The organism is Plantactinospora sonchi (genome assembly GCF_036422035.1).
GTDB classification, from domain to species: domain Bacteria; phylum Actinomycetota; class Actinomycetes; order Mycobacteriales; family Micromonosporaceae; genus Plantactinospora; species Plantactinospora sonchi.
Window position 1 is genome coordinate 1 of sequence record NZ_JAZGQK010000024.1, and the last position, 115,343, is coordinate 115,343.

General features: G+C 72.4%; 100 protein-coding genes and 1 pseudogene (1 of these 101 running past the window's edge). 39 read left to right on the plus strand and 62 right to left on the minus strand.

What is annotated here, in order from left to right; genetic code table 11:
• Positions 1–83 precede the first annotated feature (83 nt).
• A complete protein-coding gene (locus V1633_RS25750; RefSeq protein WP_331216981.1) occupies positions 84–1,484 on the minus strand; it encodes a cation:dicarboxylate symporter family transporter in 1,401 nt (466 codons plus the stop codon).
• Positions 1,485–1,631: 147 nt separating this feature from the next.
• Here V1633_RS25750 and V1633_RS25755 point away from each other — a divergent pair, with 147 nt between their 5' ends.
• Genes V1633_RS25755 through V1633_RS25765 form a run of 3 tightly spaced genes read left to right on the plus strand, consistent with a single transcriptional unit; the run spans position 1,632 to position 4,935 of the window.
• Positions 1,632–3,536: a sensor histidine kinase gene (locus V1633_RS25755; protein WP_331216982.1), complete on the plus strand. Its 1,905-nt coding sequence runs from the start codon at positions 1,632–1,634 to the stop codon at positions 3,534–3,536.
• Positions 3,533–4,216 (plus strand): response regulator, encoded by a 684-nt coding sequence (locus tag V1633_RS25760; RefSeq protein WP_331216983.1) that lies wholly within the window; start codon positions 3,533–3,535, stop codon positions 4,214–4,216. The genes V1633_RS25755 and V1633_RS25760 overlap by 4 nt, the downstream gene beginning before the upstream one ends.
• Positions 4,217–4,251: 35 nt before the next feature.
• Positions 4,252–4,935 (plus strand): DUF998 domain-containing protein, encoded by a 684-nt coding sequence (locus V1633_RS25765; protein WP_331216984.1) that lies wholly within the window; start codon positions 4,252–4,254, stop codon positions 4,933–4,935.
• 204 nt (positions 4,936–5,139) lie between these two features.
• Here the strand turns inward: V1633_RS25765 and V1633_RS25770 are convergent, their stop codons facing one another.
• Positions 5,140–6,198, minus strand: a complete 1,059-nt coding sequence (locus V1633_RS25770; RefSeq protein ID WP_331216985.1) for a S1 family peptidase — start codon at positions 6,196–6,198, stop codon at positions 5,140–5,142.
• Positions 6,199–6,433: 235 nt separating this feature from the next.
• On the opposite strand from V1633_RS25770, the gene V1633_RS25775 reads away from it, so the two are divergent.
• On the plus strand, positions 6,434–7,306 hold the full coding sequence (locus V1633_RS25775) for an SGNH/GDSL hydrolase family protein (RefSeq protein ID WP_331216986.1): 873 nt from the start codon (positions 6,434–6,436) through the stop codon (positions 7,304–7,306).
• 62 nt (positions 7,307–7,368) lie between these two features.
• Here the strand turns inward: V1633_RS25775 and V1633_RS25780 are convergent, their stop codons facing one another.
• A complete protein-coding gene (locus V1633_RS25780; RefSeq protein WP_331216987.1) occupies positions 7,369–7,854 on the minus strand; it encodes a winged helix-turn-helix transcriptional regulator in 486 nt (161 codons plus the stop codon).
• A gap of 55 nt (positions 7,855–7,909) precedes the next feature.
• On the opposite strand from V1633_RS25780, the gene V1633_RS25785 reads away from it, so the two are divergent.
• On the plus strand, positions 7,910–8,458 hold the full coding sequence (locus tag V1633_RS25785) for a PaaI family thioesterase (protein WP_331216988.1): 549 nt from the start codon (positions 7,910–7,912) through the stop codon (positions 8,456–8,458).
• A 49-nt stretch (positions 8,459–8,507) separates the two neighbouring features.
• Here V1633_RS25785 and V1633_RS25790 read toward each other — a convergent pair whose 3' ends face one another.
• The 6 genes from V1633_RS25790 to urtA all read right to left on the minus strand — a co-directional run bounded on the left by V1633_RS25790 (position 8,508) and on the right by urtA (position 15,806).
• Positions 8,508–10,610 (minus strand): WD40 repeat domain-containing protein, encoded by a 2,103-nt coding sequence (locus V1633_RS25790; protein ID WP_331216989.1) that lies wholly within the window; start codon positions 10,608–10,610, stop codon positions 8,508–8,510.
• 292 nt (positions 10,611–10,902) lie between these two features.
• Entirely contained in the window at positions 10,903–11,598 is a 696-nt protein-coding gene (urtE, locus tag V1633_RS25795; RefSeq protein WP_331216990.1) for an urea ABC transporter ATP-binding subunit UrtE, read from the minus strand.
• Positions 11,599–12,366: an urea ABC transporter ATP-binding protein UrtD gene (gene urtD / locus V1633_RS25800; protein ID WP_331216991.1), complete on the minus strand. Its 768-nt coding sequence runs from the start codon at positions 12,364–12,366 to the stop codon at positions 11,599–11,601.
• Positions 12,363–13,667 (minus strand): urea ABC transporter permease subunit UrtC, encoded by a 1,305-nt coding sequence (gene urtC, locus V1633_RS25805; protein ID WP_331216992.1) that lies wholly within the window; start codon positions 13,665–13,667, stop codon positions 12,363–12,365. The genes urtD and urtC overlap by 4 nt, the downstream gene beginning before the upstream one ends.
• Positions 13,664–14,545, minus strand: a complete 882-nt coding sequence (urtB, locus tag V1633_RS25810; protein WP_331216993.1) for an urea ABC transporter permease subunit UrtB — start codon at positions 14,543–14,545, stop codon at positions 13,664–13,666. The genes urtC and urtB overlap by 4 nt, the downstream gene beginning before the upstream one ends.
• Before the next feature lie 28 nt (positions 14,546–14,573).
• Entirely contained in the window at positions 14,574–15,806 is a 1,233-nt protein-coding gene (urtA, locus tag V1633_RS25815; RefSeq protein WP_331216994.1) for an urea ABC transporter substrate-binding protein, read from the minus strand.
• A 182-nt stretch (positions 15,807–15,988) separates the two neighbouring features.
• Here urtA and V1633_RS25820 point away from each other — a divergent pair, with 182 nt between their 5' ends.
• From V1633_RS25820 to V1633_RS25830, 3 genes are read left to right on the plus strand one after another with little or no spacing between them, the layout of a single operon-like run.
• On the plus strand, positions 15,989–16,561 hold the full coding sequence (locus V1633_RS25820) for a PadR family transcriptional regulator (protein WP_331216995.1): 573 nt from the start codon (positions 15,989–15,991) through the stop codon (positions 16,559–16,561).
• On the plus strand, positions 16,558–17,262 hold the full coding sequence (locus V1633_RS25825) for an ABC transporter ATP-binding protein (RefSeq protein WP_331216996.1): 705 nt from the start codon (positions 16,558–16,560) through the stop codon (positions 17,260–17,262). The genes V1633_RS25820 and V1633_RS25825 overlap by 4 nt, the downstream gene beginning before the upstream one ends.
• Positions 17,259–19,610, plus strand: a complete 2,352-nt coding sequence (locus V1633_RS25830; RefSeq protein WP_331216997.1) for an FtsX-like permease family protein — start codon at positions 17,259–17,261, stop codon at positions 19,608–19,610. Before V1633_RS25825 ends, V1633_RS25830 begins: the two co-directional genes overlap by 4 nt.
• A 51-nt stretch (positions 19,611–19,661) precedes the next feature.
• On the opposite strand, the gene V1633_RS25835 is transcribed toward V1633_RS25830, so the two are convergent.
• Positions 19,662–22,655: a glycoside hydrolase family 95 protein gene (locus V1633_RS25835; RefSeq protein ID WP_331216998.1), complete on the minus strand. Its 2,994-nt coding sequence runs from the start codon at positions 22,653–22,655 to the stop codon at positions 19,662–19,664.
• A 571-nt stretch (positions 22,656–23,226) separates the two neighbouring features.
• Here V1633_RS25835 and V1633_RS25840 point away from each other — a divergent pair.
• A complete protein-coding gene (locus tag V1633_RS25840) occupies positions 23,227–23,922 on the plus strand; it encodes a FadR/GntR family transcriptional regulator (RefSeq protein ID WP_331216999.1) in 696 nt (231 codons plus the stop codon).
• 321 nt (positions 23,923–24,243) lie between these two features.
• Here the strand turns inward: V1633_RS25840 and V1633_RS25845 are convergent, their stop codons facing one another.
• From V1633_RS25845 to V1633_RS25870, 6 genes are all read right to left on the minus strand, one after another.
• Positions 24,244–25,569, minus strand: coding sequence for an enolase C-terminal domain-like protein (locus V1633_RS25845; RefSeq protein WP_331217000.1), 1,326 nt, complete (start codon positions 25,567–25,569; stop codon positions 24,244–24,246).
• 90 nt (positions 25,570–25,659) lie between these two features.
• Positions 25,660–26,712 carry an ABC transporter permease gene (locus V1633_RS25850; protein ID WP_331217001.1) on the minus strand — a complete coding sequence of 351 codons (1,053 nt, stop codon included), beginning with the start codon at positions 26,710–26,712 and terminating at the stop codon, positions 25,660–25,662.
• Entirely contained in the window at positions 26,705–28,249 is a 1,545-nt protein-coding gene (locus V1633_RS25855; RefSeq protein WP_331217002.1) for a sugar ABC transporter ATP-binding protein, read from the minus strand. The genes V1633_RS25850 and V1633_RS25855 overlap by 8 nt, the downstream gene beginning before the upstream one ends.
• Positions 28,246–29,307 carry a sugar ABC transporter substrate-binding protein gene (locus V1633_RS25860; protein WP_331217003.1) on the minus strand — a complete coding sequence of 354 codons (1,062 nt, stop codon included), beginning with the start codon at positions 29,305–29,307 and terminating at the stop codon, positions 28,246–28,248. The genes V1633_RS25855 and V1633_RS25860 overlap by 4 nt, the downstream gene beginning before the upstream one ends.
• A gap of 560 nt (positions 29,308–29,867) precedes the next feature.
• Positions 29,868–31,715: an ABC transporter ATP-binding protein gene (locus V1633_RS25865; protein ID WP_331217004.1), complete on the minus strand. Its 1,848-nt coding sequence runs from the start codon at positions 31,713–31,715 to the stop codon at positions 29,868–29,870.
• Entirely contained in the window at positions 31,708–32,163 is a 456-nt protein-coding gene (locus V1633_RS25870) for a winged helix-turn-helix transcriptional regulator (protein WP_331217005.1), read from the minus strand. The genes V1633_RS25865 and V1633_RS25870 overlap by 8 nt, the downstream gene beginning before the upstream one ends.
• A gap of 331 nt (positions 32,164–32,494) precedes the next feature.
• On the opposite strand from V1633_RS25870, the gene V1633_RS25875 reads away from it, so the two are divergent.
• From V1633_RS25875 to V1633_RS25900, 6 genes are read left to right on the plus strand one after another with little or no spacing between them, the layout of a single operon-like run.
• A complete protein-coding gene (locus tag V1633_RS25875; RefSeq protein WP_331217006.1) occupies positions 32,495–32,695 on the plus strand; it encodes a hypothetical protein in 201 nt (66 codons plus the stop codon).
• Positions 32,696–32,741: 46 nt separating this feature from the next.
• Entirely contained in the window at positions 32,742–33,161 is a 420-nt protein-coding gene (locus V1633_RS25880; RefSeq protein ID WP_331217007.1) for a hypothetical protein, read from the plus strand.
• Positions 33,158–34,711, plus strand: a complete 1,554-nt coding sequence (locus V1633_RS25885) for a hypothetical protein (RefSeq protein ID WP_331217008.1) — start codon at positions 33,158–33,160, stop codon at positions 34,709–34,711. The genes V1633_RS25880 and V1633_RS25885 overlap by 4 nt, the downstream gene beginning before the upstream one ends.
• Entirely contained in the window at positions 34,708–34,932 is a 225-nt protein-coding gene (locus V1633_RS25890) for a hypothetical protein (protein WP_331217009.1), read from the plus strand. The genes V1633_RS25885 and V1633_RS25890 overlap by 4 nt, the downstream gene beginning before the upstream one ends.
• A complete protein-coding gene (locus V1633_RS25895; RefSeq protein ID WP_331217010.1) occupies positions 34,929–35,801 on the plus strand; it encodes a hypothetical protein in 873 nt (290 codons plus the stop codon). Before V1633_RS25890 ends, V1633_RS25895 begins: the two co-directional genes overlap by 4 nt.
• Before the next feature lie 2 nt (positions 35,802–35,803).
• Entirely contained in the window at positions 35,804–37,891 is a 2,088-nt protein-coding gene (locus V1633_RS25900) for a prolyl oligopeptidase family serine peptidase (protein ID WP_331217011.1), read from the plus strand.
• Positions 37,892–38,050: 159 nt separating this feature from the next.
• Here V1633_RS25900 and hisS read toward each other — a convergent pair whose 3' ends face one another.
• Positions 38,051–39,403 (minus strand): histidine--tRNA ligase, encoded by a 1,353-nt coding sequence (gene hisS / locus V1633_RS25905; protein ID WP_331217012.1) that lies wholly within the window; start codon positions 39,401–39,403, stop codon positions 38,051–38,053.
• Between the two features lie 48 nt (positions 39,404–39,451).
• On the minus strand, positions 39,452–40,207 hold the full coding sequence (locus tag V1633_RS25910) for an MBL fold metallo-hydrolase (protein ID WP_331217098.1): 756 nt from the start codon (positions 40,205–40,207) through the stop codon (positions 39,452–39,454).
• A 289-nt stretch (positions 40,208–40,496) separates the two neighbouring features.
• Between V1633_RS25910 and V1633_RS25915 the strand changes: the two genes are divergently transcribed.
• The 3 genes from V1633_RS25915 to V1633_RS25925 all read left to right on the plus strand — a co-directional run bounded on the left by V1633_RS25915 (position 40,497) and on the right by V1633_RS25925 (position 43,426).
• The gene (locus V1633_RS25915) at positions 40,497–41,477 is read left to right on the plus strand and encodes a peptidylprolyl isomerase (protein WP_331217013.1); all 981 of its coding nucleotides are present in this window, start codon (positions 40,497–40,499) and stop codon (positions 41,475–41,477) included.
• Positions 41,478–41,552: 75 nt separating this feature from the next.
• Positions 41,553–42,386, plus strand: a complete 834-nt coding sequence (locus V1633_RS25920) for a peptidylprolyl isomerase (RefSeq protein ID WP_331217014.1) — start codon at positions 41,553–41,555, stop codon at positions 42,384–42,386.
• A 74-nt stretch (positions 42,387–42,460) separates the two neighbouring features.
• Positions 42,461–43,426 carry a hypothetical protein gene (locus V1633_RS25925; protein WP_331217015.1) on the plus strand — a complete coding sequence of 322 codons (966 nt, stop codon included), beginning with the start codon at positions 42,461–42,463 and terminating at the stop codon, positions 43,424–43,426.
• Positions 43,427–43,441: 15 nt separating this feature from the next.
• On the opposite strand, the gene V1633_RS25930 is transcribed toward V1633_RS25925, so the two are convergent.
• The 8 genes from V1633_RS25930 to ruvC all read right to left on the minus strand — a co-directional run bounded on the left by V1633_RS25930 (position 43,442) and on the right by ruvC (position 53,391).
• Positions 43,442–45,814 (minus strand): RelA/SpoT family protein, encoded by a 2,373-nt coding sequence (locus V1633_RS25930; RefSeq protein WP_407952114.1) that lies wholly within the window; start codon positions 45,812–45,814, stop codon positions 43,442–43,444.
• Between the two features lie 740 nt (positions 45,815–46,554).
• A complete protein-coding gene (locus V1633_RS25935) occupies positions 46,555–47,118 on the minus strand; it encodes an adenine phosphoribosyltransferase (protein WP_331217016.1) in 564 nt (187 codons plus the stop codon).
• A gap of 214 nt (positions 47,119–47,332) precedes the next feature.
• On the minus strand, positions 47,333–48,574 hold the full coding sequence (gene secF / locus V1633_RS25940) for a protein translocase subunit SecF (RefSeq protein ID WP_331217017.1): 1,242 nt from the start codon (positions 48,572–48,574) through the stop codon (positions 47,333–47,335).
• 1 nt (position 48,575) lies between these two features.
• The gene (gene secD, locus V1633_RS25945; protein ID WP_331217018.1) at positions 48,576–50,477 is read right to left on the minus strand and encodes a protein translocase subunit SecD; all 1,902 of its coding nucleotides are present in this window, start codon (positions 50,475–50,477) and stop codon (positions 48,576–48,578) included.
• 156 nt (positions 50,478–50,633) lie between these two features.
• Positions 50,634–50,927, minus strand: coding sequence for a preprotein translocase subunit YajC (gene yajC, locus V1633_RS25950; protein WP_331217100.1), 294 nt, complete (start codon positions 50,925–50,927; stop codon positions 50,634–50,636).
• A 183-nt stretch (positions 50,928–51,110) separates the two neighbouring features.
• A complete protein-coding gene (ruvB, locus tag V1633_RS25955; protein ID WP_331217101.1) occupies positions 51,111–52,214 on the minus strand; it encodes a Holliday junction branch migration DNA helicase RuvB in 1,104 nt (367 codons plus the stop codon).
• A gap of 14 nt (positions 52,215–52,228) precedes the next feature.
• Positions 52,229–52,831: a Holliday junction branch migration protein RuvA gene (gene ruvA / locus V1633_RS25960; protein ID WP_331217019.1), complete on the minus strand. Its 603-nt coding sequence runs from the start codon at positions 52,829–52,831 to the stop codon at positions 52,229–52,231.
• On the minus strand, positions 52,828–53,391 hold the full coding sequence (gene ruvC, locus V1633_RS25965; RefSeq protein ID WP_331217102.1) for a crossover junction endodeoxyribonuclease RuvC: 564 nt from the start codon (positions 53,389–53,391) through the stop codon (positions 52,828–52,830). The genes ruvA and ruvC overlap by 4 nt, the downstream gene beginning before the upstream one ends.
• 339 nt (positions 53,392–53,730) lie before the next feature.
• On the opposite strand from ruvC, the gene V1633_RS25970 reads away from it, so the two are divergent.
• Both V1633_RS25970 and V1633_RS25975 read left to right on the plus strand, forming a co-directional pair.
• The gene (locus V1633_RS25970) at positions 53,731–54,606 is read left to right on the plus strand and encodes a 3-hydroxybutyrate dehydrogenase (RefSeq protein WP_331217020.1); all 876 of its coding nucleotides are present in this window, start codon (positions 53,731–53,733) and stop codon (positions 54,604–54,606) included.
• Positions 54,607–54,624: 18 nt separating this feature from the next.
• Complete coding sequence (locus V1633_RS25975; protein WP_331217021.1) at positions 54,625–56,550, plus strand: helix-turn-helix domain-containing protein; 1,926 nt, start codon at positions 54,625–54,627, stop codon at positions 56,548–56,550.
• Between the two features lie 114 nt (positions 56,551–56,664).
• Here V1633_RS25975 and V1633_RS25980 read toward each other — a convergent pair whose 3' ends face one another.
• The 3 genes from V1633_RS25980 to V1633_RS25990 all read right to left on the minus strand — a co-directional run bounded on the left by V1633_RS25980 (position 56,665) and on the right by V1633_RS25990 (position 59,734).
• Positions 56,665–57,264, minus strand: coding sequence for a TetR/AcrR family transcriptional regulator (locus V1633_RS25980; protein WP_331217022.1), 600 nt, complete (start codon positions 57,262–57,264; stop codon positions 56,665–56,667).
• Between the two features lie 22 nt (positions 57,265–57,286).
• Positions 57,287–58,861 (minus strand): MFS transporter, encoded by a 1,575-nt coding sequence (locus V1633_RS25985; RefSeq protein WP_331217023.1) that lies wholly within the window; start codon positions 58,859–58,861, stop codon positions 57,287–57,289.
• A gap of 201 nt (positions 58,862–59,062) precedes the next feature.
• Complete coding sequence (locus V1633_RS25990; protein WP_331217024.1) at positions 59,063–59,734, minus strand: HAD family hydrolase; 672 nt, start codon at positions 59,732–59,734, stop codon at positions 59,063–59,065.
• Between the two features lie 247 nt (positions 59,735–59,981).
• Between V1633_RS25990 and V1633_RS25995 the strand changes: the two genes are divergently transcribed.
• Positions 59,982–60,830, plus strand: coding sequence for a DUF3626 domain-containing protein (locus V1633_RS25995; RefSeq protein WP_331217025.1), 849 nt, complete (start codon positions 59,982–59,984; stop codon positions 60,828–60,830).
• An 88-nt stretch (positions 60,831–60,918) separates the two neighbouring features.
• On the opposite strand, the gene V1633_RS26000 is transcribed toward V1633_RS25995, so the two are convergent.
• A complete protein-coding gene (locus tag V1633_RS26000) occupies positions 60,919–61,647 on the minus strand; it encodes a DinB family protein (protein ID WP_331217026.1) in 729 nt (242 codons plus the stop codon).
• Positions 61,648–62,033: 386 nt separating this feature from the next.
• Between V1633_RS26000 and V1633_RS26005 the strand changes: the two genes are divergently transcribed.
• Both V1633_RS26005 and tsaA read left to right on the plus strand, forming a co-directional pair.
• Positions 62,034–62,267 carry a hypothetical protein gene (locus V1633_RS26005; RefSeq protein WP_331217027.1) on the plus strand — a complete coding sequence of 78 codons (234 nt, stop codon included), beginning with the start codon at positions 62,034–62,036 and terminating at the stop codon, positions 62,265–62,267.
• A gap of 278 nt (positions 62,268–62,545) precedes the next feature.
• A complete protein-coding gene (gene tsaA / locus V1633_RS26010) occupies positions 62,546–63,004 on the plus strand; it encodes a tRNA (N6-threonylcarbamoyladenosine(37)-N6)-methyltransferase TrmO (RefSeq protein ID WP_331217028.1) in 459 nt (152 codons plus the stop codon).
• A gap of 114 nt (positions 63,005–63,118) precedes the next feature.
• Here the strand turns inward: tsaA and V1633_RS26015 are convergent, their stop codons facing one another.
• From V1633_RS26015 to pgsA, 8 genes are all read right to left on the minus strand, one after another.
• Positions 63,119–63,568 carry a MarR family winged helix-turn-helix transcriptional regulator gene (locus tag V1633_RS26015; protein WP_331217029.1) on the minus strand — a complete coding sequence of 150 codons (450 nt, stop codon included), beginning with the start codon at positions 63,566–63,568 and terminating at the stop codon, positions 63,119–63,121.
• Between the two features lie 149 nt (positions 63,569–63,717).
• On the minus strand, positions 63,718–64,467 hold the full coding sequence (locus V1633_RS26020) for a YebC/PmpR family DNA-binding transcriptional regulator (protein WP_331217030.1): 750 nt from the start codon (positions 64,465–64,467) through the stop codon (positions 63,718–63,720).
• 155 nt (positions 64,468–64,622) lie between these two features.
• Complete coding sequence (pdxT, locus tag V1633_RS26025; protein WP_331217031.1) at positions 64,623–65,258, minus strand: pyridoxal 5'-phosphate synthase glutaminase subunit PdxT; 636 nt, start codon at positions 65,256–65,258, stop codon at positions 64,623–64,625.
• Positions 65,259–65,261: 3 nt separating this feature from the next.
• Positions 65,262–66,203, minus strand: a complete 942-nt coding sequence (gene pdxS, locus V1633_RS26030) for a pyridoxal 5'-phosphate synthase lyase subunit PdxS (RefSeq protein WP_407952110.1) — start codon at positions 66,201–66,203, stop codon at positions 65,262–65,264.
• A 128-nt stretch (positions 66,204–66,331) separates the two neighbouring features.
• Positions 66,332–66,835: a hypothetical protein gene (locus tag V1633_RS26035; protein ID WP_331217104.1), complete on the minus strand. Its 504-nt coding sequence runs from the start codon at positions 66,833–66,835 to the stop codon at positions 66,332–66,334.
• A 241-nt stretch (positions 66,836–67,076) separates the two neighbouring features.
• Positions 67,077–68,237 (minus strand): glycosyltransferase family 4 protein, encoded by a 1,161-nt coding sequence (locus V1633_RS26040; RefSeq protein ID WP_331217032.1) that lies wholly within the window; start codon positions 68,235–68,237, stop codon positions 67,077–67,079.
• 13 nt (positions 68,238–68,250) lie between these two features.
• Complete coding sequence (locus V1633_RS26045; protein WP_331217033.1) at positions 68,251–69,213, minus strand: phosphatidylinositol mannoside acyltransferase; 963 nt, start codon at positions 69,211–69,213, stop codon at positions 68,251–68,253.
• A gap of 28 nt (positions 69,214–69,241) precedes the next feature.
• On the minus strand, positions 69,242–69,871 hold the full coding sequence (gene pgsA / locus V1633_RS26050; protein ID WP_331217034.1) for a phosphatidylinositol phosphate synthase: 630 nt from the start codon (positions 69,869–69,871) through the stop codon (positions 69,242–69,244).
• Positions 69,872–70,122: 251 nt separating this feature from the next.
• Here pgsA and V1633_RS26055 point away from each other — a divergent pair, with 251 nt between their 5' ends.
• The 3 genes from V1633_RS26055 (at position 70,123) to V1633_RS26065 (ending at position 76,057) form a co-directional block, all read left to right on the plus strand.
• Positions 70,123–72,273 (plus strand): elongation factor G-like protein EF-G2, encoded by a 2,151-nt coding sequence (locus V1633_RS26055; protein ID WP_331217035.1) that lies wholly within the window; start codon positions 70,123–70,125, stop codon positions 72,271–72,273.
• 318 nt (positions 72,274–72,591) lie between these two features.
• Complete coding sequence (locus V1633_RS26060; protein ID WP_331217036.1) at positions 72,592–73,563, plus strand: bifunctional DNA primase/polymerase; 972 nt, start codon at positions 72,592–72,594, stop codon at positions 73,561–73,563.
• A 151-nt stretch (positions 73,564–73,714) separates the two neighbouring features.
• Positions 73,715–76,057: an esterase-like activity of phytase family protein gene (locus V1633_RS26065; protein ID WP_331217037.1), complete on the plus strand. Its 2,343-nt coding sequence runs from the start codon at positions 73,715–73,717 to the stop codon at positions 76,055–76,057.
• A 68-nt stretch (positions 76,058–76,125) separates the two neighbouring features.
• Here V1633_RS26065 and V1633_RS26070 read toward each other — a convergent pair whose 3' ends face one another.
• Both V1633_RS26070 and thrS read right to left on the minus strand, forming a co-directional pair.
• Positions 76,126–76,680 (minus strand): HIT family protein, encoded by a 555-nt coding sequence (locus V1633_RS26070; protein ID WP_407952111.1) that lies wholly within the window; start codon positions 76,678–76,680, stop codon positions 76,126–76,128.
• Positions 76,681–76,753: 73 nt separating this feature from the next.
• On the minus strand, positions 76,754–78,799 hold the full coding sequence (thrS, locus tag V1633_RS26075) for a threonine--tRNA ligase (protein ID WP_331217038.1): 2,046 nt from the start codon (positions 78,797–78,799) through the stop codon (positions 76,754–76,756).
• Positions 78,800–78,914: 115 nt separating this feature from the next.
• Between thrS and V1633_RS26080 the strand changes: the two genes are divergently transcribed.
• Positions 78,915–80,069 (plus strand): class I SAM-dependent methyltransferase, encoded by a 1,155-nt coding sequence (locus V1633_RS26080; RefSeq protein WP_331217039.1) that lies wholly within the window; start codon positions 78,915–78,917, stop codon positions 80,067–80,069.
• 88 nt (positions 80,070–80,157) lie between these two features.
• On the opposite strand, the gene V1633_RS26085 is transcribed toward V1633_RS26080, so the two are convergent.
• Positions 80,158–81,864: an ArnT family glycosyltransferase gene (locus V1633_RS26085; RefSeq protein ID WP_331217040.1), complete on the minus strand. Its 1,707-nt coding sequence runs from the start codon at positions 81,862–81,864 to the stop codon at positions 80,158–80,160.
• A 285-nt stretch (positions 81,865–82,149) separates the two neighbouring features.
• Here V1633_RS26085 and V1633_RS26090 point away from each other — a divergent pair, with 285 nt between their 5' ends.
• From V1633_RS26090 to V1633_RS26100, 3 genes are all read left to right on the plus strand, one after another.
• Positions 82,150–84,642 carry a glycoside hydrolase family 3 N-terminal domain-containing protein gene (locus tag V1633_RS26090; protein ID WP_331217041.1) on the plus strand — a complete coding sequence of 831 codons (2,493 nt, stop codon included), beginning with the start codon at positions 82,150–82,152 and terminating at the stop codon, positions 84,640–84,642.
• A 121-nt stretch (positions 84,643–84,763) separates the two neighbouring features.
• The gene (locus V1633_RS26095; protein ID WP_331217042.1) at positions 84,764–85,453 is read left to right on the plus strand and encodes a response regulator transcription factor; all 690 of its coding nucleotides are present in this window, start codon (positions 84,764–84,766) and stop codon (positions 85,451–85,453) included.
• 29 nt (positions 85,454–85,482) lie between these two features.
• The gene (locus tag V1633_RS26100) at positions 85,483–86,874 is read left to right on the plus strand and encodes a sensor histidine kinase (RefSeq protein ID WP_331217043.1); all 1,392 of its coding nucleotides are present in this window, start codon (positions 85,483–85,485) and stop codon (positions 86,872–86,874) included.
• Positions 86,875–87,269: 395 nt separating this feature from the next.
• Here V1633_RS26100 and V1633_RS26105 read toward each other — a convergent pair whose 3' ends face one another.
• Entirely contained in the window at positions 87,270–88,289 is a 1,020-nt protein-coding gene (locus V1633_RS26105; RefSeq protein WP_331217044.1) for an adenosine deaminase, read from the minus strand.
• 12 nt (positions 88,290–88,301) lie between these two features.
• On the minus strand, positions 88,302–89,141 hold the full coding sequence (locus V1633_RS26110; protein ID WP_331217045.1) for a trans-aconitate 2-methyltransferase: 840 nt from the start codon (positions 89,139–89,141) through the stop codon (positions 88,302–88,304).
• Between the two features lie 89 nt (positions 89,142–89,230).
• On the opposite strand from V1633_RS26110, the gene V1633_RS26115 reads away from it, so the two are divergent.
• Together V1633_RS26115 and V1633_RS26120 are read left to right on the plus strand one after the other, a co-directional pair.
• Positions 89,231–90,214 carry an aldo/keto reductase gene (locus V1633_RS26115; RefSeq protein WP_331217046.1) on the plus strand — a complete coding sequence of 328 codons (984 nt, stop codon included), beginning with the start codon at positions 89,231–89,233 and terminating at the stop codon, positions 90,212–90,214.
• Positions 90,215–90,261: 47 nt separating this feature from the next.
• Positions 90,262–90,465 carry a hypothetical protein gene (locus V1633_RS26120; RefSeq protein ID WP_331217106.1) on the plus strand — a complete coding sequence of 68 codons (204 nt, stop codon included), beginning with the start codon at positions 90,262–90,264 and terminating at the stop codon, positions 90,463–90,465.
• A gap of 178 nt (positions 90,466–90,643) precedes the next feature.
• Here V1633_RS26120 and V1633_RS26125 read toward each other — a convergent pair whose 3' ends face one another.
• The 8 genes from V1633_RS26125 to V1633_RS26160 form a co-directional block, all read right to left on the minus strand.
• The gene (locus V1633_RS26125; RefSeq protein WP_011905669.1) at positions 90,644–90,847 is read right to left on the minus strand and encodes a cold-shock protein; all 204 of its coding nucleotides are present in this window, start codon (positions 90,845–90,847) and stop codon (positions 90,644–90,646) included.
• Between the two features lie 304 nt (positions 90,848–91,151).
• The gene (locus V1633_RS26130; RefSeq protein ID WP_331217047.1) at positions 91,152–91,856 is read right to left on the minus strand and encodes an LppX_LprAFG lipoprotein; all 705 of its coding nucleotides are present in this window, start codon (positions 91,854–91,856) and stop codon (positions 91,152–91,154) included.
• A gap of 27 nt (positions 91,857–91,883) precedes the next feature.
• Positions 91,884–92,156 carry a DUF4235 domain-containing protein gene (locus tag V1633_RS26135; protein ID WP_331217048.1) on the minus strand — a complete coding sequence of 91 codons (273 nt, stop codon included), beginning with the start codon at positions 92,154–92,156 and terminating at the stop codon, positions 91,884–91,886.
• Positions 92,157–92,311: 155 nt separating this feature from the next.
• Positions 92,312–92,623: a DUF3618 domain-containing protein gene (locus tag V1633_RS26140; RefSeq protein ID WP_331217049.1), complete on the minus strand. Its 312-nt coding sequence runs from the start codon at positions 92,621–92,623 to the stop codon at positions 92,312–92,314.
• Positions 92,620–93,051, minus strand: a complete 432-nt coding sequence (locus V1633_RS26145; RefSeq protein WP_331217050.1) for a phage holin family protein — start codon at positions 93,049–93,051, stop codon at positions 92,620–92,622. The genes V1633_RS26140 and V1633_RS26145 overlap by 4 nt, the downstream gene beginning before the upstream one ends.
• A gap of 299 nt (positions 93,052–93,350) precedes the next feature.
• A complete protein-coding gene (locus tag V1633_RS26150) occupies positions 93,351–94,580 on the minus strand; it encodes a mechanosensitive ion channel family protein (protein ID WP_331217051.1) in 1,230 nt (409 codons plus the stop codon).
• A gap of 129 nt (positions 94,581–94,709) precedes the next feature.
• Positions 94,710–95,531, minus strand: a complete 822-nt coding sequence (locus V1633_RS26155; RefSeq protein WP_331217052.1) for a DUF1206 domain-containing protein — start codon at positions 95,529–95,531, stop codon at positions 94,710–94,712.
• Positions 95,532–95,614: 83 nt separating this feature from the next.
• Positions 95,615–95,977, minus strand: a complete 363-nt coding sequence (locus V1633_RS26160) for a hypothetical protein (RefSeq protein WP_331217054.1) — start codon at positions 95,975–95,977, stop codon at positions 95,615–95,617.
• Between the two features lie 75 nt (positions 95,978–96,052).
• On the opposite strand from V1633_RS26160, the gene V1633_RS26165 reads away from it, so the two are divergent.
• From V1633_RS26165 to V1633_RS26175, 3 genes are all read left to right on the plus strand, one after another.
• The gene (locus V1633_RS26165) at positions 96,053–97,306 is read left to right on the plus strand and encodes a cysteine desulfurase-like protein (RefSeq protein WP_331217055.1); all 1,254 of its coding nucleotides are present in this window, start codon (positions 96,053–96,055) and stop codon (positions 97,304–97,306) included.
• Positions 97,303–97,587 (plus strand): GNAT family N-acetyltransferase, encoded by a 285-nt coding sequence (locus tag V1633_RS26170; protein ID WP_331217056.1) that lies wholly within the window; start codon positions 97,303–97,305, stop codon positions 97,585–97,587. Before V1633_RS26165 ends, V1633_RS26170 begins: the two co-directional genes overlap by 4 nt.
• 112 nt (positions 97,588–97,699) lie before the next feature.
• Positions 97,700–98,743, plus strand: coding sequence for a PQQ-dependent sugar dehydrogenase (locus V1633_RS26175; RefSeq protein ID WP_407952115.1), 1,044 nt, complete (start codon positions 97,700–97,702; stop codon positions 98,741–98,743).
• 85 nt (positions 98,744–98,828) lie between these two features.
• On the opposite strand, the gene V1633_RS26180 is transcribed toward V1633_RS26175, so the two are convergent.
• Positions 98,829–99,608: a DUF6042 family protein gene (locus V1633_RS26180; RefSeq protein WP_331217057.1), complete on the minus strand. Its 780-nt coding sequence runs from the start codon at positions 99,606–99,608 to the stop codon at positions 98,829–98,831.
• 223 nt (positions 99,609–99,831) lie between these two features.
• Complete coding sequence (locus V1633_RS26185; RefSeq protein WP_331217058.1) at positions 99,832–101,406, minus strand: glycoside hydrolase family 3 protein; 1,575 nt, start codon at positions 101,404–101,406, stop codon at positions 99,832–99,834.
• A gap of 142 nt (positions 101,407–101,548) precedes the next feature.
• Here V1633_RS26185 and V1633_RS26190 point away from each other — a divergent pair, with 142 nt between their 5' ends.
• The 3 genes from V1633_RS26190 (at position 101,549) to V1633_RS26200 (ending at position 104,108) form a co-directional block, all read left to right on the plus strand.
• Positions 101,549–101,725: a hypothetical protein gene (locus V1633_RS26190; protein WP_331217059.1), complete on the plus strand. Its 177-nt coding sequence runs from the start codon at positions 101,549–101,551 to the stop codon at positions 101,723–101,725.
• 77 nt (positions 101,726–101,802) lie between these two features.
• Entirely contained in the window at positions 101,803–103,452 is a 1,650-nt protein-coding gene (locus V1633_RS26195) for a RecQ family ATP-dependent DNA helicase (protein WP_331217060.1), read from the plus strand.
• Between the two features lie 149 nt (positions 103,453–103,601).
• Positions 103,602–104,108, plus strand: coding sequence for a hypothetical protein (locus V1633_RS26200; RefSeq protein ID WP_331217061.1), 507 nt, complete (start codon positions 103,602–103,604; stop codon positions 104,106–104,108).
• A 113-nt stretch (positions 104,109–104,221) separates the two neighbouring features.
• Here the strand turns inward: V1633_RS26200 and V1633_RS26205 are convergent, their stop codons facing one another.
• Genes V1633_RS26205 through V1633_RS26240 form a run of 8 tightly spaced genes read right to left on the minus strand, consistent with a single transcriptional unit; the run spans position 104,222 to position 113,354 of the window.
• Positions 104,222–105,208, minus strand: coding sequence for a DNA topoisomerase IB (locus V1633_RS26205; RefSeq protein ID WP_331217062.1), 987 nt, complete (start codon positions 105,206–105,208; stop codon positions 104,222–104,224).
• Positions 105,192–106,187, minus strand: a complete 996-nt coding sequence (locus V1633_RS26210) for a glycosyltransferase family 9 protein (protein ID WP_331217063.1) — start codon at positions 106,185–106,187, stop codon at positions 105,192–105,194. The genes V1633_RS26205 and V1633_RS26210 overlap by 17 nt, the downstream gene beginning before the upstream one ends.
• Positions 106,184–106,870 (minus strand): SDR family oxidoreductase, encoded by a 687-nt coding sequence (locus V1633_RS26215; protein WP_331217108.1) that lies wholly within the window; start codon positions 106,868–106,870, stop codon positions 106,184–106,186. Before V1633_RS26215 ends, V1633_RS26210 begins: the two co-directional genes overlap by 4 nt.
• Before the next feature lie 53 nt (positions 106,871–106,923).
• Positions 106,924–108,435, minus strand: a complete 1,512-nt coding sequence (locus V1633_RS26220) for a PfkB family carbohydrate kinase (protein ID WP_407952116.1) — start codon at positions 108,433–108,435, stop codon at positions 106,924–106,926.
• A gap of 11 nt (positions 108,436–108,446) precedes the next feature.
• Positions 108,447–109,292, minus strand: a complete 846-nt coding sequence (locus V1633_RS26225) for a D-sedoheptulose-7-phosphate isomerase (RefSeq protein ID WP_407952112.1) — start codon at positions 109,290–109,292, stop codon at positions 108,447–108,449.
• Positions 109,289–110,509 carry a glycosyltransferase gene (locus V1633_RS26230; protein ID WP_331217065.1) on the minus strand — a complete coding sequence of 407 codons (1,221 nt, stop codon included), beginning with the start codon at positions 110,507–110,509 and terminating at the stop codon, positions 109,289–109,291. The genes V1633_RS26225 and V1633_RS26230 overlap by 4 nt, the downstream gene beginning before the upstream one ends.
• Positions 110,500–111,471, minus strand: coding sequence for a glycosyltransferase (locus V1633_RS26235; protein WP_331217066.1), 972 nt, complete (start codon positions 111,469–111,471; stop codon positions 110,500–110,502). The genes V1633_RS26230 and V1633_RS26235 overlap by 10 nt, the downstream gene beginning before the upstream one ends.
• Positions 111,468–113,354: an HAD-IIIA family hydrolase gene (locus tag V1633_RS26240; protein WP_331217067.1), complete on the minus strand. Its 1,887-nt coding sequence runs from the start codon at positions 113,352–113,354 to the stop codon at positions 111,468–111,470. The genes V1633_RS26235 and V1633_RS26240 overlap by 4 nt, the downstream gene beginning before the upstream one ends.
• 497 nt (positions 113,355–113,851) lie before the next feature.
• Here V1633_RS26240 and V1633_RS26245 point away from each other — a divergent pair.
• Positions 113,852–114,616 (plus strand): annotated as a pseudogene (locus V1633_RS26245) (polyprenol monophosphomannose synthase); the annotation flags it as partial.
• Between the two features lie 251 nt (positions 114,617–114,867).
• Here V1633_RS26245 and V1633_RS26250 read toward each other — a convergent pair.
• Positions 114,868–115,343 carry the end of a phytoene desaturase family protein gene (locus tag V1633_RS26250; RefSeq protein WP_331217068.1) on the minus strand. It continues 1,126 nt past the right edge of the window, so only the last 476 of its 1,602 coding nucleotides appear in the window; its start codon lies off the right edge, out of view; the stop codon is at positions 114,868–114,870.

Genomic DNA, 115,343 nt, shown 5'->3' on the forward strand with positions numbered 1-115,343 from the left:
GGTGGCGCGCGGCTGCGGGGTGGGGCGTGGGGGTGTGCCGGGGTGGGGTCCGACCGGCACGGCGACCGTCGCCGGGATCGCGCTCAGGCGGGGGTCTTCGCCAGCCGACTGGTGTCCGCCTCCCCCTGGTCGGTCTCCCGTTGCGCCGACTCCGGCCGGTCCGGGCTGTCGTCCGACTCGTCCTCGTCGAGCATGGTCGCCTCGTCGAACGGTCGCTGCCCGGCCAGTACGGCCCGCGCCTGCTCCCGGTCGAACTCACCCGTCCAGGTGCCGATCAGCACCGTCGCCACCGCGTTGCCGGCGAAGTTGGTCAGCGCCCGGGCCTCGGACATGAACCGGTCGATGCCGACGATCAGGCCGACCCCGTCGACCAGGTCGGGACGGTGGCTCTGCAGACCGCCGGCCAGGGTGGCCAGCCCGGCGCCGGTGATCCCGGCCGCACCCTTCGAAGCGATGATCATGAAGACCAGCAGCGAGATCTGCTCGCCGATGCTCAGCGGCTTGCCGAGCGCCTCGGCGACGAAGAGCGAGGCCATGGTCAGGTAGATGGCGGTGCCGTCGAGGTTGAAGGAGTAGCCGGTCGGGACGGTGATGCCGACGACGGGCTTGCTCACCCCGAAGTGCTCCATCTTGGCGATCAACCGGGGCAGCGCCGACTCGGAGGAGGAGGTGGAGAGGATCAGCAGGAACTCCCGGCCCAGGTACTTCAGCAGGGAGAAGATCGAGATCCGGGCGATCAGCCAGAGCAGCAGGCCCAGGAAGACGATCACGAAGATGACGCAGGTGACGTAGAAGCCGACCATGATCTGGGCGAGGCTCTTGAGCGCGTCCACGCCGGTCGCGCCGACCACTGCGGCGATCGCCCCGAACGCGCCGATCGGCGCCAACCACATCACCATCGCGAGGATCTTGAAGACCAGCCGCTGTGCCACGCCGACCGCGCGCAGCACCGGCTCGCCCCGACGGCCCATCGCCTGCACGGCGAAGCCGACCAGGAGCGCGACCAGCAGGGTCTGCAACACCTCGCCCTCGGTGAGCGCCGAGAACAGCGAGGTCGGGATGATCCCGAGCAGGAAGTCGACGGTCCCCTCGCTGTCACCACTGACCTGGGCCTGTCCGGCGGCGGCCTGGGTCGCGTCGAGGTGCAGGCCGGAGCCGGGGTGCACGATGTTGCCGACGACCAGGCCGATGGCGAGCGCCACCGTCGACATGATCAGGAAGTAGCCGAGCGCCAGACCACCGACCTTGCCGACCTTCGCGGCCTGCCGGACAGAGCCGACACCGAGCACGATCGTGCAGAAGATGACCGGGCTGATCATCATCTTGATCAGCGCGACGAAGCCGGTGCCGATCGGCTTCAGTTCCTTGGCCACGTCGGGCGCGACAAAACCGACGATGATGCCGGCGACGACGGCGACGATCACGGCGAGATACAGGAAGCGGGTCCGGTCCCGTCGCGGCCGGATGCTGGTGGGGGTGTGCATGAGGTCACACTGACCCGCAGCCCGTCCCCGAGGCAGCCTTGCGTTCATTGTGTTCACCGGCCAGACTCCGGACGGACCCAGAATCCGGCCGCGACCTCGAACAACGGCCACCCGTGCAACCGGAGAGCAGAGAGAGCACTGCAGCGCATGTCCAGACGGTGGAGCATCGCCGGTCAGCTCTTCGCCCTGCAGGTCCTCGTGGTCACCCTGCTGGTGGTGGCCGGCATGGTCGGCGCGGTGCTGCTGGCCCGTGCCGACGTACGGACCGCCGCGCGGGAACGGGTCCTCGCCGTGGCCGAGGCGGTCGCGCACTCCCCCGACGTGGTGACCGCACTGCGCTCCCCCGCCCCGACGGCCGCCCTGCAGCCGTACGCGGAAGCCACCCGACAGGCGACCGGGACCGATTTTGTGGTGGTGATGGCGCCGGACCGGACCCGCTACTCGCACCCGAACCCCGACCGGATCGGCGAGCCCTTCGTCGGCGAGATCTCCCCGGCGCTCGCCGGCCGGGCGTTCACCACGATCAACGTCGGCACCCTCGGCGAGTCGGTCCGGGCGGTGGCGCCGGTCCGCGCCGGGAACGGCGAGGTCGTCGGCCTGGTGTCGGTCGGTATCACCACCGAGGCGATCAACCGGAAGCTGCTGGCACAGGCGCCCGCGCTGCTCGGCGCCACCGCCGCCGCGCTCGCCCTGGCCGCCGCCGGTTCGTGGCTGCTCAGCCGCCGCCTGCGCCGCCAGACGCACGGCCTCGGCCCGGCCCAGATCACCCGGATGTACGAGTACTACGACGCCGTGCTGCACTCGGTCCGGGAAGGGCTGGTGGTGCTGACCCCGGACCGCCGGGTCGCCCTGATCAACGACGAGGCCCGGCGCCTGCTCGGGTTGACCGAGGCGGAACCGACTCCCGACCAGGCAGCCGCCAGCCCGGCCGGAGACCAGGCAGCCGCCGGGCCGGGCGGAGCCTCGGACCAGGCAACCGGCAGGCCGGGCGGGGAGCCGGCAGCCGTCGGGGCGCCGGTGAACCGGGAGGCGGCCGGAGCCAACCGGGCTCAGGACCGGCACGTGGCCGAACTCGGGTTGCCGCCGGCCGTGACCGAACTGATCGCCTCCGGTCGGCCGGCACACGACGAACCGATCATCGCCGGCGACCGGATGCTGGTGGCCAACCAGCGGGAGACCACCTTCCACGGCCGCGCCGCCGGCACCGTGCTGACCCTGCGAGATCACACCGAACTGCGGGCGCTGGCCAGTGAACTCGACTCGGTACGCGGGCTGACCGAGGCGTTGCAGGCCCAGGCGCACGAGTCGGCGAACCGGCTGCACACCGTACTGACCATGGTCGAATTGGGGCGTACCGACGAGGCGGTACGGCTGGCCACCGCCGAACTGTCGTTGGCCCAGCAGCTCACCGACCGGGTCGTCGGCGCGGTCACCGAACCGGCGCTGGCCGCCCTGCTGCTCGGGAAGTCCGCCCGGGCCGGAGAACGCGGCGTGGACCTGACGGTCGACCCCGGTTCCCGGCTCGACGGACACCCGCTGCCCATCGGTGACCTGCTCACCGTCGTCGGCAACCTGGTCGACAACGCACTTGAGGCGGTCGCCGGCACCGCGCCGCCCCGGCGGGTCCGGGTCCACCTCGGGGCGACCCAGGCGGAGGTGACGGTCCGGGTCACCGACAGCGGTCCGGGGCTCGACCCGACCCAGGTCGCCGACGCGTTCCGCCGGGGCTGGTCGACCAAGAGCCCCGGACGCGGGCTCGGCCTGGCCCTGGTCGGCCAGGTGGTGTCCCGGTACGACGGCACGGTCGAGGTGACCCGCCCCGCCGAGGGTGGCACCCTGTTCAGCGTCCGGCTGCCCATCCCCGGCCACCCGACAGACCCGAACCACTCGAGGATCCCGGGCGACCCGACAGACCTGAGCGACCCGACAGACCAGAGCGACCCGACAGACCAGAGCGACCCGACGGGCCCGAGCCACCTGACGGACCTGAGCGACCCGGCGCTTCCGACCGGCCCGGGGCGGGCGACGACCGCGCCGGAGACCCGTCGGTGAGCGTCATCCGGGTGCTGGTCGTCGAGGACGAGCCGCTGCTCGCCGACGCGCACCGGGCGTACACCGAGCGGGTGCCGGGATTCCAGGTGGTCGGCGTCGCGCACACCGCCCGGGAGGCCATGGCGGCGCTGCGGGCGGACGGCGGGGCGGGCGTGGATCTCGTACTCCTGGATTTCCGGCTGCCCGACCTGCACGGCCTGGACGTCTGTCGGGCGTTGCGGGCCGCCGGCAGCGACACCGACGTGCTCGCGGTGACCTCGGCCCGGGACCTCGCCATGGTGCGCGCCGCGGTCGCCCTCGGGGTGACCCACTACCTGCTGAAACCCTTCACCTTCGCCGCGTTCCGCGACAAGCTGGAGCGGTACGCCGAGTACCGCCGGCAGGCGCTCGTCGACGGTACGGTGGTCGCCCAGCACGAGGTGGACCGGATGTTCGCCACCCTGCGCGGCGCGGACGCCGACACTCTGCCGAAGGGGCTCGGCCCGGAGACCCTGGACGCGGTGCTCGCCGCGCTGCGGGCCGAGCCGGGGCTGTCGGCCACCGAGGTCTCGACCCGGACCGGCATCTCCCGGGTGACCGCCCGGCGATATCTGGAGCACCTGGTGAGCGTTGGTCGGGTCAGCCGGAGTTCCCGGTACGGCACGCCGGGCCGACCGGAGGTGGAGTACCGGCCGACCTGACCTGCGGCAACCAATCAGGCACGTAGGGTCATGTCATGCCTGTGGTGCCCTGGTGGGGGGTGCTTTCCGCGGTGGCGGCCCCGGCACTCCTGGCCGTCGGGTGGACCCTGGCGGCGGTCCGTGAGCCGGACGGATACGACCCGGTCTCCGACACCATCAGCCTGCTCTCCTCCTACGGACCCGTCGACCGGCTGATCCTGATCACCTGCCTCGCCGGGCTCGGGCTGGCACACCTGGTGACCGCGATCGGCCTGCGTTTCGTGCCGCTCGCCGGACGACTCGTGTACGGCCTCGGCGGCCTGGCGACCATCGTGGTGGCGTCGGTGCCGAAGGTCGACTCGGTCACCCCACCCGCACACGGGATCGCGGCGGTGGTCGGCTTCGTGGGGCTGGCGGCCTGGCCGGCGGCGGCCGCCCTGGCACCCGGGCCTCGACGCACCGCCGGAACGGCACAACCAGCCAGTGGACAGGCCGCCGGTACACAGGGAGCCGGCACACGGGCGGCCGGCGGACGACCCGGCCGGCCCTGGGTGCTCCGCCGGCCGGCGGGACTCGTCGCGAGCGCGGTGATGCTCGGGACCGGGTTGTGGCTGGCGCTGCAACTGCCGGACGGCCCGACGGCCGGACTGGCCGAACGGGTGACCGCCGGCGCGGAGGCGATCTGGCCGCTCGTCGTGGTACTGGTCGGTCTGCGCTGGTACCGCCACCACCGGATCTGACCACGCCACACCCACAGACCGACGGGGCGGCGAACACCCCGGCCGCGCACCGGCGGGCCGGCGAACACCAAGGCCCGGCCGCGCACCGGCGGGCGGGCCTTGGTCGGGGCCGACGACAGCGGAGGGTGGCGGTGCTCCGGAACGGACCGGGCCGCCGTCCCGCTAGGGAGACGGCGGCCCGGTGGGCGGATCGGATCGGGATTGTCAGTAGACGCTGACGCCGTACGCGTTCAGCGCCTCGACAACCGGCTGGAAGAAGGTGACGCCGCCGCTGGAGCAGTTGCCGCTGCCGCCGGAGGTCAGCCCGAGCGCGGTGGTACCGGCGAAGAGCGGGCCGCCGCTGTCACCCGGCTGGGCGCAGACGGTGGTCCGGATCAGCCCGGAGACCGTGCCGCTGCCCTGGTAGGTGACGGTGGCGTTGAGCGCGGTCACCCGGCCGCTGCGCACCTGGGTGGTGCTGCCGCTGCGCTGTACCGACTGGTTGACGCTCGGGTTGGCGGCACCGGTGATGTCCCGGAAGGTGCCGTTGTAGAGGGTGACGTCGCCGGGCTGCTGAGCGACGCCGCTGGCGTACCGGACGATGCCGTAGTCGTTGCCCGGGAAGCTGCTGCCGGCCCGGGTACCGATCACCGATCCGCCGGAGCTGGCCGACCAGTTCGCGCCGGCGTTGGTGCAGTGCCCGGCGGTCAGGAAGTAGTAGGTGCTGCCGCTGCGTACGTTGAAGCCGAGCGAGCAGCGGCTGCCACCGGTGTAGATCGCGTTGCCGCCGGAGATGGTGGTGCTCAGCGTTCCGGGGATCGCCTGCACCCGTACCGCGCCGCCGAACGGGGCGACGACGGACTTGATCTTCGCCAGCTTGGCCCCGGTGACGGTGCTGTCCACGTCGACGATCACCTGGTTGCTGACCGGGTCGACGTACCACGCGGTGCCCGGGATCCGGGCCGACCGGTCCAGTTCGGCGGTCACGCTGGCCAGTTCGGCGGCGCCACGGGCGACGATCCGGGGGGTCGCCCCCGACGCCCGGACCTCACGGGCGGCGGCCTCGTCGGTCACGGTGACGATCATCTTGCCGGTGGCCTCGTCCAGGTACGTCCCGGCCGAGCGGGCGCCGAGCCGGTCGGAGAGCGCCGTGGCGGCGTCCGGGGACGCGGCGGCCACCGGCGCGGCGGCGTACGCCGGCATGCCGGACAACATCCCGGCGACGAGGGTGCCGGCGCTGAGTACGACCGCGGCACGACGGATCGGGGACCTCGTGGGTCGCATGGAGCCTCCCAAGGGGGGTTTGGAGGTTTCTGCGCCGCCTTGCGGCACATCTTCCACGAGTATTTAGACATATAAGATCATGAGCAAGACTCGTAACATATCGACTGCAGCAGGGCGTACGCCTTATGGATCCGCTTTCGTGACGGCCCACGAAGCGCCATTGTTCCCACTCAGGTGTATCTATATGATCTGGCGCACCCCGATTGGCCCAGGCACCCCGATCCGGAGGCCGCCAATGTCCCGTACCGCCACCCTCCCCCGCCCGATCCGGAAAACCCGCTCCGTCCTGCTCGCCACCGCCGCCCTCGTCTCCGCCGTCACCCTCGGCGCCGTCGGCCTCGGTGTCCCGGCGAGCGCCGACCCCGGTCCCCCGCCCGCCTCGATGGCCAGCATGGGCGACTCGATCACCCGTGGCTTCAACGCCTGCGGCTGGTACGTCGACTGCCCGTCCCGCTCGTTCAGCACCGGCACCGAAGCCTCGGTCAACAGCCACTACCTGCGGATCCGTACGGCGAACCCGGCGATCAACGGCCGGAACCACAACGTCTCCCGGTCCGGGGCGAAGTCCGCGGACATGCCCGGCCAGGCCGACGCCGCCGTCGCCCAGAACGTCGGGTACGTCACCATGCTGATCGGGGCGAACGACGCCTGCACCAGTTCCGAGTCGAGCATGACCTCGGTGGCCACCTTCCGGGCGAACATCGACAACGCGCTCGGCCGACTGAGGGCCGGGCTGCCGAACGCCCGGGTTTTCGTGATCAGCATCCCCGACATCCAACGGCTCTGGTCCGTCGGGCGCGGCGACCTCGCCGCCCGGACCGCCTGGTCGCTGTTCGGCATCTGCCAGTCGATGCTCGCCAACCCGACGTCCAACAACCAGACCGACGTCGACCGCCGCGACCGGGTACGGCAGCGGGTCGTCGAGTTCAACACCCAACTCGCCCAGGCCTGTGCGGCGTACGGCAGCAACTGCGGCTTCGACGGCAACGCGATCTTCAACTACCCGTTCAGCCTCGGCCAGTTGTCCGGCTGGGACTACTTCCACCCGAACACGGCGGGCCAGCAGGTCCTCGCGGAGGTCTCGTACGGCGCCGGTTTCGGCTGGTAGCCGGTGGTGGTGGAGCCGCGCCGTCCCGTCGGTGGCGGCTCCACCACGACGGCGCCGGGGCGTCAGCCGACCGGCACCCGACGGTGGGCGCCCGGCCCCGGACGGGGTACGACGTCCCGGGGGTTGGCCACCTCATGGCCGGCCGCGCAGTGCAGCACCGCCCGCACCTCGGCGCCACAGTCCCGGTGCACAGTGGTCAGCGGTGAGCCCTCCGGGTCGGCCAGGTGCCGGTCACCCCACTCCAGGACCGCCACCAGGACCGGCCACAGTTCCAGTCCCATCGAGGTGAGCCGGTACTCGTGGCGCAGCCGGGCGCCCGGTTCCCGGTACGGCTCCCGCCGCAGCACGCCCCGTTGCACCAGCATCGCCAGCCGGGCGGTGAGCACCTGACGGGGTATGCCGGTCCGCTTGCGCATGTCGTCGAAGCGTCGGATGCCGCTGAACACCTCCCGCAGCACCACCAGGGTCCAGCGTTCGCCGAGCACCGCCATGGCCCGGGCGATCGTGCAGTTCTCCACCGACCAGTCGAGCGCCTCGGGGGTTGTCATGCCGCCAGGCTAGGTCTTATTGACAGACCCAGCAAGGGACTGCCAGGCTGCGTCCATGACCCAGACGCAGCCCGACACGCGCCACCGCTCGTTCTCCTGGTCGGACCCGGCGGAGAGCGCTGCCCAGTTCGGCCGACGCGACGGGCTCGACCTGCTCCGCGCGATGATCGCCGGCGAGGTGTCCGCGCCACCGGTCATGCAGATGGTCGGCCTGGAGCGCTTCACCGCCGATCCGGGCCGGGTGACGCTCGAGATGACCGCCCAGGAGTTCCACTACAACCCGCTCGGCAGCGTGCACGGCGGAGTGCTCTCCATCCTGCTGGACACCGCCGCCGCGTGCGCCGTACACACCACCCTGCCGGCCGGGGTCGGTTACACGTCGCTCGATCTCAACGTCCGGTTCCTCCGGCCGGCCACCGTCGCCAGCGGCGTGCTGCGCTGCGAGGGCACGGTCATCCAGCGGGGACGGCGCACCGCGCTGGCCGAGGCGAGACTCACCGACGACCAGGGCCGACTGATCGCGTACGCCACCTCGTCCTGCCTGCTCTTCGAAGCCTCCTCGGTCGAACCCGCCGACACAGCGACGACGCGGCCGACAGCCTGACCCGCCCGGGTGACAACCGACGTCGCCGACCGACGGTGACGCCCGCTGTTCACCCCGCCGCCGGCCCGTGTGGCGCCCCGGGCCGGTAGCCGACCAGCCCCTCCCCGGTCGCCGCGACCAGCACCTGCGGCAGGGCGACCAGGTCGTCCACGACGTCGTCGAGATCGGTCGTCCACCGGGGCAGGAACTCGTCGGTGACCGGACACCAGAGCAGCGTCCGGCCATCGGCGGCGACCAGCCAGCTGTCCTGTCCCGATCGCACCACCGCGAGCGCCCGCACCGGCCCGGTGGCGGTCAGCACGACCACCGGCTCCGGCACCCCGGTCCGGACGGGCGGACCGCCCGGCTCCGGGCCGACCCGGGTCGTGGCGACCCGCTCCGCCTCGAGCAGATCCGTCACGTCAACACCGCGGACCACCCCACTCCGCCCGGCGCCGTACACCAGGGCACGTCCGTCGACGGTCGCCGCCGTCACGGCGTACGCGGCACCGCCGTGACCGGACAGCACCACGCCGAGACTCCGGTTGGCGCGCGGGTCCCAGAGAACCACCGTGTCGTCTCCGGCGGCGGTGAGCAGAACCGGCACCCCGGCCAGCTCGGTGCTGACGACCGCATGGATCGGCCCGGAGTGCCCGACCAGTGGACCGACCACCGTGCCGGTCGCGACGTCGATCCGGAAGAGGCGTTCTCCCGCTGTCAGCAGCAGCATCCACGCCCCGTCCAGCAGTGTCGAGGCGAGCGGACCGAGTGGACCGTCCGGCCCCAGGACCCCGTCGGGGCAGGACAGCGCGGTCCCGAGCCGCTCCCCCGTAGCCGGATCCCAGACCGCGATCCCGTCCGGACCGGTCTGGGCCAGCACCGGCCGGTCACCCGGCACCAGCAGCGGGACGTCCCAAAGCCCGTCGACGGGTACGTCCACCGTGCTGCCGTCCACCGGGTCCAGGCCCCGGACGGCCCGGTCGGGCAGCCCGGCCAGCACAACCGGGCGGCCGGCGAACTCGACCGTGGCCAGCCGGACCGGACCGACACCCGACGGCGGGACGTCGGGTTCCGAGGTGGTCGCCGCCGCGCCGCGTCGGAGGGGGTACGGCCGCTCCGGTTCCCAGGTCCACACCCTTCCGGCGGTGTCCCCACAGACCAGTGTCGACCGGTCGGCGATCTCCACCACCGTCATGCTGGTCAGGGCCGCCTCATAGGGATGGTGGTACGCCTCGCCCAGCTGTCGGCCGGTCTCCGGCAGCCATCCGCGTACCGTCACGGCGTCGCTGCTCCAGATCACCGGACGGCCGTCGAGCCGTCCCACCTCGACCGAGTTGACGGTGTCCAGGTGTCCGGCGAACGACGGTCCGAGCGGTGGGCCGCCGGGCACCGCCCACACCCGGGCCAGTCGCCCGGCCGCGCCGAGCAGCACCGACCGGCCCTGCCAGGTCGCGAACCGCAGGGCGCTGACGAGTCTCGGCTCCTCGAAACGACACTCGCCCAGCCGTTCCACGCGGGCGCCGGCGCCGTCGACGGCCAACCGCCAGAGCGTGATCTGGCCGGTGGTGCCGCCGAGTGCCACCAGACCGTCGTCGTCCCATTCCGTCGCGGCCAGCGCGGCGATCCGTCCGCCGTCCGTCCGTACCGTCGCCAGCCGTTCGCCCCGCTCGGCGGTCAGTGTCCAGACCTGCAGTTGCGACGCCCCGCCGGCCAGCACCGCGACCGGGCGTCCGTCGAGCGCGACGGTGGCGAGCGCCCGGGCCTCACCGCACCACCGCCGCCACCGCAGGCGTCCGCTGGCGAGGTCGCTGACCTGCAGATGGCCGGTACCACCGGCGGACACGATCATCCGTTCGCCGGCGATCCGGGTGGTCACGCTGACGCTCGCGTAGGGCCGGTCGTCCGGCGCGCCGATCAGTCGGCCGTCAGCCAGGTCCAGGACGACGCGGGTGCCGGCATAGCTGGTGACCAGCACCCGGGGTCGGCCGGTGCGGTCGTCGGAGTAGCTGACGAGTCCGGTCACCCACGCCGGTACCGGCTGGTGGGGACCGAGCCGGCCGGGCGACGGCCGGACGTTTCCCCACGACCACGCCGGCTGCCAGTCGCGTCCGCCGGGGCCGGAGGCTCGCCACGTGGAGTCGTCGGTCGTACGCCAGATCCCTCGGCCGGTCATCGGGGCCGCGCCATCATGGGGTCACCGCCGGTCGGCCAGGCTCGGGCCGCCGGTGCGGTGCCGGGCGCCGGACGCCCCGCCCCATCGAGCCTCATCGCATCGACGGACATGCCCAGCTATGGTAGTCCGGGTCGCCTCCGTCGCGGTGGTGCCGGAAGGAGCGGCATCCCCGGCAGGAGTGGACATAGCGGCCCGAGCGACCCGGCGGTGACCGGCACCCTGACGGCAGCACCGCCACAGCGGGCGCCCGGCAGCAGGACGGGATGTGACCCGCCCTCGCCACGACGGTTTCCTAGACCGACAGCAGGGCGTGCACCGACGGATCCTGCAGTTCGGTCCGTTCACCGGAGCGGACCACCTCGCCGGCGTCCAGGATCACGAACCGGTCGGCGAGCCGCAGCGCCAGCTCCAGATACTGCTCGACCAGCAGGATCGCCAAACCGAGGTCACGGTGCAGCCGCTGCACCGCCTCCTCGATCTCCAGGATGATCGACGGCTGGATGCCCTCCGTCGGCTCGTCCAGCAGCAGCATCTTCGGTCGGCTCACCAGGGCGCGGGCAATGGCGAGCTGCTGTTGCTGACCGCCGGAGAGAAAACCGGCCCGGCGCCGCAGCAGGCCGCGCAGTGCCGGGAAGAGGTCGAGTGCCTCGTCGACCGCGCCCCGGCTGGCCGCACCCGCCGCCTCGGCAGCCACCTGCAGGTTCTCCCCCACGGTGAGCTGTGGAAAGGTCGGATGCCCCGGCGGCACGTAACCGAGACCGAGGCTCACCCGCTGGTGGGTTTTCAGCCCGGTGACGTCCCGGCCGTTGAACAGCACCCGTCCGGACCGGACCGGCAGCACACCCATGATCGCCTTCAGCAGGGTGGTCTTGCCCACCCCGTTGCGCCCCATCACACAGACCAGGTCGCCGGCCGGGGCCACCAGGTCGACCCCGAAGAGCACCTGTGCCCGGCCGTACGCCACGTCGAGACCCTGCACCGTCAACACCTAGGACGCCTCCTTGACCAGTCCGGCGGTCTCCTTGCGGGATCGGCCGAGATACACCTCCTGCACCCGGGGGTCGGCCTGCACCTGGGCGACCGTCCCCTCGCAGAGCAGCCGTCCCTCGTGCAGCACGGTGACGGTGCTGGCGAAGCGGCGGAGGAAGTCCATGTCGTGTTCGACCACGACCACCGTGTGGTCCCGGGCCACCTGGCGCAGCAGCTCCCCGGTCCGGGCCCGTTCGTCCCGGCTCATCCCGGCCACCGGCTCGTCCAGGAGCAGCAGCCGGGGTTGTTGGGCCAGCAGCATGCCGATCTCCAGCCACTGCCGCTGACCGTGCGAGAGCACCGCCGCCGGGCGGTACGCCAACTCGGCGAGGCCGGTGGTCTCCAGCGCGGCGGCGACCTGGTCCGACACGTCGCGGCGGCGGCGCAGCCGGGCGGCGAGCGGTCGACGGAAGCTCGCCGCGAGGTCCAGATTCTCCAGCACGGTCAGCTGCTCGAAGACGACCGAGGTCTGGAAGGTACGGCCGATGCCCAGTTGGACGATCCGGTGTTCCCGCCGTCCGACGAGTTCCTCGCCGGCGAACCGTACCGAGCCGGAGGTGGGCCTGGTCAGGCCGGTGATCACGTCGATGAGGGTGGTCTTGCCGGCCCCGTTCGGGCCGATCAGGAACCGCAGTTCACCGGCGGAGACGGTGAGGTCGAGGTCGGTGACGGCCCGGAAGCCGGAGAAGACGACGTTCAGGCCACGGATCTGGAGCAGCTCGGTCACGATCGCACCTCGTCCCGTCCGGCGGGCACCGTGCCGGCGGGCACCGGTGACGCGGTGCCCGCCTCCGGTGCCGGCGTGCCGGGGGTCGACGAAGCAGCGGCGGTGGGCCCGACGACGGCCGGCACACCGGGGTCCGGTACGACGCCGGGGTGCGGCCGCGCGGTGTCGGGTACGGCGACGGCCACCGGACCGGACCGGCCACCGGAGCGACCGGCGAACCGGTGCCGTACCGCGACCCGGGCGTCGGTGAACAGCCCGGCGAGGCCCCGGGGCGCCCAGAGCATCACCACCACGAACATCGCTCCCTGCAGATAGACCCAGTTGTCGGCCGACTGCTCGCTGAAGATGGTCTTGGCGTAGTTGACCAGCAGCGCCCCGCCGACCGCGCCGGCCAGCGAGAACCGGCCGCCGACCGCCACCCCGATCAGCAGCTCCAGCGAGGCGACGATGCCGAGGGTGGCCGGGCTGAGCAGGCCGACCATCGGCACGAAGAGCGCACCGGCGATCCCGGCCATCCCGGCGGAGACCGCGAACGCGATGGTCTTGACCACGGCCGGGTCGTAGCCGAGGAACCGTACCCGGTCCTCGCCGTCGCGGACCGCGACCAGCAGTTGGCCGAAGCGGCTGCGGGCGAGCTGCCAGGCGATCAGGAAGACGACCCCGAGCACGCCGGCCACGACCAGGTAGAGGACCCGTTTGTCGCCCGCCTGGTAGAGGTCCAGTCCGAAGAACATCTGGAAGTTGGTCAGGCCGTTGGTGCCGCCGGTCAGCCCCTGCTGACCGACGAGCAGGATGACGAAGGCGGCGGCGAGCGCCTGGGAGAGGACCGCGAAGTAGGCGCCCCGGACCCGCTGCCGGAAGACCAGCAGACCGAGCAGGACGGCCACGGTCACCGGCAGCAGCACCACCATGGCCAGCGCGAAGACCGGATTGGCGAACGGCCGCCACAGCGCCGGCAGGCTCTCCACCCCGCTCCAGACCATGAAGTCCGGCAGTCCGCCGGGCCCCGCCTCGCGGAGTTTGAGGTGCATGCCCATGGCGTATCCGCCGAGGCCGAAGAAGACGCCCTGGCCCAGGGTGAGCATGCCGCCCCGCCCCCAGGCCAGGCCGATGCCGACCGCGACGATGGCGAAGCAGAGGTACTTGCCGAGCAGGTCCAGCCGGAACGGCGAGAGCACCGCCGGCGCGATCAGCAGCAACAGTGCCGAGCCGACGAAGAGTGCCGGCCCGGCCAGCCGCCACCGCGGCGTGGCGGCCGCCGGGCCGGCCCCCTTCCGGGGTACGTCCACGGCGGCGCTCACGACAGCGCCCGGGTACGGACGACGAACATGCCCTGCGGACGGAGCTGGAGGAACCCGATGATCACGGCGAACACCACCACCTTGGCGAAGCTGGCTCCGTTGTCGACCCAGAACTCGACGAAGCTGTTCAGGATGCCGAGGGCGAAGGCGGCGATGACCGCGCCCCGTAGCTGTCCGAGACCGCCGGCGACCACCACCAGGAAGGCGTCGACGATGTAGTTGGTGCCGAGGGTCGGGCCGACCGGGCCGATCAGGGTGAGGGCCACCCCGGCCACCCCGGCCAGGCCCGATCCGATGAAGAAGGTGAGCTGGTCGACCCGTTCGGTGGCGACGCCGCTGGCGGCGGCGAGCTGCCGGTTCTGCATGACCGCGCGCATCCGGCGGCCGTGCTTGAGCCGGGTCAGGTAGACCCAGATCGCCAGCACGCAGCCGACCGCGAGCAGCATGATGAAGATCCGGTTGTACGGCAGTCGTACGCCGCCGAGGTCGAGTCCGCCGGTCAGCCAGCCCGGCGCCCGGACCTGCACGTTGGGCGCGCCGAAGATGTCCCGGGCGACCTGTTGCAGGATGAGGCTGATCCCCCAGGTGAGCAGCAGGGTGTCCAGTGGCCGGCCGTAGAAGTGCCGGATGGCCAGCCGTTCGAGGATCAGTCCCAGCAGCCCGGCGACGCCGAAGGCGACGGGCAGGGCGACCAGTACCGACTGGCTGCCGACCAGCGGCTGCAGCAGGTACGCGGTGTACGCCCCGGCCATGATGAACTCGCCGTGGGCCATGTTGATCACGCCCATCTGGCCGAACGTGAAGGTCAGGCCGAGTGCGATCAGGAGCAGCACCGCTCCGATGCTCGCGCCGATGACCAGTTGGTTGAGGGTCGCCATGCCCGTCGTCACCTCCGTCCGGGGCCGGTCAGGACAGGCCCGTGGCCCACGGGTAGCCCTTGAGGTAGGGGTCCGGCTTGATCGGTTGGCCGGAGTTCCAGACCTCCTTGATCTGGCCGTCCGGCTGGACCAGGCCGATCCTGGCCGTCTTGTAGACGTGCTGGTTCTCCCCGTCGATGGTGACGGTCCCCTCCGGCGCCTCCAGGGTGATGCCGCCGGCCGCCTTCCTGACCGCCTCGACCTCCACGCTGCCGGCCTTCTTGACCGCCGCCGCCCAGAGGTGGACCGCGTTGTAGCCGGCCTCCATCGGGTCGGAGGTGACCTTGCCCGCGCCGTACTTGCCCTTGAACGCCTTCACGAAGGTGTCGTTCCGGGCGCCGGTGGTGGTCTGGTAGTAGTTCCAGGCGACCAGGTGGCCGGCGACGTTCTCCGGGCCGATGCCGACGACCTCTTCCTCGGCGACGCTGACCGAGACGGTCGGCATCGCCTCGGCGGTGATCCCGCTGCTGCGCAGTTGCTTGAAGAAGGCGACGTTGCTGTCTCCGTTGAGGGTGTTGAATACGGCGTCCGGCTGGGCCTGCTGGAGCTTGTTGACCACCGTGCTGTACTCGGTGTGGCCGAGCGGGGTGTACTCCTCGCCGAGCACGGTCATCCCGTTCGCCGCCGCGTACGCCTTGATGATCTTGTTTGCGGTACGCGGGAAGACATAGTCGCTGCCGACCAGGAAGAGGCTCTTCGCGCCCTGCTCCTTCAGGTAGTCGAGGCCGGGCACGATCTGCTGGTTGGTGGTCGCCCCGGTGTAGAAGATGTACGGGGAGCTCTCCAGCCCCTCGTACTGCACCGGGTACCAGAGCAGTGCCTTGTTGCGCTCGAAGACCGGCAGCATGGCCTTGCGGCTGGCCGAGGTCCAACCGCCGAAGACAGTGGCGACCCGGTCGGCGGAGATGAGTTTCTGGGCCTTCTCGGCGAAGGTGGGCCAGTCGGAGGCGCCGTCCTCGACCACCGCCTCGATCCGCTTGCCGAGCAGCCCGCCGGCCGCGTTGATCTCCTCGATGGCGAGCAGTTCGGCGTCCCGTACGGTGACCTCGCTGATCGCCATGGTGCCGCTCAGCGAGTGCAGGATGCCGACCTTGATGGTGTCTCCGCCGCCGGCACCCGACGCCGCCGTCGGGTCCTCGGCACATCCTCCGGCAGCCAGCAGCACCGTCACCGCGGCCAGCACGACCAGCCCGGCGTGCCGCCTCTTCGCGCCTCGTGGCATCCAACTACCCCTTTCGACGAGGGCCGCTGCGTAGTGCCACGAACCGTAGGAATGAAGGATTTCATGAATCTGAGTACCTCGATGTCTGTCGTGTTAACGAAACCTCACAGCCGAATCGATCTCCATCAACTACACACCCCAGCTATACACCCCATGTATACGCGTCATGTAGAGTCCGATTCATGTCGATCGGACAAACCTTCCTGGGCCTGCTGGAGAGCAGCCCTCGGCACGGCTACGAGCTGAAACGGCTCTACGACGAACGCTTCGGCCAGGCCCGGCCGCTGCACTACGGGCAGGTCTACTCCACCCTCGCCCGACTGTTGCGCAGCGGCCTCGTCGAGGTCGACGGAGTGGAGCCGGGCGCCGGCCCGGAGCGGAAGCGCTACGCGATCACCTCCGCCGGGGTGACCGACGTCGAGCGCTGGCTGGCCCAGCCGGAGAAGCCGGACATCTACCTGCAGAACACCCTCTACGCCAAGGTGGTGCTCGGCCTGCTGACCGGCCGCGACGCCGCCGACATCCTCGACGTCCAGCGCACCGAGCACCTGCGGGAGATGCGCGAGCTGACCCGCCGCAAGGCCGCCGGCGACCTCGCCGACCAGCTCATCTGCGACTTCGCGCTGTTCCACCTCGAGGCCGACCTGCGGTGGCTGGAGCTGACCGCGGCCCGACTCGACCAACTCGCCAGGACGCTGCACATCCCGGCCCCGCGCCCCGACGCCGCCCCCGGGCTCGACAGGAGTACGACGTGACCAGCACCGCCAGCACCGACGACCGTCCACTGCTCTCGGCGGTCGACCTGCACAAGGCGTACGGCTCGACCCCGGCGCTCGACGGCGCCAGCCTGCACGTCCGGGCCGGCGAGATCGTCGCGGTGATGGGCTCCTCCGGCTCCGGAAAGTCGACCCTGCTGCACTGCATGGCCGGAATCGTCCGGGCCGACGCCGGCCAGGTGCGCTACCGCGACCGGGAACTGACCACGATGTCCGACGCCGAACGCAGCGCGCTGCGCCGCGGCGACTTCGGTTTCGTCTTCCAGTTCGGCCAACTGGTGCCCGAACTGACCTGCCTGGAGAACGTCGCACTGCCGCTGCGACTCGGCGGGATCCGGCGGCGGGAGGCGGAGCGCCGGGCCGCCGAGTGGCTGGGCCGGCTCGAGGTCACCGACGTGTCGGGCCAACGTCCCGGCGAGGTCTCCGGTGGCCAGGGCCAACGGGTCGCGGTGGCCCGGGCCCTGGTCACCGCACCCCGGGTGGTCTTCGCCGACGAGCCGACCGGCGCCCTCGACTCGCTCAACGGCGAACAGGTGATGCGACTGCTCACCGAGGCGGCCCGGCACACCGGGGCGGCGGTGGTACTGGTCACCCACGAGCCCCGGGTCGCCGCGTACGCCGACCGGGAGGTTGTGGTGCGCGACGGCCGTACCCGCGAGACCGCGTTGGCGCAGCGGTGACGGCCGGCCGTCGCGGCCCGGGCTGGGCCGCGGACCTCGCCCTCGGTGCCCGGCTGGTCTTCGCCGGCGGGCGCAACGGACTGCTCCGGACCCTGATGACCGCCGTCGGCGTGGGTCTCGGCGTGGCGTTGCTGCTGACCAGTACCTCCGTCTCCACCATGCTGGAAGGACGATCGGACCGCACCGCCGCCCGCGACGACCAGTTCTTCGGCGTCGACCAGCCGCCGCCCAGCGACCGGACCCTGCTGGTCACCACGGCCGACACCGTCTACCGGGGCATCCAGATCCGCGGTCGGATGCTCCAGCCGGACGGGGCACGGCCGCCGGTGCCGCCGGGACTGAGCCGGCTGCCCGGCACCGGCGAGATGGTCGTCTCCCCCGCGCTGGCCGACCTGCTCGCCTCGCCGGACGGGGCGCTGCTCCGGCCCCGTCTCGACCACCGGGTCGTCGGCACCATCGCCGACCAGGGTCTCTCCGGCCCCGGCGAGTACAGCTACTACCTCGGCACCGACCGACTCAGCCCGGGTGGCGGCACCTTCCGGATCGACCACTTCGGTACCGAGTCCACCAGCGAGGGCCTCGACCCGGTGCTGATGCTGCTCGTACTGATCATCTTTGTCGTGCTGCTGTTGCCGATCGCGGTCTTCATCGCCGCCGCGGTCCGGTTCGGCGGCGAGGCCCGGGACCGGCGGCTCGCGGCGCTGCGGCTCGTCGGCGCGGACGCGGCGATGACCCGCCGGGTCGCCGCCGGCGAGGCCCTGGTCGGCGCCCTCTTCGGTCTGCTCGTCGGTGTGGTCCTCTTCCTGCTCGGCCGGCAACTCGTCGAACAGGTGCGGCTCCAGGAGATCAGCGTCTTCGCCTCCGACGTCCGGCCCAGCCCGGCGCTCGCGGTGCTGATCGCCCTGGCCGTGCCGGCGATGGCCGTCGCCGTCGCCCAGCTCGCGCTGCGTCGCATCGTCGTCGAACCCCTCGGCGTGGTACGCCGCTCCACCGCCCGTCGCCGCCGCCTCTGGTGGCGGCTGGTCCTGCCGGTCGTCGGCGCCGCGCTGCTCGCCCCGCTGCTCGGCGGGATCGACCAGACCAGCGGAGCCTTCAACCAGGCCCAGGTGATCATCGGGGTGGTGCTCCTGCTGATCGGGGTCGCCGCACTGCTGCCGTGGGTGGTCGAAGCGGTGGTCCGACGGCTGAAGAGCGGCAGTGTCTCCTGGCAGCTCGCCATCCGCCGGCTCCAGCTCGACACCGAGTCCTCGGCCCGGATGGTCGGCGGCGTCGCGGTCGCGGTCGCCGGCGGCATCGCCCTGCAGATGCTCTTCGCCGGCGTCCAGCACAACTACGTCGCGGACACCGGCCAGGACGTGAACCGGGCACAGGCGATGGTGCTGGTCCACGAGGAGCTGCCCGGGACCGACCTCGGCCCGCTGACCGAACGGTTCCGCGACGTTCCCGGGGTCGACGGGGTGGTCACCGCCCTCGACATCACCATGACGGCCGCCGGTTCGAAACCCGACGAGTACGGCGAACGTCCCGCCGTCCTGCTCCGGATCGGCGACTGTGCCGCGCTGCGGGAACTCGCCACCCTGGACCGGTGCGCCGACGGGGACGTCTTCCGAGCCGTCGACCAGGACTTCCCGGACCAGAACTCGCCGAACCTGCCCGACCCCGGGCAGCGGATGGAGATCGGCTACCAGGACCCGGCCACCGCCACCCGGTGGACCGTACCGGCCGGGACGCGGACCGTACCGGTCCGCGACGACCCCGGCGCGGGCCGGGTGACCGGCATCCTCGCCACCCCCGGCGCCCTCGACCTGGCCGCGCTGCGCGGGCTGGACGCCCGGGTCTTCCTCACCGCCGATCTCGCCCGACCCGACACCATCGAACTGGTCCGTAACGCGGCGGCCGAGGTCACCCCGACGGCGGTGGTCCAGACACTGCGGGTCACCCAGGAGGCCAACCGGTTCGCCCAGATCCGGCGCGGCCTGTACATCGGCGTGGTGGCGACCCTGCTGCTGCTCGGTGCCAGCCTGCTGGTCGGCATCCTGGAGCAGCTCCGGGAACGACGACGGGTGCTCGCCGTGCTGGTCGCGTTCGGCACCCGACGCAGCACGCTGAGCTGGTCCGTGCTCTGGCAGACCGCCCTACCGGTACTGCTCGGCCTGGTTCTCGCCATCCTGCTCGGTACGGCCCTCGGCGGCACCCTGCTCGCCATGGTCAACGAACCGGTACGCCTCGACTGGTCGAGCATCGCCGGCATGTCCGGCCTCGCCACGGCGGTGGTCCTGGTGGTGACGGCGTTCAGCGTGCCGGTGCTCTGGCGCCTGCTCCGCCCCGCCGGCCTCCGCACCGAGTGAAAGGAGGGGGCCCTTCCTATCGTTTCTGTATAGGAAGGGCCCCCTCCTAACTCAGCTTCCGACCGCGATGGCGAAGACGTGCATGGTCGGTATGTTGGCCGCCGCCCGTGCACTGATGTTCGGCAGTTCCACCCGGGCGACCGGCTTGTTCTGGATCGCCACGCTCACCTGGTAGACGCAGGCGGACACCGTCTCCCGCTGGTTGCCGGGCCGGTTCTGGTACGCGGTGACGACCGCGGCGACCCCACTGGCGTGCGGGCCGCCGTACCAGTCCGGGGTGCTGAGCGTGAATGTCTGGCGGGCGCCGTCGGCGTAGACCACCGCGGCGGTTCCCGACACCGCACCGTAGGTGCCGGTCAGCAGGAAACTGAGCGTGCGCCCCGTACCCGTCACGCTGATGGCCTGCCCCGAGGCGATGGCGTTGTCGGCGCCGCCCGCGGCGACGTTGGGCCAGCGGAAGTTCACCCCGTTGCGGCTGACCGTGCTGCCCGGGGTGATCCCGGCCTGGGCCAGGGCCTGCGCGGAGAGGCTGGCGCCGTTGCCGTCGAAGTTCCCGGCGCCGGTGTTGGTGTCGTTGGTGGTGCTGGCGTTGGTGAAGCTCTGTTCGAGGCTCGGGGTGGTGGCGACCGACCCGGTGGCCCGGTAGGTACGCCCGGCCTGCACGGTGAGTTCCACGAGGTCGGTCTCGATCCGCGTGGTCCGGGCCGGGGTGCCGTCGGCGGTGTCGACGACGGTGTGGTTGGTGGTGAAGAGCCGGCCGCGCAGTCGGACGGTGCCGGGCCGGTCCGCCCGGACGAGGATCTCGGTCGCCTGGCCGCCGTTCCAGGTGATGCCCACGGTGTGTCCACCTCGGCCCCGCAGACCGCTCACCCGCCCGTTCGGCCAGGCCGCCGGCAGGGCGGGCAGGATGTGCAGTTCACCGTTGTGGCTGTGCAGCAGCATCTCGGCGATGCCGGCGGTGGCGCCGAAGTTCCCGTCGATCTGGAACGGCGGGTGCAGGTCGAACATGTTCGGGGCCAGGCGCGCGGGGGTGGCGAGGTAGCGGATCAGGTCGTGGGACCGGTTGCCCTCCTCCATCCGCGCCCAGAAGTTGATTTTCCAGGCCAGTGACCAGCCGGTCCCGTCGTCGCCGCGGAGCTCCAGGGTCCGCCGGGCCGCCTCGAACAACTGCGGCGTGCCACGCTTGGTGATCTGGTTGCTCGGGGCCAGTCCGTAGAGGTGTGAGACGTGCCGGTGGTTCCGCTCGGTCTCCACCCAGTCGTAGAGCCACTCCATGATGTTGCCGCGCGAACCGACCTTCATCGGCGCGAGTCGGTCCCGGGCGGCCCGGACCTGGGTCCGGAAGGCGGCGTCCACGTTGAGGATCTCGCTGGCCCGGGCGCACCCGTCGAAGAGGTCCCGCAGGATCTGGTTGTCCATGGTCGGCCCAGCGCACACGCTGGCGTTCGAGTGGTGGCTGAGCTCCGGCGAGTTCGACGGGTTCGTCACCAGGTAACCCAGGGAAGGCTCGGTCACCAGGGTGTCGAGGAAGAACTGCGCCGCGCCCCTCATCGCCGGGTAGTTGGCCCGGAGGAACTCGATGTCGCCGTTGAACAGGTAGTGGTCCCAGATCATGGTGGCCAGCCACGCGCCGCCGGTCTGCCACATGCCCCAGAACGCACCGTCGACCACCGAGGTGGCCCGCCAGGCGTCGGTGTTGTGGTGGGTGACCCAGCCGCCGGCGCCGTACTGCACCTGGGCGGTCCGGGCACCGCTGACCGAGAGATCCCTGATCATGTCGAAGACCGGGCTGTGGCACTCGGCCAGGTTGGTCGTGTTGGCGGGCCAGTAGTTCATCGGCAGGTTCGCGTTGATGGTGTACTTCGAGTCCCACGCCGGGGTCAGCGAGTCGTTCCAGATGCCCTGGAGGTTGGCCGGCTGGGTGCCGGGGCGCGAGGACGAGATCAACAGGTACCGGCCGAACTGGAACAGCAGCGCGGAGAACTGCGGGTCGCTGACGCTGTTGTGCTGCGCGATCCGGACGTCGGTCGGCTGGTCCGCCGCCGAGGTACGCCCCAGATCGAGGCTGACCCGCCCGAACAGCGCCTGGTAGTCGGCCACGTGCCGGCCACGGAGTTGCTCGTAGCCGCTGGCCCGGGCCGCGGTGAGGTGTCGCCGCGCGATGCCCTGGTAGTCGCCGCTGACGTTGCGGTAGTTGACGTAGCTGGAGCCGATCGAGACCAGCAGGGTGACACTGGTGGCGTTGGTGACCCGGAGCGTGCCACCGGAACTCGTCGCGGTGCCGCCGCTGACCGCGGCGTTGGCCAGGGCGAGGAACCGGACCGCCCCGGTGACGCCCTCCTGGTTGCCGGAGACGCCGTCGAGGGCGATGGTGCTGCCGTCCGGGCTGGAGACCGAGGTACGTTGCGGGCTGTCGAAGGTGGCGGTGAAGGTGATCGACCCGGCGCGGTCGGCGGTCAGGCGCATCGCGATGACCTGGTCCGGTGCGCTGGCGAAGACCTCCCGCTGGTACCGCACCCCGTTCACCACGTACGTCACCGAGGTGGTCGCGGTGGTCAGGTCCAACTGTCGGTCGTACTGCGACGCCCCACCCGAAGGGAAGGTCAGTCGGAGGTTGCCGACCGTCTGGTACGCCAGCTGTCCGACAGGGTTGCCGAGCATGTTCTGGTTGATCAGATCCTGGGCCTGGGTCCACTGGTTCGCGAACACCAGCCGCCGGATCTCCGCCAGCGTCGCCTGACCCCGGGGGTTGGCGGGGTCGTGCGGGCCGCCGGCCCAGACCGTGTCCTCGTTGAGCTGTAGGCGTTCCGTGTCGACGTTGCCGAAAACCATCGCCCCGAGCCGGCCGTTGCCGATCGGGAGCGCCCGCAGCCAGTCGGTTCCGGCGGGCTCGTCGTACCAGAGCGCCAGGTCGCCGGCGGCCAGCACCTGTGGTGGCGCCGCTGAGTCCGCCCGGGCCGCGGCGGTCCACGGCAGCGGCAGCATGGCGCCGGTCGCGCCGGCCGCGCCGATCTTGAGGACCTGTCGTCGGGTCAGGTCTGACATCGATCCTCCAACCGGTGACCGATCCGGTCACCTCGAAGCGTGGGAAGCAGGGAAATCGGTCAGCGGCTCGCACGGCGGCACGGGACCGGCCCACCTGAGGAGGCCACCGACAGCCCGCACATCGCCAGACATCAGATGTGTTTCGCGAAGGTTACTCCCGCTCCACAGGATAGGCAATAGTCGATAGACGGCCCCGATGTCGGGTGTCCACACTCCCCGACCCGCCATCACCCGGGCAGACTGCGGCTGCGAACGACAACGCCCGGGGAGGCGGGGCCGCCCCGGACAGCGCACGCCAGCACGAGGGCCGGTACGCAACACCGACTGCCGCCGACATACATCAGATGTAGCCGCCGATGCCCGGAACGTCAGCCGGGGATCGGATCCGACCTGCCGGATCCGCCGGCTCCGGATCCCTCCGGGGAACACCGGTGCCGAGAGCAGCCCCGACAGCGAGTCTGACCTCGACGGCGACAAACGTCCGACGTCTCTATAGTGGTGGGGACGCGGGCCCGCCCCGGGCGGCGGTCCACGACGGCGGCGCGGCCGGACCGGCCCGAAGGGAGCGTGGATGGCACTGACCGACGACGCGATCGCGAAGCTCCGGAGCATGATCCAGAGCGGCGAACTGCCGCCGGGCGCACGGCTGCCGCCGGAGCCGCAACTGGCCACGCAGATGGGCCTGTCCCGCAGCGGCGTCCGGGAAGCGGTCAAGGTGCTGGAGTCGGCCCGGGTCCTCGACGTACGGCGCGGCGACGGCACGTACGTCACCAGCCTCGCCCCTCGGCTCCTGCTGGAAGGCCTCGGCCTCGCGGTGGAACTGCTCCGCGACGACACGCTCCTGGAGGTGATGGAGGTGCGTCGGATGTTGGAACCGGTGGCCACCGGCATGGCGGCGCTGCGGATGACCGAGGCCCAACTCGACGAGCTCGCCCAGATCCTGGAGGACATGCGGGCCGCGGCCGACGACGCCGAGAAGCTGATCCGGTTCGACACCGCCTTCCACCACACCGTCATCGCCACCACCGGCAACGAGACCCTCACCTCGCTGCTGGACGGGCTGTCCAGCCGCACGCTGCGGGCCCGGGTGTGGCGCGGGCTGATCGAGGGCAACGCGGCACACAAGACCATCGACGAGCACCACGCGATCTACCTCGCACTGCGCTCGCGCGACCAACTGCTCGCCCACGCCAGCGCACTGATGCACGTCAACACCTCCGAAGCGTGGCTGCGTACGGTGCTCGCCGCCAACGGGGCCGACGGATAGCCGGCAGGGTGTGCCGCGCGCATCCGGACCACACGTGGCAGCGGGTCGCACCGCGGGCGTGGCCTGCGGTCCGGCCCGCGGTCCGGACCGAAGGCCACCGGGCGTTGCCAGCGGGATCGCGGACCGCCACCCGTCGGCAGAGGCGGCAGGGTCGCCTCCCGTCGGCAGGAGGGTAGGGGGCACGATCGCCTCCAGCGCGGGCCGGTCAGTCTGACCTGGGCAGCAAGACCAGCCGCCAGGGTCAGACGTCAGACGTTCGGGTCCGGACTCCCCGAGTGTCACTTCGACGACGACCTCCCGGTGCGCGCCGGTGATCGGCGATCATCCTTTCCGCGCCGCCGCCCCGGTCGGCGTGGCTGCCCATCGCGGACCGTCCGGGAACCGGTAGTCGGCCAACGACGCGGCGAGGATCTCCGCGCTCATCCCCGGCACGCTGGGGGCGAGGTACCGCCCGTCGCTGATCCGTACCGGATCCGCGAAATGCTCGTGCAGGTGGTCGACGTACTCGATGGCCCGATCCTCGGTGCCGCCGCTGACCGCGACGAAGTCGAACATGGCCAGGTGCTGCACCAGTTCGCACAGACCCACCCCACCGGCGTGCGGGCACACCGGCACCCCGAACTTCGCGGCGAGCAGCAGGATCGCCAGGTTCTCGTTGACCCCGGCGACGCGGCAGGCATCGATCTGCAGCACGTCGATGGCGTCGGCCTGGAGCAGCTGTTTGAACATCACCGCGTTGTGTACGTGCTCGCCGGTGGCGACCTTGACCGGGGCGAGGGCCTTGCGCACGGCGGCGTGCCCGAGCACGTCGTCCGGCGACGTCGGCTCCTCGATCCAGTACGGGTCGAACGTGGCCAGCTCCCGCATCCACCGGATCGCGTCGGGTACGCCCCAGATCTGGTTGGCGTCGACCGCGATGCGGATGTCGGGTCCGACCGCCCGCCGGGCGATACCCATCCGGCGTACGTCGTCGGCCAGGTTCCCGCCGACCTTGAGCTTGATCAGCCGGTACCCCGCCTCGACCGCCTCCCCGCAGAGCCGGGCCAGCTTCTCGTCGTCGTAGCCCAGCCAGCCCGGGGTCGTGGTGTACGCCGGGTAACCCTCGGCGAGCAGCAGCCGCTCGCGCTCCGCCCGCCCGCCCTCGGCGGCCCGCAGCACCGCCAGCGCCTCCTCCTCGGTCAGGGCGTCGCGCAGGTAACGGAAGTCGACCTGGCCGACGAGTTGCTCCGGGCTGAGGTCGGCGAGCAGCTTCCACAGCGGCTTGCCCGCCCGCCGGGCGGCGAGGTCCCACACCGCGTTCACCAGACCGCCGGCGGCCATGTGCACGACCCCCTTCTCCGGGCCCAGCCAGCGGATCTGGCTGTCGCCGACGAGTCGGCGGGCCAGTGCCCCCGGGTCGGCGGTCAGCTCGTCGACGGGTTGGCCGACCACCATCGCGGCGAGCGACCGCACCGCCGCGACCTGGATCTCGGTGCCCCGCCCGACGGTGAAGACCAGGCCGTGCCCCTCGGCCCCGGCGGTGGTGCGCAACCGGATGTAGGCGGCGGAGTAGTCCGGAAAGGGGTTCATCGCGTCCGACCCGTCGCGGTGCCGGGACGTGGGGAACCGTACGTCGATGGTTTCTACGGACGAGATGTGCTCACTCACCGGAACTCCTGGAGGATCGAACAGCTGGCCTGGTCGTACCCGGACCCGTCGGTCCGCCCCGCGATGGCCCGGCCGGCGGGCCCGGCCGCCTCATGTCTGGGCCTTGCCTCCGGTGATGCGGGAGACCACCAGCGCCACCAGGATGACGGTGCCGTTGAGGAAGTTCGTCCACTGCGCGGGTACCCCGGCCAGGGTCAACACGTTGATGATCATGAACAGCAGCAGTACGCCGGTGAAGGCCCCGAAGACGCTGCCCTTGCCGCCGTTGAGACTGACCCCGCCGATCACCGCCGCTGCGAAGACCTGGAAGATCGCGCCGCTGCCCTGGGCCGCCGGCACCGCCGCGAGCCGACCACTGATCAGCAGACCGGCGAGCGCCGCGAGGACACTGGCCACGACGAGGGCGATCCACAACACCCGGTCCGTCCGGATACCCGCCGCGCGGGCGGCGTCGGGGTTGCCGCCGATCGCGTACAACGCCCGGCCGGCACGGGTGTAGCCGAGAACCACGATCCCGGCGGCGAACAGCAGCAGCGACACCCAGATCGAGGCCGGCACCCCCACCCAGACGGCGGAGCCGAGGTACGTCATCGACTCCGGCAGCGCGAAGAAGGTCTGACCGCCGGAGATCCCGGTGAGCAGTCCACGCAGGACGATGAGCATGCCCAGAGTGACGATGAAGCCGTTGAGGCCGAACCGGACGATGAGCAGACCGTTGAAGGCGCCGACGAGGGCGCCGACGAGCAGGACCACCGGGACCGCCCACGCGGCCGGCAGTACGTCGAGCCCCAGACCCCGGGTCACGGCGGGGTCGACGATCAGCCAGGCCGCGATGCCGGGCGCGAGGCCGAATGTCGACTCCAGCGACAGGTCCATCTTGCCGGTGATCAGCACGATGGTCTGGGCAAGGACCAGGATGCCGATCTCCGACATGCTCTGCAGCACGTTGATGATGTTGTCGGAGCTGAGGAAGACCGGGTTGACGATCGATCCGACGATCGCGACCGCGATGATCGCCGGTACCAGGGCAAGATCGCGCAGCCGGGCGACGGCCAGGGTCCGTGACGAGGACGGCGACCGCGACGACGGCGACGAGGGCGGCGGCGCGGCCGGCGGTGTGGCGGTGGACAACGTCTCAGACACGGTGGAGATCCACCCCTTCCATGGCGGCTACCAGATCGTTGTCGCTCCAGCCGTGGGCCATCTCGCCGACGACCCGGCCCTGGAACATGACCAGCACGCGATCGCAGATCCGCAGGTCGTCGAGCTCGTCGGAGACCACCACCACGGTCGTGCCGCGACGGCGTACGTCCGCCACGACACCGAGGAGGGTCTGCTTGGAGCGCACGTCGACACCGGCGGTCGGCGTGATGAGCACCAGCAGCTTCGGGTCGCTGGCCAGCGCCCGGCCCATGACCACCTTCTGCTGGTTGCCCCCGGACAGTTCGGCGACCGGCACCTGCGGCCCGGACGCCTTGATGGCCAGACCGGCGATGGTGTCCCGGGCCAGAGCGTCGCGCCGGGCCGACGAGATCAGACCCCGTCGCTCGATCCGTTCCGGCACGGTCATCGTGACGTTCTCCGCGATGGACAGCAGCGGCACCAGACCCTCCCGGTGCCGGTCCTGCGGAACCAGCCCGACGCCGGCGTCGAGGGCGTCGGGCACACTGCCCGGACGCAGTACGCGGCCGTCGACCGCGACGGTCCCGCCCGCCCGGGGCGCCAGTCCGACGATCGCCTCGGCGACCTCGACCTTGCCGCTGCCACCGCCGCCCGCGATGCCGACGACCTCGCCGGCCCGGGCCGTCATCGACAACTCGGCACCGGAGGAGGTGACCAGGTCGCGCACGGAGAGCATCACCGGAGCGTCGGGTGCCACCGGTTGGTGCCCGGCCTCGGACATGGTCACGTCCTCACCGGTCATCGCCGCGACCAACGCCGGACGGCTCAGCTCGGCGACCGGGGCGGTGACGATGTGCCGGGCGTCGCGGAAGACCGTCACCTGGTCACAGATCTCGTAGATCTCCTGGAGATGGTGACTGATGAACAGGAACGTCACCCCCTGTTCGCGCAGGTCCCGGATCCGGCTGAACAGCCGGTTGATCCCGGCCGCGTCGAGCTGGGCGGTCGGCTCGTCGAGGATGATGAACCGGGCACCGAAGGAGAGTGCCCGGGCGATCTCCACGAACTGCCGCTGCTCGACCGAGAGCGTCGAAGCCGGCTGGCGTACGTCGACCTCGACCGACCACGCCGCCAGCAGGCGCTCGGCCGCACGGCGCAGGGCCGACCAGCGGATCAGCCCGTCCCGGCCCCGGGCGTGCCGGTTCAGGAACAGGTTCTCCGCCACGGTGAGGGTGGGAATGATCGTCGATTTCTGGTAGACGCAGGCCACCCGCTGCCGCCAGGCGTCGCGGTCGCCCAACGGCGGCGCCGGACGTCCGTCGAACGCCACGGCACCGTCGTCGGCGGCCTGCAAACCGGTGAGAATGCTGACCAGCGTCGACTTCCCGGCGCCGTTGCGTCCGACCAGGGCGTGCGTCTCCCCGGGGCGGACCACGATTCCCGCGTCGGACAGGGCGACGGTGGACCCGAATCGCTTGGTGATGTGCACGGCCTCGACGACGGGCCGCCCGTCGCCGGCCGGCCCGTCGACCCGGCCCGGTGGGGCGGCGGCACTCATCCGGCGTTGCCCCACAGCGACGCGCCGTCGAACTTCAGGGTCGGCTCACCGGCGACCGGCGCACCGTCCAGGGTCACCAGCGGCGCCGGGAGCTGGTCCTCGAGCAGCCCGTCCCGTACCTGGATGATGGTGCTGCCGTGCTCGGTCGGGCCGGGCTGGAAGGTCTTGCCCTCGATCGCCGCCTTCACGTACTCCAGTCCGTACCTGGCGTACAGGTCGGCCGGCTGGCTGACGGTCGCGTCGATCAGGCCCTCGCCGATGTTCTTCAGTTCCTCCGGGATGCCGTCGTTCGAGACGACGAAGACGTGCCGGGGGTCGGTCGGCGGGACCTGCAGGCCACGCTGCTTGAGGATCTGGAGGGTGCCCGACAGCGCGAACGAGGACTGCATGTAGACGCCCCTGATGTCCGGGTCCGAGGCGAAGCGGGTCTGCAGCTTCGCCGCCGCCACGTCCGCCTTCCAGTCGGTGGCCTCGCCGAAGACGGTGATTCCGGGGAACTTGTCGCGCATGCACTCGTTGAAGGCCTCGGTGCGGTCCCGGCCGTTGATCGAGTCGAGGCCGCCCTGGAGCATCACCACCTTGCCCTTGCCGCCGAGCCTGGTGCCGAGGAACTGGCACGCCTTGATGCCGTAGGCGCGGTTGTCGGCCCGTACCACCATGAAGACGTTGCCGCTGTCCGGCCTGGTGTCGATGGTGACCACCGGGATCTTCTTCGCGTCCAACTGCGCCAGGGTCGGTGCGATCGCCGCGGTGTCCTGCGGCGCCATCACCACACCCTTGACGCCCTGGCTCATGAAGGTCTGGGCGTTGGAGATCAGGTTCGCGATGTCGTTCTGCGAGTTGGTCGTCTTCAGTTCGACGCCCAACTCGTCCGCGAACCGCGGCACGTACCGGATGTACGAGTTCCAGAAGTCCGTGTCGGAGCGCGGGTAGTCGACGCCGACGAGCAGTGGGGACCCGCTGGATCCGGTGCCCTCACCGCAGCCGGCGGTGAACGTGGCCGATACGCCGAGCATCATCGTCAGCCCCGCCGTCAGCAGGGCTCTCCGGTTGATCATTCGTTCTCCATGTCTGCGACGTCGTTCGACGGGTCGCCACGACCACACCGGGGCGCGACGCGGACGTCGGACGCGTGGATGCCGGACTCGGTGTCCTGGAAACACTCGGCCGCACCGGGGCGGCCAGCAGTGGACGACGGATGGGAGACGGACGGGACATGCCTGTCCCTCCGAAACGCAGGGTGGCGGGGGTGCGTGGTCGCGTGCTCAGACATCAGACGTTAGGGGTTTCCATCGCGTAACGTCAACGGCCTGCTGTCCCCGAATTCCATGCTCTGGCCACTGATCGATCGGAAGGGGGCGGCACAGGACGCCGGATACATCCTATGAATAGCGCGACGTCGCCTGAGGTGGCACACGGCGGAGGACGCCGGCCGACCATCGCGTCGACAGCCCCGGTCCGCGTCAGGGAGCGACGGCAGCGGACCTGAGGCGGTGCTGCCGGTCACCGCGAGGCTCGGGGGCGGTTCCTGCTCACGCAGGAGCGATGTGCGAACGTTAACATCGATGCTCCTGAGAGGACCAGGGTGCTTCGTGCATCCGCTCCCCAGCGGTGCGGGTCAGCCGGGCTGAACGGCGGCCGTCGCCGGCACGTCGAGGTACGCGGCGGCCTGGGTCAGGTAGAGCTCGGCGTACGTGCCGTGGAGCGCCATCAGCTCGTCGTGACCGCCGTGCTCGGTGATCCGGCCAGATTCGAGCACGTAGATGTGGTCGGCGTACCGGACGCCGGAGAACCGGTGCGAGATCAGCAGCACCGTACGGCCGGCGAACAGCGTCCTGATCCGGGCGAAGAGGTCGGCCTCGGCACGCGGATCGAGGGAGGCGGTCGGCTCGTCCAGCACCAGCAACGGCGCGTCCCGGAAGAACGCCCGGGCCAACGCGACCCGCTGCCACTGCCCGAGCGAGAGGTCGACACCGTCGTCGAACTCGGGGCTCAGCACCGTGTCGTACCGGCGGGGCAGGCGGTCGAGGAACGGGGCCGCACCCGCCAGCCGGGCGGCCGCCTGGATCCGCCCGGTCTCGGCCGCGACCTCGGCGCGCCCCATCGCCACGTTGTCCGCCGCGGTCAACCGGTACCGCAGAAAGTCCTGTAACACGACGGCGGACGTCGCCCGCAGGACGCCGGGGTCACGGACCGGTTCGCCGTCCCACCGCACCACGCCGGAGTCCGGCCGGTACAGCCCGGTGACCACCTTCGCCAGGGTCGACTTGCCCGAGCCGTTCTCGCCGACCAGGGCCACCACCTGGCCCGCCCGCAGTTCCAGGGACGCCTCGCTGAGTGCCGGCCGGGCGGCTCCCGGGTAGCGGAAGGTCACCCGGTCGGCCGCCAACCGGGTGAAGGAGGGGGCGCCCGGCTCCACGGCCGTCCGACCCCCACCATCGCCTGCCCCGGCGGTGAAGGCGCGCAGGTCGTCGACGAACAGCACGGTGCCACCCGCCGCGCCCAGCATCATCACCACGAGCCGAAGCTGGGTGGACATCAGGTACAGGGCGCCCAGCGCGGTCAGCGCGGCGGCGAACTCCACCCGCCCGGTATGCAGGAGTAGGACGACACCGGCGACGGCGGCGGCGACAACGAGGTCGCCCAGAATCCGGGCGACGATCGTACGCCAGGCGAACGACCGTACGAAGTGCCGCTCTTTCTCGATCGCCTCCGCGTACCGGCTCCCCAACCGCCGGCGCAGCTCGCCACCGGTGCCGTAGGCGCGGAGCTCGGCCGCCTCACGACGTCCGGTGAGCAGTTGCAGGAGGTAGCGACGGGACCGACGGTTCTCGGCCAGCTCGGTCTGCAGGCCGAAGTCGCGACGCCGCCTCTCGGCCGCCACCCGCAGCGCCGGCAGCGCCGCCAGCAGCAGCACGGGCAGCAGCCACCAGGTGACCATGGTGACCGCCGCCGCGACCGCGAGCAGTGACGCGAGCATGCGGACGACCGTGACCGTCGTGGTCAGCAGGGTGGTGACGTGTTGCTCGGCGGCCCGCACTGCCCGCTCCACCCGGTCGTGGAACTCGGGCCGGTCGAACTCGACCAACTCGGCCGCGCTGGCCGTCGCGGCGACCAGGTCGGTGGTCACCGACTCGGTCCTCAGCTTCAGCACCTGTTCCAGTACGCCGCCGGCTATGTGCAGTGCGTTGCCGAGCAGTGCGGCGAGCCCGAGCAGGGCCAGACCGGTGACAACCGGTCGGATGCTGCCCCGGTCGCCGGCGAGGCGGAGCGCGTCGCCGAGCACCGTACGCAGCAGCAGCAGCGCGACCCCGAGCCCCAGCGCCGCCACGAGTTGCACGGCGAGCAGTGCGACCAACCGGACCCGGTCGGCACGCCACGCCAGGCCGACGACAAACGTGACCGCGCCGAGGGTCTGTCCGGGCCAGCGGCGGGCGCCGGGGGCCGGGCCCGGCCGGTCAACCACGGGAGCCTCGGGCGAGTTGGGTGAGTCCGTCCGCCGGCGCGTGGCCGTTGCCGTTCGGCCTCGGTCGCCCCTCGCCGGCGGAGCGGCACCGGCCCAACGCGTGCCATGCCGTCGCGAGGGCGTTCAGCACCGGAAGCAGAGGTATCGCCTCGGGCGCGAGCCGGTAACTGACCCGCAACGGAACCGGTTGCACCTCCCGCACCACGAGCCGGGCGGCCTGTAGCCGGCGCAGCGTCCGGTCCAACGGTTTGTGGTCGATGCCGAGCACCCTGGCGAGTTCATTGTGGCGCTTCGGTCCATCCACCAACTTGTCGATGACTTCGAGTGTTCCTTTGCAGGAGAGCAACTGCACGGCATCCCCCGCTGAGTGCAGATCCACAATCGTACTCCAACCGTGCTGTGCGATGAGCAGGACAGGCGGCACTACGGCGTGACAATAAGCGGTCACGCACGGGATCTGGAGCGCGAAATCCGTTCTCGGAATGCCGCACAGGCGCCTTCACGGCAGGGATCCAGGCTTCCTATGCCGATCCCTATCCCTCACCCAGCACCATACGTAACATCTCTGAAACACGCAAGACGATCAATCCCGTTCGCCACTTCCCGAGCACCGCCACGCCTTGTCCACTCCCTGTCTGAGCTGCACTTTCATCGTTCCGACCAGGGGAACTGGATGTCCCTTGGGGATACCTCGATGGGCTTGACCGATTCACGTGACCTCGACTTGCATCGATCAGGCAATGGTCCACACAAGAGTTGACCGGAGAAAGGAGCAAAGCATGACCGGGTTGGAGACGAGGGTCGCCGCATACAGCGACCTCGAGCTGGTCGATTACCAGATCAGCCAGGAAGCCTTCTGCTTCAGCATCGGCTTCTGCGTCCAGTTCGCCTGCAACGAGGTGTGCGCCGAGGCCTGCTGGCCGGTGAACCCCAACGCGACCGGAAGTTGCGAGGGCAGCGACTGCTGCTGCAGCTGCTGATCCGCGCACCGCGCCCGGCGCCTCGGCGCCGGGCGCGGTCCCAGCGGTGGCGTTCGCCACCCGTGACGAGGAGACGCTGGTGAACATCTTTCACACCGTGATCGAGGTGTTTCGCATCGTGATCCAGGTGCTGCGTTGCCGTGGCCGGAGCACCGAAGAACTCATCGGCTCGCTTGACGCACCAACCGCAGTCCGCCCACAGCCGCGCGCCGAGGCGCCGGTCACGACGGTCCGCGTCGTCCAGCGACTGCTGTGCGGCCTGCAGAATCCACTCCGTGAGACCGCCGTGACGGCGCGGGTGCTCCGGGCCCTCGGCTACCCCACGGACCTGGTCATCGGCTACGAGCCGGTACCGATGACGGGTGACCGGCGCCTCTTCAGCTGGCTCGAGATCGCCGGCCGGGTCCGTGGGACCAGCATGCCGGCGCAGACCTTCTACCCTCAGCTTTGGCGGTTCCCGGCATGACGACGACGCTCTCGACCACCACCACCGGCGTCACCGGCTGTGTACACGGCGGCCGGCCGACCGGCTTCACCGCGACGCTCGCGTCCACATCCGACGTTCCCGGGCTGACCGTCATCCGCTCCTGCGGTTGCCGCACCACGGCCACCGACGCGCTCCGGATGTCGGCCTTCACCTCGGCCCCCGCCCTCACCGAAACCGTGTGCGACCCGTGGCGCGGCGTCGCACGGCGTGACCCGCTCAGCCAGACGCCGGTGTTCTACCGGCAGACGGCGGACGGTGCCGTGCTGGTCTCCACAGCGGTGGAGGAGGTGACCGGCCCTGACGTCCGTCCCTCGCCACCCGCGGTGGCGACACTGCTGATGGGACACCCGCTGCCGTCTCCCCTGACCCCCTGGGAGGGGGTGTTCCGGCTACCCGCCGGGGCGACGTTGAGCCGCGAGCGGGACGGTCGCCTGCGGATCCAGCTGGACGAGCTGGACTGGCGCACGCTGCTGCCGCCCACCGTGGACCGGCGGAAGGGCACCACCGCGCTGCTGCACGACGCGCTGACCGCCGCCCTGGCCGACGCGCCGACGGACCGCGTGGCGGTCAGCGGCGGACCCGCATCGAGCGTGCTCGCGCTGATCGCGGACCGCACCCCCGACACGCCGGTCCCCGTCCACGTCCACGTCGACCTGCCGCTGCTCGACCGGCGGCGCGGCCTCGTCCAGGACGAGCTGCCCGTGCCGATCGAGGTGACGGACGGAACCCCCCGCTGGGCCGGCGACCGGGACGGTCCCGTTCCGCCCCTGCCCGAACTCTGCGACCCCTGGCCGGCGTGCCTCGCCGGCGCGGCCAGCGCGTACGGGCTGAACGCCCTGCTACCGCCAGCGGACCGGACGACGCCCGTCCAGCGCCTCCTCGGCATGCTGACCGCCGAACAGATCCCCGCGGCCCTGTGGGGCAAGCCGTGGACCGCCGCCCTGCGCGCCCGGCCGCAACCCGGCGAGTCGCCCGTGGCGAGCCTCGGACTGGGCTGGCTGGGCCCGGACGCGCAGGCGGCGCTGAAGACGGCGCAGGCGGGGACGGGACCGGCGAGTCACCTGCTTCCGACCGAACCGCGCGACCGGCGCCTGCACGCCGTGGCCAACGCGGTGACCACGATGCTCGACGGTCGTGGCCTCAGCCGCCTCGACCGACCCGGCGTCAACCACCCGCCGGCCCTGGTCGCCTTCCACCCGGCGGTCGTCGGCGCCGCCCTGCACCGGGCGGCGACCGGCGACCCGGCCGGGCTCGCCGAACTGCTTCCCGGCGGCTGGCGCGGTGCCGACCCGCCGACCGGGGGACGGGACCGGCTCTACGCCGCCGACCACGTCCGGCACCGGCTGGCCACGGACCGGGACCGGGCCGCCCTGCTGGCCCGGGTGCGGGGCAGCGGCTGGGTCCAGGTCGAACCGCTCACCATGGTGCTGAGCGAGCCGGCCGCGCTGCTCCGCAACAGCTGGATGCTGCACCGCCTGCACGCGACGGTGACGGCGTTCCCCGAACTACTGACGGGAGTGCGGTCATGAGGGTGTCACTGCGTCCGGACCTCGTCATCCATCGGACCCCGTTCGCCGGGGCGCTGCTCGTCGACCGGAGATCGCTCACGGTGGTCGAGGTGGACGAGGAGGTCGCCAAGCTGCTCATCGACGGCCGGCCGATCGAGGTCGGCACCCTCCGGGATTCACTGCGCGCCCGGCTCGGGCGGGGCGTGGCCGAGGGATGGCTTCGGGAAGGTGAGACGACGTGAACGAAATGATGATGTTGGCGGTCTGGCTGGTCGGACTCGCGGTGGTCGCGTTCAGCGTGCCCGCCAAGGCCCTTGATCCGCGTACGACCAAGCTCGCGTGGCCGATCACCGGCCGCCGGCTGCGAACCGTCCTCGGGCCGGTGCCGGTCGGCCTGGCCGAGGCGGCAGTACTGGTCCTGGCACTCGTCCCGGCGTTCCCACGTCTGCGGTTCGCCGTCCTCGGGCTGCTCTACGCCGGTTACGCGGTCGCGAGCGCGGCCATGCGCGGCCGGCCGTGCGCCTGCTTCGGCCGCACCCTCGTCACCCGCTTCGGCTGGGGCCACGCCGGCGCCTGCGCCATCCTGGCGTTCGCGTTGCTGGCCGCCGCGCTGCGGACACCGCCGACGGTGACGGCCACCTCCCTCGTCGCACTGGTGGCCGTCGCGGGCGGCGCCGGCGCCTCGATGATCCTGTGGCGGCGGCGTCAGCACGCGGGCCAGCGCGCCACCGATCCGGCACGCATCCCGCACATCCAGCACATCGTCGTGTACGGATCGACCGGCTGCCCCGGCTGCCGGGGGGTGTGGGCGCAGCGGGAGCAGCTCGCCGCGATCGCCGCGCGTCCCGTCGAGTTCCGCCTGCTGGAGGAGGGCCAGTCGGTGGAACAGGCCGGCGGCGCGATCCCAGCCGCGATCGGCTACGACCGGGACGGCGCCGCCGTGTACGGTCCGGTCGTCGGCCTGACCGCCATCCGCGGCCTGCTGACCGCCACCGCACGGACCGGGGGCGGCGCACCGGACGAACCACCGGCCGCCGTCCGGACGGCGTCGGTGGAACCCACCGATGCCCACTCCCCGCGCCGGCATGACCCGACGCTGCTCCGGAGCTGACCGTGACCGCTGGGCCCGCACCGGCGGACGCGGCGCCGGCCGACATCGTCGGCCGGCTGCTGGACCAGCCGGCCCTGGCGACGGTGACCCGCTCGGCCGCCGGCTGGGCCAGCGTCGTGGCGTCACCGGTGGTCCCCTCGGCGGCGCGTCCCGGCACGGTGCTGCGGGTGGTCGACCCACACGGCACGAGCCGGCCCGTCGCCGGGTTGGACGCGCCGGTCGGCGACCCGGTCTGGGCCGAGGCCACCGACCGCCCGCCGCTGCTCGCCGGGTACGCCCTGCGCCACGGCGGGGTCCGCCCCTGGGTTCTCGACACCGGCGCCGACACGGTGACCTGGCCGGCCCTGCCCGGCGAGCCGGCGGGGGCGTCGGGTACGGCACCGCCGATCGCCTGGCTCGGCACCGACCGACTCGTCGTCGCGACCCCCTGCCGGGCCGACGATCCGCCGCCCGTACCGGGAGGCGTCGACACACCGCTCACCTTCGAGGCCGCGCCGTTCTCGCGCGTACGGGTGCTTCCGTCGGCGCGTCCGGCCGCCCCGCTGTGCCACGCCCTGTACGTCGTCGACGTGGCCAGCGGGGCGTCCCGGGCGGTGTCCGGGCCATCCCGCCCGTACCGGGCGCTCCGTGGATGCCCGTGTGGACGGCACCTGGCCGCCCTGGTGGCCGACAGGCCGGAACCGATCGTGTACACGCTGGACGAGCCCGCCGGGTGGCGCTCAATCCCCACGCCGGCCCGGCACGTCGACTGGCTCCGCTCCCCCGACGGAGAACGCCTGGTCGTCGTCCATGCCGATGACGAGCCCGGGCGGACCGTCGTGTCCACGCACGCCGACGGCACCCCGACCTGGACCGGCACCCTGCCGGGCGGACCGTTGGACGTCCGGCGCGAGCGGGACGCCCTCTGGCTCCTCACCGGGCACCCGGACACGGGCGCCGGTCACCTCAGCCTGCTGCGGCCGGGAGCCGAGCCGGTGGTCCGGACCTGGACGCTGGGGGACCACGGGCCACTCCACGAACCCGTCCTCGACGACGTCGACCACACGGACGGTCACCTGCGCTCAGCGTTGAGCGGGCCGACCCGCAACGGCGGCCGTCGCGTCGAGCTGCTCGTCACGGCGGACGACGGCGAGACACTCGTGACGCGGCACCGTCGGGCGCTGCCACCGGGTGCGGCGCCGATCCGGGTCACCGACTGGCGGCGCGGCATCCTGCTGATGGCCGGACCGGGCGACCGGCCGGTGCGCCGGGTGGAGGGCGGCGGTCGGGCGACGCTCAGGCGGACGGCACGGCGTCCGTTGCAGCTGGATCTGGGCGATCCGACCGGGGAGGGGCACACCCGGGTCACCCTCCGACTGCCCGCCGACAATGTTCGGCCCGCCGCCACCGTCGTGTCGATCGTGCCCGGCCGCCGGGGCCCACGGCCCCACGCGCCGGCCGGCCCGATGCCGACCGCGGAGCATCTGCCCTGGCTGACCCGGCTCGGGCTGGCCGTGGCGACCGTCGACGTACGACTGCCGTGGTGGCCGGAGGTACCGGACGAGGAACTTCGCCCCCGGGCGACCGGGGCGATCGCCGCAGCGGTGACGGACCGTCGGCTCGCCGACCACGTGGACCTCGACCGACTCGTCCTGCACGGGCAGAGTTTCGCCGCCACGCTGGCCCTGCTGACGCTCGCCGACACCGACCTGTTCGCCGCCGGCATCGTCGCCAGCGGGGCGTACTGCCGGACGCTGACCCCGCTCGGCTTCCAGTACGAGCGGCGCACCCTGTGGGAGGCCGAACAGGTCTACCGGGACTTCGACGCCGTTCTCGCGGCACCGTCGGTCACTCGCCCGGTGCTGATCCTGCACGGCCAGCAGGACCAGAACCCGGCCACCCCGCCGGAGCAGGCGATCCTGCTGTTCCAGGCGCTGACCGCACTGGGTACGGCCAGCCGGTTGGTCCTCCTCCCCGGTGAGGGCCACCGGGTCCGGAGCCGGGAGGGGCTCGCCGCCGTACTGACTGAACAGGTCTCGTGGGTCCAACGCTGGACCGGTGACCCCGCCCCCGTGACGCGCCCACAGCCCGCCGGCTGTCCCGTCGGCTGACAGGTCCGGCGAACCGACCGCTCGCGGGAGGCGGCGGGCCCGGACGGTGGCGGCGGAACACTCCACTCTCCCGCCACCACCGACCGCCGAACGCGCCGCTCCCGTCAGCACCGACCGCCGAACGCGCCGCTCCCGCCAGCCGGCCGGGTACGCGTCGGCTCAGCCGCCGATCGTCGGACGCAGATCGGCCGCGGGCGGCTGCCAGACGTCCGCCGCCGCCCCGACCTGCTCACCGGAGCGGATGTCCTTCACCTCGTCACCGGTGCCCTCGTCGCCACCCGGGAACCAGACGTACGGGATGCCGCGCCGCTCGGCGTACCGGATCTGCTTGCCGTACTTGGCGGCGGACGGGGCGACCTCGGTCGGAATGCCACGCCGGCGCAGGGCGTCGGCGATCCGGTTGCTCTCCGCCCGCCGCTCCTCGTCGACCAGGGCCACCAGCACACAGGTCGGCACGCTCCGGGAGATGGTCAGCGCGTTCGCGCCGAAGAGCAGGCCGAGCAGTCGGGTCACCCCGATCGAGATGCCCACCCCGGGGAACCGGACGTTCTCGTCGCTGGCCAGGTTGTCGTACCGGCCGCCGGAGCAGACCGAGCCGAACCGCTCGAAGCCGCGCAGCTGGGTCTCGTAGACGGTGCCGGTGTAGTAGTCCAGTCCGCGGGCGATCCGCAGGTCCGCCACGCAGAGCCCGGGAGCGTAGGTGCTGGCGTTCTCCATCACCGCGACCAGTTCGGCGAGGCCCTCGTCGAGCAGCGGGTCGGTCACCCCGAGGGCGCGGACCGCGTCGGCGAACGACGGGTCCGTCGCGGAGATCTCGGCCAGCGCCAGGCATGCCTTGGCCTGCGCGTCGGTCGCCCCGGCGGTCTCGGCCAGCAGCTTCGTCACCCCGTCCGGGCCGACCCGGTCGAGCCGGTCCACCGCCCGCAGCGCGGCCAGCGGGTCGGCCAGGCCGATGCCCCGGTAGAAGCCCTCCAGGACCTTGCGGTTGTTGACCTGGATGAGGATCGGCAACCGTCCGTCGGTACCGCCGATCGGCAGCCCGGCGAGCGCGTCGCCGATCACCAGCGGGATCTCGGCCTCGTAGTGTGGAGGCAGGGTGTCCCGGTCGACGACGTCGATGTCAGCCTGGAGGAACTCCCGGTAGCGTCCCTCCTGCGGGCGCTCACCCCGCCACACCTTCTGGATCTGGTAGCGCCGGAACGGGAACTGGAGTTTGCCGGCGTTCTCCAGGACGTAGCGGGCGAACGGCACGGTCAGGTCGAAGTGCAGCCCGAGGCTGCCCTCCCCGGCGGAGGCGCCCGCCTCCTCCTGCAACCGGCTGATCAGGTAGACCTCCTTCGAGGTCTCCCCCTTGCGCAGCAACTGCTCCAGCGGCTCCACCGCGCGGGTCTCCAGCGGCGCGAAGCCGTACAGCTCGAACGTGCTCCGGAGGCGGTCGAGGACGTACTGCTCGATCATCCGCTGCGGCGGCGCCCACTCCGGGAAACCGGAGATCGGTCGTGGCTTGCTCATGATGCTCGGTGCTCCTGTCGGATCTCGCGCGACGAGCGCGAGCGGGGATTACCAGCCTCGGGTGGACGGCGCCCGACTCGGCCCGTCGAGGTCTGCGACCTCGATCAGGTACGGGTTGCTCGTCCGCTCGCGGCCGATGGAGGTCGCGGGGCCGTGGCCGGGCAGCACGACGGTGTCGTCGGCGAGCGGGAGGATCTTCTCCCGCAGGCTCGTCAGCATCGCCGGCAGGCTGCCGCCCGGCAGGTCGGTGCGGCCGATCGAACCGGCGAACAGGACATCGCCCGCCAGGCAGATCTGCTCCGCCGCCCAGTCCACGCCAGGTGGAAGGGGCAGGTCGGACCGGACGGCCGGGCCCGCGCCCGGCAGCCGGAACAGCACCGACCCGCCGGTATGGCCCGGTGCGTGGTCGACGGTGATCTCCAACCCGGCCAGCGCCAGGGTCGCCCCGTCGGTCAGCTCGGCGACGTCCTCCGGCTCGGCGTACGGCAGCCGTCCACCGAACAGGCTGGTCAGGTCCGCGGAGAGCCCCTTGGCCGGATCGGCCAGCATCTCCCGGTCGCCCGGGTGCACATAGGCGGTGATCCCCCGGGCCCCGCAGACCGGGGCGACCGAGAAGGTGTGGTCGAGGTGGCCGTGGGTGAGCAGCACGGCGGCCGGCCGCAGCCGATGCTCGGCCAGCAGCGCGTCGAGTTGATCGATGACTCCGATGCCGGGGTCGACCACGACACACTGTTCCCCGGGCGCGGTGGCCACCACGTAACAGTTGGTGCCGAAGGCGTCCGCGGGGAAGCCGGCGACGAGCACGTCCGCTCCCTCCACTTCACGGTTGGCTCCGCCCACCCTATCCGTCACCGGTCGCGCGGACGCGACCATATCCACCGGCCGGGAGGCCGCCGGAGGGGCAGTGATAATCTCCGATGGTTTCGGGGTGACCTCGTACAACACTTTCCCAGTCGGTACCCGTACACTCTGGCGGGCGTGTGGCGTGGCGCACTTGACGCCGCGACGGCGGAGCACGCTGTCGGCCAGCACACATCGGGTACGGCGACCAGAGGTCGGCGACGACCAGGGGCACATGGAAAGGGGAGCTCGGGTGGCTTCCAGCAAGGACCGGCAGCGCAAACTGGCGCGGGCCAAGCTCGACCGCCAGATGGCCCGGCGGGCGGCCTCGACCCGGCGCAAGCGGCAGGTCCGGGCCGGTATCGGCTCCGCCCTGGCGCTGCTGCTGATCGCCCTCGGCTCGTTCTGGGCACTCGGCGGCTTCGACTCCGAGCCGACCAACGACCCGGCCGCCATGGACGTCTGCGCCTGGACGACGCAGGACACCCAGGTCAACACGAACCTGAAGGACGTCGGCACGCCGCCCACCCGCGACCTCCCGACCACCGGCACCCGCCCGATGACGATCACCACCAACCAGGGCGAGCCGGTCACGGTCCAGTTGGATCTCGCCAAGGCGCCCTGCGCCGCCGCCAGCTTCACCCACCTGGCCGGCAAGGCCTTCTTCGACAACACCAAGTGCAGCGAGATCACCACCGAGGGGGCGGTGCGCTGCGGCGACCCGACCGACACCGGGTTCGGCGGTCCGACGTACACCTTCTTCGACGAGAACGTGCCGGCCGGATCGGCGGACGACCCCTCGGCGACCCCGTCGGCCGAGCCGTCCGGAACCCCCACCACGACCGCCTCGGCCAGCCCGTCCGGCAGCCCCTCGCCGAGCCCGTCGGCGACCGCCGCGTCCGCCCGCTACCCGGCCGGCACGGTGGCGATGATCGGCACCCCGCCGGGGGCCAACGGCAGCCAGTTCCTGATCTTCTTCAAGGACTTCGTCACCGCCGAGCCGAAGTACTCGGTGGTGGGCACCGTCACGGCCGGCCTCGACGTGATCAAGAAGATCGGTGCCCTGGAGACCGTGGACAATGGTTCTGGCAGCAAGGTGAAGCCGAAGACCGACGTGGTGATCCAGAGCCTCACGGTCGGCGAGCCGTCCTCGACCGACCCGACGGCGGTACCGCCGGCGAGCACGCCACCGGCGTCGCCCTCGGCCAGTCCGACGGCTGCCGGAGTTTCCTGAGCACCCCAGACCGCCCCAGACCACCCAGCCGCGGACGCCCACCGCGCAGCTGCACATAGTCCAGGAGGAGCCACCGTGACGTCCACCAGAGAGCGGCAACGCGCCGCGGCGCGGGCAAAGCTGGAACGGGATATGGCCGAGCGGGCCGCCGCGGCCCGCAAGCGCCGGCAGCTCCAGGCCAGTATCGGCGCGGGCGTGGCGTTGCTGCTGGTGGTCGCCGGCACCGTCTGGCTGGTGGCGAGCCTCGGTGACGACAAGGAGACCGGCGGGAGCCAGGCGGCCGGCGCCACCTGTGACTGGACCGAGATCCCGGCCGAGCAGCGCAGCCCGACGACCAAGGACGTGGGGCTGCCGCCGACCACGGCGAAGAACACCGGCAGCCAGATCATGACGATCGACACCAGCCTCGGTCCGATCACCGCCAAGCTCAACCTGCACGAGGTTCCGTGCACCGCGGCCAGCTTCAGCCACCTGGCCGAGAAGAAGTTCTTCGACAACACCAAGTGCCACCGCCTGGTCACCCAGGGGCTCCAGGTGCTGCAGTGCGGCGACCCGAGTGTCGCCGCCGGCAGCGCGTGGAAGGAGACCGACGGCACCGGTGGTCCGTCGTACCGGTTCGCCGAGGAGAACCTGCCGACCGACAAGCGCCCGCCGTACCCGGCCGGAGTCATCGCGATGGCCAACTCCGGCCAGCCCGGCACCAGCGGCAGCCAGTTCTTCATCGTCTACGGCGACTCGGAACTGCCCGCCCAGTACACCGTGCTCGGCACGGTCACCCAGGGTCTGGACCTGGTCTCGCAGGTGGGCGCGGCCGGTGACGACGGCGCCTTCGCCCAGCAGGCCGGCGGCGGTCATCCGAAGAAGGAAGTTGTGATCAAGAGCCTGACCATGGGCGCCCCGGTCGGCTGACCGACCCGTATTCGGAAGCGCCCGGCACCGCGTTCGCGGTGCCGGGCGCTTGCGTGTCAGGAGGGGGCGGACACATGTCCGGACATCCGGCACTCGCCGACGACCTGCCCCGGTCTCTGCGGGAGCTACGCCGGGAGGGCGTCGCCGTGGACGCTCCCGACTTCGTCGCGCGGCTGGTCCGCGCGGTGGAAACGGTGGTACGCGACCTCGACGCGCTGCCCCGGACCGACCCGTTCTGGGCGAACACGAACGGACGGGCGACCTGGCACAAGGTGTCCCGGTACTGCGAGGAACGACTTGCCCGTGATCCCGGCGACCAGGCCGCCCGCTGGACGCTGCTCGCCCAGGACCTGGAGGGCGGGCTGTGCTCCGGGCTCGACCTCCTGGCGGGCGAGTTGGCGACCCGGCCCGAGCTTGTCGTCGATGTCGTCGCGACCGCCGAGTGGGTCTGGCTCCGGGTCGGCGTCAGCCCCTGGGCCGCCCTGCGCCGGGTGCTCGACGGTCTACCGCCGGCCAGCCGGGCGGCGCTGACCCGGCTCGCCGGTTCGTCCGACGAGCGGACCGGGCGGGCGGCGCGGGCGGCGCTCGCGGTCCTCGCCGGCCGGCCGTTCGCCGACGCCGTCGGCCTGGCCCGCTGGGACCGGCTGCTGACGGCGCTGCTGGACCGGGCGTCCGAGGGCCCTGACGGCGCCGGACCGCCGCGCACCGTCGAACCGGAAACGGCGCGCCGCGCCGGCGAGGTGGTCGCCGCCGCCCGCACCCTGCTGGCCGAGGACCCGACAGCGGTACGGGACCTGGTCAGCGCGGCGTGGTGGTGTGAGGTGGAGGTCGAGACGCCGGCCACGGATGCCGCCCGTGACCTGCTCGCCACGATCGACCGCGCCCGCCTCGAAGAGTTCGCCGCGGGAGCACCGCCGACCCCGCCGGCGGGTAACGCCCGGCCCGAGGCCGGCGTCAACCCCCGTGCCGGCACCCTCGCGGAGGCGGCCCGGACCGCGTTGCGGGTGCTCGACGGCGGGCCGCTGCTACCGCTCCACTAGCTTCGACCCCGGCCGTCAGGCGCCCGAGGTGACCCGGTACGCGTCGAAGACCCCGTCGACCTTGCGCACCGCGGCGAGCAGGTGCCCGAGGTGCTTCGGGTCGGCCATCTCGAAGCTGAACCGGCTCACCGCCACCCGGTCCCGGGTGGTGGTGACGGTCGCGGAGAGGATGTTGACCCGCTCGTCGGAGAGCACCCGGGTGACGTCGGCGAGCAGCTTGTGCCGGTCCAGCGCCTCGACCTGGATCGCGACCAGGAACGTCGACGCGGAGGTGAGCCGCCAACTGACCTCGACGATCCGCTCGCTCTGCACCCGCAGTTCCTCGGCGTTGGCGCAGTCGTCGCGGTGCACGCTCACCCCGCCGGAGCGGGTGACGAAGCCGAAGACCGAGTCCGGCGGGACCGGCGTGCAGCATCGGGCGAGCTTGATCCAGACGTCGCTGACCCCACGGACCACCACGCCCGGGTCGCCGCTTCCGCCGGAGCGTCGCGGCGGACGGGTGGCGACGGCGGTCTCGGCGAGATCCTCGGCCGCGCCCTCCTCGCCACCGTACCCGGCCATCAGCTTCTGCACGACCGACTGGGCGGAGACCTGGCTGTCCCCCACCGCGGCGTAGAGCGAGGCGACGTCGGCCAGGTGCAGGTCCCGGGCGATGGTCATCAGGTTGTCCGTGGTCAGCATCCGCTGCAACGGCATGCCCTGCTTGCGCATCGCCTTGACGATCGCGTCCTTGCCGGCCTCGATCGCCTCCTCGCGGCGTTCCTTGTTGAAGTACTGCCGGATCTTCGTCCGGGCGCGCGGACTCTTGACGAAGCCCAGCCAGTCCTGGGTCGGACCGGCGGTGTCCGACTTCGAGGTGAAGATCTCGATCACGTCGCCGTTGGAAAGTGTCGACTCGAGCGGGACGAGCTTGCCGTTCACCCGCGCGCCGATGCACTTGTGCCCGACCTCGGTGTGCACCGCGTAGGCGAAGTCCACCGGCGTCGAACCGGTCGGCAGCGGGATCACGTCCCCCTTGGGGGTGAAGACGTAGACCTCCTGGCTGGAGAGGTCGAAGCGGAGCGCGTCGAGGAACTCGCTCGGGTCCGCCGCCTCGCGCTGCCAGTCCAGCAGCTGCCGCAGCCACGTCATCTCGTCGATGTGGGCCGGCGGGCCGACGACCGTCTCGCCCTTCTTCTCCTTGTACTTCCAGTGCGCGGCGATACCGAACTCGGCCGTGCGGTGCATGGCGTACGTCCGGATCTGCATCTCGACCGGCTTGCCGCTCGGCCCGATGACCGTGGTGTGCAGCGACTGGTACATGTTGAACTTCGGCATCGCGATGTAGTCCTTGAACCGGCCCGGAACAGGCTGCCAGTTCGCGTGGATCACACCGAGTGCCGCGTAGCAGTCGCGCACCGTGTCGACCAGGATGCGTACGCCGACCAGGTCGTAGATGTCGTTGAAGTCCCGACCCCGGACGATCATCTTCTGGTAGATCGAGTAGAGGTGCTTCGGTCGCCCGGTCACCTCTGCCTTGATCTTGGCGGATCGCAGGTCGACCTGCACCTTCTGGGTCACCTGGCGAAGCAGTGCCTCCCGCTGCGGCTGGTGCTCGCCGATCAGCCGGTTGATCTCCTCGTACCGCTTGGGGAAGAGGTTGGCGAAGGCCAGGTCCTCCAACTCCCACTTGATGGTGTTCATACCCAGCCGGTGGGCCAGCGGGGCGAGGATCTCCAGGGTCTCCTTGGCCTTCTGCTCCCGCTTCGTCACCGGCAGGAAGGTCAGGGTACGCATGTTGTGTAGCCGGTCGGCCAGCTTGATGACCAGGACCCGGGGGTCCTTGGCCATCGCGACCACCATCTTGCGGATCGTTTCCGCCTTGGCCGCGTCCCCGAGCTTCACCTTGTCGAGCTTGGTGACGCCGTCGACCAGCAGGGCGACCTCGGCGCCGAAGTCGACCCGCATCTGCTCCAGGCCGTAGTCGGTGTCCTCGATGGTGTCGTGCAGCAACGCCGCGACCAGGGTGGTGGTGTCCATGCCCAGGTTGGCCAGGATCGTGGCCACCGCCAGCGGATGGGTGATGTACGGGTCGCCGGACTTGCGGTACTGCCCGGAGTGCCACCGGGCGGCCATGTCGAAGGCGCGCTGCAGCAGCCGGGCGTCGGCCTTGGGGTGGGACGCCCGGTGCGTGGCGATCAGCGGCTCCAGCACCTCGCTCACCTGCGGCGTCTGCCACGGGGCGTTGAACCGGGCCAGCCGGGCACGGACCCGACGACCAGTCGGGGCGTTGGCGAACGCGAAGCTCGACGCGGACGACGGGCTGTCGGCGGCGACGCCCGGGATCTCGTCGCCGACCGCCGGGCGGCCCGGCGTCGCGACGCCGTTGCGGCCGACCACCGCCGGCACGGTCCCGTTGCCGGTCGTGCCGCCGCTCAGCGTCACGGAGCCGGTCGAACCGGCACCCGGTGCGCCCGCGTCGGCAGTGCCGGCATGCGGCACCGCCTGGCCCGCCGGACCGGCGCTGGACGCGTCCGTACCGGCCGGGCCGGCACCCGGCAGGCCGGCACGGGCCGGACCGGTCGAGGGCACCGGCGCCTCGGAACCCGCCGAGACGGGACTCGGCGCAGTTGTGCCCGCCGTACCGGACGAACCAACAGTGGATCCGCCAGAACCGGTCGAACCGGCGCTGGACCCCGCGGAACCGACCGGATCGGTCGTACCACCGCCAGAGCCGTCGGAGGCGGAGCCACCGTCGGCCACATCGGGACCGTTCGGCGGGTGGTCGTCGGGGGCGACACCGGAGTCAGCGCCCTCGGAGGTGGCGCGCCGCGCCCCGTTGGAGCCGGCCGCGGGACGCGCGGGACCCGCTGCCGGGGCGGCGACACCGTCCGTGCCGGTCACGGCGTCGGCAGGACCATCAGCTTCGTTGGTGGGACGCACCGTACCCTCCGCCGGAGGGGCGACATCGTGGGACACCGGCCTCCTCAACACCTCGCCGGGAACGAGCCGACCGTAGCCGGTCAACCCCGTCCCGCACCAGCCGGGCGCACGTCACGGCGCTCGACCACGAACGGCAATCGTACCCGTCCCACCGGCCCGGCGACCGTCCTCCGGACGTACGGATCGGTCGAGGCGGTCAATGGGGATCAAACGGTTAGGAGGGCGTGGACCGGCCTCGGCGCCAGCCGTTCCCGGCCCTTCAGGAAGCTCAGTTCGAGCAGCACGGTGAAGCCGGCCACGGTGCCGCCGGCCCGCTCGACCAGTTCCAGCGTCGCCTGCGCGGTCCCACCGGTGGCGAGTACGTCGTCCACCACCAGTACCCGGTGCCCGGCGGTGAAGGCGTCCTGGTGCACCTCCAGCGTCGCCTCGCCGTACTCCAGGGCGTACGAGGCGGTGTAGGCGGGGCGGGGCAGCTTGCCGGCCTTGCGCACCGGCACCACACCGACCCCGGTCGCGTACGCGATGGCCGCGGCCACCACGAAACCCCGCGCCTCGATCCCCACCACCGTGTCGAACGAGTCGCGGCCGTGGTGCTCGACGATGCCGTCGATCACCTCACGGAACACCGCGCCGTCGGCGAAGAGCGGCATGAGGTCCTTGAAGAGGATGCCCGGTTTGGGGAAGTCGGGCACGTCCAACACCCGGCTGGCGACCAACTGGGCGGTCAGGGGACCGCTGTCGCCGCGTGCCTCGCTGGGGCTCTCCGTCACGGGTGTGTCCTTTCATGCGGAGGCGTGGGGGGGGGGCGCCCGGGGGGCCGCGCGGCGCCGCCCCGGCGGCGGCGCGCCCCGCGGCCCCCCCCCCCGGGGTGGGGCATTTCAGCCGGGGGCGGCCGCCGGGCCACCTGGATGGCCCGGCGGACGCCCTTGATGTCGCGTTCAGCGCGTCGCGCGCCCGCCACGGACGGCGGTCGGCGTGACCGGTTCAGCGCCGCTTGCCGCCCGGCCGGTTACCGCCGGAACGCCCACCCCGTGCCCCGGCGGAGCCGGAACGCTTGCCCACCGTGGGTCGGGCTCCGACCTTCGGGGCGGCGGCGGCCAGGGCGGCCTGGTCGACCTCCGCCGAGGTTTCGGCCGTGACCGGCTCCTCCTCCACCGACGCGTCGGCCGACTCGGCCGGGCGCGGCTGGCCGGGCTGCCGGGACGGGCGGCGCACCGCACCGTCGCGCCCGGCACCCGCCCGACGGGCGAGGACCCGCTGGGTGTGCGTCCTGATCCTCGGCTCCCGCTCCTTGAGGCTGACGAGCAACGGGGTGGCCAGGAAGATCGACGAGAAGAACGCGGCGCCCATACCGACGAAGAGCACCAGGCCGAGGTCCTTCAGCGTGCCGGCGCCGAGCAGGCCGGCACCGATGAAGAGCAGACCACCGACCGGCAGCAGGGCGACCACCGAGGTGTTGATCGACCGCATCAGGGTCTGGTTCAGCGCCAGGTTGGCCGCCTCGGGGTAGGTCTGCGTACTGCCGCCGGTGATGCCCCGGGTGTTCTCCTGGATCTTGTCGAAGACCACGACCGTGTCGTACAGGGCAAAACCGAGGATGGTGAGGAAGCCGACGATGGTCGAGGGGGTGACCTCGAAGCCGACCGCCGAGTAGATGCCGGCGGTGAGCACCAGGTCGAGGGCGAGGCCCGCGATCGCGGCGACCGCCATCCGGATCTCGAACCGGACCACCAGGTACGCGGATACCAGCACCAGGAAGATCACCAGACCGATCAGGGCCCGTTCGGTGACCTGGCCGCCCCAGGCGGAGCTGACCCGGCTGTCGCTGATCCGCTCGACCGGGAGGCCAACCTCCTGGGCGATCTCGGCCCGGACGTCGTCGGCCTGCTGCTGGTCCAGCGGTGTGGTCCGGAACAGATAGTTTCCGTTCCCCCCACCGACCTGCTGGCTGGAGACCACGTGGGCCGGCCCGTCCGCGGTCGACTCGTCGGCGAGCGCCGCCTCGACCGCCGCCTCGGCCCGCTCCATGGTGCCGACGCTGGTCGGCACCTGGAACTCGTTGCCGCCCTTGAACTCGATGCCCAGGCTGAACCCCTGCAGCACGAAGCTCAGCACGGCCAGCAGCACCAGGCCACCGGAGATGCCGAACCAGAGCTTGCGGCGGGGAACGATCTGGAGACCGGCCTCACCGCGGTACAAGCGGCTGGCAAGACCACTCCTGCTCATCTCAGGCCTCCTTCACGCGCGGCTTGCCGGGCTGGTTCTCGTCGTCGCTGGACTGCAGCGCCCGGCCGAGTCCGCTGACCCTCGGCGAGAGGAACGCCGGGGTGCGCGCGAACATCGTCATGATCGGGTGCCGGAACAGGAAGACGACAACCAGGTCGAGAATGGTGGCCAGACCGAGCGCGAAGGCGAAGCCCTTCACGGTGCCGACCGAGACGAGGTAGAGCACCACGGCGGCCATGATCGAGATCGCGTTCGCCGAGATGATCGTCCGGCGGGCCCGCGCCCAGGCCCGGGGTACCGCGCTGCGCGGACTCCGACCCTCCCGGATCTCGTCCTTCAGACGTTCGAAGTAGATGACGAAGGAGTCGGCGGCGACACCGAGGGAGACGATGAAGCCGGCGATTCCGGCCAACGTCAGGGTGAACCCGATCTGCCGGCCGAGCAGCACCAGCGCGCCGAAGACCAGCACGGCGGAGAGCAGCAGGCTGAAGAAGATCACCGAGCCGAGCAGCCGGTAGTAGAAGAACGCATAGATGATCACCAGCAGCATGCCGACGCCGGCGGCCAGCAGACCCGCCCGCAACTGCTCCGTGCCCAGGGTCGCGGTGATGTTCTGCGCCTCCTGCGGCTGGAAGGTCAGCGGCAACGCGCCGTAGCGCAACTGGCTGGCCAGGTCGTTCGCGCTGGCGGCGTTGAAGCTGCCGGTGATCTGGGAGTCACCGGTGAGCACGCCCTGGATCTCCGGCGAGGAGATGATGCCGTTGTCCAGCACCACGGCCACCCGGCAACGACCCTCGTCGCCGAGGGCGCCCTGGTCGCAGGCCCCGCCGTCGTTGTTGAACGCCTCCCGGGTCAGGTTGGTCCACTTGGTCTGACCGTCATCGGTGAAGTCCAGGCTGACCACCCACTGGCTGCTCTGCTGGTCGAGCACGCCGTCGGCGTCCGCCACGTCGGTGCCGAGCACCTTCGCCACGTCGAGGAAGTTCTTGATTTGGCCGCCCTCGCAGGCCACCACCTGCTGCTTCTCGTCCTTGATCGAACCCGGCGCCCGCTGGTCCAGCTTCGCGCAGGTGATCGTCGGGACGTTGAACTGGATGTTCGGCGGCAGGACCCGGATCTCCGCCGGGGTCAGGTCCGCGAACGGCGCGAGCTTCGCGGCGAGCGCCGGGTCGGCACTGAAGTCCGCCGGGGCCTGCAGACCGTTCGCCGCGGCCCAGGCCTCCGCGCCCACCTTCTGCTCCACCGCGGCCCGCTGCTGGTCCAGCGTCTGGTTCTCCGGATCGGTCGCCGGCGCGCTCGCCGAGGCGGTCGGCGTCGGCGTGGCCGAGGCACTGGGCGACGGGGAGGCGGGCGCGCCACCACCCTGGCCACCGCCGGCTCCCGGCGACCCGGTCACGGCCGGCTTGGGGCTGCCGGACGGCGCGACGCTGGCGGACGGGTTGGGGCTGCCGGACGGCGCCGGGCTGCCGCTGGCGCCCGGGGTCGGCGCCGTCACCGGGCCACCGCCGTCGGCGGTCTTGAGCACCTTGCGGAACCGCAACTCGGCCGGCGTACCGATGTCACCGAGGTCGGCGTTCTGGCCGGGCACCGAGATCACGATGTTGCGGTTGCCCTCGGTGACGACCTCGGCCTCGGCGACGCCACGGCCGTCGACCCGCGCCTGGATGATCTGCCGCGCCTCCTCCAGCGCCTCCGCCGGCGGCGCCTGGCCGGCCTCGGTGGCCGCCTCCAGGGTCATCCGGGTCCCGCCGACGAGGTCCAGGCCGAGCTTCGGATGGAGCCGGTCGGTCCAACTGCCCTGGGCGCCTGCGGCGAAGAACACCAGAAGGTATAGGACGACGAAGATGAACCCGAGTACGGCAATCTGCCGCCCGGGTCGCATCTGTCCCTGAGGTGGTGCCACGGTTGTCCTGTCTCCCTGCGCGGTTCGGCCGCTAGTTGTGGGCGGCGGGTCGGGCGCCGGCCTGTCCGGCGACGTACGTACCGCACCGGTAGGACCTCCCACCGGCACGGTTATCCATTATCTTCGATGCCAAGGCTGCCCCGTCGTCCGGGTCGCTCACTCCTTGACTTCGACCTCGTCCGGCACCTGCTCGACCCGCTCCACCTGCTTGACGACCCGGGCGATCGCCGGCCGCGCGTACCGGGTCTGCACACCGGGCGCAACCTCGATCATCACGGTCTCGTCGTCAACCCCGGTGACCGTGCCGTAGAGGCCACCGATGGTGACCACCTCGTCGCCGGCGGAGAGTGCGGACTGCATCTGCTCCGCCTCACGACGCCGCTTCTGCTGCGGCCGGATCATCATGAAGTACATGACGCCAAAGAGCAGGACGATCATGAGGATCGGCATCAGACCGCCGAGCCCGCCGCCACTGTTCTGTGCTGCCAAAGGCACTGTTTTATGACCTTCCCATCGGCCTCGTCGCGACACGGGAATGCCGGAGCGGAGGCAGGATCTCACGTCCTGTCAAACCGCGGCGAGTCTAGTCCCTGCGCCTGAGAATCACCGAATGCGGTACGGATCACGTTCCGGTCACGGGTCGGAGGCTCCGGCGGTGAACAGGTCGGGTGCCGACGGTGTTCCAGCGCCAAATGTACCATTCGGGGGCGTACGCCCCAAGTGACGCCATCCGGACGCGGTCGCCACCCGCCCCCGGGGTGTACGCGCCAGCAGCCCGGCCCGGACCAGGAACGGCTCGCAGACCTCCTCCACGGTGTCCGGCTGCTCCCCCACCGCCACCGCCAGCGTGGAGAGCCCCACCGGGCCGCCCCGGAACGAGTCGACCAGCGCGGTCAGCACCGCCCGGTCCAGCCGGTCGAGACCCAGCTCGTCGACGTCGTACACCTGGAGCGCCGCCCGCGCGGTCTCCCGGGTGACCGTGCCGTCGGCCCGGACCTCGGCGAAGTCGCGCACCCGGCGCAGCAGCCGGTTGGCGATCCGGGGCGTGCCCCGGGACCGGCCGGCGATCTCCGCCGAGCCCTCCTCGGTGATCGGCACCCCGAGAATCCGGGCCGAGCGCTGCAGCAGGGCGTCCAGCTCGTCCGGGGAGTAGAAGTCGAGGTGCGCCACGAAACCGAACCGGTCCCGCATCGGCCCGGTGAGCAGGCCGGACCGGGTGGTCGCGCCGACCAGGGTGAACGGTTCCACGTCCAGCGGGATCGCGGTCGCGCCCGGTCCCTTGCCGACCACCACGTCGACCCGGAAGTCCTCCATCGCGCTGTAGAGCAGTTCCTCGGCCGGCTTCGCGATCCGGTGGATCTCGTCGATGAACAGGACGTCACCCTCGGCGAGGCTGGTCAGGATCGCCGCCAGGTCGCCGGAGCGTTCGATCGCCGGACCGCTGGTGACCCGGATCCCCGCCCCCAACTCGGCCGCGACGATGTTGGCCAGGGTGGTCTTGCCCAGGCCGGGCGGGCCGGAGAGCAGGATGTGGTCCGGCGGGGTGCCCCGGCCCATCGCGCCCTGAAGCAGCAGGTCGAGCTGGTCGCGTACCCGGTGCTGGGCGATGAAGTCGGCCAGCCGCTTCGGGCGGACGCTGACCTCCGCGTCCCGTTCCGCGTCACTGGCGTACGCCGAGACCAGTCCCTCGCCCGGCTCGCCGTCCCCGGGACCGTAACCACCGGACCAGTCGGTCATCTCCCCCGGCTCTGTCATCGGGTCTTACCGAGCAGTCGGATGGCCTGCTTGAGCAGCACGGGCACCGGCGGGACCTCGCCGTCGACGGTCTCGGCGACCGCGGCCACCGCCTGGTCCGCCTGGGCGGCCGTCCAGCCGAGCCCGACCAGCGCCTGGCGAACCTGCTCGGTCCAGGCCCCGGCGGTGACCCCGGCCGCGCCGTCCGGACCGACCGCCACCGGCCCGATCCGGTCCCGCAGCTCCAGCACCAGCCGTTCGGCGCCCTTCTTGCCGATCCCCGGCACCCTGGTCAGGGTGGCGGTGTCGCCACCCGCGATCGCCCGGCGCACCGTGTCCGGTGTGTGCACGGCGAGCACCGCCTGGGCCAGCCGGGGGCCGACCCCGCTGGCGGTCTGCAGCAACTCGAAGAGCTGCTTCTCTTCGTCGTCGGCGAAGCCGTACAGGGTCAGCGAGTCCTCCCGGACGACCAGGCTGGTGGCGAGCCGGGCCGGCGAGCCCACCCGCAGACCGGCCAGGGTGCCCGGCGCGCACTGCACCGCCAGCCCCACCCCACCGACCTCGATCACCGCACTGTCCGGGGACAATCCGGCGACCACTCCACGCACACTGGCGATCATGCCGCTCCTCCCTGTCGCCGGGTACCCGGCCGCCGTGTGGTCAGCCCGTGCCGCGCGGCACCGGCCGCCGCCGACAGCCTGGCCCGGGTGCCGCCCCGCCAGATGTGGCAGATGGCCAGTGCCAGGGCGTCCGCCGCGTCCGCCGGCCGGGGCGGGGCGTCCAGCCGCAGCAACCGGGTGACCATCGCGGTCACCTGCGCCTTGTCGGCCTGCCCCGACCCGGTCACCGCCGCCTTCACCTCACTCGGGGTGTACGTCTGCACCGGCAGTCCCGCCCGGGCACCGGCCAGTACGGCCACCGCGCTCGCCTGGGCGGTGCCCATCACCGTCCGCACGTTGTGCTGGCTGAAGACCCGTTCCACCGCGACGCTCTGCGGTCGGTGCTCGGCCACCAACGCGGTCAGCGCGGTGTCCAGGTGCAGCAGCCGCAGTGGCAGTTCGTCCCCGGGATCCGTGTAGACGACGTAGTAGGCGACCAGGGCGCAGGGCCGACCGGGCATTCCCTCGACCACGCCGACCCCGCACCGGGTCAGTCCCGGGTCGATGCCGAGCACCCGCACGCCCTTCGCCCGCGGGCCACCGGCCGCGCGCACGCCGTCGGTCCGCGCGCTGGCCCCCTGCGGGCTGGCCCCCTGCGGGCCGAGCGCACGCGTGTCGTCGGCACGCGCGCCGTCGCTACGCGCGCCATCCGCCCGCACGCCGCCCCCTCCCCTGCCACAACACGTACGTGTGTTCGACACCCTAACGGCCGGCACCGACGCCCGGAACGGCGACACGCCCGCCCCAGCGGCACCACCCGACACACTGCCGTACCGCCCGGTTCGCCACATAACCAGGGACCGGAGTATGTGTCCGACGCCCATGTGCGGCCGACCGGGGAACTCGTAGCTTCTTGCGCCATGACGGTAGAACCCGGGCCGGACGGCCAGCCCGCGCAGTGGCGGGAGCAGCGGCCCGAGGCGGCGGGCCCGGACGACGCCGGCGACCGGTCGGCGGACCAGCTCACGGCGATCGTCCCGAACGTCGTACGCCTGGACCTGTCCGGGCGCACCGCACTGGTCACCGGCGGCGGCAGCGGAATCGGCCGGGCCTGCGCCGTCCGACTGGCCGCGGCCGGTGCGGCGGTCACCGTGGTCGACCTGGACGCCGACCGGGCCGAGGCGGTCGCCGCGCAGATCGGCGGCCGGGCGGTCGCCGCCGACCTGTCCGACCCACGGGCCGTCGCCGAGATCGACGCCGAGGTCGACGTCGTCGTCAACAACGCCGGACTGCAGCACGTCGCCCCGGTCGACGAGTTCCCGCCGGACCGCTTCGCCCACCTGCACCGGGTGATGGTGGAGGCGCCGTTCCGGCTCGTCCGCCGGGCACTGCCGCACATGTACGCGGGCGGCTGGGGCCGGGTCGTCAACATCTCCTCCGTGCACGGGCTGCGCGCCTCGGCGTACAAGTCGGCGTACGTGTCGGCGAAGCACGCACTGGAGGGACTCTCCAAGGTCGTCGCCCTGGAGGGCGCGGCGCACGGGGTGACCGCCAACTGCGTCAACCCGGCGTACGTGCGTACCCCGCTGGTGGAGGGGCAGATCGCGGCGCAGGCGGCGCGGCACGGCATCGCCGAGGACGAGGTGGTCGAGAAGATCATGCTGGCCCGGGCGGCGATCAAGCGCCTGATCGAGCCGGAGGAGGTCGCCGAACTGCTCGCCTACCTGTGCTCCCCCGCCGCCGCGTTCATCACCGGCGCCTCGATCCCCCTCGACGGGGGCTGGACGGCGAACTGACCCGGGGTGTCACGCAGAATGGACGCCGTGTCGTCGCCGATCGAGTTCCTGGAACTGTTGGAGCGGGAGGCCGCGCCGGTCGAGTTCGAGGGACCGCTGGTGGCGGCCCGGTCCGCCGGTCTGACCGCCGAGCGACTCGGTGAGCTCGAACAGGCGAAGGTGGTCGCGCTGCGGGTCCGGGCCCTGCTGGAACGGCGGCGGCGCCGCGAGGCGGAACTCTCCGGCCTGTACGACACCGCGAGCGACCTCGCCGGGCTGCGGGACTCCGACGCCGTACTGCGGGCGATCGTGCGCCGGGCGCGCCACCTGCTCGGCACCGACGTGGCGTACATGACGCTGGTCGACGACGAGCGGGGTGACACGTACATGCGGGTCACCGACGGTTCGATCTCGGCACGCTTCCAGGGACTCCGGCTGCCGATGGGTGCCGGGTTGGGCGGGCTGGTGGCCCAGACCGGCAGCCCGTACGCGACCGCGAACTACCCCGAGGACGAACGGTTCCACCACACCGGGGAGATCGACGCCGGGGTGGGCGAGGAGGGGCTGGTCGCCATCCTCGGCGTCCCGCTGCGGCTCGGCGCGCGGGTGATCGGGGTGCTCTACGCGGCGAACCGGTCGGCCCGGCCGTTCGCCCGGGAAGAGGTGTCGCTGCTGCTCTCCCTGGCCGCACACGCGGCCGTGGCGATCGACACCGCGCGACTGCTCGCCGAGACCCGGGCGGCGCTGGCCGAACTCTCCGCCGCGAACGCCACGATCCGGGCACACAGCGCCTCGGTGGAGCGGGCCGCGGCCGCCCACGACCGGATGACCGCGCTGGTGCTGCGCGGCGGCGGGGTGGAGGACGTTGCGGCGGCGGTGACCGGGGTGCTGGGCGGCGCCCTGCTGGCCCTGGACGCCGAGGGCCGGATCCTGGCCCAGGTCGGACACCTCGCCGAGCCGGACCGGGCGGCCCGGCACGAGGCGGTGGCCGCGTCCCGTACCGAGGGGCGGAGCGTACGCCGGGGTGATCTCTGGTACGCCGCCGTGGTCGCCGGTACCGAGAACCTCGGCACACTGGTGCTCCGGCCGGACGAGGAACTGGTCGACGCCGACCAGCGGATCCTGGAACGAGCCGCACTGGTCACCGCGTTGCTGCTGCTGTTCCGGCAGTCGGTCGCGGAGGCGGAGGGCCGGGTCCGGGGTGAGCTGCTGGACGACCTGATCGCCCGGCCGGTGCAGGACCCGGCCGCACTGCACGCGCGGGCCCGTCGACTGGGTGTGGACCTGGACGCCCCGCACATCCTGGTCGCGGTCGGCGACGATCCGACGGCGAACAGCGCCTCGGTACGCCAGCGGATCGCCTCGTGGGCCGCCACGTACGCCTCGACCCAGGGTGGCCTGGCCGCGGCCCGGGACGGGCGGGTGGTGCTGATGCTCCCGGGCGGCGACGCCGGGTCGGCGGCCCGGGCGGTGGTCCGCGACCTGGCCCGGGTGACCGGACGGCCGGTGACCGCCGGTGCCGGTGGACCGTCGGCCGGAGCGGCGAGTCTCGCCGAGTCGGCACGTGAGGCGGACCGGTGCCTCACCGCGCTGCGCGCCCTGGGCCGGGCCGGTCAGGGGGCGAGCAGCGCCGAACTCGGCTTTGTCGGGCTGCTGCTCGGCGCGGTGGAGGACGGCACCGACCGGGACGTGGCCCGGTTCCTGGCCGACACGGTCGGGCCGGTCGTCGACTACGACGCCCGCCGGGGCACCGCGCTGGTGCGGACCCTGGAGGCGTACTTCGGGGTGGGCGGCAGTCTGGCCCGGGCGGCGGAGCTGCTGCATGTGCACGTCAACACGGTGACCCAGCGACTGGAACGGGTCGGTCAGCTGCTCGGCCCGCAGTGGCAGAAGCCGGACCGGGCGCTGGAGGTGCAGCTCGCGCTGCGGCTGCACCGGCTGCGTGACCACCAGCGGCGGGGCTGAGGCCGGCGGGACGCGGTACGGGTGACGGCCGGGCTCCGGGCGGTGACGCGTGATCCCGACGCGGGTCACCCGGCCCCATCCCGACCACCGACAGCCGGCCCGGAGCGCCGGGGCTCAGCGGGCGGCGATGCCGGCGATGACCGTGTCGACGATCCGGGTGGCCAGGTCTGTCTCGTCGAGGTGCGGGTTGGCCCGCAGCACCCGCTGCATCACCAGCGGGGCGGTCAGCAGCGACACGGCGAGTTCGATGTCGACGTCAGCCCGGATCTCGCCGAGTGCGATCCCCCGGCGCAACGCCTCCCGGAGCATCCGCCGCCGCGGCTCGACCACCTCCTGGTAGAGCCGGTACTGCTCCGGGCTGCGGTTCACCAGCGGCATGATGCACGGCATGATTTTCCCGATCCGGGAATCCGCGTTCTGCCCGGTCGAGCCGACCAGCATGATCAGATCCTCGCGGACTGACTGGCCGGGCGGCTCCGGCGGTGGCGGCTTCAGCCGGCGCAGCGCGTCCTGCAGCAGCGCTTCCTTGCCTGACCAGCGCCGGTAGATCGTCGCCTTGCCCACCCCGGCCCGGCTGGCGATCGACTCGATGGAGAGCGCCTCGACGGTGCTGCCCTCGGCGAGCAGGTCGAGCGCGGCTTCCAGGATCGCCTCGTCGGCGCGGATGCTCCGCGGGCGCCCTGGCGCCCGCGGAGCATCCGTCGTCTCGGTCATGTCCACCATTGTCTCGCGGGCGTTACGCGGCGACCAACTCGGGATCGGGGTCGACCACCGGCTCCGGGGGCAGCACCTGCTCCTCGGCCGACCGGCCGGGCAGCCAGCGCATCACCACGACGATGCCGAGGGCGGCGATGACCGCCGAGATCCCGGCCGCCCAGTGCATGGCGTTGACGAAGGCGTCGTTGGCCGCGCCGATCACCGAGGCGCCGGCCGGGCCGAGCCGCTCGGCCGCCCCGTACGCTGCGGAGATCGACTCGGAGACCGCCTCCCGGGCCGGGTCGGGCAGCGCCTGGGCCGCGGGTGCGATCTGGTCGCGGTAGACGCCGGAGAGCACCGAACCGAGCACCGCGACGCCGAGCGCGCCGGCCACCTGACGGACCGTGTTGCTCACCGCCGAGCCCACTCCGGCCTTCTCCCGGGGCAGCGACGACATGATCGACTCGGTCGCCGGGGGCATGATGTTCGCCATCCCCACACCCTGGATGAAGAAGATCACCTCGATGAACCAGATCGGCGAGTCGGTACCGGCGAAGGCGAACATCGCCAGCGCCGCCGCCGTCAGCACCAGACCGACCGTGGCGACCGCCTTGCCGCCGTACCGCCGGACCATGGCCGCGCTCCGCGGTGCGAAGACCAGCTGGGCGACGGCGAACGGCAACATCAGCAGGCCGGTCTCCAGCGGGCTGTAGCCGCGGACGAGTTGCAGGTAGAAGGCGCTGAAGAACATCACGCCCATGGCGGCGAAGAAGACCAGGCCGATCACCGCGACCGGCGCGGCGAACCGGGGCACCCTGAACAGGCGTACGTCCAGGGACGGGAACTCGATCCGGCGCTCGTAGAGGACGAACCCGGCCAGGACCGCCAGACCGCCGACGATGCCCACCCAGACGACCGGTCGACCGAAGCCGTGGTCGCCGCCGTCGATGATCCCGTACGAGAGCGCGACCAGGCCGATCACCGACAGCAGTACGCCGACGACGTCGATCCGACCCGGCTTCGGGTCCCGGGAGTCCGGGATGAGGATCGCCGCGGCGATCATCCCGATCACCACGATCGGGACGTTGATCAGGAAGACCGAACCCCACCAGTAGTGCTCCAGCAGCAGGCCGCCGAGCACCGGGCCGATCGCCACGCCGAGGCCGACCGCGCCGGCCCAGATGCCGATGGCCCGACCCCGCTCGCGGGGGTCGAAGACGTTCGAGATGATCGACAGCGTCACCGGCATCACGGCGGCGGCGCCGAGGCCCATCAGGGCCCGGGTGCCGATCAACTGTCCCGGGCTGTGCGCGTAGGCGGAGAGCAGCGAGGCCAGGCCGAAGATGGCCAGACCTGCCTGCAGGAAGAGCTTGCGCCCGTACCGGTCGCCGAGCACCCCGAAGGTGAAGAGCAGGCCGGCGAAGACCAGGGTGTACGAGTTGATCGACCACTCGAGATCGCCCTGGCTCGCCCCGAGCCCGTGTACCGGGTCGGCGAGCGTACGCAGCGCGACGTTGAGCACCGTGTTGTCCAGTACGACGACCAACAGGCTGACCACCAGGACGCCGAGAATTGCCCAGCGCCTCGGGTGTCCGGTGTTCTGTGCTAGTTGCATGCCTTGTGTCCCCCCGAAACCCCGCACCAGGCCAGGGACTCTGGCGTGCGGGAGGTTTTCTGACCGCACCGACGATAGCGAGAACAGAACCGAAACGGCACCGTCTCGTATCGTATTGTGAGTCGACTCACCGGGGCCGTGGCGAGGGAATAATCCGGACCACCGACCGCTGGCGTGCGCCGAGGCGGGTCCGGCGGACGGTCAGCCGACCAGTCCGCAGGCGGCCAGCACCAGGTGGAGGCGCTGCTCGGCCGGATCGGTCAACGGCGGTACCAGCAGGGTCGGAACGCCGACCTCGACCGCCGCACCGTCGTACCGGGACCGGTCACCGACCATCAGCGCCGCACCGGGTTCCACCGCCAACTCCGCCAGTGCGATCCGGAAGATCGCCGGATCGGGCTTCTGCACGCCGTGCTCGTACGACAGCACGTAGCTGTCGACGTACCGGTCGAGTCCGGCCGTCGCGAACACCGGACGCAGGTCGAAGTGGATGTCGCTGATGATCGCGATACGGATCCCGGCGCCGGCAAGCCTCGCCAGCAGATCCGGCACGTCCGGCGCGAACGGGTTCTCCGCCGGATCGGACTCCACCTCGTACAGCACGTCGGCGAGCTCGGACGGGATGCCGGCGGCGGCGAAGAGCAGGTCGTAGCTGCGCCGGTGCCGCTCCACCGAACAGTCCGCGTCGGCCCAGGCCCGCTCGATCTCCGGCTCCCGCAACGCCGCCAACAGAGCGGTCTCGATCCGCCGCACCTCGGCCGGCGAGGCGTCCAGTCCGGCCCGGCGCAGCGAACGCTCGATCCAGACCGTCAGAGCGGGGGTGTGGACGAGTGTCCCCCGCCAGTCCAGCAGCACAGCTTCGATCGACCGCATCCGTCCTCCCCTGGTGACGCCCGCCGTTGACCTCGACCGACGTCAACCGACACGTACGGGCGTGCCGTCGACGACCGGGTGCTGCCGACGACCTACCGTACGACGCGCGCCGCGCCGATGTCCCGACGGCCGCTCGGCGGGCTGTCGGTCGCGGGGGTTAACGCTGTCCGGGCGCTGCTCCGGGTATCTGGCCCGGGGTCGGAAATCTCTGTCGCCGCCGTCCGCACCCCTCGTGGATACTGCCGCCATGCCCCGCCCGCAGAGGCTGGCCATCGCCCACGTCACGGCGCTCGCGACCGGCGAACCGGTCGACCCGTCGTGGCGCGTGACACTGCACTTCCACCCCGATCGCCTCGTCGCCGGGACACCGGTCCTGCAACTCATCGCCCGCGACGGGATGTACCGGTCGCAGTTCGAGACCGGGATCAGCAACGGCGGCCTGACCGCGTACCCCGGGGGTGACCGGTGGCGGTGGGAGAGCCGGATCTTCGGGCAGGCCTATGACGACGCACCGGCCGCGGACCGGCCCAAGTACGGATCGCTGAACTTCCGTCGGCGTCGGGTGGGCGGCTCACCGCGCTTCGGCTCGGCCCACCTGCGCCTGAACCCGCTGGCCCTGGCCCGGACCACGTTCTGTTACCCGGACAGCGTCTTCGAGCCGGAGCACTTCGGCGTGGCGTCGCGACTGTCGACGCTGGTCGCCCGGGCCGAAGCCGACGACAGGGACCCGCTCGACGACTACGTCGAGGCTCAGGTGCACGGCGTGGTCGACCTCACCCGAGACGTCGAAGCCGTCGTCCTCGACCCCTGCTACCGCGACACCCCCACCGAGACCGCGTCCAGACAACTGGCCTGCCCGGTCGAATGGCACGGCGGCTTCACGCTGACCACCACCGAACTGCGCCGCGACCCCCACTACCGGGGCCCGGAGATCGTGGCTCTGGGCGAATCCATCGCCCGCGGCGGGCGGCTCGATCCTCGCATCATCGGCGACGCGTCCCGGACCGGCCGGTACGACGAGCAAGCTCTCAAACGGGTCTGGCACTACGTGGCCAGATTCGGGAATCCCGAGATGCGGGCACGAAAGGGTTCATGATCGGGACCCGGACGGTGTACGGGGTTGGCCAGCCTGGGTCGGCGCGGGTGACAGGTGTGCCTGCCACACCCCCACGTCCGCCGCGTGGCTACCGTGCCTGTTCCTGGGCGTCGAGGTCGCGCAGGGCGAAGCGGAGGTGTTCCCACTCTTCGTCGAAGATCACGTGGAGGCAGTGCAGGACCGGCTCCTCGTGCTCGGGTGACCACGGGTGCGGCCGAGGCTCGGCGAGTTGCTCCGGCGTGACGCTCACAAGGAAGTCCCGCACCATGGTCTGCCGCTCGGCACGCAGGTCAAGCACCTGAGCCAGACTCGGCTGCCCCGGCGCGAAGACCGACATGTCGAATCCGTCCGTCGCGTACTCGGCGTGCGGCTGCCCGAGCGGATGGAACGGCTGCGGCAGGCGCAGAATCGCCTTGCCGAGCCAGGCATCGGTGGCGAACGCGAGGTGGCGCAGGGTCTGCGCGAACGACCACTCGCCGTCGACCGTGGCGTCGACGGCGCCGGCGGGCAGGGAACCAGCTCGCTCGACCGCAACCGCCCAGGCTCGTTCGAGTGCCTCCCACGCCGCCCGCAGGTCATCGGGGTTCCTGGCCTGCCTCAGCTCGCGCCCTGGAAACCGCCGGTTGAGTTCGGCCTCGACAAACGGCACGACGTCAACGCCGTTGACCAGAAGCGCACCGTCCGCCAACCACGGTGCGTCGATATCGAGCCCGCGCACATCGACGCCGCGCATCACCGCCCCGGCCAGCGTCGACCTGGTGAACCGGGCATCCCGCAGGTCCCTGTCGACGAACACCACGACCTGGTCCTGGGTCACCCGTCCCCCTCTTCCGTGAGTCGCGGCGATGGTAGCGGGCCGGTCCGACAACGGACGCCGGTGGCGGAACGGAGCGTCACATCCGATGGTGGCTGAGGACCTGGCGGACGCCGGATCGACCGCCTCCCGCTGCCCGACCGCCGTCCGCCAATGTGGCCGACGGGGCGGCCACCGGGTTCCGCCGGCAGAGCCGGTACGGGCCCGATCGGGTGACCCGGGTCGGATATGGAACTTCTGCCGATGTCGGTGACCCCGACGGCCTCGTTGAGTTCGATGACCGACGACGCCCTAGGGGCTGGCGGCACCGGAGCCAGCCGGCGGAGCGCCGGTACGGCACACTCGCGCACGGCCCTCCCCGTGCCGTCGAAGCATGAGGCAGGAGGCTGATGGCTGTCCACGGTGCCACGCCGGTCGGGCACGCGGCCGTACGTCCGCAGTGGAGTTGCAGTTGCGGGGACCGGCGCTGGCCCTGCGCCACGGCCCGAACGCTGCTGCTGCTCACCACCGATCGACTCAACCTGGCCCGGCACGCCGCCGGCTGGGTCTACGACGCCGCCCGGGAGATGCCCGACGCCACTCCGGCGGAACTGTTCGACCGGTTCCTGCACTGGACCCGCTGAGCCCGCCGCCCCTGTCCGCCTCCCCGCCGGCGACCCCCACCGCCCCGCGACCGCCGGCCGGGAGCACGACGATCGGACAGCACAGAGCGCGGGCGGCAGGACGGCACGACGGAAGGGAGCACGACGGCCGGACGGCCGGACAGCACGACGGTCGGACAGCACAGTGCCCCGGACGTCACGCCGGCCGGACAGCACAGTGCCGGGGCGTCACGACGGAAGGGCAGCACGGCCGCAGGGTGCTCGCTAGGATCGTGCGACGGTCCGGAAGGGGGCAGGACGTGACCGACGATTCCAGTTCGGAGCGATCCGCGACAGCGGTGTCCGGGACGGACTCTTACGTTGTCCGGCCGATCGGGCGGGTCGAGTCGCCGCTGGTCGACCGGGCCACCGCACCCCGGCAGGGCGACGAGGGTGCGCCGGAGGCCTGGTTGCTCTTCGATCCGTCGGTCCGGGACGGACTCGCTGATCTCCGGGTCGGCACCGACGTGCTGCTGCTGACCTGGTTCGACCGGTCGAGCCGGGACGTGCTCGTGGTGCACCCCCGGGGGGAGTTGTCCCGGCCGCCGACCGGTGTCTTCAGCACCCGCTCACCGGACCGACCCAATCCCGTCGGCCTGCACCGGGTGACCATCGTCGGGATCGACGACCTGCGGGTCCGGGTGACCAACCTGGAGGCGCTGGACGGTACGCCGATCGTGGACGTGAAGCCGGTGCTCGACCGGGACACCGAACGCTGACCGCCCCGGTCGGTTCCGCCGCAGGTGGCGTGCCGGCCATGGTCCCAGGCGGGACTGAGCGGGTGCACCGCGAGGGTCACGCGACCAGGGGTCGGCGGGTGCGGTCGGATCGGGTCAGCCCGTCTCGTCGGCAGCCTCGGCCAGCGTCCGTAGCGCCTGGATCACCGCACCGCGCTGGTGCTCCGGAACCCGGTCCAGCAGTCCGGTGAACCGGGTCCGGCGGGCCTCGGCCTGCCTGCGGGCGGCGACGACACCATCGTCGGTCAGTTCGAGCAGCACGCCCCGGCCGTCGTCGCCCGCCGCGTGGCGGTTCACCCAGCCACGGCGGACAAGATTGGCGACCAGCCGACTGACCGTGCTCTTCTCCAGCTTCAGCCGTCGGGTCAGCTCCAACTGACGGAGCCGACCGGACCGCGCGATCTCGGCCATCGCGTGCGCCTCCGAGACCGGCAGCGGCTGCCCGCAGGGCGTGCGATCGGGCTGGTGCAGGCCGAAGTTGCGGACGAACTGCATGAGGGCGTCCTGCCCGACGGTGATGTCGGTGTCGTCGCGAGCCTCAAGCATGGTTCGACGGTACAACCAGAAGGTTCGGCAGCACAACCGCGATGGCATGACGGGCGGCCCGGTCGACCCGTCCCGCAGGGCGGAACGGCACCAGCGTTCAGGAGGAGACCCGACACAGCGGGCTCCACGTCCGGCTGGGCGGTCGACGGTCAGCCGACGGCCGCCATCACCTCGTCGCTGACGTCGAAGTTCCCGTAGACGTTCTGCACGTCGTCGGAGTCCTCGAGAGCGTCGATCAGCTTGAACACCTTGCGGGCGCCGTCCTCGTCCAGCGGCACGGTGACACTCGGCACCAGGGAGGACTCGGCCGACTCGTACTCGATGCCGGCGTCCTGCAGCGCCGTCCGGACGGCGATCAGGTCGCCCGGCTCGGAGATCACCTCGAACGCCTCGTCGAGGTCGTTGACCTCCTCGGCACCGGCGTCGAGGACGGCGAGCAGCACATCGTCCTCGGAGAGACCCGCCTTCGGAACGATCACCACGCCCTTGCGGGAGAACATGTACGACACCGAGCCGGCGTCGGCCAGCGAACCGCCGTTACGGGTCAGCGCGGTCCGGACCTCGGTGGCGGCCCGGTTCCGGTTGTCGGTCAGGCACTCGATCAGCAGCGCGACCCCGCCCGGGCCGTAGCCCTCGTACATGACGGTCTGCCAGTCGGCGCCGCCGGCCTCCAGGCCGGAACCGCGCTTGACCGCCCGGTCGATGTTGTCGTTCGGGACCGAGTTCTTCTTGGCCTTCTGGATGGCGTCGTAGAGGGTCGGGTTACCGGCCGGGTCACCACCACCGGTCCGCGCCGCGACCTCGACGTTCTTGATGAGCTTGGCGAACATCTTGCCGCGCTTGGCGTCGATGACCGCCTTCTTGTGCTTCGTCGTCGCCCACTTTGAGTGGCCGGACATAAGTGACCTCCGTTGCTACCCGCCGTTTGCGTCGACTGCACCGCGCACCGTGTGGACGAAGAACCGCCGAACCGGCGCCAATCCTACCGACGCCGTCGCCGTCCGTTCACACCCGGCACCGGGCGATCGGCCGGTTCACACCGACCCGTCCGGATTCATTCGGCGAAACGGTGCTGACCGGGCCCGTCGGTGGCGCCCCGGACCAGGTCCACGAACCACCGGTGCAGCCGGCGGTCGCCGGTCAGCTCGGGGTGGAAGGCGGTGGCGACCACGTTGCCCTGCCGAACCGCGACGATCCGGCCGGCGCCCGGACCCTCGGTCACCCGCCCGAGCACCTGCACACCGTCGGCGACCCGCTCGACCCAGGGCGCCCGGATGAACACCGCGTGGAAGCTCGGCCCCGGCACGCCGGCCAGCTCGACCGGCGCCTCGAAGGAGTCCACCTGCCGTCCGAAGGCGTTACGCCGGACGGTCATCTCGATCCCGCCGAAACTCTGCTGGTCGGGACGGCCGTCCAGGACCTCGGTGGCGAGCATGATCATGCCGGCGCAGGAGCCGTACACCGGCAGGCCCGCGCCGATCCGCTTGCGGATCGGGTCCAGCAGGTCGAACGCCTCGGCCAGCTTGCTGATGGTGGTCGACTCGCCGCCCGGTACGACCAGGCCGTCGACCCGCTCCAGCTCCTCTGGCCGGCGCACCGCCACCGCGGTCGCCCCGGCCCCGGTCAACGCGGCCAGATGCTCCCGTACGTCACCCTGCAGCGCGAGGACCCCGACGGTCACCTCCGCCAAGGCTCACCAGCCCCGCTCGGCGAGCCGGTGCGGCACCGGGATGTCGTCGACGTTGATCCCGACCATCGCCTCGCCGAGCCCACGCGACACCTTGGCCAGCACGTCCGGGTCGTCGTAGAAGGTGGTCGCCTTGACGATCGCGGCCGCGCGCTGGGCCGGGTTGCCGGACTTGAAGATCCCGGAGCCGACGAAGACGCCCTCGGCACCGAGCTGCATCATCATCGCCGCGTCCGCCGGGGTGGCGATGCCGCCCGCGGTGAACAGCACCACCGGCAGCTTCCCGGTCTCGGCGACCTCCTTGACCAGCTCGTACGGCGCCTGCAGCTCCTTGGCCGCGACGTACAGCTCGTCGGCCGGCAGCGAGCTGAGCCGACGGAGCTCCTGGCGGATCTTGCGCATGTGGGTGGTGGCGTTGGAGACGTCACCGGTGCCCGCCTCGCCCTTGGAACGGATCATCGCCGCGCCCTCGGTGATCCGGCGCAGCGCCTCGCCGAGGTTGGTCGCGCCGCAGACGAACGGCACGGTGAACGCCCACTTGTCGATGTGGTTGGCGTAGTCGGCCGGGGTCAGCACCTCGGACTCGTCGACGTAGTCGACGCCGAGTGCCTGCAGGACCTGGGCCTCCACGAAGTGGCCGATCCGGGCCTTGGCCATCACCGGGATGGAGACCGCGTTGATAATCCCGTCGATCATGTCCGGGTCACTCATCCGGGAGACCCCGCCCTGGGCACGGATGTCGGCCGGCACCCGCTCCAGCGCCATCACCGCGACCGCGCCGGCGTCCTCGGCGATCTTCGCCTGCTCGGGGGTGACCACGTCCATGATCACGCCACCCTTGAGCATCTCGGCCATGCCCCGCTTCACCCGGGCGGTGCCGATCACCGGGGCGGTGGCCTGAGCCTCGGTCGACGGGTCGGAACCGGACTGGATGGTGGATTCGGACACGGCGTTCTCGCTCCTCGACACGTTCGGTGGCTGATATCCGATTCGATGCTACGTGGAATGCAACGCCACACCGACAGCCAATCAGACCCCGGGTGGCCTGCCATGTGGCCGGGCTCACCCGGCCCCGGTCACCCGACGGAGAGTCCCGGCCGGGTGTTCAGGGTCGGATCGTCGATGTCGAAGTAGCGCGGCTGTTCGTGTTTGCGAGCCATCCTGAGCAGCCGTACCAGTGGACGGCGCCGTACCGAGAGGGCGTCGCGGACCAGGTCGGTGTGCACCTGGCGGGCCAGGGCGAGCCGGCGGCTGGCACCGATGACCGCCTCGGCGGCCGGATCGTCCGGATCGAGCGGGGTCAGTCGCAGTTGTCGGGTGAGATCGTTCTCCGCGGCCTCCCGCTCGTCGCCCTCGGCGTCGAGCGCGATCCGGGACGCCGCGTACAACTCCACCGAGTACCGCTCCTCGGCCAGCACCGCGGCGGCCGCGCCCCGGCGGAGCAGGTGCGCGTCGAGCGCACGCGCCGCCGACCGCACTCGGGAGTGCAGGCGGTCGACCCGGGCCGCGGTCCAGGTCAGGTACACCGTTACCAGGACGGCCGCGGCGACGGCGCCCACCACCCACCACATGCCCGGCATCGTAGTGCCGTCGCACCCGACGCCCCCTGGCACGTCGCCGGCGTCGATCCGGTCGGCCGGCCCCGGAGCCGGCCGCTCGGCGCCCCGGCCACGTCCCAGGACGTCCCGGGGCACGCCGAGACGCTCGGACGCAAGGACGTCCGTCGGTCAATACGCAAAGGGACGGCCCGGCACGCCGGGGACGATCGGCACGTCGGGACGGTGTCCGGCACGCCGGGGACGTCGGCACGGGAAGGCGCGGTCAGGACGGTCCGGCCCACTCCTCGTCCAGCACCCGGCCGTCGGTGGCCTCGATCGCGGTCGCGTACACCTCGAGGACCCGGCGGGCGACCGTCGGCCAGTCGAAGGCCGCGACCACCTCGCTGGCGCAGGCCGACAGCTCCGCACGACGGACCGGGTCGTCGAGCAGTTCCTCGAGGGTACGACGCAACGCCCCCACGTCCCCGGTGGGGAAGAGTTGACCGGCGCGGCCACCGTCCAGCACCCGCCGGAAGGCGTCCAGGTCGCTGGCGACCACCGTCGCCCCGGCCGCCATCGCCTCGGTGAGGATCATGCCGAACGACTCGCCACCGATGTTCGGCGCCACGTAGAGGTCGACGCTGCGTAGCATCCGCGCCTTCTCCTCCTCGCTCACCCGGCCGAGGAAGGTGATCCGTTCCCGCAGTTCCGGCGGTACGCCCTCGTGCAGGTCGGCCACGTCACCCGGGCCGGCGACGAGCAGCCGCAGCCCCGGCCGGCGCGGCGCCAGCGCGACGAACGCCTGACGCAGCACCCCGAACCCCTTGCGCGGCTCGGTGAACCGGCCGAGGAAGCCGAGCGTGCCGCCGTGCCCGGAACCGGACGGGCCCGGCCAGCCCGGCAGCGGCTCGGCGTGGGCGAACTTCGCCACCGCCACCCCGTTGGGAATCTCCACCGCCCCGCCGCCGAGGTGTTCCACCTGCACCTTGCGGGCCAGCGCGCTGACCGCGATCCGGGCGGTGATCCGCTCCAGCACCAGTTGCAGCATGCCCTGGGCGACCGCCAGTGCCCGGGACCGGGTCATCGCGGTGTGGAAGGTGGCCACGACCGGTCCCCGGGTGGAGAGCACGGCGAGCAGCGAGAGGCTGAGTGCCAGCGGCTCGTGCACGTGCAGCACGTCGAACTCGCCCCGGGCCAGCCACCGCCGGACCCGGGCGGTGGAGACCGGGCCGAAGGTGATCCGGGCTACCGAGCCGTTGTACGGCAACGGCACCGACCGGCCCGCCGGCACGACGTACGGCGGCAGTGGCGAGTCGTCGTCGGCGGGCGCCAGCACACTCACCTCGTGTCCGAGACCGATCAACGCCTCGGCGAGGTCCATCACGTGGTTCTGCACACCGCCGGGAACATCGAGGGAGTACGGACACACGATGCCGATCCGCACTGGTCCCTCCCCCTCAGACCGGCCCGGCCGTCGTCGTCGGACCCGCCGGCGGCTCCGATGCCACGGCGGGCGGCTCCGACGCGGCCGGGGTCGACGACTCGTCGATCCAGACCCGCTGCAGCATGTGCCAGTCTTCCGGGTGCTGGGCGATGCCGGCGGCCAACTCGTCGGCGACCAACTGGGTCAGGACCCGGACCCGCTCGACGAGCGGGCCGCTGTCCGGATCCGGCACCGTCAGCGGGCCGACGAGCCGACCTCGGGGCCCGTCCGGTTCGTACCACATGTTGGCGACGTACAGCGGGGCACCGGTGCGGATCGCGAGCAGCGCCGGGCCGGCCGGCATCCGGGCCCGTCCGTCGAAGAACCGCACCTCGATGCCGCGCGCCGAGAGGTCCCGGTCGGCGAGCAGCGGGACGAGCCAACCCTCACCGAGCCGGTCGGCCAGTACGTCGAAGGGGGCCCGTTCGCCGCCGTGGGTGGGCAGGATCTCCATGCCGAGCCGTCGCCGGAAGGCGAAGAAGCGTTCGTACACCCCCTCCGGCTTGAGCCGTTCCATGACGGTGGCGATCGGCCAGTCCATCGCGGCGACCCAGGCACCGGCGGCATCCCAGTTGCCGGCGTGTGGGAGGGCCACCACCGCGCCCCGACCGGTGGCCATCTCGGCGGCCAACACCTCGGCACCGTCCAGCCGGAAGTGCTCCCGGATCTGCGCCCGGGTCAGCGACGACAGCCGGAACATCTCCAGCCAGTAGCGGGCGTACGACCGCATGGCCCGGCGCAGCAGCTGCTCGAACTCGGCGGCGGGCAGCTCCGGACCGACCACCCGGCGCAGGTTGGCGGCGAGTCGGGTGGTACCCCGACCGCGCTTGCGGTAGGCGCGGTCGGCGGCGGCCTGGAACACCGCGGCGGCGACCGGCCGTGGCAGCGCGCGTACCACGCGCCAGCCCGCCAGGTAGGCGAACTCGACCGGTGTCACCGGGGCGCCCGCGACAGGTCGCCCGGCCTCACGCGTCCACGCCCAGGTCGGCGGCCTGTGTCTGCCGGTAGACGTGGGCCATCCGCTGTCCGACGGTGAACAGCGACACGGCGGCGAGCAGCCAGAGCGCCGTGACCAGCGCCCAGCCGAGCCCGAGGCCGGTGAGCAGCCCGCCGACGCCGACGATCAGCAGCCGTTCGGTCCGCTCGGCGATCCCGACGTTGCAGGTCAGCCCGAGCCCCTCGGCGCGCGCCTTGACGTACGAGACGAGCCCGCCGGCGATCAGGCAGATCAGCGCGGCGGCGACCCCGAGGTGGTCGTCCCGGGTGGCCAGCCAGTACGCGACGGCGCCGAAGACGGCACCGTCGGAGACGCGGTCCATGCTCGAGTCGAGGAAGGCGCCGAACCGGGTGGAGCCACCACTCATCCGGGCCATCGTGCCGTCGAGCAGGTCGGTCAGCGCGAAGAAGGTCACGACCAGCGCACCGGCGACCAGGTAGCCCCGGGCTCCGAGCACGATCGAGCCGACCAGCACACCGAGCGTGCCGGTGACGGTGACGGCATTGGGCGTCACCCCGACCCGCAGCAGGGTCCGGGCGATGGGTTCGACGACGCGGGTCATGCCGGCCCGGGCCGACACTTGGAAGATCTTCGCCATGGCGGTCCCACCATAACGGGCGGCGCACGGAGGCGGTACGCCCGGTGGCGCATACTTCCCGCCGCGGGGTTGTGTCACGTCTTGTGCGGGTGTGAGATCGGAGCAGGGGACGTGACGTCGCTCACTCTGCCACCTGGCACGTCTCCGACGCACGGCAGGCCACCCGAGGATATCGCCGCGGAGTCGCCAGGGCAGCTCCCCCGTCGCACGCGGCGGTCGCCACCAACCACCGGCACAGGGAGGTGCGCCCGATGGCGCAGAAGAATCACGAGAAGGGGGTCACCGGCCCGGCGCCGGTGGTGGACGAGCCCGGCAGGGTTCGCAACGTGGTGCTCGTCGGCCACTCCGGAGCGGGGAAGACGACCCTGGTCGAGGCGCTGCTGTCGGCGACCGGCACGATCTCCCGGCCCGGAGCCGTCACCGAGGGCACCACGGTCTGCGACCACGACCCCGCGGCGGTACGTCAGCAGCGCTCGATCAACCTCTGCTGCGCCCCGCTGCTCCACGGCGATGTGAAGGTCAACCTCCTCGACACCCCCGGGTACGCCGACTTCGTCGGTGAGCTGCGCGCCGGGCTGCGGGCGGCGGACGCGGCGCTCTTCGTGGTCTCGGCGGTGGACGGGATGGACGGCGCGACCGCCGCGCTGTGGCAGGAGTGCGCCGCCGTCGGGATGCCCCGGGCGGTCGCCGTGACCCGACTCGACCACCAGCGCGCCGACCTCGACGAGACGGTGGCGCTCTGCCAGCGCGTCTTCGGCGACAACGTACTGCCGCTCTACCTGCCGATGCTCAACGACGAGGGTACCGACGTGGTCGGCCTGATCGGCCTGATCACCCGACGGATCCTGGACTACTCCGCCGGGCTTCCGGCGGTGGTGCGCGACCCCGACCCCGAGCACCTGCCGGCGATCGCCGACGCCCGCAACGAGCTGATCGAGGGCATCATCGCGGAGAGCGAGGACGAGACCCTGCTCGACCGGTACCTGGAGGGCGAGGAGATCGAGGTCGACGTCCTGATCGACGATCTGGAGACGGCGGTCGCCCGAGGTCACTTCTATCCGGTGGTGCCGGTCTGCGCCGAGACCGGACTGGGGATCGACGCGCTGTTGGAGGTGCTGACCTCGGCGTTTCCCACCCCGCGGGAGCACGACCTGCCGACCGTCACCGGGGTCGACGGCTCGCCCCGGCCGCCGCTGACCTGCGACCCGGACGGACCGCTGGTCGCCGAGGTGGTCAAGACCACCATCGACCGGCACGTCGGCCGGGTCTCCCTGGTCCGGGTCTTCTCCGGCACGCTCCGGCCGGACCAGGTCGTGCACGTCTCCGGGCACGGGATGGCCGAACGCGGGCATCCGGACCACGACGCCGACGAGCGGATCGCGCACATCTACAGTCCGCTCGGTACCGCCCTGCGTGAGGTGCCGTACTGCGTGGCCGGGGACATCTGCGCGATCACCAAGTCGGGTACGGCGGAGACCGGTGACACCATCTCGGCCAAGGACCAGCCGCTGCTGATCGCCCCGTGGGAGATGCCGGAGCCGCTGCTGCCGGTCGCGATCGTGGCGAAGAGCCGGGCCGACGAGGACGCGCTGGCCAAGAACCTGTCCCGGCTGGTCGCCGGCGACCCGACGATGCGCCTGGAGCGGAACCCGGAGACCCACCAGCTGGTGCTCTGGTGCATGGGCGAGGCGCACGCCGAGGTGGTGCTGGACCGGCTCCGGGGCGGTGGGGTCGAGCTGGAGACCGAGCCGGTCCGGGTGGCACTGCGGGAGACCTTCGCGGCCGCGTCGAAGGGGCACGGCCGGCACGTGAAGCAGTCCGGCGGGCACGGCCAGTACGCGATCTGCGACGTCGAGGTGGAGCCGCTTCCCCGGGGTACCGGCTTCGAGTTCACCGACCGGGTGGTCGGCGGCGCCGTACCGCACAACTACATCCCGTCGGTGGAGAAGGGCGTACGGACGCAGATGGAGCGGGGCATCGTCGCCGGGTACCCGGTGGTCGACGTCCGCGTGACCCTGGTCGACGGGAAGTCGCACAGCGTCGATTCCTCCGACGCCGCGTTCCAGACCGCCGGTGCGCTCGCCCTGCGGGACGCCGCCGAGAAGGGGCAGATCGTCCTGCTGGAGCCGGTGGACGAGGTGGTGATCCGGGTGCCGGATTCGAGCGTCGGCGCGGTGATGAGCGACCTGTCCGGTCGACGGGGCCGGGTGGTGGGCAGCGAGCCGGATCCCGAGGGCACCGATCACACCCTGGTCCGGGCCGAGGTGCCGGCCGCGGAACTGCTCCGGTACGCCGTCGAGTTGCGCTCGATGACCGCCGGCGGCGGCACGTTCCGGCGGTCGTTCGCCCGCTACGAGCCGATGCCGGCGCAGCTGGCCGAGCAGATCCGCAAGGAGATGTGAGAGGACGCCGGCGGTCGACGCCGTCCACGACATGACCGTCGCACCCAGCTGAGCGCTCGGCCGCGCCGGCCGCGCGGAAGGAGGCGGCGACCGACCGCCCGCAGCGGGACGACGGACCACGAGGGGGTGGCCGGTGCACCGGCCACCCCCTCGCCGTACCCGGGCAGCGCCTGGCGTACGCCGGCGCCGATCTCGCCCGCCTCATCGGACCGGATGCATTCGAACGCCCGTTCGAATATCCTGGTCTGAGGTGTTCTCGGCGGCAGGTGTGCCGGCTGAGGAACCCTGTCCGCCTTCGGCGTCCGAAGGAGGCCGCCAGTGACGCCGCTGCTGCACACCGCGTTGGCGTACGCCGCTGGCGGCGTGCCGGTCCTTCCGTTGCACAACCCGACCTCGTCGGGTTGCAGCTGCGGCCGGGCCGACTGCGACCGGCCCGGCAAGCATCCCCGCTGGCACCAGACCCTGCTCCGACACGGACTGCACGACGCCACGACCCGACCCGACCGGATCCGGCGGTGGTGGGCCAGGTGGCCCGAGGCCAACGTCGGGCTCCGCACCGGTATCCGGTTCGACGTCTGCGACGTCGACGCGCGGGAGGCGGTGCCACGACTGCGGGAGCTGTTCCGGGACGCGCCGGTCGCCGGCCCCCTGGTCCGGACCGGTTCCGGTGGCTGGCATCTCTACCTGCGTCCGACCGGCGCCGGCAACCGGACCGCCCTGTTGCCCGGCGTCGACTGGCGCGGCGTCGGTGGGTACGTCGTCGCGCCGCCCTCCCGGCACGCGAGCGGGGCCCGCTACCGCTGGGTACGCCGGCCGGCCGCACCGCTGCCCGACTGCCCCGTACCGTTGGCCGCCCTGCTCCGGCCACCGTCCCGTACCGTCGACCGGCACCTGGACAGCCCTGCTCGCGGACACCTCGACGGCTGTGCCGCCGGGGCACCGGATGGTGCCGGGCCGGTCACGCGTGTCCACCCCGGCCCGCCGGGCCAGCCGGCCGGCATCCGGGACAGGGAGATTCGCCGACCCGACCGGTACGCCGACGCCGCGCTCGTCGCCGAAGCCGAGCTGGTGGCCCACGCGGCCGTCGGTACCCGGAACACCACCCTGTTCCGGGCGGCCTACCACCTCGGCCAGCTCGCCGCCGTACGGCTGCTCGACGAGCACAGCATCGCGATCGTCCTCGCCGACGCCGCGTACCGGGCCGGGCTCGACCGACCCGAGATCGACCGGACCATCCGGTCCGGGCTGCGCACCGGCCGCCGCCGGCCACGTCCCGGGCTCGCCGCCTGACCACCGGGGCCCCTGGCGACTTCCCTGGTCAGCCCGGATGTGGGCGGCCCTCCCACTATTGATCTTCGCCCGGCGTTCATCTCGCGGCCGGCTGCCGCTCGCTCCTCCGTGCAACCTTCCGTGCCGGAAGCCCCACATCAACGGAGAAGTGATGCCCTCGAAGAAGACATACGGCGCGCTGGCGGCGGTGGCGGTCGCCGCCGGCACCATGGCCGTCGCCACCACCACCGTGGCCGGCGCCGGCACTGCGCCCACCGGCGAGCGCCGGCCGGACCTGCCGGGCCGACAGCTGGCGTTCGACCGGACCGCCACCTACCCGGTGTTCCAGAACCGTCCGAAGGGCGAGGACCCGGCCACCCCGACCGTGGCGGAGATCTCCACGGTCAGCGACGACGGCCGCACCCTGATCTACACCGACGCGCTGGCCCGGCGGATCGGTTTCCTGGACATCAGCGACCCGGGCCGGCCGCGCGGCCTCGGCACACTCTCCCTCACCGCACTCGGCGACGCCGAGGACGAGCCCACCTCGGTCACGGTGGTCGGGCCGTACGTCCTGGTCGTGGTGAACACCAGCGCCGGCTACACCACCCCGTCCGGTCGGCTCGACGTGATCCGGCTCGCCGACCGCGAGCGCGTACGGAGCTTCGACCTCGGTGGCCAGCCCGACTCGATCGCGATCAGCCACGACCGGCGGTACGCCGCGATCGCGATCGAGAACGAGCGGGACGAGGAGGCGACCCCGGCCGGCGGCGAGGAGGGTGACCTGCCGCAGGCGCCCGGCGGCTTCGTCCAACTCGTCGACCTGACCGGTGGCGCGCCGACCGGGTGGCGTACCCGGAAGGTGGCGCTGACCAACCCGGACGGTTCGGCGCTGACCGCGCTGACCGCCGCCGGGCTGACCGCGCCGACCGACCCGGAGCCGGAGTACGTCTCGATCAACGACCGCGACCAGCTCGCGGTGACCCTGCAGGAGAACAACGGCGTCGTCCTGGTCGACCTGCCCACCGGCCGGATCACCAAGGTCTTCGGTGCCGGCACCGCGACCGTGCACGGTGTCGACACCGACGACGACGGCGACATCAACCTGACCGGTTCGATCACCGACGTGCCGCGTGAGCCGGACGCGGTCGCCTGGATCGACGACCGCTACCTGGCCACCGCGAACGAGGGTGACTGGCGGGGCGGCAGCCGGGGCTGGTCGATCTTCGACAGCCGGACCGGCAAGGTGGCCTGGGACGCCGGCAACACCTTCGAGCGGCTCGCGGTCCGGTACGGCTTCGTCAACGAGGACCGGTCGGGCAAGAAGGGCACCGAGCCGGAGGGCGTGGCGGTCGCCGAGTTCCACGGCACCCGGTACGCCTTCGTCGGCTCCGAGCGGAGCAACTTCGTCGCCGTCTACGACCTGAGCCGGCCGACCTCGCCGGTGTTCCAGCAGGTCCTGCCCGCCACCAACGGCCCGGAGGGGTTGCTGCCGATCCCGTCGCGGAACCTGCTCGCGGTCTCCAGCGAGGAGGACGACGCCTCGGTCAACGTCCGCGCCTCGGTGACGCTCTACCAGCTCGGCAAGGGCACGCCGAGCTTCCCGACCATCGTCTCGGAACCGACGATCGGGGGCGGGACACCGATCGGCTGGGGTGCGCTGGGCGCGCTCTCCGCCGTACCGGGCAGGTCACACCTGCTCTACAGCGTGACCGACGCGGCGTACACGCCGACCCGGATCCTCACCGTCGACCCGACGCGGGAGCCGGCGCGGATCACCGCCGAGCTGACCGTCAGGGCGGCCGACGGCTCCCCGGTCGGCTACGACGCCGAGGGGATCTTCGCCCGGCCGCAGGGCGGGTTCTGGCTCGCCGTCGAGGGCGCGGCCGGCGCCGGCAACCAGCTGGTCCGGCTGGACTCCGCCGGGGTGACCCGGCAGGTCGTGGCGCTGCCGGCGGAGGTCGCCGCCGGGCTCGGCAAGCAGGGCTTCGAGGGGGTCACCGCGACCACCGACAGCCGCGGCCGGGAGGTCCTCTGGGCGGCGCTGCAGCGTGAGGTGGCCGGTGACCCGACCGGGGTGGTCCGGCTGGGCCGCTACGACGTCACGACCGGCACCTGGAGCTGGTACGGCTACCGGCTGGAGAGCACCAGCACGCCGGGCGACTGGATCGGTCTCTCCGAGATCACCGTGGTCGGTGACCGGCTCGCGGTGATCGAACGGGACAAGCTGAACGGGCCGGCCGCCACCCTCAAGCGGATCTACACGGTGGAGCTGCCGCGTACCCCGGCCGCGCCCGGGCCGCTGAAGGTGCTGCCCAAGACCCTGGCCCACGACGTACTGCCCGACCTGCGGGCGACGCACGGCTGGACCCAGGAGAAGCTCGAGGGGCTGACCGTGGCCGGCGACGGCCAGGTGTACGCGATCACCGACAACGACGCCGTGCAGGACGCCACCGGGGAGACCGTCTTCCTCCGCCTCGGCACCGACCGGAAGGTCTTCGGGACGCGGCACTGACCTGGACGTACCACTGTGGACGGCCGTCGGGATCCTCCCGGCGGCCGTTCCCGGTACGGGGGGTTGCCTCAGCCGACCGGTGCGGGCCAGGCGGCGGCGAGCAGCGTACGGGTGTCGGCCAGCAGTTGCGGCAGCACCTTGGTACGACCGATCACCGGCATGAAGTTGGCGTCCCCGCCCCACCTCGGCACCACGTGCTGGTGCAGGTGGGCGGCGATACCGGCGCCGGCCACCCCGCCCTGGTTCATCCCGAGGTTGAACCCGTGCGCGCTGCTGACCTGCCGGACCACCCGCATCGCGGTCTGGGTGCAGGCGGCCAGTTCGGCCGTCTCGGCGGTATCCAGCTCGGTGTAGTCGGCGACGTGCCGGTACGGGCAGACCAGCAGGTGTCCCGGGTTGTACGGGTAGAGGTTGAGTACCACGAAGACCCGCTCGCCCCGGTGCACCACCAGGTTGTCGTCGCCCTCCCGTTCGGGGGCGAGGCAGAACGGACAGCCGGTCGGCTTCTCGTGCCCCTCCCCCGGTCGGTCCTCACCGGCGATGTAGGTCATCCGGTGAGGGGTCCAGAGCCGGTCGAGTCCGTCGGGTGTGCCGATCTCCGCGTGGGGCGCCGCGCCTGTCACGCCGACGATCCTACGACCGGCCCCACCCGACCCGGCCACCCGACCGACAACCACCGCCGCGGCCGGGGCACGGTCACTCCCCGGCGGCCACCACCGGCTCCGCGCTCGGGCCGGAGTTGGTCCGGGACCGGACCACCTCCACCACGTGCGCCACCGCCTCGGCGACCGGTACGCCGTTACGCTGTGAACCGTCGCGGTAACGGAACGAGATCGCCCCCGCCTCCACGTCGGCGTCACCGGCGATCGCCATGAACGGGATCTTCTGCTGCTGCGCGGTACGGATCTTCTTCTGCATCCGGTCGTCGGAGGTGTCGACCTCGGCCCGGATCCCCTCGGCGCGCAGCGCGGCGACGAAGTCCCGCAGGTGTGCCCCGTGCTCGTCGCGGATCGGGATGCCGACCACCTGCACCGGAGCCAGCCAGGCCGGGAACGCCCCGGCGTAGTGCTCGGTCAGCACGCCGAAGAACCGCTCGATCGAGCCGAAGAGCGCCCGGTGGATCATCACAGGCTGCTGCCGGGTGCCGTCTGCGGCCTGGTACTCCAGGCCGAACCGGGCCGGCTGGTTGAAGTCGACCTGGATGGTGGACATCTGCCAGGTCCGGCCGATCGCGTCCTTGGCCTGGACGCTGATCTTCGGGCCGTAGAAGGCCGCCCCACCCGGGTCCGGGACCAGATCCAGCCCGGACGCCTCGGCGGCGGTACGCAGCGCCTCGGTCGCCTCCGCCCAGTCCTCGGCGGAGCCGATGAACTTCGGCGAGTCGTCCCGGGTCGACAGCTCCAGGTAGAAGTCGTCCAGGCCGTAGTCGCGGAGCAGGTCGAGGACGAAGGCGAGCAGCGTGGTCAGCTCACCCGGCATCTGCTCCCGGGTGCAGTAGATGTGCGAGTCGTCCTGGGTGAGTCCCCGTACCCGGGTCAGGCCGTGCACCACGCCGGACTTCTCGTACCGGTAGACGGTGCCGAACTCGAAGAGCCGCAGCGGCAGTTCCCGGTACGACCGCCCGCGCGCCCTGAAGATCAGGTTGTGCATCGGGCAGTTCATCGCCTTGAGGTAGTACTCCGCACCCTCCAGCTTCATCGGCGGGAACATGGTGTCGGCGTAGTACGGCAGGTGGCCGGAGGTCTCGAACAGGTTCGCCTTGGTGATGTGCGGGGAGTTGACGAACTCGTACCCGGACTGCTCGTGCTTGATCCGCGAGTAGTTCTCCAGCTCGCGGCGGATGATCCCACCCTTGGGGTGGAAGACCGCCAGCCCCGAGCCGATCTCGTCGGGGAAGCTGAACAGGTCCAGCTCGGCGCCGAGCTTGCGGTGGTCGCGCCGGGCCGCCTCCTCCAGCAGCCTCAGGTACGCCTTCAGCTGGTCCCGGGTCGGCCACGCGGTGCCGTAGACCCGCTGCAGCTGCGGGTTGCGCTCGTTGCCCCGCCAGTACGCGGCCGCGGAGCGCATCAGCTTGAACGCGCCGATCAGTCGGGTGTTCGGCAGGTGCGGGCCCCGACACAGGTCGGACCAGCAGACCTTGTCACTGTCGGCGTCGAGGTTGTCGTAGATGGTGAGGTCGCCGGCGCCGACCTCCATCACCTCGCCGGCGTCGAGCCCGGCGCCGACGCCCTCCATGCCGGCACTCTTGACCTCGATCAGCTCGAGCTTGAACGGCTCGTCGGCCAGCTCGGTGCGGGCCTCCTCCAGGCTGTCGAAACGCCGCCGCCGGAAGCGCTGGCCGGACTTGATGATCTCCTGCATCCGCTTCTCGAGCTTGCCGAGATCGTCCGGCTGGAACGGCCGGTCGACGTCGAAGTCGTAGTAGAAGCCGTTGTCGATCGGCGGGCCGATGCCGAGCTTCGCCTCGGGGAAGACGTCCTGGACGGCCTGGGCGAGCACGTGCGCGGTCGAGTGCCGCAGCACGTTGAGGCCGTCCGGGGAGTCGAGCCGGACCGGTTCGACCGGGGTGTCGACGTCCGGGATCCAGTCGAGGTCACGGAGGCGTCCCTCCGGGTCGCGGACCACCACGATCGCGCCGGGGCCGTTGGCCGGCAGTCCGGCCGCGCTCACCGCGTCGGCCGCCGTCGTCCCGGCCGCGACGACGACGGGGTCGGCCACGACAGGGGTACGGGCTTCGGACACGACGGCTCCTTCGATCTGGACGAATCGGACTACACCGGTTCTCCGGCTGTGGAGATGCTATCGGTCCTGCGTTTTCTTCCTGCCAGCACCGTGACCTCGGCGTTAGATTGACGCCGTGACCGCCGTTGACGCCATCAGCGCACTGCAACGCAGATACGAGACGTTCTTCGCCGCCCAGCCCGGGGTGCCGTTCGCGGTCGCCCCGCCCGGTGGCCCGGCCCGCACCGTCGGTACCGGCGACCCCCAGTTCACCATCGTGATCAAGGACGAGCGTGGCGCGAAGGCGCTGGCCGCGCTCGACCAGTTCGCCGTCGCGGTGGCGTACCTGCAGGGCTCGCTGGACGTCGACGGCGACCTCGCCGCCGCGCTGCGGATGCGGGCCTTCTTCACCGACCGACATCCGATCGCCTTCCTCGGCCGGTTCGTGCCGGCGCTGCTGCGCGGGCGGCGCGAGGACGACCGGCGGTCGATCTCGCACCACTACGACGAGGACTCGGAGTTCTTCCTGACCTTCCTCGACCGACGGCACCGTTGTTACACCGAGGGCGTGTTCGCCTCGGACGACGAGCCGCTGGAGGACGCGATGACCCGGAAGATGGACCTGGCGCTGGAGGCGATCGGGGTCGGACCGGGCGACCACGTCCTGGAGGTCGGTGGCGGTTGGGGGGCGTTCGCCGAGCACGCCGCCCGGCGTGGCATCCAGGTCACCACGACGACGCTGGCCAAGGAGTCGGAGCGCTACCTGGTCGACCTCTTCGACCGCGAGCGGCTGCCGGTACGGGTGGTCCGGGAGCACATTTTCAACTACTCCCCCGGCGAGCGGTACGACGCGATCGTCAACATGGGGGTCACCGAGCACCTGCCGGACTACCGGACCACCCTGCGCAAGTACGCCGAGCTGCTCCGTCCCGGCGGTCGGGTCTACCTCGACGCGCTGGCGATGCGCCGCAAGCACGTCGTCTCGACCTTCATGAAGCGGTACATCTATCCCGGCGCCTCCGCCCCACTGCTGCTGCACCAGTACCTGCGGCACGTGGCGCACTCCCCGTTCGAGCTGCTCAGCCTGGTCGACGACCGGCACAACTACTACCTGACCTGCCGGGAGTGGGCGCGCCGGCTGGACGACGCCCGGGACGACATCGCCAAGCGCTGGGGCGAGCCGCTCTACCGGCGGTTCCGGCTCTTCCTCTGGGGTTCGGCGGCCGGTTTCGACACCGGGATGGTGCAGGCGTACCGCTGGGTGCTGCAGCTGCCGGAAGCGGCGAGGTGACCGACCGGGACCGACCCGACAGTCCCGGCACCGGCTCCGGCTCCGGTGGTGGCAGCACCGCCGGGGCCGACGGCGGCCGGCGGGGCTGTCACGGGATGCGGTAGAGCCAGATGGTGTGCCCGATCCGGGCGATCGGGGGCTGTCCGCGGACCAGTTCCGCGAAGCCGTCCCGGGAGGCCGACAGCCGCATCGCGGAGATCGCCAGCAGCCCGTGCACCTGCTCCGGGGGCACGGCCAACGGATCGGCCGCCCGGATGCCGTAGTAGCCGGGCTCACCGCGCCCCTTGTAGATCAACCAGACCGGTTCGTCGGCGAGCCGGTTCTCCCGGAGGTGGACCCCCAGTCGACGCAGGTCCTGACCCCAGTCGACGTTCGAGTCGTTGAGCAGGCGGTACGAGTTCGCCGGCCCGCCGAACGCCTCGTTGGCGTACGGCAGGTAGTACGGGTACGTCCGCAGCGAGCTGACCGCGACCGAGGCGACCAGGAGCAGGGCCACCGGTACGACCCAGCGCCGTCGCAGCGCCAGCACCGCCGGGGCGGCCACGGCGAGGAGAACGGGCAGCCAGATGACGTACCGGGAGCCGAAGCTGCGGGCCCCGGTCATCGCGATCGGCAGCAGGATGCCGAGCGGCAGCAGCAGGTAGAGCGCGACCGGGCGGAGGCGTCGGACCGCGAGCAGCGCCGCGACCGCGCCGAGCCAGAGGACGATCATGCCCAGCGGTGTCTTGATCAGGACAGCGACCGGCAGGTAGTACCAGAGGTTGCCCTGGAACCGTTCGCCGAACAGGTAGCCGCTGAAGCTCCGGCTCTCGTAGCCGAGTTGGAGCAGCATCCCGTCCCGGTACGGCTCCGGCAGGGGCAGCAGGCTCACCGCGAGCTTCTTCACCCCCGGGTCGAAGATCGCGACGGACCGGTAGTCCAGGGTCGGATCGATCACCAGGTAGCTGAGCCAGACGGTGGCCAGCGCGATCAGCCCGACGCCGAGCGCGTAACCCAGCCCGGGACGGATCCTCCGCCGGTCCCACCACGACCACCGGCCGGGGCCGCCGTTGTCGGGGCCGTCGCTGTCGGGGCCGTCGCCGGGGGTACCGGTGGCGTCGGCCGGGGTGCCGGTGGTCGGACGGGCCGCGGTCCAGGCGGCCACGGCGGCGAGCAGCAGCACGACCGGGAAGAGCGGCAGGGCGGTCATCTTGGTGGCCAGCGCGCAGCCGAACGCCAGCCCGGCCAACGGCAGGTAGCGCCGGGGTCGGCGGCGGGCCCGCCAGAGCAGCCACACGGTGGTCAGCAGGAAACCGGCCAACGGTACGTCGTTGGTGGCCAGCGAGCCGTGCGCGATGACGTCCGGGGAGAGCGCGTAGAGGGCGAGCGCGAGCACACCGCCCCAGGTGCCGAAGAGGTCCCGGCCGAAGCCGAGCACGACCAGGCCGAACAGCAGGGTGAGCACGATCATCGGGAGCCGGCCGAGCCAGAGCACCCGGTCCGCGTCGTTGCCCGGGCCGTACAGCACCTGGTGGCCGACCTCCCACTGGCTGCCCTGGTACGCCGGATCGAGACGTACGTCGGCGAAGGCCAGGCCGGTGCCGACGATCAGTTTGGCCAGTGGTGGATGCTCCGGGTTGAGCCGCAGGTCGTGGTGCTGGAGATAGCTGACCGCGGCCCCCAGGTAGACCGGTTCGTCGACGGTCGGCGACTGTTCCCGGGCGGCGGTGACCAGGCCGACCGCGAGCTGCCCGAACAGGGCGATGACCAGGGCCGCCTGGAGCCAGCGGCGGTGCCGTCGTATGGTCCCGACCATCGTCCGGGGTGACTCCCTCGACTCGACGCGGCAGCGCGGCCCGGGACGTCCGGGGCGAAGACCCGCACATGGTTCCGGGTCCGGGTGAACGCCGGCGGTGCGGTGGGTGGCCGGCATTCGAGCCCCGGGTGTACGCCGGGCTGCCGGCACGCCCCGGTTGACCCTGGGAGCGCTCCCGAATAGGGTCGAGCCGAGCCGATCGAACGACAGTTGTCGATTGATGCGGTCCCGTACGACGGGGAGCGGCGCCGACCGTGCGGAATCCGCCCGCCGAGAGGACGTCCCGTGCGCCCCCGAACCGCCGCCGCCCTGCCCCGCCTGCTGCTGATCGTCACCGCGCTGACCCTGGTCGGGGTCGGCGCACCCGCACCACCCGCCGGCGCCGCCGCCCTGCCGTACCAGGATCCGGGCCGTTCGGTGCCGGACCGGGTCGACGACCTGCTCGTCCGGATGAGCCTGGACGAGAAGATCGGCCAGATGACCCAGGGCGAACGCGCCTCGGTCACCCCGGCCGACATCACCACCTACCGGCTCGGCTCGGTGCTCTCCGGCGGCGGATCCGCGCCCACCCCGAACACCCCCACCAGCTGGGCCGACATGTACGACCGGTTCCAGAACGCCGCCCTGGCCACCCCGCTGGGCATCCCGATGGTCTACGGCTCCGACGCCGTGCACGGGCACAACAACGTGGTCGGCGCGACGATCTTCCCGCACAACATCGGGCTTGGTGCCACCCGCGATCCCGAACTGGTCCGCCGGATCGGCCGGGCCACCGCCGAGGAGGTCGCCGGCACCGGCGTCAACTGGACCTTCGCCCCCTGCCTCTGCGTCGTCCGCAACGACCGGTGGGGCCGCTCCTACGAGTCCTTCGGGGAACGGCCGGACCTGGTCAGCTCGATGACCACCGTGGTCGACGGGCTGCAGGGCGGATCGCTGGCCGAACCCGGCTCGATCCTGGCCACCGCCAAGCACTACCTCGGCGACGGCGGCACCACCAACGGCACCGACCAGGGAAACACCCAACTCTCCGAGGCCGAACTGCGGGCCGTCCACCTGCCGCCGTTCGCCGAGGCGGTCCGCCGGGGCGTCGGCTCGGTGATGATCTCGTACAGCAGTTGGAACGGGCAGAAGCTGCACGGCCACGCGTACCTGATCAACGACGTGCTCAAGGGCGAACTCGGCTTCGACGGTTTTGTGGTCTCCGACTGGAACGGCATCGACCAGCTCGACGGCGCCACCGGCTTCACCGCCGCCGAGGTACGCCAGGCGGTGAACGCCGGCATCGACATGGTGATGGCACCGACCGGCTGGCGGCAGTTCATCACCCATCTGCGGGCCGAGGTGCAGGCCGGACGGGTCAGCCAGGCCCGGATCGACGACGCCAACCGGCGGATCCTGACGAAGAAGTTCGAACTGGGGCTCTTCGAACGGCCGCTGGCCGACCGGTCGTTCACCTCGACCGTGGGCAGCGCCGCACACCGGGCACTAGCCCGGGAGGCGGTGGCCCGGTCGCAGGTGCTGCTGAAGAACGACGGCGACATCCTGCCGCTGGACCCGGCGAACAACCGGATCTTCGTGGCCGGGAAGAGCGCCGACAACATCGGGTACGCCAGCGGCGGCTGGACCGTCTCCTGGCAGGGCGGCAGCGGGGCGATCACCCCGGGCACCTCGATCCTGCAGGGCATCCGGAACGCGGTCGCGCCGTCGACCACGGTCACCTACAGCAGCAACGGCAGCGGGATCAACAGTTCGTACCGGGCGGCGGTCGCGGTGATCGGCGAGACGCCGTACGCCGAGGGCCGGGGTGACCGGCCGAGCGGGATGGGCCTGGACAGCACCGACCTGAACTCCCTGAACACCCTGCGCGCCGCCGGGGTACCGGTGATCGTCGTCCTGGTCTCCGGCCGGCCGCTGGACGTCGCGGACCAACTCCCGGACTGGGCCGCCCTGCTCGCGTCCTGGCTGCCCGGCACCGAGGGAGCCGGCGTCGCCGACGTGCTCTTCGGCGGGTACTCCCCGACCGGCCGGCTGCCGGTGAGCTGGATGACGAGCGCGAGCCAGCAGCCGGTCAACGACGGCGACGGCAAGACCCCGCTCTTCCCGTACGGCTTCGGGCTCGGCTACCGCACCGACCCCGACCCGGATCCGGAACCGCCGGTCGACGCCAGCGCGCCGACCAGCCCGGGTACCCCGGTCGCCACCGGCACCACCGCCGCCGGCACCACGCTGAGCTGGCCGGCCGCCACCGACAACGTCGGCGTCACCGGCTACCGGGTGTACCGGACCAGCGGGGGCACCCAGACCCTGCTCGGCACCGCCACCGGGACGACGTACCAGGTCACCGGGCTGAGCGCCGGAACGACGTACCAGTTCCAGGTGGTCGCGGTCGACGCCGCCGGCAACACCTCGGCGCCCTCGACGGCGGTGAGCGTCACCACGACCGGCGGGTCCGGCGGCTCGGCGTGCCAGGTCACCTTCCGGGTCGACCAGTGGGACCCCGGCTTCACCACGAACGTGACGATCCGCAACACCGGCCCGACCGCGCTGACCGGCTGGACGCTGGCCTTCACCTTCCCGTCGACCGGTCAGCGGATGGTCCAGGGCTGGTCGGCGCGGTGGGCCCAGTCCGGTACGACGGTGACCGCGACCAACGAGACCTGGAACGGGAACCTCGCCGTCGGCGCCTCGGTCGGGATCGGGTTCAGCGGCACCCACACCGGTGTCAACCCACCACCCACCGACGTCACCGTCAACGGCCAGCCCTGCGGCGTGGGCTGACCCGGATCGACAGCCGGTCCCGGGCCGGTCCGGGAACCCGCTCCGGGCGGGCCGGCACCGGTACCGTCCGCCGCGCCGGCCACCGATTCACCCGACTTGCCATGGGCAGTACGGTCATCAGGTGGCCACGGTGCTTTTGGTCGAAGACGACCATGTCGTACGCGGAGCGATGCTGCGCTCCCTGGCCGACCGCGGGCACGCGGTGCACGCGGTCGGCACGGCGCTCGATGCCCTGCGCCGGGTAGCCGCCCAGACCCCCGACCTGGTTGTCCTCGATCTCGGGCTGCCCGACCTGGACGGCGCCGACGCGCTGCGCATGCTGCGCGGCATCACCGACGTGCCGATCATCATCGCCACCGCCCGCGACGACGAGCAGGCGATCGTCCGGCTGCTGCGCGCCGGAGCCGACGACTACATGGTCAAGCCCTTCACCGGCGCCCACCTCGACGCCCGGATCACCACCGTGCTGCGCCGGGTCGGCCGGGCCAGTCGGACGGTGGAACCGGCGGTGCACGCGGTCGGCGGGCTCCGGGTCGACGTCGGTGAACGCAGCGCCCACCTGGACGGGGTCCCGCTGGCCCTGACCCGTAAGGAATTCGACCTGCTGGCCTACCTCGCGGCCCGACCCGGCCGCGTCGTGTCCCGCCGGGAACTGTTGGAGGAGGTATGGCGGCAGCCATCGGTCGGCGAGGATCAGACCATCGACGTGCACCTGTACTGGCTCCGCCGCAAAATGGGCGAGTCCGCGGCGAAGCCGCGCTACCTGCGCACCGTGCGGGGGGTCGGGTTCCGGTTGGTGGTACCGGACTGAGGCTCGCCCTGGCGTACCTCGGCGCCGGGATGACCACCATCGTCGCACTCGCGTTCCTGATCCCGCTCGGCACGGCGTTGCAGCGCGACGCCCGGGAGGAGGCGCTCGGCGACGCGGCCCGGCGCAGCGCGCTGGTCCGGGGCGCGTTGTCGGTCAGCGCCGACCCGGCGGCGGTACGGCAGGTGATCGACACCGCCGGCGCCAACGCCGCGGCCCCACCCGTCGTGCACGGCCTCGCCAGTGGGGGCAACCCGCGCGCGGCGGCGACCGACGTCGACCGGGCCGTCCGGGAGGGCACCCCGGTCGTCGCCGACGTGCCGGGCGGAGTGGTCCGGCTGGAGCCGGTGCCGGTCGCCGGCCGGGTCCTGGTCGTCGAGGTCTTCGTCGCCGACGCGGCGCTGACCGCGGGGACGGGTGGCACCTGGCTGATCCTGATCCTGGTCGCGATCGGGCTGGTGGTGGCCTCGGTGATCGTGGTGGACCGGCTGGCCGCCCGGGCGGTCGCCTCGGCCCGGGGGCTGGTCCAGGCCGCGCTCGCGGTCGGCGACGGCGATCTCGGGGTGCGGATCCAACCCAGCGGTCCCCGGGAACTGGCCGAGGCCGGGTACGCCTTCAACCGGATGGCCGACCGGCTGGTCGTCTCCCGCACCGACGAACGGGAACTCGTCGCCGACCTGTCCCACCGGCTGCGTACCCCGCTGACCGTGCTGCGCCTCGACGCCGACGCGCTGGACTCCGACGACACCAGTGTCGGCTCGTTCAGCGCCGCCGAACTCGACCGCCGCCGGACCATCCGGCGGATCCGGCAGGCGATCGTGACGCTGGAGGGCGAGATCGACGTACTGATCAACACGACCCGCAAGACGATCACCCAGGAGGCAGCGCCGGGCGACTGCGACGCCAGCGAGGTGGTCCGGGACCGGATGGTGTTCTGGTCCGCGCTCGCCGGCGACCAGAACCGCACCCACCGGGTGATCGGCGCACACACCCGGATCCCGGTCCCGGTCCCCCGGGCCGAGCTGGCGGCGGCGCTGGACGCGGTGCTGGGCAACGTGTTCCGGTACACCCCGCAGGGCACGGCGTTCGAGGTCGCGGTCTCCCGTCGGGACGGCTACATCGCGATCCGGGTCGACGACGCCGGACCGGGCATCGCCGACCCGGACCGGGCGTTGCGCCGGGGTGCCAGCGACCAGGGCTCCACCGGGCTCGGGCTGGACATCGCCCGGCGGGTGGCCCAGCAGGCCCGGGGTTCGGTCAGCATCGACCGGGCCCGGCTCGGTGGCGCCAGCGTGGTGATGCTGCTGGCCGACCCGGACGCGGCTCCCCGTCAGATGAGCCGTTTCGGGCTGGTCGGGCGGCTCGCCCGGGAACGCGACTCCGGTACCCGCCGCCGCTGGGGCCGCCAGGGCTCCGACAGCTGAGCCGAGAGAAGTTCTGGTTCGCCGCAAGTCTTCCTTAGGACTGACTTAACGACGGACCACCCGGTCACGTCCGCTGGCAACATCAAAGGCGATCCCATCCCGCTCCACCGGGCCACAACCGACAGATGTACGCCCCAACCCCGGCCCGGGGAGTCACGCGCGCGGCGGGAACACGGTCCCCCACACCAGGTTCCCGCCGCGCGCGATCACCGTCACACCGGCGGCGTCGTGCACCGAACGCCGCCACGGGCAGCGTTGCCCCCCTGATCGCTGGCCCGGCGCGGCCGCCCGCAGCACCCCGCGCCGGGCCAGCCTGTCTGCAAGGAAGGGCCCCTTCCTATCGCTTTCTGTATAGGAAGGGGCCCTTCCTAACGCCCCAGGGCGGGGGCCGGCCGTCAGGCCGAGGCGAGGTAGGCGTCGATCTCGGCGGTCAGCTTCGCCTTCTCCGGGTTCGGCAGGAACGACGCCGTGACCGCGTTGCGGGCCAGTCCGGCCAGCCCGGCGGGGTCCAGGTGGAGCAGTCGGGCGGCGACCGCGTACTCGTCGTTGAGTGTGGTGCCGAACATCGGCGGGTCGTCGGAGTTGACGGTCACCAGCAGGCCGGCCTCGACGAGCCGGGGCAGCGGGTGCTCCTCGATGGCGGCCACCGCGCGGGTCCGGACGTTCGAGGTGGGGCAGACCTCCACCGGAATCTGCCGCTCGGCGAGGTGCCGGAGCAGTTGCGGGTCGCGGGCCGCGGAGATGCCGTGCCCGATCCGCTCCGCGCCGAGTTCCCGCAGCGCGTCCCAGATCGTCTCCGGGCCGGTGGTCTCGCCGGCGTGCGGTACGGAGCGCAGGCCGGCCGCCCGCGCCTGGTCGAAGTACGGCTTGAACTGCGGCCGGGGTACGCCGATCTCGGGGCCGCCCAGCCCGAAGCTGATCAGCCCGTCCGGTCGCTCGTCGAGGGCGATCCGCAGGGTCTCCTCGGCCGCCGGCAGTCCCGCCTCGCCGGGGATGTCGAAGCACCAGCGCAGTACCACGCCGAGTTCCGCCTCGGCGGCGATCCGGGCGTCCTCGATCGCCTCGCAGAACGCCGGTGCCGGGATCCCCCGGTGCACGTGCGAGTACGGCGTCACGGTCACCTCGGCGTACCGGACCTGCTGCCGGGCCAGTTCGCGGGCCACCTCGAAGGTCAGCAGGCGGACGTCCTCCGGGTCACGGATCAGGTCGACGACGCTGAGGTAGATCTCGACGAAGTGGGCGAAGTCCCGGAACTCGAAGTAGCCGGCGAGGGCGTCCGGGTCGGCGGGCACCCGGGTCCGGCCCTCGTGCCGGGTGGCGAGTTCCGCCACGATCCGCGGCAACGCGGAACCGACGTGGTGGACGTGCAGTTCGGCCTTGGGCAGTCCGGCGATGAAGGCCGACAGGTCGGTCACGGAGATCTCTCCCTAGGATCGGGCGCCGGTACGGGCGACGAAGAAGATACGGCGGAACGGGAAGTACACCAACCCGTGTCGGACCGGGTACGCCGCCGCGAGCCGTTCGCCGAGCGCGTCGCGGAACTCGGCCCAGCCGGTGTCGTCGAGGACGGCCCGGACCGGCCGTAGCGCGGTTCCCTCCATCCAGCTCAGTACCGGATGTGCGGCGTCGTCGCGGGCCGGCAGCAGGTGCACGTAGCTAGTCTCCCAGGCGTCGACCTGGCAGTTCGCGTCGGTCAGCAGGGTGGCGTACTCCTCCGGGTCGGAGACCGGCCCGGCGGAGTGGGGCGCGTCGGGGCCGGGCCCGGCGGCGGGGCCGTCGCGCAGCACCGGGGCGACCACGGCGCGCCATCGCGGTTGCGCGGCGAGGGCGCGCAGCGTGCGGTGCGAGAGGGCGTCGAAGTTGCCGGGGACCTGGACCGCGAGCCAGGCGCCGGCGGGTAGTTCCCGGGCCCAGCGCCGCAGCAGCGCCCGGTGGCCGGGGACCCATTGCAGCACCGCGTTGCAGACCACCACGTCGACGTCGGGTCCGGGGGACCAGTCCCGCACGTCGGCCACGGCGAACTCCACCCGGCCGGCCGTACCCGGCCGCTCGCGGCTGACGGCGGCGTCGACCATCTCGGGTGCCGAGTCCAGGCCGAGGATCCGCGCACCGGGCCAGCGGTCCGCCAGGCTCAGGGTCAGGTTGCCGGGGCCGCAGCCGAGGTCGACGACGGTACGCGGCCGTTCCGCCCCGATCCGGGCGAGCAGGTCGTGGAACGGTCGCGAGCGTTCGTCGCCGTACCGGAGATAACTGGTCGGATCCCACATGACGTCCTCCAAACCGTACGTACGTCTTGTGAAGCGTACGCCTTCCGGCCCCGGACGGTCCGCCACCACCCCGGGATAGGCTTCCCGCCGTGGAACAACGCAACTTTGCGCGCCTGGACCGTCGGGTCGGCGTGATCGGACTCGGCGCCTGGCAGCTCGGCGCCGACTGGGGCCAGGTCAGCGAGTCCGAGGCCCTGGCCATCCTGGGCGCCGCCGTCGACGGCGGCGTCACCTTCCTGGACACCGCCGACGTCTACGGCGACGGACGCAGCGAGCAGCTGATCGGCCGGTTCCTGCGCCAGCGCCCCGACGCCGGGCTCACCGTGGCGACCAAGATGGGCCGCCGGGTGCCGCAGACCCCCGAGGCGTACGTGCTGGAGAACTTCCGGGCCTGGACCGACCGGTCCCGGGCCAACCTCGGCGTCGATGTCCTCGACCTGGTGCAGTTGCACTGTCCGCCCACCCCGGTGTTCCACACCGACGCCGTCTTCGACGCCCTGGACACCCTGGTCGCCGAGGAGCGGATCAGTGCGTACGGGGTCAGCGTGGAGACCTGCGACGAGGCGCTCGCCGCGATCGCCCGGCCCGGGGTGGCCAGCGTGCAGATCATCCTCAACGCGCTGCGTCACAAGCCGCTCGAGCGGGTGCTGCCGGCCGCCTCCGCCGCCGGGGTCGGCATCATCGCGCGGGTCCCGCTGGCCAGCGGCCTGCTCTCCGGCCGGTACGACGAGCACACCACCTTCGGCGGTGACGACCACCGCAACTACAACCGGCACGGTGCGGCGTTCGACGTCGGGGAGACGTTCTCCGGAGTGGACTACCAGACCGGGCTGGACGCCGTACGCCGGCTGCTCCCACTGGTCCCGGACGGTGCCACGATGGCGCAGTTCGCCCTCCGTTGGATCCTCGACCAGGCCGGCGTCACGGTGGTGATCCCCGGCGCCCGCACCGCCGACCAGGCCCGGGCGAACGTGGCCGCCGCCGATCTGACGCCACTGACGGCCGAGGCGGCGAAGACGGTGGCGACCGTCTACGACGAGCTGATCCGCCCCCAGGTACACCACCGCTGGTGAGCACGCCGGATGAGGCCGGGCACCCCCCGGCCGCGGACGAGACGACGATGCGGGGCTGGTTGCCGCTCACGCTGGGGCTGCTCGCGATCGTCGTCGGTGCGCTCTGGACCCTGCAGGGGTTGGGCCGGCTGGACGGCAGCGTGTTGAGCGGCGAACTGGTCCTGGCGGTCGTCGGACCGCTGCTGGTCCTCGCCGGCGTGGTCCTGCTCCGGGTCGGTCTGCGCGCCCGGGCCGGTGGCTCACCGTCCTGAGTGGAGCGGCGGGACCTCCGACGCCGGAGCGACGGATCCGTGGTCTGTGACGCACGCCCGGCCAGCACCGCGCCCGGCGCCCCCAGGGCCCGGATACGCGTCGAGCCCCGCGGCAGCGGGGCTCGACGTGGATCCGTATGAATCGTCATCCTAGGCCGGGGCACCGGCCGTCACGGGATCAGAGGGGGCGAACCTGCTCCGCCTGCGGCCCCTTCTGGCCCTGAGCGATCTCGAACTCCACCCGCTGGTTCTCCTCCAGCGTGCGGTAGCCGCTGGTCTGGATGGCCGAGAAGTGGACGAACACGTCAGCACCCCCGCCGTCGACGGTGATGAAGCCGAAGCCCTTGTCTGCGTTGAACCACTTCACGGTTCCCTGCGCCATGTGTATCTCCTTCTAAAACTGGCGGCCGAGCACGCCGTGCGGCCGGTTGGCCGTTTTCGAGCAGCGGCGTCTTGAGTCGGCCCCCGTGAAGGAGGACTTCCCTCGACCCACACTGTCTCAACAGCGTGGAACAGCAAACCACGTACGCAAAAACTTCGCATAGCCTAGCCGACGAAATTCTCCGACATGTGACCTGAGGAGACCGTCGTTCGTCCCCCCGGCCCATCGACGGACGGCACGGCGTACCACCCGGACCGGAGTCGCGCGGGGGTGCGGGTGGTCGTGCCGGGACGACGTGCGAAGCCTACCGGGGGGTACGGATGGTGACCGGGGCGTCGTAGTCCGAAAAGGTCACCGTGACCGTCCCGGACCCGCCCGGCACCGGGAACGTGACCCGGTGCAGCAGCGGCCGGTCGACGCCGATCCAGAGCGTACCGACGACGTCGCCGTCGACTCCGGGCGCGAGCGTGCTGAGGGCGGCACCGGGCAGAGTGCCACGGATCCGGTAGGCCGGCACGCCGTCGACACTCTCCCGGGCCTCGGTACTGCCGCTGGCCGTGGCCACCAGATTCGCGATGCCCCGATCGGCGGAGAGCAACGCGGAGGGGTCGTAGATGGTGGCGGCGACCGACAGCGGCAGCCGTTGCCAGCCGTCGGTGAGGCCGTTGACGTACAGGCTCTCGCCCTTGACCACGAACGACAGCCGCAGCGGCTCGCCGGCCTGGCTGAGGCGGGCGGTGCCCTCGGCCTCACCCTCGGCGGTGATCACGCCCTCGGCGGAGCGGATGTCGAGGAGGGTGGCCGACCCGTCGGTGGTGACGGCGAACCGGGCGCTCCGCACGGACCGCAGCTCGTCCGCCGCGGTCCTCAGCAGCCCGTCGGCCTCCGGCAGGGACGCCGGGCCCGACTCCGCGGCACCGCCCGGCGCCTCCGCCCGGTCCCCGGTGCAGGCGGCGGAAAGGGCCAACAACAGGGACAGCGCCCCGGCGAGCGCGAGGGATCGTCGCATAGCCGAAGCGTACTCACGACCCGCCGGTCAGTCGGGCCAGCGACCGGTGAACCGGCGGACGCCCATCGCGCCGCCCCGGTCCACCGCGGCCCGGACCACCGCGAAGATCGCGCCCTGCAGCGCCGCCGCGGCGAGGATCTCGCCCCAGCCCCGGTGCTCGTCCGTGGCGTCCGGGGCGTCACCGTCGCCGGACGCGACCTTCCACACCTGTCGGAACACGGCACCGGCCGCCACCCCGGCGGCCATGCCCAGCAGGATGCCCACCGGCCGGTAGGCCACCTTGCTGACCGTCCTGCTCATCCGCGCCTCCCTCGGGTCCCGCACGGCAGCCCGCACGTCCCTCGCGTCATCCGCATCGTCGTGGCCGTTGCGCACCGGTCGGCACGCCGCGCGGGGCGACGCCGGATCCGCGCCGCCCGCCGCCCGACCGGGTTTGTCGTCGGTGTCCGGGCACGTCATCCACGTCTCGCCCGGGCCACCAGGAGCAACGCCGCCAGGGCCAGCGCCCCGGCGGCGGCCACCACCCAGGGCACCGGGTGACGCAGCGCCACCGACCCCGCGTCGTGCACCGAGCTCCGGACGGTGGCCGTCGTCTGCCCGGCCCGCTGCCGCATCCGCTCCCGGGTCTGCGCCGCCGATCCCTTGATCCGCGCCTTCACGTCCGCCTTGGCCGCCAGCGCCTGCACCGTCTGGCCGAGTTCGGCCCGGGTCTGCCGGATCTCGGCGCGGAGCGCCTCGGGATTGCCCGTACCGTTGCTGCGGTTCATGCCTGTCCCCTGTCCCGGACCGCGGACGCCACCGTCCGCACGTCGGCACGGAGGCTGTCGGCGGTCGCCATCGGCACCGGCGGCACCGCCCGACGCATCCGACGCCGGCCGGTCAGGGCGACCATGCCGGCGACGAGAAACAGTGCTCCCGCCACCACCAATGCCGCCGCCCAGCCGGGGAGCACCAGCGCCAGTGCCAGGACCGCGGCGGCGGCGAGCACGCCGAGGCCGCAGAGGGCCAGCACGCCGGCCCCACCGAACAGCCCCGCCCCGATCCCGGCCTGCCGGCCCTTCTCGGCGAGCTCGATGCGGGCCAACGCCAACTCGTCGCGGACCAGCCGCGACAGCTGTTCGGTCGCGCGCTGCACCAGCTCCGCGGTGGACTGCTCCGCGACCGGTCGGGCGGAATCACGTACGACATCAGCCATGCTGTCCTCCTCTTCCGGTCCCTGGGGTGTATGCCCCGGTCGCCCGCCGTTCAATCCTGATGTCCGCACCCGGACCGGCCGTACCGGCACCGCACCCGTCAGCCCGACAAGCGCCGGGTCCACGGGTTCGGGTCGGACACCGCCCCGCCGTCGGAGTTCCGTTGCCGTTAGTGTCCGCCACCGGCCGGCCCGATGACGGCCGATCGCGCAGGTCGGGAGCTCATCCGGGGTCGTGGGCCCGCCGGGGGAACCGCGCGGGCCGGGACCCGAGCGGCCGGGTCAGCCCGGCAGACCGGGGGTCACCGCGGCGGCGCCTCCGCCGGTTCGTCCGGTCCGAGAAAGGCGCTGCTGCGCGCCTCGCCGTCGTCGTCGCCACCGAAGAGGCGGGCGTCGTCCGGTGGCTCGTGCGCGGTCGTACGCCGTCCGGCGGGCTGGCCCCCGGACGGTCCCGGGGTGGGGGCCGATGGCGGGGCCCACTGCCAGGGCAGCCGACCCGAGGCGTCGCCGACCTCGGTACGCAGCCGGGGCAGCGCGGTCGGCCGCTGGTCGCGAAGCCAGCCGACCAGATGCTCCCGGACCAGACAGCGCAGGTCCCAGAGCCTCGGTGCGTCACCCGCGCTCACCAGGGCCCGGAGCCGGACCATCCCGCCGACCGCGTCGGTCACCTGCAGTACGCAGGTCCGCCCGTCCCACAACTCGGTCCCCTCGACCAGTCGACGCAGCTCCTCCCGCATCGCCTGGACGTCCACCGACCAGTCGACCTCGAACTCGGCGGTGCCGAGCACGGCGGCCTGGGTACGCGTCCAGTTCTGGAACGGTTTCGTGGTGAAGTACGACGTCGGCAGGATCAGCCGCCGGTCGTCCCAGATCTGCACCACGACGTAGCTCAGGGTCAGCTCCTCGATCCGACCCCACTCCCCCTCGACCACCACCACGTCGTCGAGCCGGACCGCGTCGCTGAAGGCGAGTTGCACCCCGGCGAAGACGTTGCCGAGCACGCTCTGCGCGGCCAGCGCGGCGATCGCGCCGATCACCCCGGCCGAGGCGAGCACGCTCGCCCCGACTCCCCGGACCTCGGGGAAGGTCATCAGCATCACGCCGACGGTGAGAACCACGGTGACCGCGATGGTGATCCGGCGCAGCATCACGATCTGGGTCCGGATCCGGCGCGCCTGCCGGTTGTCCGGTACGTCGATCCGGAACCGGGCCAGCGCGGTGTCCTCGGTGACCAGCAGCAGGGAGGCGACCAGCCAGGCGATGGTCGCGATGACGGCCAGGACGAGCAGGTGCAGCAGGGTCTGTCGCCAGTGCGTGCCGACGCCGTAGCCGGTGCTGAACCGGATGCCGAAGTTCACCGCGACCACGGTCGCCGCCACCTGGAACGGGCGGTGCGAGTGCTCCGACAACTCGGCGAGCAGTACGGAACGCCGGCCGAGCCGGCGCACGATCCGGTGGACCAGTTCCACCACGACGAGCGCGACCGCCGCCGCGCCGAGCGCGATGACGATCGTCCAGAGGTAGCTCTCCAAGATCTTCCTTCCCCGGCAGCGGGCCGGCCGTCCCGTGGGGACGACCGGCCCGGTGCCGTGACGGACCGTACTGGGGATTCAAGTAAAGAATGTAGGATGCCCCAGTTAGCCCGATATGTCGAGGCGAGCTCAGACCTTCCGGTACCTCGCCTGCACCACACAGAATCCGGCGAAGGCGGCGATGCCGAGCGCCACCAGGGTGAGCAGGAAGCCGCCGTAGGACTGCTCACGGAGCGTGTGCAGGGCGGCGTCCAGCCCCCGGGCCCGGTCCGGGTCGTAGTTCAGCGCGGCGGTCACCACCAGCACACCGGCGATGCCGTACGCGACACCCTTCGCGACGTAGCCGGCGACACCGAGCCGGCGGGCCAGCACCCGCATCCGGTGGTCCATCTGTCCGGTACGCAGATGCCGCTCGAACTTCTTGACCGCGCCGTACCAGACCAGGCCGACGCCGAGCGCGGCCAGCCCGAGACCGATCAGCCCGACCAGCGCCCGGCCACCGCCGGACTCCATCAGCTTCTCGGTGAGCGCCTGCTGCTTGTCCGCACTGGACGAATTGGCGTGCCGCAGCACCTGGAACGCGGTCCAGGCGAAGTAGAAGTAGACGACGGTGCGGCCGACAGAGGTGAGGCGCTCCACCATCCGCTCACGACCCCGGTATTCCCGGTGACCGATGGCCGCCTCGAGCGCCTGCCAGATGGCCATCGCGAGCAGTCCGATCCCGATCGCACCGACCAGGAACCTGCCCAACGGCTGGGCGGCGAGGGTGCGCAACGCACCCGACTGGTCGCCGTCGTCGGACGGCCGACCGAACGCGATCTGCAGGGCCAGCCAGGCGAAGAGGAGGTGGACGAGCCCGTAGCCGACGAACCCGACCCGGGCGAGGACTTCGAGTGCTTTGCTGTGGGCGGCGCGGTCGGCGCCGGCATGCACGGTCTGGGTCGCTGACATGGCCAGTCAAATGACCGGTCGCGAAGATTTCCAAACGTCCGGGACGCACCCGGCACCCGGCGCCGCCCGCCCACGATCCCGGATCAGCCGGCGTTGCGCCCGATCCGGACCACCACCTCGTCGGCGTCAGCGCTCTGCACGGTGGCGTACATGCCGCCGACCTCGGTCGCCTGCTGGCCGACGGTGAGGGTCAACTGCTCGCCGGCGACCTCGATGGTCACCTTGTCGCCGTCCACGCCGATCAGCTTCGCCTCGACGCCGAGGAAGCTGGCCTGCGCGTCGACGCCCTGCTTGAAGGTGACCGTGCAGGCGTCCAGCCCGCAGTCGGTGCTGGCACCGTCGGAACTGCAGCCGGCCAGCAGAGCCGCGCCGAGAACCAACCCGGCGAACAGGCCGGCAACACGACGGACGGGGGTGATGTGGCGGTACTGGGGAGGATTCGTCACCCCACCAAGGGTACCCAAGGTGATCCAGACGACCACCGGGCCGCGCCCGCCGGTCGGACCGCTAGGGTGCCCGGCATGCCGTTCGACATCAACCGGGTCCGGGCCGCCTACCCCGCGCTGGACGAGGGATACACGCACTTCGACGGAGCCGGCGGTACCCAGGTCGCCGCTTCCGTCACCGAGGCCGTCGCCGGGACGATGCGGACCGCGGTGGCCAACCTGAACAGCGCCCACGTTCCCGGACGACGCTCCGGCGACCTGGTCGCGGCGGCCCGCCAGGCGGTCGCCGACCTGGTCGGGGGGACCCCGGACGGTGTGGTGTTCGGGCCGAGCGCCACCGCGTTGACGTACACGGTGGCCCGGACGCTGAGTCGACAGTGGCGACCGGGCGACGAGGTGGTGGTCTCCCGACTCGACCACGACTCCAACGTCCGGCCCTGGGTGCAGGCGGCCGAGGCGACCGGCGCGGTCGTCCGCTGGGCCGAGTTCGACCGGGAGACCGGCGAACTGCCGACCGCGCAGTACGCCGACCTCGTCGGCCCGCGTACCCGACTGGTCGCGCTCACCGCCGCCAGCAACGCCATCGGCACCGTCCCGGAGGTGGACCGGGTCGCCGCGATCGCGCACGAGGCCGGCGCCCTGGTGTACGTCGACGGCGTGCACGCCACCCCGCACGGCCCCACCGACGTCGCCGCGCTCGGCGCCGACTTCTACGTGACCAGTGCCTACAAGTGGTCCGGTCCGCACGTGGCGGCCGTGGTCGCCCACCCGACCCGGTGGGCCGGACTGCACCCCGCCAAGCTGCTGCCCTCCCCCGACCAGCCGCCGCAGCGGTTCGAGTTCGGCACCCCGAGCTGGCCGCTGCTCGCCGGTGTCCGGGCCGCCGTCGACCACCTCGCGGGTCTCGACCCGGCCGCGACCGGCGACCGGCGGACCCGCCTGCGGGCCGGACTCGCCGCCGCCCGGGCCCACGAGGACCAGCTCTTCGCCCGGCTGCTCGCCGGACTGACCGCGCTGCCCGGCATCACCGTGTACGGCGCGCCCCGGCATCGCTGCCCGACGGTCTCGTTCCGGGTGGCCGGACACACCCCGGCCGACACCGCCGCCGCGCTCGGCGAATCCGGCATCTGCCTCTCGTCCGGCGACTACTACGCGTACGAGTACTTCACGGCCCTCGGTCTGCGAAACAGTGGCGGGGCGGTCCGGGCCAGCGTCTACCACTACAACACCGTCGAGGAGGTCGACCGGTTGCTGGCCGAACTCGACCGGCTGACCGTGACCGGCGTCACCGACGGAACCGGGCTGGGAAGGGAAGAATCGATCCGGTGAACGCACTGGTCCAAGACAATCCCGCCGAACGCCGCTTCGAGATCCTGCTGGACGAGGGCCTGGCCGGCTTCGTCGGCTACCGTGTCGAGTCCGGGACCATCGTCCTCGTGCACACCGAGGTCGACCCGCAGTACGAGGGCAAGGGGGTCGGCAGCGCGCTGGCCCGGGGCACCCTGGACCAGCTCCGCGAGCGGGGCGACCGGGTCCGGGTCACCTGCCCGTTCCTGCTCCGCTTCATCGAACGACACCCGGAGTACAAATCGGTGGTCACCGAAGGCTGAACCGCCCGCCGGCCCGCCGCGACGCCGCGCACCGGCTACCGTCGTACCCGTGGCGGAGCCGGGAGTGCGCACGACGGGCCGGACGGGTCGAGTGGTGACGGCGGTGGTCGCGGTGGTCGCGGTCGGGGCCGCGGTGGTCGGCGTCGGACTGTGGCGGGGTTGGTTCGCCGACCCGTCGGTCTCGGACCCGCCACGGGTCCGCGCCGAGGGTGTGGAGACCGTCGTCGACGGTCTGGAGGCCCCCTGGGGGCTGGCCTTCCTGCCGGACGGGTCCGCCCTGGTGACCGAACGGGACAGCCGACGGATCCTGCGGATCGCCGCCGACTCGACGGGCCGCCACACGGCGACCGAGGTGGCCCGGATCGACGAGGCGACTCCCGAGGGCGAGGGTGGGCTGCTCGGCATCGCGGTCTCCCCGGACCACGCCCGGAACGGCTGGATCTACGTCTACTACACCGCTGCCCAGGACAACCGGATCGCCCGGCTGCGCCTCGGTGAAACGCCGCAGCCGGTGCTGACCGGCATCCCCCGGGGCTCCCGCACGCACAACGGCGGCCGGATCGGCTTCGGACCGGACGGTCTGCTCTACGCCGGAACCGGTGACGCCGGCGACCGGGACGCGTCCCAGGACCGGACCGGTCTGGCCGGCAAGATCCTGCGGATGACCCCGGACGGACAGCCGGCCCCCGGCAACCCGTTCCCCGGCTCGCTGGTCTACAGCTACGGTCACCGCAACGTGCAGGGCCTCGGCTGGGCCGCCGACGGCACCCTGTACGCCGCCGAGTTCGGGCAGAACCACTACGACGAACTCAACCGGATCACCGCCGGCGGCAACTACGGCTGGCCGGTGGTGGAGGGCGATTCCTCCGACGACCGGTTCGTCGCACCGCTGGCCACCTGGGCCACCGACGAGGCGTCGCCGAGCGGCCTGGCGCTGGTCGGCGACCGGGCCTGGCTGGCCTGTCTACGCGGCCAGCGGCTCTACCGGATCGGGCTCGACGGGCAGCACCCGGAGGCACTGCTGACCGGGGAGTACGGCCGGCTCCGGCACGTCGCCGCCGCGCCGGACGGTTCGGTGTGGGTGCTCACCTCCAATCGGGACGGACGCGGCGATCCTCGCGACGGCGACGACCGGGTCCTGCGGCTCGTCCCCTGACGTCACCGACCGGTGTCGGGGTCCGGTCCACGTGCCGTGGCAGCTCAGCCGCCGCGCCGGCACGGATCGTCGGTGCCGGACCCGGTCAGATCGCGTGTTCCGGGGCGGGCAGTTCGGCGAACGGGAAGCGGAGCCGGAAGTCGGGCCAGGGCACGGTCAGCCGCAGGGTCTGCTCGCCCCGGCCGGGCGCCACCCCCAGGGCCGCGATCTCGCCCAGGTCGGCGAGGGAACGCCGGGCCTGTTCCTCGGTCACCCCGGCGGTACCGGCGAGACTCCGCAGACTGGTGGTGACCACCCGGCGACGCCATCGGCGACGGGTCCGGGCGGCGAGGCGACGGATCGCGATCGCCACCAGGACCGCCTGGTCGTCCCGCTGCGCCCGGATCTCCAGCTCCCGCTCCTCCGCCGACAGCGGCAGCACCTCCAGCGGGTCGCGGTCGAGTCGGGGCAGCACCCACGGATCGTCGTCGTCACCCTCCTCGGTCAGCTCGAACAGCCCGAGTCCGGCGAGGCAGAACAGCAGTTCCCCCACGGTGTGCGGAACGGGCAGGTCGTTGCGGCGGCACATCTCGGCGAACAGTTCGATCCGGGTGGCCCGGACCTTGACCATCCAGGCGTAGTGCTCGCGGGCGTGCAACTCGGCGTGTTCCGGGTCGCGGCCGGCGTGCCGACGCTGGGCACGGGCAACCCACTCGTCCACGCTGCCGGGATCACACCAGGCGGATTCGTCCCAGGGCACGACGCCGGACCACATCGAGCGCCGGAACCGGGACTGACCAGGCACGATGGTGAGGTAGACGAAGGCGCAGGGTAGCCACCGGATCCAGGACGGCGTGAGGGGGGCCCGCTGCCAGCGAGGGGTCACCGGAGGACGATACCGCGACTCGGCGTACACGTGGGGGCACCCATGGTGACCCCCGCATTCCCGGTGCCCAGCCCCACCCGTCCGGCGTGGCGCGCCGGACGGGTGCCCGGTCGGCCACCCGGCGGGCGACGACGCCGTCGGTTCCGGTCAGGACGGCACAACGCGACGCGGCGCCCACGTCTGCGGTGGCCCGACCGGTGAGCACCTCGGCGGCAGGGACGGCTCAGCGCGACGCGGCGCCCACGTCTGCGGTGGCCCGACCGGTGAGCACCTCGGCGGCGGCCCGGCCGGCGACCCAGGACGCACCGTAGGTCGCCAGGTGCACCTGGCCGACCACGGTCTCCGGCACGCCGATCTCCACCACCACCGCGTCGGGACGACCCGCCAGGATCCGGCGTACCGCCACCGACATCCACCGGTGCCGGTGCAGGTCACGTACCACCAGCACCAGCGGCCGCCCGTGCGCCGGGGCCAGTACGGCGGCCGACAGGCGACCGTCCGTACCGGATCCGTTGGCACCCGGCTCGTCGACGCCCAGTTCCTCCGCGCCCAGCCGGGCGGTCGTGGTGCCGGGCAGCAGGGCGGCCAGCGGCGCACCCACCCCCCACGGCGTGTCGGAGCCGGTGGCGATGTTGTCCGGCGGCGCGAACTCCACCACGTGCGCGGGCCCGGCGAGCGGCAGTCCGCTCGCGTCGGGCGCGACGGTCAGCCGTACCGCCCGGCGGGCGGCGGCCAGCCCGAGCGGGGAACCCTCCGGGTCGGGACCGTCCCAGGCCGACCGTCCGGCCCGGGCGGTGCTGCTCCAGGCCGCCAGCTGGCCGACCCGCTTGGCCGCCTCGACGAGCCGCTCCTCCGGCAGGACGCCGGTGGTCACGGCCTCGACGATCGCGTCGCGCAGCCGCTCGGCGTCCGCCTCGTCGGCGTGCTCACCACCGACGCAGATCGCGTCGGCGCCGGCGACCAGGGCGCGTACCGCCGCACCGGTGAAGCCGTAGCGGTGGGTGACCGCCCGCATCTCGATCGCGTCGGTGATCACCACGCCCTGGAAGCCGAGTTCCTCGCGGAGCAGGTCGGTCAGGACCCGACGGCTCAGGGTCGCCGGCCACTCGTCGTCGATCGCCGGAACCAGCAGATGACCGGTCATCACCGCCTGTACGCCGGCCGCGATCGCCGCCCGGAACGGCGGCAGTTCGCAGGCCTCGAGCCGGGTACGGGGTACGGCGATCCGGGGGATGTCGAGGTGGGAGTCGACGCTGGTGTCACCGTGTCCCGGGAAGTGCTTGGCACAGGCGGCGACTCCGGCGGACTGCAGACCGCGTACCCAGGCGGCGGTGTGCCGGGCCACCAGGCCCGGATCGGCGCCGAACGAGCGTACGCCGATCACCGGGTTGTCCGGGTCGGCGTTGACGTCGGCGTCCGGGGCGTAGTTCAGGGTGATCCCGACCGCCGCCAGCTCGGTGCCGAGGTCCCGGGCCACCGCCTCGGTGAGGTCGGGGTCGTTCACCGCCCCGAGCGCCAGGTTGCCGGGGCGGGAACTGCCGCGCCGGGATTCGAGCCGGGTGACGTCGCCGGCCTCCTCGTCGATCGCCACCAGCACGTCGGGGCGTTCCGCGCGCATCGCGGCGGTGAGCGTGGCGACCTGCTCGTTGTCGATCACGTTGCGGGCGAACAGCACCACCCCGCCGAGTCCCTCACCGAGCCACCGGCGTACCCAGTCCGGTGGCCGGGTGGCCCCCACGAAGCCCGGCTGCAGCACCGCCGCAGCCAGACCGGCCAGGTTGTCTGTCGTTCCGCTCATCCCGCCTGTTCCCCCGCTCTCCACCATGGACGGTCCACCCCCCCCGGTCGCGGCGGGTGCTGCCATGGTCACACCGGCCCCAAGAATAGTCAAGAAACCTTCCTATTAATCGGAACGCTCCCCCACGTGCGACAGTGCTGGCATGCAGCACAGCATCTGGGAAACCGGCCAACGGCTCGGCGCGGTGCCGTACCGCCTGATCGCCGCCGACGAGAGCACCTGGTACGACATTCCCGGCGTCCGGGTCGTCGGCGCCATCCTCGGCACCGTGCTCCTGGTCGCCGCCCTCCGGTCGATGTTCGGACGCGGCGGCCGGTAGCCGAAGCCGGGACCGGGCGGGAGGTGGCCGGTCCACGCCGTTTCGGCGTCCTGACCCCGGGGTACCTGCGGCCACCAATGAAACCCTTCGCCCTGCCCGCCACCCGGCTCCGGCGCGCTGCCCGGCACCGGTTCGGCTGGCCAACGCTGCGTCCCGAACAGCTCACCGCGATGCGGGCACTGCTGCGCCGCCGGGACGCCCTCGTCGTGCTGCCCACCGGGGCCGGCAAGTCCGCCGTCTACCAGGTACCGGCGACCCTGCTCCCCGCCCCGACGGTGGTGATCTCCCCGCTGCTCGCGCTGCAACAGGACCAGATCACCGCGCTCAACGACCGAGGCCGACCGGAACTGCGCGCGGTACGGATCAGCTCCGCGGAGAACGCCGGCCAGCGGGCCGCCGCCCTGGACGACATCCGGCACGGCCGGGCCCGGTTCCTGTTCACCACCCCCGAGCAGCTCGCCAACCCGGACCGGCTGGCCGAGGTACGCGCGCTCCGCCCGGCCCTGGTCGCCGTCGACGAGGCACACTGCATCTCCGCCTGGGGGCACGACTTCCGACCCGACTACCTGGCCCTCGGGCAGCTGATCAACCAGCTGGGTCGACCCCCGGTGGTCGCGTTGACCGCGACCGCCTCCCCACCGGTCCGCGACGACATCGTCGCCCGGCTCGGCCTGCGCCGTCCCCGGATCGTGGTCTCCGGACTGGACCGGTCGAACCTCTTCCTGGAGGTGGCGAACTGCGCCACCGAGGAGGTGCGGTGGCGGCGGCTGGTCGCGCTGCTGGAGGCCGAGGCCCGCCCCGGGATCGTCTACGTGCCGACCCGGCGGGCGGCCGAGGAACTCGCCACCCGGCTGACCGAGGCCGGTTTTCCGGCGGAGCACTACCACGGCGGGATGCCGGCCGGCGCCCGCGAGGAACGCCACCAGCGGTTCCTCGACGACCAGGTGCCGGTCATGGTCGCCACCTCGGCGTTCGGAATGGGCATCGACAAACCGAACATCCGCTGGGTGGCACACATGGCGTTACCGGACGCGCCGGACAGCTACCTGCAGGAGATCGGCCGTGCCGGCCGGGACGGCGACCCCGCCCGCGCGCTGCTGCTCTGGCGCGCCGAGGACGTCGGGCTGCGCCGCTACTTCACCGGCGGCGCCCCGGACCCGGACCAGCTGCGTGACCTGGCCGCACTGCTACGCGACGGTCCGCTGTCCCGCAAGGCGCTACGGGAACGCACCGGGCTGGGCACCCGCAAACTCGGGCAGCTGCTCGCCCTGCTGGAGCGGGTCGGTGCCGCGACGACCCTGGCCGACAACCAGCTCGGCAGCCCCCGGTACGCCCCGGCCCCGACCGACGCGGCATCGGCGGCGCTGGCCGAGGCGGAACGGCAACTCGCCGTGCAACGCTCCCGGACCGACATGATGCGCGCGTTCGCGGAGACCATGGGGTGCCGGGGCCAGGTGCTGCTCGCCTACTTCGGGGAACGGCTGCCGAACCCGTGCCAGCACTGCGACAACTGCCACGCGGGCAACGTGGAACCGCCGGGCGCCGCACCCGCCGCTGACGAACCGTTCCCGGTACGCAGCGCGGTCCGGCACCCGGAGTGGGGTCCCGGACTGGTCCTCGGCTACGAGGCGGACCGGATGACCGTGCTCTTCGAGGAGGTGGGCTACAAGACACTCTCCGTACCGGTGGTCAGCGAGCACGGCCTGCTCGTACCGGTTCCGGACTGATCCACGGTGGCCGGACCCGTCGGCACCCGGCGCACGTCGCGCCGGAACCGCCGACAGCGTGGTCCGGACCACCTGCGGCGTTGCGGATTGCGGTCAGCACGGCCGTGCCGTGAGATGTGATGGTTTGCCATCAGTGAAGGAGGGTTGCCATGACGGAACAACCGTTGTACACGACCGAGTTCGGATTCTCCGACGACGAGTGGGGCCTGCTCGTCGGCCTGCCCCAGTCGGTGCTGACCGCGGCCAGTGCCGCCGAGTCGGACGGCGGCCGCCGGACCAGGTCGGAGAACGCGGCCGGGCTGGAGAGCATCGCCGCCGGGCGGGAGTCGGCCAGCCCGCTGGTCGCCGCCGTCGCCGGCGAACTGGTGGCCCGGGTCGGCGACCCGGAGGCGGGCGAGGAACTGCCGGTGATCGAACCGGCCGATCCGAAGGCGATGATCGCCGACGTGCTGGCCCGGGCGGCGAGCGCGGCGAAGCTGCTCGACGGTCGGGTCGACGAGGGCGAGGCCGGTGCGTACAAGCACTGGCTGCTCTCCATCGCCGAGCACGTGGTCACCGCCGCGTCCACCGGTGGCGTACTCGGACTCGGCGGCGAGGAGATCACCGAGGCCGAGCGGCGGTTCCGGGACGAGCTGTCGCACGTGCTCAACGACTGAACGACCACCGGTGGGCCGGGCCGCGTGATGCTCGGCACCGCGGCCCGCCCCCGCGACCCAGCCGGGCACGTCCACCAGGAGGGCATGCCCGACGACCGTCCCCCGGCCCTGCCTCACCGGTCCGGGCCGAGCAGTTCCAGCACCGCCGCCTCGGCCTCCGCCAGCGGCGCCTCGGCGGGCACCCCGGCGAGTACGCCGTCGTGGTAGAGGTCGACCACCCGGGGATGCACGTAGGAGGCGCGGGCGACCGCCGGGGTGTTGCCGAGCAGCGTGGCCACGTCCCGCATCACCGCCGCCACGGCGCGCCGCCGCCCGGTCGTCGAACGCGGCGGCTCGACGGCCGCCAGCCGGGTCGCCGCGAGCACGGTGGCGTGCCAGGTACGGAAGTCCTTGGCGGTCATCTCCCCGCCGCTCGCCGTACGCAGGTAGTCGTTGACCTCGTCACTGCGTACGTCCCGCCAGCTCTGACCGTCCCAGTAGCCGAACAGCCGGGCCGCCGCGCGCCGCCGTCGTCGCAGCTCCCGCAGCACCTGGCAGAGCCGGGGCTCGTCGATCCGCAACTGCTGGGCGATGCCGCCCTTCGCCGGGAACTCGAACACCACGGCGCCGCCCCGGCACCGGGTGTGCTCGGGACGCAGTGTCGCCACCCCGAACGTCGGTTCCTCGCCCACCGCGTACTGGTCGCTGCCGACCCGGAACGTCCCCATGTCCAGCAGCTTCGCGACCGTGGCCAGCACCCGGGGTCGACGCAGCCCCCGGGTGGCGAGATCCTCGTCGACCCGCTCCCGCAGCGCCGGCAACCGGGTGGCCACCTCCAGTACGTGGTCGAACTTGGCCTGGTCGCGTCGGACCCGCCAGAACGGGTGGTAGAGGTACTGCCGCCGACCGGCCGCGTCGGTCCCGGTCGCCTGGATGTGCCCGGTCGGGTGCGGACAGATCCAGACGTCCCGCCAGGCGGGCGGGATCACCAGCGACCGGAGCCGGTCGATCTCGTCCGGATCCCGCAACGGACGGCCGTCGACGTCCAGGAAGACCACGCCCCGGCCGTACCGCCGCCGCCCGTAGCCGGGCGCCGAGGGGTCGCTACGCCGCAGTCGCACGGCGCTCCCGTCCCGCCCGCTCGACCTCCGACGCGGCGGTCAGCACCTCGTCGACCTCGATCGCGGCCAACGCCGGATGGATCCGGGTCCAGGCACCGTCCGGATCGGACACGTCGACCGGCGCCGAGGGGTGGTGACCACCCGTGACGCCACCGGCCGCGCCCAGGGCCCGATGCCAGGACCGGTCCGGGGGCGGGCCCCAACGCGTCGACGCGACCGGTCCGAACAGCACCACCGACGGGGTCCGGTACGCGGTCGCCAGATGCGCCACCCCGGTGTCCGTACTCACCACCAGTCGTCCGTACGCGACCACGGTGGCCAGCTCGACCAGGCTGAGCCGGCCGGCGAGCACGGCGGTGTTCGGCAGTCCGGCCCCGGCGACCACCCGCTCGACCAGGTCACGTTCGGCCGCCGAGCCGGTCACCACCACCCGGTGCCCGGCCCGGGTCAGCTCCCGGGCCAGCGCGGCGAACCGGGCCGGCGACCACCGGCGCTCGGTGCCCTTGCCGCCCGGGTGCAGCACGGTCACCCCGACCGGCACCCGGCGGGGCGCCGGTCGGCGCAGCTCCAGGTCCTCCGGGTCGGACTCGACGCCGTACCAGCGCAGCAGCCGGCACCACCGGTGCACCTCGTGCTCGTCGTCGCGCCACGGCGGGCCGTCCAGGTGCCCGGCCTCCGGACAGGCGAAGGCGCAGAGCCGCTCCGCCCCGGCGGCACCGAGCAACCGGTGCGACTCCGGGCCCCGCCCGTGCAGGTTGACCGCCCAGTACGGGGTCGGCCCCGGCCACCCGTCGACCGGGTCCAGCCCCTCGGTGTGCAGCACGTTGTCGACGTCGCCGATCAGCTCCGCCAGCGGGGCGAGCCAGTCCGGTGCCGCGACCGACAGGGTGTGCTCCGGAAACGCGGCACGCAGTCCGCGCAACGCCGGCACCGCCGTCGCCAGGTCGCCGACCCCGAGTGCCCGCAGCACCAGGATCACGGGTACGACGTCTCCCGGTCGGCGCAGACCACCATCTCCCGGATCGCACATCCGGGGGGCTGCCGCAGGGCGAACAGGATCGCGGCGGCCACGTCGGCCGGGTTGTTCAGGGCAGCGTCGGGGCCGGGCCGGTACTGCGCCTCCCGCTCGTCGAAGAAGGCGGTCCGCATGCCACCCGGGATCAGCAGGGTCACCCCGACCACGCCGGCCAGTTCGGCGGCGAGCGCCCGGGTGAAGCCGACCACGCCGAACTTCGCCGCGCAGTACGCGGTGGCGTCGCCGACCGCCTTCACCCCGAGGGTGGAGGCGACGGTGACCACCTGGCCCCGCGAGCGTTCCAGGTAGGGCAGGGCGGCCCGGATCACCGCGGCGGTGGCGAACAGGTCGATGGTGACCACCCGCTCCCAGGTCTCGGCCGGCACGTCGGCCAGCCGGCCCGGTACGTCGACCCCGGCCGCCGTCACCACCGCGGCCAGTCCGCCGGACCGTTCGGCGAGTTTCCGGGTCGCCTCCTCGGCGGCCCGGGTGTCGGCCAGATCGCAGGCGGCCCACGGGACCTGCACCGTCGGCGCCTGCCGGTCCAGTACGCAGGGCCGGGCGCCGGCGGCGGCGAGCGCGGTGACCACCGCCGCCCCGAGGCCGCTGGATCCGCCGGTGACCAGGACCGCGCCGTCGGCCGACACGCCCGCGCCAGTCCCCGGACCGACGGTCGGCCCGCCGCCGAACAGTTCGCCGCTCACCGGCCACCACCCACCGGTCGGCCGGCCACCCGGGCCGCGGCGATCATCCGCGTCGTCGACCGGCCGTCCAGATAGGGCACCACGACGGCGTATCCGCCCCACCGCCGCAGGATCCCGGCCTCCGGCAGGTCGGGGCCGTCCCCGCCGGTGCCGTAGTCGCCGCCCTTGACCCAGATGTCCGGACGCAGCCAGGAGAGGGCCGCGTGCGGGGTCGGCTCGTCGAAGACCACCACCGCGTCCACACAGCCCAGGGCGGCCAGCAGGCGGGCCCGGTCGGCGTGCCGGACCAGCGGCCGCTCCGGTCCCTTCAACCCGGCCACACTGTCGTCGGAGTTGACGCAGACCACCAGGCAGTCGCCGAGTTGGCGGGCCGCCTCCAGGGTCGCCACGTGGCCCGCGTGCAGCAGGTCGAAACAGCCGCCGGTGGCGACCACCGTGCCGCCGGCGGCCCGGACCCGGGCGATCACGTCGCCGGCCGCCCGGGCACCGATCCGGTCGCTCCAGTCCACCGCGGCGATCGGCACCGTGCCGCGACCGGCGGTGGCGCCCGCGCCGTCCCGGACGATCCGGCCGATCGGCGGCGTCGCACCGGGCGGCAGCGCGGTGCCGGCGACCGACGGTGGCGCGTTCATCACGGGTACGGCGGTCGCCGCCCCACCACCGGCCACGTACCCGGACGCCTCGGCGACGGCCCGCTGCACCGCCTCGGAGACCAGCGCCCCCTCGGCGAGAGCCAGGGTCGCGGTGGCGGCGAACCGGTCGCCGGCCCCACAGGTGTCGCCGTCGGCACAGGCCGGGGCCGGAACCATCAGCGGTGTCGCGCCGGCGTGCCGCAGCAGCGCGCCGTCCCCGCCCAGGGTCACCGCCACCGCGGCGGCCCGCCACCGTTCCCGCAGCGCCTGCGCGCTCCGGGACGCGTTCGTCAGCCGCGAGCCGCTCGGCGCCACCCCGCCGAGTTCCCGGGCCTCCACCTCGTTCGGGGTGGCCAACCGCACCCCGGGCACCGCCGCCGGACCCCGGGGATGCGGGTCCCAGACGATCGGCGCCGCGGTCGCGGCCAGGGCCGCGCGCAGGGCGGGATGCCGGGCCACCCCCCGGCCGTAGTCGCTGACCAGGATCGCCGACGCGTCGGCCAGCAACTCCAGCACCGCGTCCGTCGGCTCGCCGGGCGGTCCCGCCGGTCCACCCCGGTCGTGCCGCAGCAGCACCCGCCCCCGCGTCCGGAGCCGGATCTTCTCCGGCGTCGCGCCCGGCAGCGGCAGCCCGTAGACCTGGACGCCGGCGGCGGTGAGCAGTTGGCTCAACCGCGCCCCACCCTCGTCGTCGGCGAGCCCGGTGACGAGCGCGACCTCGAACCCACGACCGGCGGCGAAGAGCGCCGCCAGCCCGGCTCCGCCCGGCCGGTCCACACTGGTGTTCTCGTCCAGCACCGGCACCGGCGAATCCGGACACAGCCGGTTCACCACACCCTCGACGTCCCGGTCGAGCAGCGTGTCGCCGACGACCACCACTCTCCCGGTCACCGCTCCTCCTCGCTCCCGCCTGGGGCGATGTCGCCCAGGTCGATGCCACCCGGCACCCGCAGCACGAGTTCGTCCTCCACCCCGGACGGTCGTACCGGCGACGGACCGGGGGGTGGCGGTCCGACCGGCGTCGAGCCGTCCACCCTCGGCTGGCCGACGGGCTCGCCGGCCGGTTCGGTCGTCGTCGTCCCCGCCCCGGTCCCGGCGTACGCGGCGACCGGCGGGCGCTGGCCGGCGGCGTACCCACCGGCCGGGCCGAGCAGCACCGGCAGGTACGCGTCGACGTAGCCGCAGAGCACGTGTGCCGAGACCAGGTGCAGTTCCTGCACCACCTGGCTGTCCGGTGAGGGCACCGCCAGGACGTCGGTGCAGGCGTCGGCGAGCGGGTTCGGGGTCGGGCCGGTGAACGCCCAGCAGCGCAGGCCGATCTCCCGGCCGGCGCGGGCGGCCCGGACCAGGTTGGCGCTGCGGCCACTCGTCGACAGCAGCAGCAGGATGTCGCCGGGGCGGCCGTGGGCCCGTACCTGCCGGGCGAAGACCTCGTCGAAGCCGTAGTCGTTGCCGAGGGCGGTGAGTGAGGCGGTCTCCGCGCAGAGCGCGATCGCCGACAGCGGGGCCCGGTCCTCGCGGAGCTTGCCGACGAGTTCGGCGGCCAGGTGCTGGGCCTCGGCCGCGCTGCCGCCGTTGCCGGCCACCAGCAGCCGGCCGCCGCCGGCCAGCAGCCGGGCCAGTTCGTCACCCCAGCGGCCCAGCCGGCCGGCCACCGACCGGTACGGCAGCAGCGCCGAGGCGAGTCCGGCGAGGTGACCGTCGAGCAGCTCGGTCGACGTCGTCCCGCTCATCCGGCGACCACCCCGCTCGGTCGCCGCACCTCACTGACCGCCGAGTAGACGGCCCCGATCTGGTCGGCGGTACGGCTCCACGAGTACTCACGGTGGGCCCGGTCCAGTGCCGCCCGGGCGTAGCCGTACCGGCGTACCCGGTCGACGATCAGGTCCCGGACGGCCGCGCCGAGCGCGGCGGGATCGCGGGGTGGCACCAGGTCGCCGGTCCGCCCGTCGACGACGGTGTCGGTGAGTCCACCGACGGCGGTGCCGACCACCGGCACCCCGCAGGCCATCGCCTCCAGCGGGGTGAGTCCGAACGGCTCGTACCAGGGGGCGGCGACCAGCAGGTCCGCCGAGCGGTACCAGTACGGCATCTCCTCGCGCGGCACCGCGCCGATCAGCCGTACCCGGTCGGCGACGCCGACCTCCTCGGCGAGTGCCCGCAGCCGCCGCACCTGCGGGTCGGTGTCGACCTCGCCGGGCGGCGGCCCGCCGACGATCACACACTCGGCGTCGGGGATCATCGGCATCGCCCGGACCAGGTCCTGGTAGCCCTTCCGTTCCACCAGCCGGCCGACGGTGAGGATCCGGGGCCGGCCCGGGGTACGGGGGACGGCCGGACCCTCGGGCGAGAAGGTCCGGTTGTTGACCCCGGACGGGATCACCGTCATGCGGTCCAGCGGGACCCCCATCCGGACCAGTTCCCGGACCTCGTCCTGGCTCTGTGCGATGACCCGGTCCACGGCCCGGCCGAGGGCCCGCTCGTAGCCGACCCGGCGGGCCGGGCTGGTGTCCGCCGTGCCCTGGTGCCGCCGCTTCACCGTGCCCAGCGCGTGGTACGTCTGCACCACCGGCACCCCGGTCTGCCGGGCGGCCGCGATGCCGGCCAGTCCGCTCATCCAGAAGTGCGCGTGCACCACGTCGGGGACCCAGTCGTCGGCCCGCCACCGCCCGACCAGCCAGGCGCTGAAGTCCTTCATGTACGGCAGCAGCTCGTCCTTGGCGATCGGCTCGGGCGGGCCGGCCGGCACGTGTACGACGTCGACGGCGTCGGACATCCGGACCGTCTCGGGCAGTTCCGGGCCGTCCCGACGGGTGTAGACCCGGACGTCGTGGCCGGCGGCGGCGAGTGCCGTGGAGAGCTCGGCGACGTGGGTGTTCTGGCCGCCGGCGTCCTCCCCGCCGAGTACCGCGAGCGGGCTGGCGTGCTCGGAGATCATCGCTACGCGCATACTTCCTCCTCCAGCAACCGGTCCCAGTCCGCCAGGAACCGGTCCAGGCCGTACCGGGCCTGCGCGGCCTCGCGGGCCTTGGCGCCGAGCCGGTGGGCGGCCCCCGGTTCGGCGATGAGCCGTCGGGCGGCCCCGGTGAGGGTCTCCACCCGGGTGTCGAGCACCCCGGCCTCCGGCGGTACGGCGGCGACCGCCTCGGTCGTGGCGAGCACGACCACGGGCATCGCCATCGCCATCGCCTCGATCAGGCTCAGTCCGAGCGACGTCCACCGGCACAGGTGCAGGTACGCCCGCCGCCGGGCGATCTCCGCCTGCATCCGGCTCTGCGGCAGGTCGTCGTAGACGACCAACCGGTCGGCCGGCAGCCCGAGCCGTTCCGGCAGACCGGCGACGCCCATCCCGAAGACGTCGAGCGGGGCGATCTCGGCGAACAGCGGCAGCAGGTCGGTGCCGGTCACCCGCCAGCGGCGTACCGGTTCGTTGACCACCACGGCGAGCCGGGGCAGTTCGCCGGTGTACGTCGCGGTCGGGGCCACGATGCCGTGCTCGACGACGGCCGTCCGGGTCCCGCCGGTGTCCCAGAACAGCGCGTTGAAGTGGGTGACGTGCGCGATCAGCAGGTCGTCGCGGTCGGCCAGCGGATGGCGGCTGTTCGGCACGTTCCCCTCTTTCGGGGTGTTGTGCTCGACGAAGATCGCGGGGAGGTCCCGACCGATCCGCCGGCCGAGCCAGCGCTCGGCGAGGTCGATCTCCTCCGGTCGTTGCAGCACCACCAGGTCCACGTCGGTCTCGGCGAGTGCCTCCGGGCTCACCTCGTCGACCGTGTCCGGCCACTGGTAGGTCCGGGCCCGCCCCAGGCCGTACGGGCCGCGGTCCGGGGTGACCGGGACGAGGTACCGGTGCTTGCCGTGCACGAAGGCGGTGGTCCAGGAGCCGTGCACGTGCCAGAGCAGGATGTTCACGGCCCCACCTCCTCCAGGCCGGCCGCCGCGTTGGCGAGCACCGGTCCACCGGCCGCGACGGCGGCGGTGAGCAGGCCGGCCGGCGGGACCGGCGTACCGGGGTCGTGGTCCGTCGGGTTACGCCGGTCGAGGAGCCGGACCGCCTCCACCACCTGTCGCGGCGCGATGTCCGACAGGCACGGATGGCCGGGCACCGGACAGCTGGTGGCCCTGGTGTGCCGGCAGCCGGCGTCGGCGGCGCCGAGGCGTACCGTCGGCACGCGGTAGGGCCCCCACTGTCCGAACGGGACGGTGGGGGCAAAGAGGCTGACCACGGGAACCCCGACCGCCGCGGCGAGGTGTGCCGGGCCGGTGTTGCCGACCACCAGGCAGTCGGCCCGGGCGATGATCGCGGCCAGGCCGGCCAGTGAGGTCTGCCCACCGAGGTCGATGCCGGTACGGCCGGCGACCTGGGCGGTCAGCGTATCCTCGCCCGGGCCGCCGGTCACCACCACCCGGTGGCCGGCGTCGGTCAGTGCCACGACGATCTCCGCACACAGTGCGGGCGGGCAGGCCCGGGCCGGCACCGAGGACCCGGGGTGCACCACGACGTAACCGGGCGCGGGCAGTCCCGCCCTGTCGTCGTCGACCGTCGGCCGGACACCGACCGTCACCGCGCCGCCATCCGTCGCCCTGTCGTCGACCGTCGCCACCCCGCCGGTCGCCCCCGCACCGTCGAACGTGACCGGGGCGCGCGCCGGGCCCGGTTCGCCGCCGGACCCGCCGAGCCGGTCGGTACGCAATCGCAGCAGCGGTTCGTCGTCCACCGGCAACCGGAATCCGGCCGCCGCCGCGAGCGACAACGCCCGTTCGACCTCCGGAACACCCGCCGGCACCCGGTGCCGTACGTCCAGCAGCGATCCCGGGTAGTCGTCGCTGATCGCCGAGATCCGCGCCACCCCGGCCATCCGCAGCAGCAGGGCCAGCGGCAGCGCGGACTGGTGGAAGGAGGTGAACAGGACCGCCTCGTCCGCACCGATCCGGGCCAGGCGTTCGACCAGGCGGGCCATCTCCCTGGCGTCGACCGGCCCGGGCCGGGGATCGATCCAGGGCAGCCGCCACTCCACCAGTTCGTCCACGCCCGGCAGCAGTTCGGCGGCGGCCCGCCCACGCGGGCCGCAGAGCAGCACCACCCGGTCGGCGCCGGCCGCCACCGCCCGGATCGCCGGGCCGGTGACCAGCACGTCCCCGACCGAATCGGATCGGACGACCAGCACCCGGCGGGAACGCCCGGTGCGGGTCCGCGACGCCGGCCCGCCCGGGTCCCCGACGGTCGGCACACCGTCGTCCACACCGAGCCGGTGACGGCGGAGGATCAGGTCCGCCGCGGCCGCCAGATCGTCCGTCACTGCGGGTGCCGCGGCCACCTCCTCGGCCCGGGTCACCGCCGTCGGGACCAGGATGGCGCTGGCACCGGCCGCGCCGGCCGCGGTCATGTCCGCACCGATGTCGCCGACGAGCACGCACCGGGTGGGACGGGTGCCCAGAGCCTCGGCCGCCGCCCTGACCAGGCCGGGCGCGGGCTTGCGGCAGCGGCAGCCGGTGGTGCCGGGAGCCGCCGGGGCGTGCGGACAGACCTGCCAGCTGTCGAACGGTCCGAGGAGTTCGTCGACCCGGGCGTTGACCCGGGTCAGGTCGGCGTGGCTGAACCGGCCACGGGCGATACCGGACTGGTTCGTCACCACCGCCAGCCGGAGCCCGGCTGCACGCAGCCGGTCCAGGGCCTCGCGGGCTCCCGGTAGGGGGCGCACCCGCGCCGGATCGCCGTTGTACGGCACGTCCTCGATGAGTGTGCCGTCCCGGTCGAACAGCACCGCGTCGAACAGTCCGGGCCGGACCCGCACCTCGCCAGGGTCACCGTGCGGTGCCCCTGACCTGCGCTGATGCGGGTCGACCTGGTCGTTGCGCACGGCGGCGGGTTCCCGTGGGCAGGAGGAGTAAACATCAATTCCACGGGGTGGCGGACATGCCGAGGGGGCCGTACGCCGCCTGGCGTACCGGCGTTGTCAGTTGGTCGGCGAGGAGCGGGATGGAGGGCCCGAACCGCCGCCGGCACGGATCAGACCGTCGCCGGGCTCGGCGGAGCCCCAGCCAACGGTGTCCCTCCGTCATTACCCGGGACGTCCGGCGGCTACCGCACGGGTCGACGGCAATCCGCAGGGTCGCCGACGAAGCTGGGAATTGTCACAGGATTCTTCCGGTGTTCGGCCAAACCGGGTCCCCGCGTTGGCTTTCGCCATGGTGACGACTGGTTTGTAACCGTTGGCCCGTGTTGTAGCGAGCACTCCATGCCACGTTACGCTTTGCCCCTGACCGCTGTCGGCCAACCGAGGATGCCCCGATGATCGAACCCGTGGAGCTGCCATCTCCCTGGCGGGATGCTCGCCTGACCGTCGTCGTTCCCACCTACAACGAGGCGGGCAATCTTCCCGTACTGGTCGAGCGCCTGCTCGCCCTTCCACTGCCGGGGCTGAGCATCCTCGTCGCCGACGACAACTCGCCCGACGGCACCGGCGAGGTGGCGGACAAACTCGCCATCGAACATCCGGAACGGATCCACGTCGTACACCGTGCCGGCAAGGAGGGACTCGGGCGGGCGTACGTCGACGGTATCGGCCGAGCGCTGGACGGCGGCGCGGACTACGTCGCCCAGATGGACGCCGACCTCTCCCACCCGCCGGAGGCGCTGCCCGGCATGCTCGGCGCACTACTGTCCACCCGGGCCAGCGTGGTGATCGGTTCACGTTACGTACCGGGCGGCGAACTCGACCAGGCGTGGCCGCTGTACCGCCGGGCGCTGAGCGGGTGGGCCAACTTCTACGTACACACCCTGCTGCAGGTACGGATCCGCGACCTCACCGCCGGCTTCAAGATCTGGCGGGCGGACGCACTGCGGGACATCGGGCTGGACCGGGTCCAGTCGAACGGCTACAGCTTCCAGGTGGAGATGCACTACCTGGCCACGAAGCTCGGGCACACCATCCTCGAGGTGCCGATCCACTTCCAGGAGCGGCACGACGGCGACTCGAAGATGACCACCGCAACCAAGATCGAAAGCGCGCTGATGCCGTTCAAGCTGCGCGGGCGGCACCGCCACATCACCCGGGCGGAGACCTCGCCGGACACCACGGCCGAACAGCGGACCGACCCGGCCGAGACCTCGGACTGACCAGTGCGGCCCGGCGTCGGCGCGGCCCGGGACACGTGACCGGAACGGCGGGCGCTCGGGCGTGACGGCCCGCCGCGCCGCCGTCAGACGTGGCCGGCTGACCGCACGGTCCTCCGGGTAGCCGGCCCGCCACGCCGCCGTTGGGCGGCCCGCCGCGCGATCGGGGATGCCGGCGCACCCCGCCGCCGTCAGGCGTAGATCGCCCGCTGTGCCGCGGCGACGGCGGCGGCGTACATCCGCCCCGTCACCGCCCGGTCCCGGGCCAACGCGGCACGGGCGGCGTTGGCACCGGGTGCGCCGTGCACACCGCCGCCCGGATGCGCGGACGCCCCGGCCAGGAACAACCGGTCGACCGGCGTGTCCGCCCGTCCCAGGCCGGGTACCGGCCGCAGGAAGAGCTGCTGGTACGCCGCGGAGGTGCCGCCACCGACCGCGCCTCCGACCAGGTTCGGATCCCCCGCCGCGAGGTCGGCGGGCCCGGCCACGTGGCGCCCGCGAACCAGCGTCCCGAATCCGGGCGCGGCCCGCTCCAGCACCGCCTCGATCGCCTCGACCCGCTCGTCGACCTCCCCCGCCGACCACTGCCGCCGGAACGGCAGATGGGTGTACGCCCAGAGCGACTCCGTTCCCGCCGGCGAACGGCTCGGATCCGCCGCCGTCAGTT

What these genes read in the sequence shown, in the direction of transcription:
- V1633_RS25890 (WP_331217009.1), top strand. Translation starts at nt 34,708, where the DNA reads ATGAGGGTGTCACTGCGTCCGGACCTCGTCATCCATCGGACCCCGTTC.
- V1633_RS26120 (WP_331217106.1), top strand. Translation starts at nt 90,262, where the DNA reads ATGCGGGGCTGGTTGCCGCTCACGCTGGGGCTGCTCGCGATCGTCGTC.
- pgsA (WP_331217034.1), bottom strand. Translation starts at nt 69,871, where the DNA reads ATGGCGAAGATCTTCCAAGTGTCGGCCCGGGCCGGCATGACCCGCGTC.
- urtB (WP_331216993.1), bottom strand. Translation starts at nt 14,545, where the DNA reads ATGGCGACCCTCAACCAACTGGTCATCGGCGCGAGCATCGGAGCGGTG.
- V1633_RS26165 (WP_331217055.1), top strand. Translation starts at nt 96,053, where the DNA reads ATGCCGTTCGACATCAACCGGGTCCGGGCCGCCTACCCCGCGCTGGAC.
- V1633_RS26005 (WP_331217027.1), top strand. Translation starts at nt 62,034, where the DNA reads ATGGCTGTCCACGGTGCCACGCCGGTCGGGCACGCGGCCGTACGTCCG.
- V1633_RS25860 (WP_331217003.1), bottom strand. Translation starts at nt 29,307, where the DNA reads ATGATCAACCGGAGAGCCCTGCTGACGGCGGGGCTGACGATGATGCTC.
- V1633_RS25840 (WP_331216999.1), top strand. Translation starts at nt 23,227, where the DNA reads ATGGCACTGACCGACGACGCGATCGCGAAGCTCCGGAGCATGATCCAG.
- V1633_RS26145 (WP_331217050.1), bottom strand. Translation starts at nt 93,051, where the DNA reads ATGGCTGATGTCGTACGTGATTCCGCCCGACCGGTCGCGGAGCAGTCC.
- V1633_RS25835 (WP_331216998.1), bottom strand. Translation starts at nt 22,655, where the DNA reads ATGTCAGACCTGACCCGACGACAGGTCCTCAAGATCGGCGCGGCCGGC.
- V1633_RS25765 (WP_331216984.1), top strand. Translation starts at nt 4,252, where the DNA reads ATGCCTGTGGTGCCCTGGTGGGGGGTGCTTTCCGCGGTGGCGGCCCCG.
- V1633_RS25995 (WP_331217025.1), top strand. Translation starts at nt 59,982, where the DNA reads ATGCCCCGCCCGCAGAGGCTGGCCATCGCCCACGTCACGGCGCTCGCG.
- V1633_RS25750 (WP_331216981.1), bottom strand. Translation starts at nt 1,484, where the DNA reads ATGCACACCCCCACCAGCATCCGGCCGCGACGGGACCGGACCCGCTTC.
- V1633_RS25985 (WP_331217023.1), bottom strand. Translation starts at nt 58,861, where the DNA reads ATGCAACTAGCACAGAACACCGGACACCCGAGGCGCTGGGCAATTCTC.
- V1633_RS25980 (WP_331217022.1), bottom strand. Translation starts at nt 57,264, where the DNA reads ATGACCGAGACGACGGATGCTCCGCGGGCGCCAGGGCGCCCGCGGAGC.
- V1633_RS25925 (WP_331217015.1), top strand. Translation starts at nt 42,461, where the DNA reads ATGTCCGGACATCCGGCACTCGCCGACGACCTGCCCCGGTCTCTGCGG.
- V1633_RS25990 (WP_331217024.1), bottom strand. Translation starts at nt 59,734, where the DNA reads ATGCGGTCGATCGAAGCTGTGCTGCTGGACTGGCGGGGGACACTCGTC.
- V1633_RS26020 (WP_331217030.1), bottom strand. Translation starts at nt 64,467, where the DNA reads ATGTCCGGCCACTCAAAGTGGGCGACGACGAAGCACAAGAAGGCGGTC.
- V1633_RS25855 (WP_331217002.1), bottom strand. Translation starts at nt 28,249, where the DNA reads ATGAGTGCCGCCGCCCCACCGGGCCGGGTCGACGGGCCGGCCGGCGAC.
- V1633_RS26185 (WP_331217058.1), bottom strand. Translation starts at nt 101,406, where the DNA reads ATGAGCGGAACGACAGACAACCTGGCCGGTCTGGCTGCGGCGGTGCTG.
- V1633_RS26110 (WP_331217045.1), bottom strand. Translation starts at nt 89,141, where the DNA reads ATGTGGGATCCGACCAGTTATCTCCGGTACGGCGACGAACGCTCGCGA.
- V1633_RS26130 (WP_331217047.1), bottom strand. Translation starts at nt 91,856, where the DNA reads ATGCGACGATCCCTCGCGCTCGCCGGGGCGCTGTCCCTGTTGTTGGCC.
- V1633_RS26100 (WP_331217043.1), top strand. Translation starts at nt 85,483, where the DNA reads ATGACCACCATCGTCGCACTCGCGTTCCTGATCCCGCTCGGCACGGCG.
- ruvB (WP_331217101.1), bottom strand. Translation starts at nt 52,214, where the DNA reads ATGACCGACTGGTCCGGTGGTTACGGTCCCGGGGACGGCGAGCCGGGC.
- V1633_RS26155 (WP_331217052.1), bottom strand. Translation starts at nt 95,531, where the DNA reads ATGTCAGCGACCCAGACCGTGCATGCCGGCGCCGACCGCGCCGCCCAC.
- V1633_RS25790 (WP_331216989.1), bottom strand. Translation starts at nt 10,610, where the DNA reads ATGACCGGCCGAGGGATCTGGCGTACGACCGACGACTCCACGTGGCGA.
- V1633_RS25970 (WP_331217020.1), top strand. Translation starts at nt 53,731, where the DNA reads ATGACGGTAGAACCCGGGCCGGACGGCCAGCCCGCGCAGTGGCGGGAG.
- V1633_RS26140 (WP_331217049.1), bottom strand. Translation starts at nt 92,623, where the DNA reads ATGAACCGCAGCAACGGTACGGGCAATCCCGAGGCGCTCCGCGCCGAG.
- V1633_RS26015 (WP_331217029.1), bottom strand. Translation starts at nt 63,568, where the DNA reads ATGCTTGAGGCTCGCGACGACACCGACATCACCGTCGGGCAGGACGCC.
- V1633_RS26035 (WP_331217104.1), bottom strand. Translation starts at nt 66,835, where the DNA reads ATGCCGGGCATGTGGTGGGTGGTGGGCGCCGTCGCCGCGGCCGTCCTG.
- V1633_RS26195 (WP_331217060.1), top strand. Translation starts at nt 101,803, where the DNA reads ATGAAACCCTTCGCCCTGCCCGCCACCCGGCTCCGGCGCGCTGCCCGG.
- V1633_RS26225 (WP_407952112.1), bottom strand. Translation starts at nt 109,292, where the DNA reads ATGAGCGGGACGACGTCGACCGAGCTGCTCGACGGTCACCTCGCCGGA.
- yajC (WP_331217100.1), bottom strand. Translation starts at nt 50,927, where the DNA reads ATGCCGATCCTCATGATCGTCCTGCTCTTTGGCGTCATGTACTTCATG.
- hisS (WP_331217012.1), bottom strand. Translation starts at nt 39,403, where the DNA reads ATGAGCAAGCCACGACCGATCTCCGGTTTCCCGGAGTGGGCGCCGCCG.
- V1633_RS26190 (WP_331217059.1), top strand. Translation starts at nt 101,549, where the DNA reads ATGCAGCACAGCATCTGGGAAACCGGCCAACGGCTCGGCGCGGTGCCG.
- V1633_RS26065 (WP_331217037.1), top strand. Translation starts at nt 73,715, where the DNA reads ATGCCCTCGAAGAAGACATACGGCGCGCTGGCGGCGGTGGCGGTCGCC.
- secF (WP_331217017.1), bottom strand. Translation starts at nt 48,574, where the DNA reads ATGAGCAGGAGTGGTCTTGCCAGCCGCTTGTACCGCGGTGAGGCCGGT.
- V1633_RS26125 (WP_011905669.1), bottom strand. Translation starts at nt 90,847, where the DNA reads ATGGCGCAGGGAACCGTGAAGTGGTTCAACGCAGACAAGGGCTTCGGC.
- V1633_RS26085 (WP_331217040.1), bottom strand. Translation starts at nt 81,864, where the DNA reads ATGGTCGGGACCATACGACGGCACCGCCGCTGGCTCCAGGCGGCCCTG.
- V1633_RS26055 (WP_331217035.1), top strand. Translation starts at nt 70,123, where the DNA reads ATGGCGCAGAAGAATCACGAGAAGGGGGTCACCGGCCCGGCGCCGGTG.
- V1633_RS25885 (WP_331217008.1), top strand. Translation starts at nt 33,158, where the DNA reads ATGACGACGACGCTCTCGACCACCACCACCGGCGTCACCGGCTGTGTA.
- V1633_RS25820 (WP_331216995.1), top strand. Translation starts at nt 15,989, where the DNA reads ATGTCGATCGGACAAACCTTCCTGGGCCTGCTGGAGAGCAGCCCTCGG.
- V1633_RS25755 (WP_331216982.1), top strand. Translation starts at nt 1,632, where the DNA reads ATGTCCAGACGGTGGAGCATCGCCGGTCAGCTCTTCGCCCTGCAGGTC.
- V1633_RS25875 (WP_331217006.1), top strand. Translation starts at nt 32,495, where the DNA reads ATGACCGGGTTGGAGACGAGGGTCGCCGCATACAGCGACCTCGAGCTG.
- ruvA (WP_331217019.1), bottom strand. Translation starts at nt 52,831, where the DNA reads ATGATCGCCAGTGTGCGTGGAGTGGTCGCCGGATTGTCCCCGGACAGT.
- urtA (WP_331216994.1), bottom strand. Translation starts at nt 15,806, where the DNA reads ATGCCACGAGGCGCGAAGAGGCGGCACGCCGGGCTGGTCGTGCTGGCC.
- V1633_RS25780 (WP_331216987.1), bottom strand. Translation starts at nt 7,854, where the DNA reads ATGACAACCCCCGAGGCGCTCGACTGGTCGGTGGAGAACTGCACGATC.
- V1633_RS25785 (WP_331216988.1), top strand. Translation starts at nt 7,910, where the DNA reads ATGACCCAGACGCAGCCCGACACGCGCCACCGCTCGTTCTCCTGGTCG.
- V1633_RS26135 (WP_331217048.1), bottom strand. Translation starts at nt 92,156, where the DNA reads ATGAGCAGGACGGTCAGCAAGGTGGCCTACCGGCCGGTGGGCATCCTG.
- V1633_RS25975 (WP_331217021.1), top strand. Translation starts at nt 54,625, where the DNA reads ATGGACGCCGTGTCGTCGCCGATCGAGTTCCTGGAACTGTTGGAGCGG.
- V1633_RS26200 (WP_331217061.1), top strand. Translation starts at nt 103,602, where the DNA reads ATGACGGAACAACCGTTGTACACGACCGAGTTCGGATTCTCCGACGAC.
- V1633_RS25770 (WP_331216985.1), bottom strand. Translation starts at nt 6,198, where the DNA reads ATGCGACCCACGAGGTCCCCGATCCGTCGTGCCGCGGTCGTACTCAGC.
- V1633_RS25775 (WP_331216986.1), top strand. Translation starts at nt 6,434, where the DNA reads ATGTCCCGTACCGCCACCCTCCCCCGCCCGATCCGGAAAACCCGCTCC.
- V1633_RS26230 (WP_331217065.1), bottom strand. Translation starts at nt 110,509, where the DNA reads ATGCGCGTAGCGATGATCTCCGAGCACGCCAGCCCGCTCGCGGTACTC.